Here is a 115,343-nt window from a genome sequence, read left to right as displayed (position 1 = left end):
CTCGGTACGGCCAAGCTGGCCCGGAACAGTGAGTTCCAGGCGCTGCTGCCGATCCGGGGCAAGATCCTCAACGTTCAGAAGTCGTCGGTCTCCGACATGCTGAAGAACGCCGAGTGCGGGGCGATCATCCAGGTCATAGGAGCCGGTTCGGGCCGGACCTTCGATATCGACGCCGCCCGGTACGGCAAGATCGTTCTCCTGGTGGACGCCGATGTCGACGGCGCCCATATCCGCTGCCTGCTGCTCACGCTCTTCCAGCGCTATATGCGGCCGATGGTGGAGGCGGGGCGGGTGTTCGCCGCGGTGCCGCCGCTGCACCGGATCGAACTGGTCCAGCCGAAGAAGGGCCAGGACAAGTACGTCTACACCTACTCGGACAACGAGCTGCGGCAGACGCTGCTGGAGTTCCAGCGCAAGGGCGTCCGCTTCAAGGACTCCGTGCAGCGGTACAAGGGTCTGGGCGAGATGGACGCCGACCAGCTGGCCGAGACCACCATGGACCCCCGCCACCGCACACTGCGGCGGATCAATATCGGTGATCTCGACGCGGCCGAGCAGGTCTTCGACCTGCTGATGGGCAACGAGGTCGCGCCCCGCAAGGAGTTCATCACCAGCTCGGCGGCGACGCTGGACCGTTCGCGCATCGACGCCTGACGGCGGCGGCCCGACAACGGCGGCCGGAGGGCCGCACCAACCCGGGGGTGGAGATCACAGCTCCACCCCCGAGCCGATTCCGCAGCCCGGCCGGCCTCCCTAGCATCGAAGCGACGGAGCAAAGGGGGGCCGGGGTGCTGAACCGAATCATGAACGGGTGGCCGGGACAGGAAGCGCTGTCCAGGGTCGGGGTGCCGCGCTCGGAGCTGGTGCTCGACGTGATTCTGCTGGGGTCGCTCGCGACCTGGGCGGTGTCCGACGCCTATGCCTCGGGGCGCTTCGGGGGAGTGCGGATACCGCTGCCCGTCCTGGCCCTGGCGCTCGGTGCCCTGGCGGGCTCGGCCTTCCAGCGCACGACCCGGCGGCATGAGCTGCTGCGGTCCCTCGCACTGCTGGCGGCCCTGGCCGCGGTGGGGTGGGCCGCACTCGCCTCGGGCGCGTCCGTGATGGCGGCGGTGCTCTGGATCGCCGCGGCGAAAATGGCGGTGGAGCGGCTGCCGCTGTGGATCGGACTGCTGTGCGCGGTGCCGCTCGCCAACATCTTTGCGGTGCAGATACCCGAGGCCGACGGTCTGGGCATCGCGATCACCATGGCGGGCATTCTGCTCGGCGGGTACGCCTTCCGGCTGGACGCGCAGGCGCGCGGGGCAGGCTTCCAGTTGCTGGCCCAGGAACGGGCGGCGCGGGAGGCCGAGGCGGTATCGGCGGCTTTCGCCGAGCGGGCCCGGATCGCCCGGGAGATACACGATGTGCTCGCCCATAGTCTGTCGGCTCAGCTGGTCCATCTGGAGGCCGCGCGCATCCGGATAGAGCGCGGGCCCGAGGGCCCCTTCCGTGACGACATACTCGAACGGGTCACGGCGGCCCGGGGTATGGCGCGCAGCGGGCTGGCCGAGACCCGTCAGGCGCTCTCCGCGCTGCGGGGCGAGCTGACGCCCGTGGAGGAGTTCCTCCGGGAGATCGCCGCCGAGGAAGGGGCCGACAGCCTGGTCACGGGGGAGCGGCGGTCGATGCCGCCCGAGGTGTCCCAGGCGGTACGGAGGGTGGCCCAGGAGGCCCTCACCAACGCGCGCAAGCATGCTCCGGGCGGCCGGGTGCGGATGGTCCTCGCCTATGAGGAGCGCGGGGTGAAGCTGGAGGTGAGGGACTCGGGGCCGACTGTCCACAGGGGCGAGCTGAGCAGGTCCGGTTCCGGCTACGGTCTTCTCGGGATGCGAGAACGGGCGGAGTTGCTCGGCGGCACCCTGGAAGCGGGACCGGAGGGGGCGGGATTCATGGTGCGACTGCGGGTGCCGGTATGAGCCGGACGGGGGACGGAGCTGTGGTGGAAGGGCCCGGGACGGTGCGGGTGGTGGTCGCGGACGACCAGGCCGTGGTGCGCGAGGGGATCGTGATGCTGCTCGGCCTGCTGCCGGGTATCGAGGTCGTCGGCGCGGCCCGGGACGGTGAGGAGGCCGTGGCGCTGGTCGCCCAGCTGGCTCCCGACGCCGTGCTGATGGATCTGCGGATGCCCCGCTGCGACGGGGTGACGGCGACGCGCAGGATCCGTGAGGAGTATCCGGAGACCCAGGTGGTGGTGCTGACGACCTATGCCGACGACGATTCGCTCTTTCCCGCCCTGCGGGCGGGGGCCCGGGGGTATCTGACCAAGGACGCCGAAGGAGAGGAGATCGTCCGGGCCGTCCGGGACGTGGTGGCCGGGAGAGCGGGGCTCTCGCCGCAGGTGCAGCAGCGGCTGCTGGAGCGGGTGACCGAGACACCGGAGCCGTCGGCGCCGAGGCTGCCGGACGGGCTCACCGGACGGGAGGGGGAGGTGCTGACGCTGATCGCCGACGGGCTGAGCAATACCGAGATCGCCCGGCGGCTGCATATCTCCGCTGCCACGGTGAAGACGCATATCAACAATCTGTTCGCCAAGGCCGGGCTGCACGACCGGGCACAGGCGGTGCGATACGCCTACCGGACGGGGCTGGCACGGCCGCCGGGTGCGGACGCCCGGTAGGTCCTTCCTCCCCGATCCCGCCGGGCCGGGTGTGCCGCGGCCCGGTCGCCCCGGGTGACTTTTCGGACAGGGAAAGGGGCAGCTTGGAAGGCACCCCGGGCAGGGGCGCTCCTCGGGTGGGACCGCAGGTGGTCGATACGGCGATTCGGCCCGGTGCGGGAGTACGTGCCGGTCGGGCCGGCCGGTTGGTCATCGCGGGGCGACCGTGGTGGGGAGCGGTGGCCGGAGGGAAGGAGCCGAGGGGAGATGGAGGGTGATGTCCAGGCCGCCGACGGGCCGGGCGGTGACGGTCAGTTCGCCGGCATGGGCGGTCGCGATCGCACGGACGATGGAGAGCCCCAGGCCCGAGCCGCCGTCGGAGCGGGTGCGGGAGCCGGAGCCCCGGACGAAGGGAGCGAGAAGTCCCCGGGCCTCCCCGGGGGCCACTCGGCGGCCGGTGTTGCCGACTGTCAGAAACACCCGGGAGCCGGTGGTTCCCGTGGTCACGGTGATCTCGCCGCCCGGGTGGTTGTATCGGACCGCGTTGTCGAGGAGATTGCCGACGGCTCGTTCGAGCAGGACGGGTTCCCCGGCGGCCGGTGCGGCTCGCAGCGTGCTGCGGACCGTGAGGGAGCGGTCGGCGGCAGCCGCGGCGGCGCGGTCGAGGCAGCCGGCGGTCACCCCGGCGAGGTCCAGCGGAGCCGGCGCGACGACGCCCCGCCGGCTGCGGGCCAGGACGAGCAGCCCGTCGAGAGTTCGCTGGCCCTGGGCGACGGCGTCCCTGATGTCGGCCGCCATGGTGAGGAGTTCCTCCCGGGCGGGGGTGCCGTCGAGGGTCACCTCGACGGCCGTGCGAATGGTCGTCAGTGGGGTCCGCAGCTCATGGGCGGCGTTCGCGGCGAACATCCGCTGGCTCTCCAGGATCCGGCCGCGCTCCTCGACGCCGTGTTCGATGCGGTCGAGCATGTCGTTGATCGTGCGGGCGAGGACGGAGAGCTCGTCGGCGGGACGGCCGACGGGCATCCGGGCCGAGAGATCCTCGGCCGACAGCCGCCGGGCGGTGCCGGCGATGGTCCGCAGCGGGCGCAGGACCCGGCCCGCCAGGAACCAGCCCAGGGCGGCGGTGAGCAGGGTGACCACGGCCAGCGCGATCGTGGTCTGGGTCAGCAGTTCGGACAGGGCGTCGGCGTGCAGACGGCGGGCCGTTTCGGCGAGAGCCGCGCGGTCCGGCAGCTCCGGCGGGCTCGCGGAGGACGGGACGGACTCGGTGGCCGGGGAGTTCACCGGCGGAGACGAAAGGGGGTTCGGAAGGGGAGAGGGGCCGGGTAAGGGCCTTGCGGAGGAGGCCTCGGCGGGGGCTTCCGGGGCGGCGAGGGCCGTGCGGTCCAGCAGGTTCGGGGCGTCTGCAGGGGCGGGGGTCGCCGGGCCGCGGCGGGTGATGTCGACCCTCATCACCGGGCGGTTCTCCAGGCTCCGCCGGAGGAGCAGATAGGTCAGGGCGCTCAGCAGGGTGCCCGCGGCGAGCACGAGACCGGTGGAGAGGAGGGCCAGCCGGACCCTGGCGGTCAGCGGGGCCGTCATGGAGAGATCCGGTAGCCCGCCCCGATGACCGTGTCGATCAGCGGGGGCGCGCCGAGTTTGCGGCGGAGAGTGCCCACCGTGATCCGTACGGCGTTGGTGAACGGGTCGGCGTTTTCGTCCCACACCTTGTCCAGCAGGGTCTCGGAGCTGACCACCGCCCCGTCCGCGCCCAGCAGCCGAACGAGGATGCCGAACTCCTTCGGCGTCAGCTGCAGCAGCCGTCCGGCGCGCTCCGCGGTCCGTCGTGCCGGGTCGACGGTGAGATCCGCGGCGCGGAGCACCGGCGGGCGGGCGGGGGTGCTGCGCCGGGCCAGGGCGGCGACGCGGGCGACGAGTTCGGAGAAGGCGAACGGCTTGCCCAGATAGTCGTCCGCCCCCAGGGCGAGTCCGCCGACCCGGTCCTCGACCGAGTCGGAGGCGGTGAGCATCAGAACGCGAACCGCCCCCTCGCGGGCCAGTTGCCGGCAGACGGTATCCCCGTGGACACCCGGGAGGTCACGGTCGAGTACCACCACGTCGTACGGGACGACCGCGCACTTCTCCAGGGCCGTCCGGCCGTCGTGCGCGACGTCGACCGCGCAGCCGTGCTTCCGCAGCCCGGCCGCGACATACCCGGCCAGCGGCTGTTCGTCCTCGACCAGCAGCACTCGCATGCGGGCAGCATTCCAGCGGAAGGATATGGATGATGTATGGCCGGGTGATCGGTTCGCGATCGGTGCCGCGCCGTAGACAGAGCCGTATGACTCATCACTCACCACCGGCGGACCGGCGGTCCAGGCGGTCCGTGCTCGGGCTGTTCGGGGCGGTCCCTCTCGGGGCCGGTGCGGCCTGGGCGGGGGCCCGTACCGCGTCTGCCGACGACACTCCGGGGCCGGACCGGCACACTCCGGGCGAGCTGGGCCCCGGTGGCACGTTCGACCGCCATCTGGCGGGGCTGGCCGCGCGGGACGAGTTCTCCGGGACCGTTCTGCTGGCCCACCGGGGCCGGACCGTCCTCTTCCGCTGCCACGGCACGGCCGACCGGCGGCGGGGGATCCCCATCGGGACCGACACCCGCTTCGCACTGGCGTCGACAACGAAGCTGTTCACCGCCGTCGCCGTCCAGCAACTGGTGCGCGCCGGGGCGATCTCCCACCACGAACGGCTCGGCGCCTACCTGGGCGGCCTGCTGCCCGCGCTCGACGGACTCACCGTCCATCAGCTCCTCACCCATACCTCGGGCACCGGGGACTACCGCACCACCCAGGCGTTCCGGGACGGGGCCCGGGTCTGGGGAAGCGCCGCCGAACTCCATGACGGAATCATGTCCATCGTCCGCGCCGCACCGCCCGAGTTCCCCGCGGGCACCCGGTTCCGCTACAGCAACTCCGGCTACGAACTCCTCGGGGCCCTGGTGACGGCGGTGTCGGGCCGGCCGTACGAGACCTTCGTCCACGAGCGGGTGTTCCGGCCGGCGGGGATGGACAGCACCGGCTGGTACCCCCGGCCGCGCTGGGACACGGAGCCGGACTTCGCCCGCCCCTACGCCCGGCAGCCCTCCGGCGAACGCACCGACGTCCTCGCGGACAAGCCGTTCACCGGCACCGCCGCGGGCGACGCGTTCTCCACCGCCCGCGATCTGGCCCGCTTCGGCCGGGCCCTGGCGACCGGGCGGCTGCTCGGTCCCGCCCACACCCCGGCCTTCCTCAGCGGCAAGCTGGCACTGCCGTCCCGGGCCGAGTCCCCGGGCGCGGCCCCTCCGGCCGCCACGCTCCAGGGCTACGGCCCGGTCGCCCTGCTGACCGGCGGTCAGTGGGTGCTGCGCCACAGCGGAGGCAGCGCGGGCACCGGCACCTCCGTCGAGATCCACCCCGGCACCGGCTGGGTGTCGGTGGTCCTCGGGAACTACGACGCCGACTCGGTCCTCCCGGTCGCGTCCCGGGCCCGGGAACTCATCACCGCCGCCGTTCCCGGACCCGAGCGAAGGAGCGCAGCACCATGACCCCCCGACCGTCCACCCCCCGACCGTCCACCCCTCGAACAGCGCCCGGCCGCCGTGCCCTCCTCGGGGCGCTGGGCGCGGGCTCGTTCGCCGCGGCCACCGCCCGGGCCGTCCCGGCCGCCGCGGCCGCGCCGCACCCCCGCCCGCACCCGGACCTGCTGCCCGGGGGCGCCTTCGACGCCTTCGTCGCCGAGCAGGCGGCCCGGGACACGTTCTCCGGGACCGTGCTCCTCGCCCACCGCGGCAGGCCCGTCCTGACCCGCTCCTACGGTGCCGCCGACCGGGAGCGGGCGATTCCGAACGGCCCCGGCACCGTCTTCGGCCTGGCCTCGGTGACAAAGTGCTTCACCGGAGTGGCGATCGCCCAGCTCGCGGCCCGGGGCAGGCTCGACTGGCACGAGCGGCTCGGCGCGTACACCGACCGCTTCCCGCCCGCGATCGCCGCCGTGACCGTCCATCAGCTCCTCACCCACACCTCGGGTATCGGCCGTCCGCCGCTGGGCGGCGGGCCGCCGCAGACCTGGGACGGTGTCGAGGCGACGGTCGACAACACCCTCGCCGTCATCGCCGCCACCCCGCCCCGGTTCGCCCCGGGCACCCGCTTCGGGTACAGCAACGACGGCTACTGGCTGCTCGGGGCCGTCGTCGCCGCGGTCTCCGGGCAGTCCTACTACGACTATGTACGGGAGCATGTCTTCGCCCCGGCCGGAATGGCGGACAGCGACTTCCTCACCCGGCCCGCCGTACGGGCGCGGGCCGGAGTGGCCCGCCCCTACTGGACGCAGCCCTCGGGCGAACGCGTGGACTTCACCGCCCATCCGGCCTGCGGTTTCGTCGGCGGCCCCGACGGAGGCGCCTACTCCACCGCCCCCGACCTGCTGCGGTTCACCGCCGCGCTCCGCTCGGGCACCCTGCTGGATCCCGCGTACACCGAGCTGATCACCACCGGGAAGGTGCCGGTACCGCCGGGGCCCGGCACCCCGGCGGGGGAGCGCGAGTACGCCGGTTACGGCTTCCACGAGTTCCTCATCGGGGAGCTGCGGCTCCACGGCCACCCGGGCAGCGGCCCGGGGGCCGCCACCAACCTCGACATCGACGACGGCTCGGGCTGGGTGGCGATCGTGCTGGGCAACTACGACACCGGGGTCAAGGCCGTCGCCCGGCGGGCCCGGGAGCTGATCGGCGCCCACGGCGCGGCCCACGGGGGCCGGGGCCGGCCGCGGGAATGACGGCCGCGGGCCCGGCGGGGACGGCGGGGTCCGATGCGGGCGGCGGCGGTATGCGGCGGGCGGTGGGATGTACGACTGCGGGGCATACGGGCACGGGGCGTACGGGCCAGGGCAGGGCCCGTGCCCGCGTCGGCGCCCGCGCCGGTTCTTCGGCCCGGCCCGCTCCGGGCGCGCCTGGGGGTGTACCGCCGTCCGCCGCGGCCGGACCCCGCCCGTTCGCCGCACCGCCGTGGACGACCCCGTCTCCCCCGCGGTGCCGGGCGCGGGCAGCGGGGCAGTGGGGGAACCGGTGCCTGCCGCGGCGGGGCCGCCATCCGCCGCACTGTCGTGGACGGCCTCGCCTTCAGGGCGATTCCGGGCGAGGGCAGCGGCCGAGCCGCCTGGTGTGCGGGCCCGGGCGGGCGTACCGCCGTCCGCCGCGGCCGGATGGCCGGGCGTGCGGGCTCGGGTCAGGTGCCGGGGGCCCACTCGTAGAGGTGTTCCGGGCGGCCGGTTTCGCCGTACTTCAGGCTCAGCCGCACCCGGCCGGTGCGCTCCAGGAGCTTCAGATAGCGCTGGGCGGTCTGGCGGCTGATGCCCGCCCGGTCGGCGATGTCCTGGGTGGACAGCGGTGTCCCGTCGGCGCCGAGCAGTACCTGCCGGACCACCTCGGCCGTCGTCCGGGAGTGCCCTTTCGGCAGATCGGGGGCGACCGCGCCGGCCGACAGGGCGCCGAAGATCCGGTCCACTTCGGCCTGTTCCGCCTCGCCGCCCCGGCGCAGGGCACGGCGGAGTCCGGCGTATGCCTCCAGTTTGGTGCGCAGCCCCGCGAAGTTGAACGGCTTCACCAGGTACTGGAGCGCGCCGTGCCGCATCGCGGCCTGCACGGTGGCCACGTCGCGGGCCGCCGTCACCATGATCACATCGGTCTGGCGGCCGAGTCTGCGCAGCTCCCGGACGACCGCGAGGCCGTTGCCGTCGGGCAGATAGTGGTCCATCAGCACCAGGTCCACCGGGGAGTCGTTGATCCGGGCGACGGCCTCGGCCGCGGAGTGGGCGGTGGCCGCGACCCGGAAGCCGGGCACCTTGGCGACATAGGCCGCGTTGATGCCCGCGACCCGGACGTCGTCGTCCACGACGAGGACGTCGATCGTCACCTCGGCGGCGCCCGCGGCGGGCTGAACGGCGGTGGTGCCGGTCATCGCACCTCCCCGGCCGTGACGGGCTCGTTCTCGCCCGCTTCGGCCAGTTCGGAGAGCGCTTCGGGGAGTACGACGATGAACTCGGCGCCGCCGCCGGGTGCCTCCCGCACCTCGGTGTGGCCGCCCTGCCGCTCGGCGAGGCGGCGGACCATCGCAAGGCCCAGCCCGCGCTTGCCGTGGGCGGGCAGCTCCTTGGTGGACCAGCCCTCGGTGAAGATCTGCTCCCGGTGCTCCGGCGGGACGCCCGGCCCGCTGTCGGTGATCCGCAGCACGGCCGTGCTCCCTTCCGCGTACAGCTCCACCTCGATCCACGCGTCCGCGGATCCGGCGGCCGCGTCCATGGCGTTGTCGACGAGATTGCCGATCACGGTGACCAGCTCGCGCGGCTCCACCACCCGGTCGGGCAGCAGCGTCTCCGGCGCGATGCTCAGGGACACCCCGCGTTCGGCGGCCACCGTCGCCTTGCCGACCAGCAGCGATGCCAGCAGCGGATCGTGCACCTTCTCGGTGACCTGTTCCGCGGTGGCCCGGTGCACCCCGACCACCTCGTTGACGAAGTCCACGGCCTCGTCGTGCATCTCCAGCTCCAGCAGCCCCAGCAGGGTGTGCAGCCGGTTGGCGTGCTCGTGGTCCTGGGCGCGCATGGCGTCGATGAGTCCGCGGGTCGAGTCCAGCTCCCGGCCGAGCCGCTCCAGCTCGGTGCGGTCGCGCAGGGTGGCGACGGCGCCGCCGTCGTCGGTCGGCATCCGGTTGGCGATCAGCACGCGGTGGCCGCGGACGGTCACCAGATCCACCCCGGTGGCCCGGCCGGTCAGGACATCGGCGGTCCGGCCCTCGCCGAGGACCTGCTCCAGCGGGAGGCCCTTGCCGTCCGACGCCAGCCCGAGCAGCCGCTGGGCCTCGTCGTTCATCAGCCGCACCCGGCCGGAGGCGTCCAGCGCCACCACGCCTTCACGGATGCCGTGCAGCATCGCCTCCCGCTCGGCGAGCAGCGCCGAGATATCGGAGAACGCCAGGTCATGGGTCTGCTTCTGGAGCCTGCGGGAGATCAGATAGGCGGCGATGGCCCCGGCGGCCAGCGCACCGCCCGCATAGGCCACCAGACCGGGGATCGCCGAGAACAGCCGGTCGCGCACGCTGTCGTACTCGATGCCGACCGAGACGGCGCCGACGATATCGCCGTGGGCGTCGCGCAGGGGGACCTTGCCGCGGGCGGAGCGGCCGAGGGTGCCGCTGTCGATCTCCATGACCTCGTCGCCCGCGAGGGCCCGGCTGGGGTCGGTGGAGACGACCCGGCCGATCTCCTCGGTGGAGGTGTGCGACCAGCGGACCCCGCCGAGCCCCATGACCACGATGTATTCGGCGCCGGTCGCCTTGCGGATCCGCTCGGCGTCGGCCTGGACCGGCCCGTCGGGCGTGGGGCTGCTGGCGAGGAGTTTCTCCGCGATCTGGGGGGAGGCCGTGGTCTGGGCGATGGCCAGTGCCCGGCGCATGGCCTGGTCGTCGAGCTGGGCGCTGAGCGGGGCCAGGAAGAGCCCGGTGGCCAGTACCGTCACTCCGGTCGCGATCAGCAGCTGCATGAGCAGGACCTGCGAAAACACCCGCTGGGGCCAGCCGAGGCGGCGCCGGCGAGGTGGGGTGTACCGGTCGTTGCTCATGGAATGAAACGGTACGGGGCGGGACGGCATTCGGGAAACGTCTCCCGGTGGGAGGCGGACCACAGCCGGCGGCTTCCGCCCCGGGGGCCGGGGCCGGAGCAGGGGACGTGACCTGGCCCACATCGCCCGGCTCCATGGCGAGACGGTACGTGCCGTATCCGGTGCCGGACCGGACCGGTCTCTGGTGTGCCAGCCTCGCCCCGTGCTGTACGCGGTCCCGGACCGGACCGACCGCGTAACCGCCCGGGACGGTCCGCCGGCGGGCCTATTCTGTGGCCGGGCGGCAGTGCCCGTACGCCCCCAGGCAGCGACCCCGTACGGCTCCGCCCCGGCAGGGACCCCCTATGGTCCGTGCCGGGTGCCGCCCCGCCGTCCCGTCCGATGTATCCGCCAGACCGACGCATCTGCCCCGGGCAGATGGGAGAGCCCAGGTGACCGCCGCGTGACCCCGACCGATCCGAGCCGTCCGGAAGGCCCGGCCGCCGGGCGGATCCCCGTCCTGGTGCTCGCCGGATTCCTGGGCTCGGGGAAGACGACCCTCCTCAACCATCTGCTGCGCCGCTCCCGCGGGACCCGCATCGGGGCGATCGTCAACGACTTCGGTTCGATCGAAATCGACGCCATGACGGTGGCCGGACAGCTCGGCGACTCCACGGTCTCCCTGGGCAACGGCTGTCTCTGCTGCGCGGTCGACGCGAGCGAGCTGGACGTCTTCCTGGAACGGCTCACCCGGCCCGCCGCCCGGCTCGATGTGATCGTGATCGAGGCCAGCGGTCTCGCCGAGCCGCAGGAGCTGGTCCGCATGCTGCTGGCCAGTGACAACGAGCGGATCGTCTACGGGGGGCTGGTCGAGGTCGTCGACGCCGCCGAGTACGAGGCCACCCGGGCCCGCCACCCCGAGATCGACCGCCATCTCGGCATCGCCGATCTGGTGGTCCTCAACAAGACCGACCGGGTGCCCGGGGCGGAGCGCGAGAGGCTGCGGGCCGCCGTCGGGGCCCGGCTGGGGCAGGGCGCGGCTCTGGTCGAGGCGGTGTACGGGAGGGTCGACCCCGGGCTGTTCTTCGAACCCCGGCCGGTCTCCGAACGCGTCGGCCAGCTCGCCTTCGACGATCTGCTCCACGACGACCACGACGACCACGACCCGGAGTGCGGCCGGGGGCACGACGGGGAGCACCACTACGGCCCCGGCGACGGATGCGGCAGCGGGTGCGGGCAGGGCGCGCATCTGCACGCCGCCTACGAGTCCGTCTCCTTCACCGCGGAGCGCCCGATGCACCCCCGGCGGCTGCTCGATCTCCTCGACTCCCGCCCCGGCGGCCTCTACCGCATCAAGGGGTACATCGATTTCGGGGCCGCGGACCCGGCGCACCGGTACGCGGTCCACGCGGTCGGGCGTTTCCTGTGCTTCACCCCCGAACCCTGGCCCCGGGAGGCGCCGCGCCGCACCGAACTCGTCCTCATCGGCTCCGGTATCGACGGACCCGCCCTGCTGGAGGGGCTGGCGGCGGCCCGGACCTGCGACGGCGATCCGGCGCCCGACGAGCGGAGCATGTGGGGCGTCCTCCGTTACGTTCCCGCTCCGAGGGACGACCCGGACGGAACCGTGGAGGGCGCGGAACCGCACCCGGGGACGTACGACGAGACGTACGAGGAGACCGTACGAGGAGAGTACAAGGAACCGGAGGAGCCCTACGGCGGGGCCTACGGGGCGTACGCGGGATACGGCACCCCCTCACGCTGAACACACCGCTGAACACCCCCCGAGCAGACCGCCCGGCACACGGCCTTGCCGTACCCGGCGGGGTGCGGCAAGGAGTACGGCACAGGGCAGGGCGCCGGGGTGTACGGACAGGGCCGGCCCCGCCCGTGCACCCCGCCCGTACGCCCCCGTGCTCCGCGCCCGGCCGGTCAGTCCGCCGGGCCCGCCAGCACCGCGACGGCCGACACCGGCGGGGTACCCGAACCGTCCCGGCGCGGGTCCGGCTCGGGCAGCTCCGCGGGCGTCCCGTTCCGCTGGGCGGCCCGGGCCGGAGCGGCGCCCGCCCACGCCAGCAGCAGGATGTCCTCGCCCTTCAGGAACCGCTGGCAGCGCACGCCACCGGTGGCCCGTCCCTTGCGGGGGTACTGGTCGAACGGGGTCAGCTTCACCGTGGTGACGGAATCGTCCAGGGCACCGGTCGATCCGGCGGCCGTGAAGACCGCCGCGTCCGCCGCCGGGTCGACCGCGGTGAAGGAGAGCACCACGGCGTCCTGCGTCAGCTTGATCCCGGCCATCCCGCCCGCGGCCCGGCCCTGCGGCCGGACCTGCGACGCCTGGAAACGCAGCAGCTGGGCGTCCGAGGTGATGAAGACGAGGTCCTCCTCACCGGTGCGCAGCTCGGCGCCGCCGACGATCCGGTCGCCGTCCTTGAGGGCGATCACCTCCAGCTCGTCCTTGTTCGCCGGATAGTCGGGCACCACCCGCTTGACGACGCCCTGGACGGTGCCGAGGGCCAGACCCGGGGAGTCCTCCGCGAGGGTCGTCAGACAGACGACGGTCTCGTCCGCCTCCAGGGAGAGGAACTCGGAGAGCTGCGCCCCGCCGGACAGGTTCGGCGCGGACGCGGTCTGCGGCAGCTGCGGCAGGTCGATCACGGCCAGCCGCAGCAGCCGCCCGGCGGAGGTCACCACGCCGATATCGCCGCGGGCGGTCGCCGCGACGGACGAGACGACCAGATCGTGCCTGGCCCGCTTCCCGGCCGGCTCCGGCAGCGGATCGCCGGTGACGGTCCTGGCCAGCAGGCCCGTCGACGACAGAAGCACCCGGCAGGGGTCGTCCGCGACCTCCAGCGGGACCGCGGCGACCGGGACGGCTGCCGACTCCAGCAGGACCGTCCGCCGCTCGGTGGCGTACTTCTTGGCCACCGCGGCCAGCTCGGCGGAGACCATCTTCCGCAGCTCCGCGTCGGACTCCAGGATCCGCGTCAGCTCGTCGATCTCGGCGTTGAGCCGGTCCCGCTCGGACTCCAGCTCGATCCGGTCGAACTTGGTGAGCCGCCGCAGCGGGGTGTCGAGGATGTACTGGGTCTGGATCTCGGAGAGCGAGAACTGCGCCATCAGGCGCTCCTTGGCCTGCGCCGAGTTCTCGCTGGAGCGGATCAGCCGGATGACCTCGTCGATGTCGACGAGGGCGGTCAGCAGGCCCTCCACCAGGTGCAGCCGGTCGCGCCGCTTGGTCCGGCGGAACTCGCTGCGCCGCCGCACCACGGTGAAGCGGTGGTCGAGATAGACCTCCAGCAGCTCCTTCAGCCCCAGCGTCAGCGGCTGGCCGTCGACCAGCGCGACATTGTTGATACCGAAGGACTCCTCCATCGGCGTCAGCTTGTACAGCTGCTCCAGGACGGCCTCGGGCACGAAGCCGTTCTTGATTTCGATGACCAGCCGGAGGCCGTGGGCGCGGTCGGTGAGGTCCTTGACGTCCGCGATGCCCTGGAGCTTCTTCGCGTTGACCAGGTCCTTGATCTTGGCGATCACCTTCTCCGGGCCGACGGTGAAGGGCAGTTCGGTGATGATCAGGCCCTTGCGGCGGGGGGTGACGTCCTCCACGGTCGCGGTGGCCCGGATCTTGAAGGTGCCCCGGCCGGTCTCGTACGCGTCGCGGATGCCCGCCAGGCCCACGATCCGGCCGCCGGTCGGCAGGTCCGGCCCCGGCACGTACCGCATCAGGGTCTCCAGGTCGGCGCCCGGATACCGGATCAGATGGCGGGCGGCCGCGACGACCTCGCCCAGATTGTGCGGCGGCATATTGGTCGCCATGCCGACCGCGATCCCGGACGCGCCGTTGACCAGGAGGTTCGGATAGGCGGCGGGGAGCGCCACCGGCTCCCGCTCCTGCCCGTCGTAGTTCGGGGCGAAGTCGACCGTGTCCTCGTCGATGGACTCGGTCATCAGCGACGTCGCGTCGGCCATCCGGCACTCGGTGTACCGCATCGCGGCCGGCGGGTCGTCGTTGCCGAGGGAACCGAAGTTGCCGTGGCCGTCGACCAGGGGCAGCCGCATGGAGAACGGCTGCGCCATCCGCACCAGCGCGTCGTAGATCGACTGGTCGCCGTGGGGGTGGAGCCGGCCCATGACCTCGCCGACCACCCGGGCGCACTTCACATAGCCGCGGTCCGGGCGCAGCCCCATCTCGTTCATCTGGTAGACGATCCGGCGCTGCACCGGCTTCATACCGTCGCGGGCGTCCGGCAGGGCGCGGGAGTAGATGACGGAGTACGCATACTCGAGGAAGGAGCCCTGCATCTCGTCGACGACGTCGATGTCGAGGATCCGCTCCTCGAAATCATCGGGCGGCGGGGTTTTGGTGCTGCGGCGGGCCATCGCGGCTCCTGCTCCTTCACGACCGGGTCGGCATCTGATGCCGACCATTGTGGACCGTGGCACCGACAACCCCGACCACCACCCGGCGAACACGCCCGCGCCGGGGCGCCCGCCGGCCCGCCCGCCGACCGCGACTTCGCCCAGCGCGAACTATCCGGCAAGCCGGAACTTCGCCAGTCGTCAGCCCGCTTGCATACAGTGGCAGTCCTGGGGGATCAGTAGCATCTTCGCGATCGAAGGGACGTACATGCCCATGGGTCACACGGCCACAGCGCAGGCCGGTTCCGGCGGCCTGACAGCGACGGAGCACCGCCTGGCCAACGGCCTGCGCGTGGTGCTCTCAGAGGACCACCTGACCCCGGTCGCCGCGGTCTGTCTCTGGTACGACGTGGGCTCGCGCCACGAGGTGAAGGGCCGCACCGGCCTCGCCCACCTCTTCGAGCACCTGATGTTCCAGGGCTCGAAGCAGGTCCAGGGGAACGGCCACTTCGAACTGGTGCAGGGCGCCGGCGGCTCGCTCAACGGCACCACCAGCTTCGAGCGCACGAACTACTTCGAGACCATGCCCACGCACGAGCTGGAGCTGGCGCTCTGGCTGGAGGCCGACCGCATGGGCTCGCTGCTGGCCGCCCTCGACGACGAGTCGATGGAGAACCAGCGCGACGTGGTGAAGAACGAGCGCCGCCAGCGGTACGACAACGTGCCGTACGGCACCGCGTTCGAGAAGCTGACGGCCCTGGCCTACCCCGAGGGCCACCCGTACCACCACACCCCCATCGGCTCGATGGCCGACCTCGACGCGGCGACCCTGGAGGACGCCCGCGCCTTCTTCCGCACCTACTACGCGCCGAACAACGCGGTGCTGTCGGTCGTCGGCGACATCGACCCGGAGCGGACCCTGGCCTGGGTCGAGAAGTACTTCGGCTCCATCCCCGCCCACGACGGCAAGCAGCCGCCGCGCGACGGGACCCTGCCCGAGGTCATGGGGCGGCAGCTCCGCGAGGTCGTCGAGGAGGAGGTGCCCGCCCGCGCCCTGATGGCCGCCTACCGGCTGCCGCACGACGGCACCCGCGAGTGCGACGCGGTCGACGTGGCCCTGACCGTCCTCGGCGGCGGGGAGTCCTCCCGGCTCCACAACCGCCTGGTGCGCCGGGACCAGACCGCCGTCGCGGCCGGCTTCGGCCTGCTGCGGCTGGCCGGTGCCCCGTCGCTGGGCTGGCTGGACGTGAAGACGTCCGGCGGGGTCGAGGTGGCGGAGATCGAGACCGCCGTCGACGAGGAGCTGGCCCGGTTCGCCGCGGACGGCCCGACGGCCGAGGAGATGGAGCGCGCCCAGGCCCAGCTGGAGCGCGAATGGCTGGACCGGCTCGGCACCGTCGCGGGCCGCGCCGACGAACTCTGCCGTTACGCGGTGCTCTTCGGCGACCCCCAGCTGGCCCTGACGGCCGTGCAGCGGGTGCTCTCCGTCACCGCCGACGAGGTCCGCGAGATCGCCGCGGCGCGGCTGCGCCCCGACAACCGCGCGGTGCTGGTGTACGAGCCCGTGCCCGGCGCCGAGGCCGGGGCGGACGCCGACGGCACCAACGAGACCGACCACGACGCAGAAGAGGGTGCGGACCAGTGACCGACGCCGCCGAGCCGCTGACCACGATGGACTTCCACCCCCGGCCCGCGTCCGGGGAGCCCACCCCGTGGGCGTTCCCCGCGCCCGACCGCGGCACCCTCCCCAACGGTCTGACCGTGCTGCGCTGCCACCGCCCCGGCCAGCAGGTCGTGGCCGTGGAGATCAACCTCGACGCCCCGCTCGGCGCCGAGCCCGAGGGCCTCGACGGCATTGCCACGATCATGGCCCGGGCCCTGTCCGAGGGCACCGACAAACGGTCCGCCGAGGAGTTCGCCGCCGAGCTGGAGCGCTGCGGGGCGACCCTTGACTCACACACCGACCACCCCGGTGTCCGGGTCTCCCTGGAGGTGCCGGTCTCCCGGCTGCCCAAGGCCCTCGGGCTGCTCGCCGAGGCGCTGCGCGCCCCCGCGTTCGACGACGGCGAGATCAAACGGCTGGTACGCAACCGGCTGGACGAGATCCCGCACGAGACGGCCAACCCCGGCCGCCGCGCCGCCAAGGAGCTGTACCGCAGCCTCTTCCCGGCCCCGCTGCGGATCTCCCGCCCCCGTCAGGGCACCGAGGAGACCGTGGCACGGATCGACTCCGCCGCCGTCCGGGCCTTCTACGGAGCGCATGTCCGGCCCGCGACCGCCACGGCGGTCGTCGTCGGCGATCTGACCGGCGTCGACCTCGACGCGCTGCTCGCCGAAACCCTCGGTACCTGGCAGGGCGACACCGCGGCGCCCCGCCCGCGGGAGGAGATCACCGCCGACGACACCGGCCGCGTGATCATCGTGGACCGGCCGGGCGCGGTCCAGACCCAGCTGCTGATCGGGCGGATCGGCGCCGACCGGCACGACCGGGTCTGGCCGGCCCAGGTGCTCGGCACCTACTGCCTCGGCGGCACCCTCACCTCCCGGCTGGACCGGGTGCTGCGCGAGGAGAAGGGGTACACGTACGGCGTCCGGGCCTTCGCCCAGGTGCTGTGCTCCGCCCCGGACGGCTCCGGCGCCGCGCTGCTGGGCATCAGCGGCTCGGTCGACACGCCCAACACCGGCCCGGCGCTGGCGGACCTCTGGCAGGTGCTGCGCACCCTCGCCGCCGAGGGCCTCACCGATGCCGAGCGCGATGTCGCCGTACAGAACCTGGTCGGGGTCGCCCCGCTGCGGTACGAGACGGCGGCCTCGGTCGCGGGCACCCTCGCCGACCAGGTGGAGCAGCACCTGCCCGACGGTTTCCAGGGCGAGTTGTACGCCCGGCTGGCGCAGACCGGCACGGTCGAGGCGACGGCCGCGGTCGTCAGCGCGTTCCCCGTCGACCGGCTGGTGACCGTGCTCGTCGGTGACGCCTCGGAGATCGCCGGTCCGGTCCGCGAGCTGGGCATCGGGGACGTGACCGTGGTCAAGGGCTGACGGAGTCTCCCTCAGCCGCTGGGTCCGGAGCGCCGGAGTCCCGGTGCTCCGGAGTTCCGGTGCTTCGTACGGCGTTGGCCGTACGGCGGAGCCCCGGGTGTTGCGCACGTCGCGCGGCGCCCGGGGCTCCGTGCCGTCAGATGTCCGTTTTGGTGGGAAGTTGACCGGCATGGGCTGTGGCATGAACAACAAAGAGGCCTGTTTGTTTGGTGATCGACATGCCGTCCGCCTAGCGTCGGTGCGGCTGTTCGCCGGCAGGCGCCGCAAACCGCGGCACGGACAGCCATCGCCGAGTCCCCGCCGGGCGCGAGCCCTGGGGAGCCGGGGACCCATGTCCCCACCGGGGTGAATCGGAGCCTCCGCAGCCCGCGGAGGAGCCGTAGGAGACCTTCCTCTCTCCGAACCCGTCAGCTAACCCGGTAGGCGAGAAGGAAGGAAAGGACCAGCCTCTTCATGGCGTTTGCCCGATCCAGCGGGAAGCACCGTGGCCCGAGCCGGATGACGCGCCGCAGCGCGAGCATCGCCGGGGCCGCGACCCTCGCCACCACCGGCGTCATCGGCACCCTCGCCGCCCCCGCGTTCGCCGCCGACGGCGACGGCCGGGACCGCGACGCCGACCCGGGCACCCTGAGCGCCGAGGACACGGGCACCCTGCAGATCCTCGCCGCCGAACAGCCGGGGCTCCAGCCGCTCTCCGCGTCCGACTCGCTCTCCGGCCAGGTCGCCGACCAGGCGCACGCCCAGAAGCAGCAGGCCGTGGCCCGCGCCCAGGCGGAGGCCGAGGCCAAGCGCGAGGCGGAGGCCCGGGCGAAGGCGGAGCGGGAGGCCCGGGAGCGCGCGGCCCGCGAGGCCGAGCGCAAGCTGCTCAACACCTACCAGGCCCCCGTCGCCGGTTCGCAGGTCACCACCTCGTACGAGGCGAACAGCGCGCTCTGGTCCTCGGGCACCCACACCGGCATCGACTTCCACGCCTCGATGGGCACCAAGATCGTCTCGGTGGGCGCGGGCACCGTCGTCGAGGCGGGCTGGGGCGGCGCGTACGGCTTCAACGTGGTCATCAAGATGCACGACGGTACGTACACGCAGTACGCGCACCTGTCGTCGGTCTCCGTCTCCGCGGGGCAGACCGTGATGCCCGGCCAGCAGATCGGCCGCGCGGGCTCCACCGGGAACTCCACCGGCGCCCACCTCCACTTCGAGGTCCGCACCGGCGCCGAGTACGGCTCGGACATCGACCCGGTCGCCTATCTGCGCGGCAAGGGCGTCAAGCTCTGACGGCTCCCTTCTCGCCTTCCGAACGCCCCGGCGCCCCGCGCCGGGGCGTCCGGCTTTTCCGGGCCGGGGCGCCACAGGGGCGGTCCCCGGGTGATCCGGGTATCCGGCGAATCCGGTTGGCCGGAAGATATCCACGGTTTATCGGGGGTGTCGGAATATCCGGCCCGCTGGCATAGAGTCGTACGGGAAATGCGGGCGAACGTGTCCCTCGCGTTTGTTCGCGTTCATCGGTGCACCCCGGCGTCCACCGGTGCTCGTCGGCTTCCACCGGTATTCGTCGGTGTTCGTCGGCGTGTGCCGGTGTTCATTGGTGTGCGCTGGTGTGCGTTGGTTCGTCGACACGTCCGGATCACAGCGGAGGTACGGGTATGCGGGTTCCCGCGCAATCGGTCTGCAGGGCGATTCGCGACGACATCGTCTCCGGGGTCTTCCCGCGCGGCGGCCGGCTGACGGAGGAGCAGCTCGCCCGGCGGTACGGGGTCTCCCGGGTACCGGTGCGGGAGGCGCTGCGGACCCTGGAGTCCGAGGGCTTCGTGACCACCCGGCGCCACGCCGGGGCGTGCGTGGCCGAACCGGACGAGCGGGAGGCCGCCGATCTGCTGGAGATCCGGGCCCTGCTGGAGCCGCTGGCGGCCGCCCGGGCCGCCCGGCACCGTACGGCGGGGCATCTGAAAGTACTGCGCGGGCTGGTGCGGCTGGGGCAGGAGCGGGCGGCCCGGGGCAGGGTGGGGGAGCTGCGGTCGCTGGACGACTGGTTCCACGAGACGCTCGCCCAGGCGTCCGCCGCCCCCGGGCTGATCGCCCTGCTGACGCCGCTGCGCCGAAAGATCGCCTGGATGTACGCGGTGGAGCCGGGGTTCCGCCGGCCGGTGGAGTCGTGGGCCGAGCACGGGGCGATCGTGGACGCGGTGGGCCGGCGGGACCCGGAGCGGGCGCGGGCCCTGGCGGCGGTGCACGCGGAGCGCGCGGCGGACGCGCACCGGCTGCGGTTCCCGGTGGGGCACGCGGCGCGCGCCGGGGTGCCGTACGCGGGGGTGGCGCCGGGCGCCGGTGAAGCGGGTTCCGGCAGCCGCCGCGGCTGAGCCCCGCGGCATCCGGCGGCCGCCGCTGAGACCGGCGGTATGCCGGGCCCCGCAACATTCCGTCAACACAAGACGCGATCGCATTTAACACGGCGGCGGTAGAAAGGGCGGGGGAGTTGCTTTTGTTTTCCCGGGCGCCGGGGCGCGTCCTTTTGCCGTTTTCTGTGCCGGATTTCCGGAGCGGATGCGGAGGCCCGTACGGATAGCGGGAAAGCGGTGGGGGCGGGCCGGGGAACAGAACAGGCGCCGATCCCCCGTCGGGGATCAGCGCCTGAATTCACGGGGCCGCGGAAGGCCGCGGCTGCCGGGCGGAGCCGGTGAGTCGGTTCAGACCGTCTCCGGAAGCTCCTCAAGACCCTCGGCGACGAGCTTGGCAAGCTTGTCCAGCGCGGCGTCGGCGCCGTCGGCGTCCGAGGCGAGGACGATCTCCTCGCCACCCTGGGCGCCCAGGCCCAGCACGGCGAGCATGGAGGCCGCGTTGACCGGGGAGCCGTCGGCCTTGGCGATCGTCACCGGAACGCCGGAGGCCGTGGCGGCACGGACGAAGATGGAAGCGGGGCGGGCGTGCAGGCCCTCGGCCCAGCCGACGTTGACGCGGCGCTCAGCCATGGTGTTGCCCTTCACGTTCAGTGGTTGTCTAGACCAGTTCACGGTCAGTGTCTCACGGCGCCCCGGGTGCTCGTGCCGGTCCCGGAGCGGGCCGTGCACCCCAGAGTGCCCCTGTCCGGCGGCCGTCGCGAGCCGTGACCGGGCGGTGGCGCCCGGCGAAGGTCCGGCCGGGCCCGTCGCGCTCCGCGGCCGCGCCGTACGCTTTCTGCCATGCAGACCGAGCGGGACGCCGAGCGGGACGAGAGCGGGGACCCCCGGGGGCCCCGGGACAACGACGGGGGCCGGGGCCGCGGCACCGGGGCGGACCCCGGGGCGCCGGGTCCCGCCGCAGGTGAGGCCGGGTCCGGCGCGGCGGGCGGGGGCGGCGAAGAGGGCCGGGGCGGGGCCGGGGACGGGCACGACTACCCCGACCACTGGGAGGCGGACGTCGTACTGAGGGACGGCGCGACCGCCAGGATCCGGCCGATCACCGCAGCGGACGGCGAGCGTCTGGTGAGCTTCTACGAACAGGTGTCGGACGAGTCGAAGTACTACCGCTTCTTCGCGCCCTACCCCCATCTGTCCGCCAAGGACGTCCACCGGTTCACCCATCACGACTTCGTCGACCGGGTGGGGCTCGCCGTCACCGTCGGGGGCGAGTTCATCGCGACCGTCCGTTACGACCGGATCGACCGCCGGGGGCGGCCCGCGAGCGCGCCGGCCGACGGGGCCGAGGTGGCGTTCCTGGTGCAGGACGCGCACCAGGGGCGCGGGATCGCCTCGACGATGCTGGAGCACATCGCGGCGGTGGCCCGGGAGCGGGGCATCCGGCGGTTCGCCGCGGAGGTGCTGCCCGCCAACAACAAGATGATCAAAGTCTTCCGGGACGCCGGGTACACCCAGCGGCGCACCTTCGAGGACGGCACCGTCCATCTGACGCTCGACCTCGAACCCACCGCGGAGTCCGTCGCGGTCCAGCGCGCCCGCGAGCACCGGGCCGAGGCCAGGTCCGTACAGCGGCTGCTGGCCCCGCGCGGCGTCGCCGTCGTCGGAGTCGGGAGGGCGCCCGGCGGGCTGGGCCGGACGGTGCTGCGCGATCTGACCGCCGCCGGGTACACGGGCCGTACGTACGCGGTGAACCGCGCCTTCCCGGCCGGCCGGGAAGAGGTCGACGGGGTGCCCGCGTTCCGCTCCGTACGCGAGATCACCGGACCGGACGGCGCGGCGGCGGCCGGGGGGCCGGTGGACCTCGCGGTCGTCGCGGTGCCCGCCGAGCGGGTGCCGGAGGTGGTGGCCGACTGCGGCGAGGCGGGGGTACGGGGCCTGGTGGTGCTCAGCGCCGGATACGCGGAGAGCGGGGCGGCCGGGCGGGCGCGGCAGCGGGAGCTGGTACGGCAGGCCCGTTCGTACGGGATGCGGATCATCGGCCCGAACTCGTTCGGGGTCATCAACAATGCCGAGGCCGTCCGCCTCAACGCCTCCCTCGCGCCGCACGCGCCGGTGGCGGGGCGGATCGGGCTGTTCACCCAGTCCGGCGCGATCGGTATCGCGCTGCTGGCTGCGCTGCACCGGCGCGGAGCCGGAGCCGGAACCGGTGCCTCCGGCGGTGCGGCGGCCGGGGCTTCCGGGAGTGCCGAGGCCGGGAGTGCCGGGGCCGGGGGCGCCGGGCCGGCCGGGCTCTCGACCTTCGTCTCGTCGGGCAACCGTGCCGACGTCTCCGGGAACGACATCCTCCAGTACTGGTACGAGGACCCCGAGACGGATGTCGCCCTGCTGTATCTGGAGTCCATCGGCAACCCGCGCAAGTTCACCCGGCTGGCGCGGCGCACGGCCGAGGTGAAGCCGGTCGTCGTGGTCAAGGGCGCCCGCCACAGCGGCAGCGAGCCGCCGGGCCACGCGGTACCGGTCGCCAGGATCCCGGACGCGGCCGTGGACGCGCTGCTGCGGCAGGCGGGCGTCATCCGGGTCGACACGGTGACCGAGCTGGTCGACGTGGGCCTGCTGCTGGCGGGCCAGCCGCTGCCCGGCGGGCCGCGGGTGGCGATCCTCGGCAACTCCGAGTCCCTGGGCCTGCTGACGTACGACGCCTGTCTGACGGAGGGCCTGCGGCCGCTGCCGCCGCTCGACCTCACGACCGGCGCGGCCCCCGCCCACTTCCGGGCGGCTCTCGCCCGCGCCCTCGCGGACGACGACTGCGACGCGGTGGTGGTCACGGCGATCCCCTGGGTGCGCGAGAGCGGTACCGAGGGCTCCGGCGACGGCGAGGAACTCGCGTCGGCGCTGCGGGAGGCGGCCGTGACCGCGCCGGGGAAGCCGGTGGTGGTCGTCCAGGTGGAACTCGGCGGCCTGGCCGGAGCGCTTGCCTCCGGCGGCGCGGCGGACAACTCCGGGGCGGCCGGGCCCGGCAGTGCGTGCGGCCCGCACAAGAACGGGGCCGCGGGTTCCGGCACCCCGGCAGGCGGACCGGTCGGCGAACCGGGGAGCGGATCCCCCGCGGAGCCGGCGAACGGCCCGGCCGGTGCGCCCGCCGGGCCTTCGGCGAGCGGGAAGCCGGATTCCGGGGGCCCTGCGCCCGGCGGGCCCGGTCTTCCGGACGCCGGGGCCGGGGCGACCGGGGGAGTGCAGAGCCCCGGAACTGCCGGTGACCCGGGTGCGCCGGGCCGGGCAGCCGAACCGCATCCTGCGGCGCAGGTGCCCGCCGGAGCCGGAGCCGGAGCCGGAGCCGTAGCCGCCGAGACCGGGGGCCGGTCCGGACCGGCCGGGGAAGATCACGGAACCGGATCCGGCGGTGCGGCCGATGGGCCGGCGGGCGGCGGGATCCCCGCGTACCCCGCCGCCGAGCGTGCCGTGCGGGCGCTGGCCGAGGCCGTCAAGTACGGGCAGTGGCGGCGCGAGGCCGCCGGGGGCGGGAAGGTGCCCGAGTACGAGGACATCGACGAGGCCCGGGCCGCGGAGCTGATCGAAGGACTGCTCGGCGGCGCGGGCGCCGGGGAGCGCGGGATCACCCTCGGGCCCCGGGACGCGGCCGCCCTGCTCGCCACCTACGGCATCAGGGTGCTGCGCGCCCTCCCCGCGCCCGGCCCCGACGAGGCCGTCCGCGCCGCCGAGCGGCTCGGCTACCCCGTGGCACTGAAGACCACCGCCCCCCATCTGCGGCACCGCGCCGACCTCGGGGGCGTCCGGCTGGACCTCGGCGGCGAGGCCCAGCTCCGCCGGGCCTACCGGGAGCTGACCGAACTGCTCGGCAGGCCCGTCGAGCTCCAGCCCGTCGTCCAGGCCATGGCCCCGCGCGGCGTCGACACCGTCGTCCGGGCCGTCGTCGACCCGGCGGTCGGCCCCTATCTCTCCTTCGGCCTCGCGGGCGTCGCCTCCGAACTGCTCGGCGACACCGCGCACCGGCTGGTCCCCGTCACCGACCGGGACGCCGCCGGACAGATCCGGAGCATCCGTACGGCTCCCCTCCTCTTCGGCTGGCGCGGCTCCGCCCCCGTCGACACCGCGGCACTCGAACACCTGCTGTTGCGGGTGTCACGCCTGGTCGACGACCACCCCGAGGTCGTCGCCGTCGGACTGGAACCCGTCGTCGTGTCCCCGGCCGGGCTCTCCGTGCTCAGCGCCTCGGTCCGGCTCGCACCCACCACCGTCCCCGCCGATCTCGGGCCGCGCCGGCTACCGAGCTACTGAGCAACCGCTCGGCACCACGAGCGTCCACCGCCCCCCGGGGCCCGTAGGATGGACCACATGGCGAAGACCGGTACGACGACCCAGGGGCTGCGCGCGGCGATCGAGCGCAGCGGCTACTACCCGGCTCTCGTGGCAGAGGCGGTGGAGGCGGCCGTCGGCGGCGAGCGGATCGTCTCGTACCTGGTCCACCAGGAGACGACGTTCGACGCGAACGAGGTCCGCCGCCATGTGACCGTCCTGGTCCTCACGCGCAACCGTTTCATCGTCAGCCACACCGACGAGCAGGCCGCGGACTCCAGCTCCCCCACGCCGTACGCCACCACCTCCACCGAGTCGGTCAAGCTGGACCGGATCTCCTCGGTCGTGGTCAGCAGAGTCGTCGCCAACCCCGAGTCGTACACCCCGGGCACCCTGCCCCGCGAGGTCGTCCTCACCATCGGCTGGGGCGCCGTGTCCCGGCTCGACCTGGAGCCCGCCGCCTGCGGCGACCCGAACTGCGACGCCGACCACGGCTACACCGGCAACTCCACGGCCGACGACCTCAGCCTGCGGGTCAGCGAGGCCGGCGACGGCCCGGACACGGTCCGCCAGACCCTGGCCTTCGCCCAGTCGCTCTCCGAGGCCACCGCCGACGCCCCGCCGGCGGCCTCCCGCTGATGGTCCGGCCCGACACGGCGGCCTACTGGCCCGACGATCCGATGCCGCTCGCCCTCAACGGCGCGCCCGTGCCCGAGTACGGCTCCGGCTCCCTCGCCGATCTGCTGCCGACCCTCGTCGCCGGGCTCGGTGTGCCCGGATTCGACACGGCCATACCGGAGCTGACCCCGGCCGACCGGGTCTGCGTCTTCCTGATCGACGGCCTCGGCTGGGAGCAGATCCGCAGCCACCCGGAGTACGCCCCGTACCTCCACTCCCTGCTGCACACCTCCCGCGGCGGTACCGGCCGGCCGATCACCGCCGGGTTCCCGGCCACCACGGCCACCTCGCTGGCGTCCGTCGGCACCGGGCTCCCGCCGGGTCTGCACGGACTGCCCGGGTACTCCGTGCGCAACCCCGCCACCGGCGCCCTGATGAACCAGCTCCGCTGGAAGCCGTACACCGATCCGCACGCCTGGCAGCCCCACCCCACCGTCTTCGGGCGCGCCCACGAGGCCGGAGTGCACACCGCCCAGGTGTCGTCACCGCTCTTCGAGACCACCCCGCTGACCCGGATCGCGCTCAGCGGCGGAACGTTTCACGGCAGGCTCAGCGGCGAGGAGCGGATGGACCTGGCGGCCGAGCAGCTCGCCGCGGGCGACCGCTCCCTCGTCTACACGTACTACAGCGACGTCGACGGCATGGGCCACCGCTACGGTGTCGACTCCGACGCCTGGCGCGGCCAGCTCTCCCACGCGGACCGGCTGGTCCAGCGGCTCGCCGAGCAACTGCCGCGCCGTTCCGTGCTCTATGTCACCGCCGACCACGGCATGATCGACGTCCCGTTCGACGAGGAGTCGAGGATCGACTTCGACGAGGACTGGGAGCTGCGGGCAGGGGTCGCCCTGCTGGGCGGCGAGGGCCGGGCCCGTCATGTCTACGCCGTCCCGGGCGCCGCCTCCGATGTCCTCACGGTCTGGCGCGAGGTGCTCGGCGACCGGTTCTGGGTCGCGAGCCGCGACGAGGCCATCGCCGCGGGCTGGTTCGGGCCCGTCGTCGACGAGCGGATCCTCGGCCGGATCGGCGATGTGGTCGCCGCGGCCTGCGACGACCTCGCCATCACCGCATCCGTCCAGGAGCCCCTGGAGTCGGCGCTGGCGGGCATGCACGGCTCGATGACGCCCGTCGAGCAGCTCGTGCCGCTGATCGAGATCCGGTCCTGACCTCCGGCCCGGGGCCGGTCCCGCGATCCGGCCCCGGCATTCCGGCTTCCGGCGCGCCCGGCCCGGGACGCCCCGCCACCCCTCTTGTTCCACGACTGCCGAAAGGTCCTCAGCCACCCATGTCCGAGCTGGTGTTCTTCTCCGGAACCATGGACTGCGGCAAATCCACCCTCGCCCTCCAGATCGAGCACAACAGGTCCGCCCGCGGCCTCCAGGGCATGATCTTCACCCGGAACGACCGGGCCGGCCAGGGCAAGCTGTCCTCCCGGCTGGGGCTGGTCACCGATGCCGTCGAGGCGCCCGACGCCTTCGACTTCTACGCCTATCTGGTCGACCGGCTCTCCTCCGGGCTGCGCTGCGACTATGTGATCGCCGATGAGGCGCAGTTCTTCACCCCCGCCCAGATCGACCAGCTGGCCCGGGTCGTGGACGATCTGGAGCTGGACGTCTTCGCCTTCGGCATCACCACCGACTTCCGCTCCAAGCTCTTCCCCGGCTCGCAGCGCCTGGTGGAGCTGGCCGACCGGGTCGAGGTGCTCCAGGTCGAGGCGCTCTGCTGGTGCGGTGCCCGGGCCACCCACAACGCGCGCACCGTGGGCGGCCGGATGGTGGTCGAGGGCGCCCAGGTGGTGGTGGGCGACGTCAACGGCTACGACGAGGACGTCGTCGGCTACGAGGTGCTGTGCCGCCGCCACCACCGGCGCCGGATGACCGCCGCGAGCGCCCGGGCCGCCGTGCTCTCCCCCGATGTGCTGCCGGTGGACCAGCCCGCGGCCGGGGGCTGATCCGGGACGGGTGTCCGGTACGCGCCGGTACGGGCTCCGGGACGGGAGCCGGAACCGGCGCCCGTACCGGCGGTGCGCCGGGCCGCCGGACCCGCCGCTCCCGGGCAGCACCGGGAACGGCGGGACGGTGCTTCAGCGGCAGGAACGGACCCGGCGCGTCGGCGGGAGAATCGGATCCGGCGCGCCCGGCTTCGGCAGGAACGGGCCCGGTGCGTCAGCGGGAGAAACAGGCCGGGCGGGTCAGCGGGGGGAGCGGACCACGATGAACTCCGCGCCCTCCGGGTCGGCCACCGTCGCGGCGCGCCCCCGCTCGCCGTCGGCCGGCGGGGCCAGCACCCGGCCGCCCAGCCGCGCCACCCGCTCGGCGGCCGCGTCGGTGTCGTCCACCTCGAACCAGCTCACCCAGTGCGCCCCGCGGTCCCGCGGCAGCGCCCGGCCGACGCCGCGCACCGCGGCCACCGGCCGGCCCGCCGCGAGCAGCGTCGTCCGGTCGGCGTCCGGATCCGGATCGCGCTCCTCCTCGTAACCGAAGACCGTGCGGTAGAACTTGACGACCGCCGAGGTCTCGGCCGTCACCAGCTCGTGCCAGACCGGCGTGCCGTGTCTGCCGTGGGCCGCGGTGCCGCGGTGGGCCGCGGCCTGCCACAGCCCGAACACCGCGCCCGAGGTGTCCGTGACGATCGCCAGCCGTCCGGCGTCCTCGGCGTCCAGCGGGCCGACGCCCACCGTGCCGCCGCAGCAGCGCAGTTGTTCCGCCGTCCGGTTCACGTCCGGGGTCGCCAGATACGGCGTCCAGGCGACGGACAGCCTGTCATCGGCGGGCAGCCGCCCGACACCCGCCACCTCCTCGCCGTCGAGCAGCGCGCGGACATAGGGGCCGAGCTGCTGCGGGCCGGGGTGGAACTCCCAGCCGAACAGCCCGCCGTAGAAGTGCATCGTCGCATCGGGGTCGTGCACCATCAGGCTCACCCAGCAGGGTGTGCCGGGGGCATGCCGAGTTGCCTCGGTCATCGTCACTCTCTCCTCGGACCATCGTGGTGTCCGTGCGGGGGACGGGGCCTTGTGGATCAGGCCCGTGGGCGTGCGCGGTCTGCGTGGTGTGGGTTCTCCGGTGTGGGTTCTCCGGCCGCACGCCCGGTGCGCATGCTTCCACTCCCCGGCGGTGACGACGCCCCGGCCGCGCCGCTTTTGGCGGGTTCCTGCCGGAGGTTGCCCACTTTGGTGAGTTTTGGGGCTTGCGGTGTGTGCGGTCTTCTGCCTCGGGCCGGTGGCGGGGGACCGCCGGGGGCCGGGTGGGCCAGGATGGCCGTATGACTGAGACACCGACCCCCGTACGGACGCCGAGTCCGATCATCTCCGCCGATGAGTTCGCCGAGGCGCTCGCCGGACCCCGGCCGCCGGTCGTCCTGGACGTCCGCTACAAGCTGGGCGGCCCGCACGGCCGGCCCGCCTACGACGCCGGGCACATTCCCGGCGCGGTCTTCGTCGACCTGGACGCCGAGCTGGCCGGGGCGCCCGGGGAGCGCGGGCGCCATCCGCTGCCCGACCCGGCGGAGTTCGGCGCGGTGATGCGCCGGGCCGGGGTCTCGGCCGGGACACCGGTGGTCGCCTACGACGGCGACCTGGGGTGGGGCGCGGCCCGCGCCTGGTGGCTGCTGAGGTGGACCGGGCACCGGGACGTACGGGTGCTGGACGGCGGGCTCGCCGCCTGGCGCGGACCGCTCGAAAAGGAGACACCCGGGCCGGCGGAAGGCGATTTCGAGCCCCGGCCGGGCGGACTGCCGCTGCTGACCGCGGACACCGCGGCGGAACTGGCGCGTTCGGGGCTGCTGCTGGACGCCCGGGCGGGTGAGCGGTACCGGGGCGAGGTCGAGCCGATCGACCCGGTCGCCGGGCATATCCCCGGCGCGGTCTCCGCGCCGACCAGCGAGAACGTCGACGGTGACGGCCGTTTTCTGGCGTCCGCCGCGCTGACGGCCCGGTTCGCCGCGCTCGGCGCCGCGGAGCCGGGTGCCCGGGTCGGTGTCTACTGCGGCTCCGGGGTGTCCGGCGCGCAGCAGGCGCTGGCGCTGGAACTGGCGGGATTCGTTCCGGCGCTCTACGCGGGCTCCTGGTCGGAGTGGTCCCGCGACCCCGCGCGGCCGGTGGCGACCGGCGCCGGACGGGGCTGAGCGGGCCGGGTACCGGACCGGGGCCCGGCGGGGAGTGCCGTACGGGGCTGTGAGATCGTCGGCGCACGGATCCGGCCGGGCGGCGCGGATCATGGCCGGATCACGCCGCCCGTTCCGCCCCTGCTGTCCCTGTCATCCGTGTCGTCTCCGGCGTTGGTGACGTCCGCGGCCGGATGCCGGGCCGGTGGTCCGTTCCGGCCGCCCGGGCCGGATCCCGTACACCGTCGTACCGCGCCGTACCCCTCGTACGGCACCAGGGAAAGGAGCCGCCCCCATGGACCACAGCTTCGCCGTGCATATTCCGGATGCCGAACTCGAACCCGATCCGCCGGATCCGGCGCAGATCGTCTCCGGCGCCCCCGAGATCAGCGGGAAGCTGCTGTGGGAGTCGCCGGACGGCCGGCAGCTCCGCGGCATCTGGCAGATCACCCCGGGTGTGGTGACGGACGTCGAGGAGGACGAGATGTTCGTGGTGGTCAGCGGGCGGGCCACGGTCGAGGTCGAGGGCGGCCCGACCCTGCGGATCGGGCCGGGTGACCTCGGGGTGCTGCGGCGCGGCGACCGGACGACCTGGACCGTGCACGAGACGCTCCGCAAGGCGTACGCGATCACCCTGCCCGGCGACGCGTAGGCTCGGCGCGGTCACGGGCGCCCGTGACCGCGCCCTTCGGGGCCGCCCCGGGCCGGGCCGGACGGGACGTGTCGGACGAGATGTGTCGGACACGGCCTACGGGGTGCGGGGGCGGAAGGGGACCGAGGGGTAGCCCGTGTCGAAGTGCATATAGTCGGCGACGCTGATGTTCTGCCAGATCCACCCCTCGGCCGTGAACGCCCGCCACACCGGCCCGCCTTCGAGGATCTTGCCCTTGCCGGGGGTGCGGGCGCTGAACTCCGGGCCCGGGAACCATGCCTTCTTCCGCAGGTCCTGCCAGGGGTTCTCGCGCGGGTTGATGTCGATCGCCCGGCCGTTGGCGTGCGGTGACTCCATGAACGGGGCGTTGATCTGGTCGGGCCGGCGGCAGTTGAACGCCGAGGTGTTGTCCGCCTTCAGACTGGCGTCCAGGTCCCCGCCGTACGACTCCACCGATTCCATCCGGCGGATCGGGAAGCGCTGGTCGAACAGCCGGGTGAAGATCCGGACGACGCTCTCCGCCGTGTCCGCGTTGACGATCAGCTCGCCGCGGCGCACCTTCCCCGTGAAGTCCCAGTGGTTCATCTCCACCCGCCGCAGCTTCTCCCGGCCGGCCGGGCAGCCCTTGCGCCACATGCCCACGTCGACCATGCGGTTCCACTGCCGGTCCGAGAGCGGGGTGACGACGGCGTCGACGGCCGGGGGCGGCGGCGCGGGCGGGGGAGTGGCGGAGGGCGGCGCGGATGCGACGGCCGGGCTGCCGGTGCCACCGGTGCCGTCGCGGTCGTCCGCCGATGCCGAACAGGCCGTCGCCACCAGGGCGGTGGCGGTGAGGAGTGCGGCGGTCCGGGCCCGGCGGCCGCGGGTGGTCCGGAGGGGGCGGCGGGGTGCAACGGCGCCTGGGGCGTGGGGCATTCGCATGGAGCTAAATTACTACGTCGTGTAGAAGATTAGTGGATCGGGGGTACGGGAACGGGGGTGTGCGACGGCGGCCGGGCCGGCCGGGCAGACTGGACGGGGAAAGGACCGGCCGGCGGAGCCGTCCGGCGGGAGCGGAGAGGGAGCGGGGCGATGGGTGCGCTGGGCGAGCTGGAGGCCGAGATCATGGGCCTAGTGTGGCGGAACGGCGAGCCGCTCAGTGTGCGGTCCCTGACGGACGCGCTCAACGAACGGCGCCCGCTGGCGTACACCACGGTCATGACCGTCACCGAGCGGCTGCGGGCCAAGGGATGGCTCACCCGGGAGAAGGACGGCCGGTCCTACCGCTACAGCGCGGTGCGTTCGGCCGAGGACTACACGGCGGAGCTGATGGAGCGCGCGCTGGACACCTCGGCGGACCGGACGGGCGCGCTGCTGCGGTTCGCCGGCCGGCTGGACGCGGGGGAGGCCGCGGCGCTGCGGGAGGCGCTGAAGCGGGCGGGCGGCGGCGGGAGTTAGGGAAGGGCGGTAGGCAGGGGCGGGGCACCGGGCGTCGTACGGCTGAGCCGGTACGGGTCGGCCGGTGCCGGTGCCGGTGCCGGTGCCGGTGCCGGTGGTGGTCGCGGGCGCCGATGCGAACGGCCGCCCCCGTCGCCGTTTGCGGGCGGGCGGGAGCGGCCGGTCGGCTGAGCTCGGGTGCGGGGGTCAGTCGCAGGTGACCTCGTCGCGCGGGGTGTAGCGGGTCTTGAACGGCTCGCGCTTCACTTCCTGGCCGTTGTCCATGAAGATCCGCTGGACCGTGACGTCGAAGCCCTCCAGCGGCGTCTGCGGCTGGCAGTCCTTCTCCGCGCCCGGCCGGGTGCCCGGCTCCTTCACATTGGTGCGGGGGCCCTTCTCGGCCTTGATCTCGTCGTACTTCTTGGTCCCGACGAAGGTGACGGTCACCGAGGTGTCGTTCGCGCTGGTCAGGATCTGGATGGCCTTGCCGGAGTCGTTCCGGAAGCGGAGGTCCAGGCTGCCCCAGGCGACGGTCGCCTCGCGGCCCTCGGGATACCGCTCGATGTAGAAGGAGTGGGCGCCGTACTCGACGGGCTTGACCCCGGCGAAGAACATGGCGTTGAAGACGGCAGTGGCCACGGTGGAGACACCGCCGCCCGCCGCCTTGGTGTACTTGTCGTTGAGGATGATGATGCCCTCGGTGAACCCGTTCTCCTTGGTCCGCTCACCGACGGTGTCGTTGAAGCTCCAGGTCTCGCCGGGCATCACCGTCGAGCCGTTGATCAGCTGGGCGGCCCGGCCGATGTTGGTGGTGCGGTAGGCGGCCTTCTCGAAGGTGGCGGTGAAGGACGACACCTTCTCCGTGAGGCCCAGCTGGGCGGCGCTGGCGCGGGTCAGCTCGGGCTGCGCGGTGACGGTGGCGACGGGGCCGGTACGGGCGGCCGTGCCTTCCTTGGTCAGCAGGGGCATGACGGCGTCCGTCAGGGCCTTCGCGGTGATCTCCTGGCCGGGGGTGCCGTCCGACACCACCTCCACCTTCGCGCCGTTCAGCCGGAGTACGGCGTCCTTGGGCTCCTCGGTGGCGGCCGCGATGCTGGGCCCGAGTACCCGGTCCTTCAGCATCTTCGCGCCGTCCAGCTTCGGGACCAGCTTGCCCTTGGCGTCGGGGGCGATGGTCAGATGGCGGCCGATGGCGCCGGTGGTGACCGTGAACTGCTTGCCGCCGGTGGTCAGGGTCACCACGTCGGACATCGCGGGCTCGGCGATCTCGCGCATCGCGCGGTCGATCTCCTCGGCGCTCGTCTTCGGCTCGGTCTTCTTCACCGGGAGGTCCGCCGGGGCGCCCGCCGAAGCCTCGGCGAAGGCGGTGCGCAGGGTCCCGACCGCGTCGTCCACGTTCAGTGCCTGGCCGGTGACCGGGCGCACTTCCTTCGCCCGGCCCTGGGAGAAGGTGATCGAGCCGTCGCGGACGGTGCGGTCGTGCTTCTTGGCCAGGGCGGTGAGCGCGGTGCGGGCCTTGTCCTCGTCGGCGGTGACGACGGGCTCCACGGGGCCGCCGTCGGAGGAGAAGAGATTGCCGATGACCGTGAACGGGTCCTTGTCGGAGCGGGTCGCCTGGGCGGCGGTCTCCGCGGTGTCGAAGGAGAGCCCGGCCGCGGCGGGGTCGACCGTGTCCTTCTTGTCGCCGACGGTCACGGCGAGCGGGGTGCCGGCCGCGGCGGCCAGGTCCTTCTCCAGCTTGGCCCGGGCCTCCGACTCGCTGAGCCCGCCGATGTCCACACCCCGGACCGTGGTCCCCGAGGGAACCTCGTCCCCGGTGAGCACCAGTCCCGCGACGTACAGGGCGCCTGCTCCGAGCACGGCGGCCCCGCCAACGGCGGCAGCGGGATGTATTCGGCGGCGCAAAGGGGACCCCCCGGAGTGACGGAAAGCAACTGGCCGGGCACGCACGGCCCGGCCAGGGTGACGACTGTTAAGGACGTTACCGATGCCTGGGTAAGCGAACGGTAAATAATCCTACCTTTCCGGTTTCGCTCCCCCGTCGGCGGGGTCGGCTTCCCGGGCCTGCCCGGGGTGTCAGGCGGAGGGGCCGCCGGGAGCCGGGCCCGCCGGTGGGGCGGCTCGCGGGGCGGGCTCCGGAGCGGCCTGCGGGCCGGGGGTCCGCCGGCCCGTCGCCGAGGGTCCGGACAGGGGCAGCTCGTACGTGGTGAGCAGCCGTCCGTCGGGCGTGCCCGAGGTGCCCCGGGGGAGCCAGCCCCGCCGCTCGTAGTAGGGCCCGGCGCCGCCCGCCCCGGCCAGGGTGACCAGTTCGGCGCGGGTGCATCCCGCGGCGGCCGCTTCGGCGGTGAACCGGTCGATCAGCGCACCGCCGAGGCCGCGCGAGCGGGCGCCCTCGGCGACGGCCACATAGGCGAGCACGGCGGTGGGGGCGGGGGCCGGGCTCGCCGGACCGGAGGGTGTTCCGGGGGGCGTTCCGGCGGGCCTTCCGGCCGGGGCGGCGGTGTCCGATCCCGCGGGGGCTTCCCCGGGCGGTGGTCCCGGCGGCCCTCCGGCCGTTTCCGAGGGTCCGGCTCCCGCGGGCGCGGCCCCCGCGGGGGCCGCCGGGGCCAGCAGGGCCCGGGCGTAGCGGGCCGTCCGGGTCCGCAGGAAGTGGCCCGCCGCCTGGGGGCGCGCGGCGAGGGCGAGTGCGCCGCGGGCCGCGAGCCCGCGGCGGTGGAAGCGGAGCACATGCGCCCGGTGGGCGGCCGGGTCGAGCACGCCCAGGAGATAACCGGCGGGCGGCCGGACGGTGTCCGGGGCGCCGGGCGCGGGGTCCGCCGGTGCCGTGACCGCATAGGCGCGGGCATGCGGACTGTCCAGATAGGTACGGAGGTAGGCGGTGACGAATCCGGGGCCGAGCCGGGCGAAGAAGCCGTCCGGGAAGTGCCGCAGATGGTCCTCGGTGACGAACGGCAGCTCGTCGGGGGTCAGTTCCCGGACGGTGGCGGGGAGTTCCGGTACGGGAGCGGTCTCCGGGGCTGCTGTCGGTATGCGCGCCGGTCCCGCGTCCGGCGCAGGGGCCGGGTCCGGGTCCGAGACCGGGTCCGGGGCCGGGTCCGGGTCCGGGGCCGGGTCCGGCCGGGGAACGCTCCTTCGTGCGGCGGGAATCGGCGGACGGCCCCCCGGGGAGCCGTCGTGGGCAGGGCTGGGGTGCGCGGCTGCGCGCTGGTCGGCATCCACGGACGTAAACTACTACACTGTGTAGAAGCTTAGTGGATTTCGGGTGGGGGGAAGGGGTGCCGAGGGCATGGGGCGACACCGGGAACGGGCCTCGTTGCGCGCGCCGCTGCTGGTGTGTCAGGCCGGCCCCGGGCCCGGCTGCCGCATTCCCCGACGCGCCCGGTGGGGCCCGAGGGGGACTGGTGCTGCCGGCGAATGCCATGCGCAACCGGGCCTGCCGCGGGGCACGGCGCGGTCACCGCCGTACGCCCGGAAACGCCTCCGGCCCGGCCGCCGACCCCTCTTCCACGGGTCCGGACAAACCTTCGGACAATGGGCCCGACGAGCGGACAACCCAGGTGGCGGCGCCGGACAATCCCTGTCAGGAGCGTTGCGGGGTGCTGTCCCGGGCTGTCCCGCGCGGCTCCCGGACGGCCCCGGGGGCAGCGGGAGCACTTTCCGTGTACTCCCCGCTCCGACCGGGCTGTTGTAGTGTCCCACCCAACTTTCACCGGAACACCGGTCGGTTCTCCCCGGTCCGTACCACCGGGCTCGCCCCGGGGCGGGAGGCCCGTCCGAAGGCCCCCGGGCGGCGGGTGCCACCGATACCGGGCGGCGGCCTGCCGGGGGCCGCGGCCGGACGGCCGCGGGTGACCTCCGGCGGCCTCCCGACCACTCCCGACCACTCACGACCGTTTTCGACGACTCCCCGGCGGTCCGCCCGGCGGGATCCGCCGTGCAGCCGCACGCTCCAGCTCCATGCTCCGGGCGCTGTTTTTCCGCGCTGTCTCCAAGCCCCGGCCTCAAGCGCTTTCCTCAAGCGCCGGCTTCACGCTCCGGAGCTTCGCTCTCCATGTTTCACGCGCCATGCTCCACGCTTCACGCTTCACGGGATGTGACGACCAGCGTCCCGCCGCAGCCGCGGCCGGGGCGCGCCGGGCGACCGCTCCGCAGGACCCTCACCGGCCGGGTGGGCCGGGGCGCGCGAGGGTGCCCGCCGAGTACACCCCGGGGGACTCTAGGGGGAATTGAACGTGACCGACGTCGATCCGGCCCGTGCCGGTACCAGCGAAGAGTATGTGATGCTGCTGCGGCAGCGCAGGGAGGTCGCCGGGCTCTCCTACCGCCAGCTCGAACGCAGTGCCCGGCGGGACGGCGGTTCGCTGCCGCCCAGCACCGTGGCCACCATGCTCCGGCGGTCCACCCTTCCCGGACCGGACCTGATCGCCGCCTATGTCCGGGCGTGCGGCGGGAGTCCGGCCGAGGTGGCGGAGTGGCTCACGGCCCGGGCCCGGCTCGCGGCCGCCGCCGTCGTCCCGCCCGGTGCCGCGCCGGACCGGGCCCGGATACCGTTCGCACCGCTCCCCGCCCGGCCCGGCGGCCCGGTACCGGGCCCGGAGCCCGCCCCGGCCACCCGTCCCGCGGCGGTGCCGGGCGGGACCGGCCGTGCCTGCGGCCCGCCGCGCCAACTGCCGCCCTCCGTCGCGGTCCTGGCGGGATCCCGGCGGGCCTGCGCCGAACTGGACGCGGTGGCCGGCCGTGGTGGCTCCGGGCTGGCCGTCGTCACCGGACCGCCGGGTTCCGGCAAGTCCGCCGTGGCCGTCCACTGGGCGCACCGCGCCGCGGACCGCTTCCCCGACGGACAGCTGTACGTGGATCTGCGCGGCCACCGGGCCGGCGGCCGTCCGCTGGGCACCGCCGAGGCCCTGGCCTATCTGCTGGCGGGCCTCGGCGTATCCGCGGACGCCGTACCCGCCGACACCGTGCAGGCAGCGGCGGCCTTCCGGTCCCTGGTGGCCGACCGCAGGGTGCTCGTCCTGCTCGACGGGGCGGTCTGTGCCGAGCAGATACGGCTGCTGAGACCCGGCGGACCCGGCACCTGCACGGTCGTCACCAGCCGCGACAGCCTGGTCGGGCTCGCCGTCCACGACGCCGGAAGGACCGTCCGGATCGGCCCTCTCGACGAGGGCGATTCGCTCCGGCTTCTCGCCCGGGCCGCCGGTGAGCAGGTCGTCGCCGCCGAACCCGAGCCGGCGCGCGCCCTCGCCGCCCTGTGCGAGGGGCTGCCGCTGGCCCTGCGGATCGCCGCCGCCGCCCTCGGCACCGGCGCACGGTTCCCGGTTGCCGCGCTCGTCTGCCGGATGCGCTCGGAGGGCAGGCTCGGCGCGCTGGAGCTGTCCTCGGACGGCAGCGCCGGTCTGGAGGCCGTCTTCGCCAGCTCCTACCGGGCCCTCGACGCCCCGCAGCAGCGGATGTTCCGGCTGCTCGGCGCGCTGACGGCCCCGGCGGACGGGGCCCGGGGCCGCACCGCCGTGACCGTCGCCGCGGCGGCGGCCGCGGCCGGACTGCCGGTGGACCGGGCCCGTGCCGTGCTCCGCGGCCTGGCCGATGTGCATCTGCTGCTGCTCCTGCCGTTCGACCGCTACACGGTGCCCGGTCTGCTGGGCGACTACGCGCTGCGGCTGGCCCAGGAGGATCCCGCGACCGCGACCGCGGCTGCGACCGTGCCGTCGGTGGAGGCGGGGGTGGGGGCGGCCGGGGTGGCCGGACCGGAGCCCGGCCTCGAACCCTCCCCGGAACACGGCCTCGCACAAGGGGCCGTACCGGCGGCACCGGCTGTGGCCCCGCGGGCCGTGATCCCGGGGCGCCGGCCCACGAGGGTGTGACGGCCGGGCCGCTCCGGACCTCGGACACGGGTCCGGGACCCCCTTCCCCGGGTCCCGGACCCCTGGCGGACCGCGACTCCCGGCCCGTGGCGGAGTGCCGACCCCGTGCGGCGGATTGCCGGCGCCCGGGCCCTCGGCGGCGTACGGCCGCGGCCCGTGGCGGCGGGGCCCGCGGCGGTGTACGGCACCGGGCTGCGGCGGGCCGTGATCCCCGGGGCGCCGGACCGTGGAGTGTTCGGATCTGTGCGGAACAGTGCGCAACCCGCCCGCCCCGCACCGGCAGCCGCTGTTCTGGTGGCCCCACCCCTGTCCGTCGCCGGACGCATCGAGAGGGGAACACCATGCGCCTGCCACGCCGGAAGCCCCCGGGGCGAAGGCTCCGTACCGGAAGAACCCGTGCCGGAGGAACGCGTGCCGGAGGAACGAGTACCGGAAGCCGTACTGAAGGGGCCCGCACGGGAAGGCCCCATACCGGCCGAACCGGCTCCGGACCGCTCCGGATCCGGCTACCCCGCCTGCGGATACCAGGGATCCGGGGACGGGCTGCCCGGGAGGCCCGCGGCCGCCCCCGTACCCCCCGGAGCAGCGGCCCCTTCGTCCACGGCCGGATCCATCCCCTGGCCCGGCTGATCAGCTCCTTCCCCACCCGCTTCGGAACCGCCCTGGGCCTTCTGCTCGCCCTGCTGGCCTCCGTCCTCACCACCCCGGCGATGGCCGCCGAGGCGCCCGACGGCGACCGGCGGAAACCGGCCTGGACGGCCAAGAACCGTCCGGAGGCGTCCGTCAGGGGCACCGAGCTGCCCGCCCGCCCCCGCCCCGCGGATCCGGCGGAACGCCGCACGGTGAAGAAGCTCCCGCGCCCGGTCCCGCCGCGCGCCGCGGGCGCCGAGATCACCCTGACCCCGGGTGCCCGGACCGCGACCGCGGTGCCCGGCACCCCGCTGACCGTCCGGGCGGCGGGTGCCCGCGGCCCGCGGAAGCTCCGGGTCGACGTCCTCGAACCCGCGGTCGCCGACCGTGCCGGAGTCGACGGGCTGCTGTTCCGCGTCGTACACACCGACGGTCTGCCCGCCGCCGTGCCCGTCACCGTCGGCGTCGACTACTCCGGCTTCCGGGCCGCCTACGGCGGCGACTACGCCGCCCGGCTGCACCTGGTGCGGCTGCCGGCCTGTGCCGCCACCACCCCGAAACTCCCGGCCTGCGGCCGCGGCACCCCGCTGACCACCCGTAACGACATCGCGGGCAGCACCATCAGCGGCGCGGTCACCGCCACGGCCGCCACCCGGGGCGCGGCCCCCGACGCCGCCCGCCGCACGGGCACCCCCGCTCCCGCCGCCGCCCTCTACGCGGTGACCTCCGGCCCCAACGGCGCCGCGGGCAGCTTCAAGCCCAGCTCCCTCGCGCCGTCCGCGCTCTGGCAGGTCGGCCTCCAGTCCGGGGAGTTCACCTGGTCGTATCCGCTGACGCTGCCGTCGGTGCCCGGTATCGAACCGGACCTCGCGCTGAGCTACGCCTCCGGCTCCGTCGACGGCCGGACCGCCTCCACCAACAACCAGCCGTCCTGGGCCGGCGAGGGCTTCGACCTCCAGCCCGGTTTCATCGAACGGCAGTACACCGGATGCGCCGGTGACACGGCGGGCGGCAACAACACCACCGCCACCGGCGACCTCTGCTACGCCTCCCGGAACGCGACCGTCGCCCTGCCCGGTGTCGCGGGCGAACTCGTCTGGGACGCCGCCAAGCAGATCTGGCGCGCCGAGGAGGACGACGGCTGGCGCGTGGAGCAGTTGTTCGGCGCCGCCAACGGCGACAACGACGGCGAGTACTGGCGGATGACGTCCCCCGACGGCACCCAGTACTACTTCGGCCGCACCACCGCCGCGAAGTCGGCCTGGACAGTGCCCGTCTACGGCAACCACAGCGGCGAGCCCTGCCACGCGGCGAGCTATGCCACCTCCTGGTGCCAGCAGGCGTACCGCTGGATGCTCGACCATGTCGTCAACCGCGACGGCGACATCATGACGTACACCTACGACACCGAGACCAACCACTACGGCCGGGCCGGCGACCCGGCCGCCGCCACGCCCTATGTCCGGGCCGGCCACCTGACCCGTATCGACTACGGGCTCCGCCAGGGGCAGACCGAGCCCGACGCCCGGGTGCTGTTCGGCACCGCCGACCGCTGTCTGCCGGGCTCCGCCTGCCGCCGGACCGTCCCGAGCGAATGGCCGGACGTGCCGTGGGACCAGCAGTGCGACGGCGGCAACTGCGCCGGGCGGACCAGCCCCGTCTTCTTCGGCAGCAAACGGCTGGACAAGGTCACCGCCCAGATCCGGCACGGCGGCGCCTTCCAGGACGTCACCTCGTGGCAGCTCCGGCACACCTACCCGGCCACCGGGGACGGCACCTCGCCCGCGCTCTGGCTGGCGTCCGTGACGCGGACCGGGCACGCGGGGAGCCCGCTGAGCGAACCGCCGGTCGACTTCGACGGGGAACGGCTGCCGAACCGGCTGAGCACCGGTGGTGGATTGCAGCCCCTCAACAAGTGGCGCGTCAGGGGGATCAACAACGAGACCGGGGGCCGGACCGAGGTCTCGTACACGGCGGCCGCGTGCAACAAGGACGCGCCGCCGCCCGCCGACCGGAACGGCCTCAACTGCTTCCCGGGCCGCTGGGTTCCCGCGGGCGGGACCCTGACCCAGCTCGACTGGTTCCACAAGTACCTGGCCACGGAGGTCCGTGAGATCGACCGGGTCGGGGGCTCGCCCGACGAGGTGACGTCGTACGAGTACGTCGGCGACGCCGCCTGGCGGCACGACGAGGCCGAGCTGGTGCCCGAGGAGCTGAAGACCTGGGGCCAGTGGCGCGGCTACCAGGCCGTGAAGGTCCGGACCGGGGCAGTCGGTGGCGTCCGTACGCTGACCGAGCACCGGTTCTACCGGGGCATGCACGGCGACAAGAACGCCGACGGCACCACGAAGAACGTCGTCATCGCCGGTAAGCAGGACAAGCCGACGCTCCGCGGCTTCGCCCACGAGGAGATCACCTACAACGGCGACGGCGGCCCCGAGATCGAACGCACCATCAGCGAACCGGTCGAGATCGGCCCCACCGCCGAACGCTCCCGTCCCACCGGGACCCTGAGCGCCTACACCACCGAGGTGAAGCAGACCTACACCCGCACGGCCCTGGCGGGCGGGGGCAACCGGGAGACCCGGGAGACGCACGAGTACGACCAGTACGGCGTCAACCACCGCACACACGACCAGGGCGACCTGGCCGACCCGGACGACGACACCTGTACCGCCGTCAGCCACACCCCCAACCTGACCGACTGGATCGTCGGTGCCCCGTACCGGGTCGAGACCATCGGCCGGCCCTGCGGCACCGCCGCGCAGAACGCCGGTGACGTGATCTCCGACGTCCGCACCTACTACGACGGCTCCACCACCCTCGCCACCGCCCCGTCCAGGGCCCGGCCCACCAAGGTCGAAGAGCTGTCCGAGTGGTCCGCGGGCGGCGGCACCTACACCACGGTCTCCCGTCACGGGTACGACGCGCACGGGCGGGAGACGGAGGAGTGGGACGCGCTGGGGAACCGGGACGAGACGGTGTACACACCGGCGACGGGCGGGCCGGTGACGGAGGTCCGGGCGGTGAACGCGCTGGGGCACATCAGCACCGACACGCTGCATCCGCTCCTGGGCGTACCGACGGCGACCACCGGGCCCGACGGTCTGCGGACCAGCTTCGACCACGATGCCCTCGGCAGGTTCACCCGGGGATGGGCAGCGGGGCGGCCCGTTACCCAGAGCCCGGACGCCGAGATCTCGTACCTGGTCCGCGCGGACGGACCCACCGCCGTGACCAGCCGGACCCTGCTCGCCGGCGGCCAGTACCGCGCTTCGTACACCCTCTACGACGGCTTCCTCCGGAAACGCCAGACCCAGGAGCCCTCTCCCATCGGCGGCCGGATCGTCGGCGACACCCTCTACGACGGACACGGCCGGGTCGCCAAGGTCAGCGAGCTGTACCACAACGCGGGCGCACCGGGGACGACCGTCCTTGCGACCCTCGACCCCGACGTCCCCGCCCAGAAGGAATACGTCTTCGACGGCGCCGGGCGGGAAACCGCCGAGATCGACCGGGCGTACGGCGCGGAGAGATGGCGCACGACGACCACCTACGGCGGAAACTGGACCCGCGAGGACCCGCCCCAGGGCGGTACATCCGCCACGACGTACACGGACGCCCACGACCGCCGCACCGAGCTGCGGCAGCACAAGAACGCCACCGAGTACGACACGACCCGTTACACGTACACCAAGTCGGGCAGCCTCGCCACGGTAACCGACCCCGCGGGCAACGTCTGGCGCCACTTCTACGACGTCCGCGGCCGGGAGACCCGTACCGAGGATCCCGACAAGGGCACGCTCGTCACTGCCTATGACGACGAGGACCGGCCGCTGTCCGTCACCGACGCACGGGGCAGGACCGTCAGGAGCGTCTATGACGCCCTGGGCCGCAGGACCGCCACGCACGAGAACTCCACCAGCGGGCCCAAGCTGACCGAGACCGTCTACGACACCCTCGCCAAGGGAAAACAGAGTGCTTCCATCCGGTACGCGGGCGGTCAGGCGTACCGCAGCGATGTCATCGGCTACGACGGACGGGGCCGGTCCACCGGAACCGCCGTCACGATTCCCGCGTCCGAAGGGGCGCTGGCAGGCCGCTACGAGTCGCTCTTCACCTACAACGACGTCTCGCAGCACACCGCCACTACCTTGCCCGGAGCAGGCGGCCTGCCCGCCGAGACCCTGGTCCAGGGCTTCGACGAACTGGGCCTGGCCGCCACGCTCACCGGTCTGGACCCGTACGTCAACATGACCGGCTACGACCCCCTCGGCGGTGTCGAGGAGTACATCCTCGGCTCGCTGGGCCGTCAGCTCCGGCAGTCCTTCGTCTACGAGAGCGGCACCCGGCGGCTCACGGTCGCCCGCACCGAACAGGAGGGACTGCCCGCCCCGACCGTGGAACGCACCTTCACCTACAACCCGGCGGGCAACATCACCAAACTGACGACCGCGGCCCTCGGCCGGGACACCGACACCCAGTGCTACGGCACCGACTACCTCCAGCGGCTCACCGAGGCATGGACCCCGGCCGGCGACTGCACCGCGCCGCCGACCACGGCCGGGCTCGCCGGACCGGCGCCTTACTGGCACAGCTATACGTTCGACGCCACCGGCAACCGGCTCGGCGAGACCTGGCGCAGCCCGGCCGGGAACACCACCCGCACCTACAGCTACCCCGCGCCCGGATCTGCGCGCCCGCACGCCCTGCAGTCGGTCACCCACACCGGCCCGGGCGGCACCCGCACCGACAGCTACGCCTACGACGCCGACGGAAACACCACCGCCCGCAACGTCAACGGCACCAGCCAGACCCTGGCCTGGAACGCCGAAGGGCTGCTGGAGTCGGTCGGCGCGAACGGGCAGGCGACCGAATTCCTCTACAGCGCGGAAGGCGAACGCCTGCTGCGCCGTGAACCGGGCGCCACGACGCTCTCCATGGGCGCCACCGAACTGAAGCTGAACACCGCGACCCAGACGGTCACCGGCACCCGCTCCTACACGATGCACGGTGCCACCGTCGCCGTCCGTACCCCGTCGGGTCTGACCTGGCTCAGCGCGGACCATCACGGCACCGGGGAGACCGCCGTCGACGACACCACCCAGCAGGCCTCCCACAGGCTGCACCTGCCCTACGGCGGACCGCGTGGCACACAGCCGGGCAGCTGGCCGACGGAACGGGGCTTCGTCGGCGGTACCAGCGACGCCTCGACCGGACTGACGCATCTGGGCGCCCGGGACTACGACCCGCTGACCGGCAGGTTCGTCTCGGTGGATCCGATCATCGACCACAACGACCCACAGCAGATGAACGGATACGCCTACGCCAACAACAACCCGGTCAGCTTCACCGACCCGGACGGTCTCAAGGCCAAGAAGAAGACGAAGAAGCCCCCGGCGAAGCATGCGAAGAAGCCCGGGGCGAAGAAACCACAGGCCAAGCAGCACACGACAAAGCCCGTCACCGGCGAGTGCCACTCCCGGGAGCAGTGCCGGTACAAGGAGAACTCCCGGGCCGGCAACCCGAAGCCGAAAACCAAGGCCGCCTCCTGCCCGACCGGCCGCTCGTGCAAAACCGGCGGCCCCGGGACGAAACGGCCCGTCAAAGCCGGCACCTGCAGCAGCAATGTGGCGTGCCCGAACGGTGTCGCACCTGCGGGGAACTCCCGTGCGGGGTCCAAGAAGAAGGGCGAACAAGGCGGCACCAGGAAGCCGGGGGACCCGGGCAAGTACTTCGACAAGGCCGCGAAGATCATGGAAGCCGCCACTTCGGTTCCCGATGCTCAGTACCACCACTACAAGAAGAACCCGCCGACAAATAAATACGACAAGCTGGGGTTCGATCATCTGAAGAAGTTCAAGCTGGTCAACCATCTGCTGCCCAAGACGCTGGGAGTGGCCGGTGGCGTCGTCGCCTACGCCGGTCACAAGGCGAACGGGGACAGTACGGGCGAGGCCGCCACCAAGGCCCTCGTTTCCACCGGTGCGGGTATCGGGTTCATCGCCGGGGGCTGCGCGGTCGCCCTGGTGTTCGGCTGTGCCGCCGGCCTCGTATTCGCGATCGGCGCCAGTTTCGCCACCGACTGGGCCATCGAACGCAACTGGCCGAAGTAACCACCCCGGTGTTCGGGATCGTTCGGACCCGTCCCCCGACCTCCCCGAACACCCCCTCCCCCCACCACCCTGACCGAGGGCCCGGCAGCCGCCGCGGCCCTCGGTCGCCGTGTGTGGGGGAGGACCCGCATGCTCCAACTGCTCGCGCTGATGAGACGGCGGCGCGCAACGCTCTTCGCCGTCGTCCTCGCCGTCGTTCTCTCACTCCTGGCGACCGTGCCCGCGGGCGCGGTCGAGCCGCCCGAACCCGAACGGAAGAAGCCCGCCTGGACCGAGCCCCCACGGGAAAGGTCCGTCCCCGGCAAGGCCGCGAAGAAGGTGCCGCCGCCGCGGCTCGCCGTCACGGCGCAGGCGGTCGCCGCGCCGCCGCAGCCGGTGTGGCCGGCGCCGGGGACGGACACCCCGGCCGCCAGGGTCGCCGGGGCCGGGGCGAAGGCCGCCGGAAGCGTCGAGGTGCTGGACCGGGCCGCGGCGAAGAAGGCCGGGGTCAACGGGGTGGTGTTCCGGGTGACCACGCCCGGCGGGCCGGTCACCGTCGACCTCGACTACTCGGGCTTCCGGCAGGCCTTCGGCGGCGACTATGCCGCCCGCCTCCGGGTGGTCGACCTGAGGACCCGCAAGGCCGTCCCGGCGAAGAACGACCTCGCCAAGGGCCGGATCCGGGTCGCCGTGGACCCGCCGAAGACGGCGGCCCGCGGGACCGGGGCGCCCACCGCGAGCGGTTCCTACGCGCTGACCTCCGCCGCCTCCGGCGCGGTCGGCACCTTCGCGCCTACCTCCCTCGCCCCCTCGGCGACCTGGGCGGTCGGCATCCAGTCGGGCGACTTCTCGTGGAACTATCCGATCGCCCTGCCGCCGGTCCCCGGTATCGCGCCCGCCGTGGCGCTGACCTATTCCTCCGGGGCCGTCGACGGCCGGGTCGCCGCCACCAACAACCAGTCCTCGTGGATCGGAGAGGGCTTCGGCTACGAACCCGGTTTCATCGAGCGCACCTACAAGCCCTGCTCCGAGGACGGTCTCCCGGGCAAGGGCGACCTGTGCTGGGACCGGAACGCCGCGCATATCGCGCTCCCCGGCCTGACCGGCGAACTCGTCAAGGACGCCGCCGCCGACGTCTGGCGGGTCGCGGACGACGAAGGCTGGCGGGTCGAGCTGCGCACCGGCGCCACCAACGGCGACAACGACGGCGAGCACTGGGTGGTGACCGGACCCGACGGCACCCGCTACACCTTCGGCCGCACCACGGCCGCCAAGTCGGCGTGGACGGTGCCCGTCTTCGGCAACGACCCGGGCGAGCCCTGCAACGGCCCCTCGTTCGCGACGTCCTGGTGCCGCCAGGCGTACCGCTGGACCCTGGAGACCGTCACCGGCGTCCACGGCGACGAGATCACCTACGCCTACGAGACCGAGACCAACCACTACGGCCGGGACGCCACCCCCAGCGCCGCCACCGAGTACGTCCGCGGCGGCCGGCCGGCCAGGATCGAGTACGGCGGCCGGGCCGACGGCAGCGTCGCGCCCACCGCCCGGGTGCTGTTCACCGCCGCGCCCCGCTGCATCCCCGGCGCCCTGTGCGATCCGGCGACGACCACCAGCTGGCCCGACACCCCCTGGGACCTGGGCTGCACCGGCGGCTCCTGCCCGGCCGCCGGACCCAGCTTCTGGACCTCCCAGCGGCTGGCGAACATCACCACGCAGGTGCGTGAGGCCACCGGATTCACCGATGTCGACTCCTGGGCGCTGACCCACACCTTCCCGGCCACCGGCGACGGCACCAGCACCGCCCTCTGGCTGAGCTCCGTCCAGCGCACCGGCCGGGCCGGCGGCTCCACCGCCACCCTGCCGCCGGTCCGGTTCGACGGCATCCGGATGCCCAACCGGCTCCTGGTGAACAACGCCGTCCCGGTCATGAACAAGTGGCGGCTGAAGGACGTCTTCAACGAGACCGGCGGGGTGACCCGGGTGTCGTACGCCCAGGACCTGTGCAACTCCACCGCGCTGCCCCGCCAGGACCTGAACCCCAAACGGTGTTTCCCCAGCAACTGGCTGCCCGCCGCCGGAACCTCGCCCACCCTCGACTGGTTCAACAAGTACGTCGTCACCCAGGTGGAAGAGGCGGATCTGGTCGCGGGCGCGCCCGACAAGATCACCCGCTACGAGTACACCGAGGACGATCCGGCCTGGCGCCACGACAGCGCCGAGCTGGTCCCGGCCCGCTTCAAGACCTGGGGCTCCTGGCGCGGCTTCCAGCGGGTCAAGGTCCGCACCGGTGCGCCGGGCGGCGCCCAGACCCTCACCGAGCACATCTTCTCCCGCGGTATGCACGGCGACCCGCTCGCCGACGGCACCCGCAGGACGGTCAAGTTCACCGTCCTGGGCAGGGAGTACGAGGACAAGCCCGGTCTCGCCGGGTTCGCCCGCGAGACCATCACCCGCGACCCGGTGTCCGGGGCGGAGATCACGGCCGAATTCCACGAGCCCTGGCTCTCCGACCCGACCGCCGTACGCCAGCGGGAGAGCGGGCCGCTGGAGGCCCGCATCCTCAAGGTGAACACCGTGCAGACCCGGACCGCCCTGCCCGGCGGCACCTCACGGACCGTGGAGACCCGGACCGAGTACGACGGCTACGGCAGCCCGGTCAAGGTCCACGACAAGGGCGACATCACCGTGCCCGGCGACGACGTCTGCACCACCACCTCCTATGTCCGCAACACCACCGCCTGGGTCCTCGACCGGCCGGGCCGGGTCCTGACCGCGGCCGCCGCCTGCCCGGCCACCGGCGCCCACGAGCCCGCGCCCGCCGATGTGCTGACCGACGAGCGCACCTACTACGACGGCGCCACCGTCTTCGGCACCCCGCCCGTCAAGGGCGATGTCACCAAGGTCGAAGAACTCGCCTCCTGGAACGGCACCCAGCCGGTGTACGCGACCAAGGAGCGCGCCGCCCACGACCAGCACGGCCGGATCACCGACTCCTACGACGCCCTCGGCGCCAGAACGACCACGGCTTACGAGCCCGCTCTCGGCGGACCCCTCACCAGGACCACCGTGACCAATCCGCTGGGCCATGCCACCGCCTCCGAGACCGAGCCCGCCCGCGGGCTGGTGACGGCCTCCGTCGACCCGGACAACCGCCGCGGCACCCGCACCTACGACGCGCTCGGCCGGTTCACCGCCGGCTGGCAGCCGGGCCGTGCCACCACCTCGCCGCCTTCCGTACGGTACGAGTACACCACCACCCCCGGGGCGCCCACCGCGGTCACCACCCGCAAACTCCTCGGCGGCGGCGACTACACCGCCTCCCACACCCTCTACGACGGGCTGCTCCGGCAGCGCCAGACCCAGGAGCAGTCGCCCAACGGCGGCCGGACCGTCACTGACACCCTGTACGACGCCGCCGGGCGGATCGCCGCCACCAACGGCGCCTACCACAACCCCGGCACACCGTCCGCCGTGCTGCTGGTGACCGACGCGTCCGCCGTACCGTCCCGCAAGCAGTTCACCTACGACGGCGCCGGACGCACCACCGCGGAGATCCTGCACTCCTACGGCACGGAACGGCACCGGACGACCTGGGCCTACCAGGGCGACCGGGTCCACGAGGACCCGCCGGCGGGCGGCACCCCCGTCACCCGGATCACCGATGCCCGCGGACGGCTGCTGGAGCTGCGCCAGTACACCGGGGACGCCCCGGCAGGCGCCCATCTCACCACCGCCTACGGCTGGACAAAGGCGGGCAAGCGCTCCTCGGTGACCGATCCGGCGGGCAACGCCTGGCAGTTCACCTACGACGTCAGGGGCCGCCAGATCACCGTGGCGGACCCCGACAAGGGCACCGCCACCATGACGTACGACGACAAGGACCGGCTGACCACCGTCACCGACGCCCGCGGCACCACCCTGGCCCACACCTACGACGCCCTCGACCGGCGCACCGGCCTCTTCCAGGGCTCGGCGACCGGTACGAAGCTCGCCGAGTGGACCTACGACACGGCGCCCCGCGGCACCGGCCGCCAGGCGGCGGCGATCCGCTGGTCCGGCGGCAACGCCTACCGCACCGAGGTCACCGGCTACAACGACGTCGGCCTGCCGACGGGCACCGCCGTCACCATCCCCGCGAACGAAGGGGCACTGGCCGGACGGTACGAGACCACCGCCGGGTACAACCAGGCCGGACAGCTCGCCAGCCGTACCCTGCCCGCCGCGGGCGGCCTGCCCGCCGAAACCCTGCTGACCGGCTACACCCCGACCGGGCTGACCGACACCGTCTTCTCCGACGTCGCCGCCTATGTCACCGGCACCACCTACCACGAGACCGGCAAGCTCCGGGAGCGCTATCTCGGCGGCCGGGTACTGCGGACCTACGGTTACGACCCCGCCACCCAGCTCGTCAACGGCCTCCGCACCGAACTGGACACCGGCGTCACCGCGCTGGACACCACCCTCGCCCACGACGCCGCGGGCAATATCGTCTCCGCCGCCGACACGGTCTCCGGGGACCGGCAGTGCTTCCGCCAGGACTCCCTGGGACGGCTGACCGAGGCCTGGACCACCACCGCGGCCTGCGCCGCCGGACCCGGCACACCGGTACTCGGCGGGCCCGCCCCGTACTGGCACGTCTACGCCTACGACACCGCGGGCAACCGCACCCGGGAGACCCACCGTACGGCCGCGGGCGACACCGTCCGCGACTACACCTACCCCGCCGCCGGTACCGCGGGCGCCCACCGGCTCCAGTCCGTGACCAGCGGCACCACCACCGCCCAGTACGGCTACGACGCGGCGGGCAACACCACCAGCAGGCCCGGACAGACCCTGGCCTGGAACCCGGAGGGCCGCCTCGCGCAGGTCGCCGCGGGCGCGGTGACCACCGGATTCGAGTACGACGCCGACGGCAACCGGCTGCTGCGCCGCGACCCCGGCAGCACCACGCTCTACCTCGGCGACACCGAACTGAAGCTCACCACGGCCACCGGCGCGGTCACCGGCACCCGCTACTACACGGTCGACGGCGACGACATCGCCGTCCGCACCCCGGCCGGGCTCAGCTGGCTGACCGAGGACCATGTCGGCACCGCCGACGTCTCCATCGACGCCACCGACCTCACCACCACCGTCCGGCGCCATCTGCCCTACGGCGGACCGCGCGGCCCCCAGGCCGCCAACTGGCCCGGCGAACGCGGCTTCGTCGGCGGCACCAAGGACCCCACCACCGGGCTCACCCATCTGGGAGCGCGCGAGTACGACCCGGACACCGGGGCCTTCCTCTCGGCCGACCCCATCCTGAACGCCGAGGACCCGCAGCAGCTCCACGGCTACGCCTACGCGGGCAACTCGCCGGTCAGCAACTCCGACCCGACCGGTCTGACCGCGCAGCCCGTCACCGGCGCCGCGGGGACCGAGACCGCATGGGACAGCGCGGTCACCGGATTCCGTACCGGCGGCGACCGCGGGTTCACCAACCTGTACGCGACACACGGCGCCGCCGCGGCCTCCGGCGCGGAGAGCGGCGGCGACGCCGACCGGGCGGACGCGGTGCTCGCCTTCGCGACCGATATCGAGACCGGGCGCGGCGGCTGGGACCCGAAGGTCCCGGACGGCTACACCAACCCGCCGGGCAGCCAGACCCCGGCCCCGGGCCCCGGTCCGGCTCCGGGACCGGGCACCCAGGGCAGTACCGGATCCGGGTCCGCCCTGCTCCCCGAGGGGCTCTGGAGCGGCGGCGGCAAGGTCCTGCCGGCCAACCCGGGCGGGCTGTATTCGGTCGGCGATCCCGACGACTACTTCCCGCACGGATACGACGTCCAGCTCTTCGAACCGCCGAAGCCGAAGCCGAAGACCGACTGCATCAAGGGCAAGAAGAAGAGCACCTGCGGCAAGGCCCAGGGCACGAAGGGCGTCGTCAGCGGGTCCAAGGACCCGACCGTCAAACAGCTTCTCGGCATGATCGCCGCGATGTTCGACGTGGTGATCAGGACCCTGACGGGCGACAAGAAGGGACGGAACGAAGGCAAGGGCGACCGGGGCAAGAAGCCCGGCGGCAAGAAGAAGACCAGCAGCGGCAAGAACAAGAAGAAGTAGGGGGAGGCGGCCGGGATGAGGTTCTCAGGCACTGCTGTGCGATTCCGTGTGGGCACCGTCGTCTCGGTCGCCGCCCTGCTCGCCGGCCTGGTCACGGCGGCCGGACCGGCCGCCGCCCGGGAGGCGGACGCCGGCGCCCGTCCGCCGTCCGCCGCCGTGGCGGACGGGTCCGGAGCCGGGCAGAGCGCCCGGACCGGCCCGGTGGTTCCGGCGAAGGCGGCGCGGACCACCGGGACGGCGACGGCGCGGTCCGCCGCAGAACAGTCCGCCGCCGAACAGTCCGCCGCGGAACAGTCCGCCGCGGAACAGTCCGCCGGGGAACGTGCCCGGCGGACCGGTAAGCCCGTGGAGATCACCGAGCTGCGCACCCCGGAGACCACGGTGTCCGTCCTGCCGGACGGCACCTTCCGGGCCACCGTCCACCGCCAGCCGGTCCGGGTCCGGACCGGCGAGGGCTGGGTGCCGGTCGACACCACGCTCGCCGTACGGCCCGACGGGACCGTCGGACCGAAGGCGGCCGTGGTCCCCGTCGCCTTCTCCGGCGGCGGGAAACGCGGCGCACCACTGGTCCGGGTCCGGCAGAAGGACGGCGAGTTCGGGCTGAACTGGGCCGGGAGACTGCCGAAGCCGGTACTGGAGGGCGATACCGCGGTCTACCGTGCCGTGCTGCCCGGGGTCGATATCCGGCTCACCGCGGAAGCCACCGGCTACACCCCCGCCCTGGTCGTCCGCTCGGCGGCCGCCGCCGGGGACCCCCGGGTACGGGCGTTCCGGTTCGGGCTGCACCGCCGGGGGACCGCCGCCGCTACACCGCCCGGCACCATGGCGGCCGCCTCACCCGCGGCCGGGGAGACGAAGGGGCTCAGGACGGGCGGGCCCGCTCGGCAGCCGGATATCACTCCGGTGCCCTGGCGGGTGTCCCGGACGGCCGGGGTGACCGTCGCCGTGGGAACCCTCGCCGCTTCGGTCCCTCCCGACGCGTACCCCATGACGGTCACCGGACCGCCGGAGGAGACCAGAAGGCTCCACTGGATGCTGCTCTCCCACAACACCCGGACCAATGTGAAGGCCACCTACTGGGATTCCAGCCATATCGGGCAGGTGGGGCGGATCCAGGGCGACGATCTGCGCTGGCGTTCCTACTACGAGATGGACACCTCGGCCTTCGCGGGCAAGCGCATCGTCTCGGCCACGTTCTCCGCCTTCCAGTACTGGGCCGAGTCGTGCACCCCGAAACCGGTGGAGCTGTGGCACATCGACCGGATCACCCCCACCACCACCTGGGACTCCACGGTCTTCCACCGCAAAGTCGGCCAGTCCTCCCTCGGCCACGGGCACGACGAGCAGCTCTGCGAGGGGAGCCCGATCGGGTTCGACGTCACGGACCTGGTGCGGGAGGCGGCCGACCGGCGCTGGCCCACCACCTCGCTCGCCCTCCGGGCCCAGGAGACCCCCGACTCGTACGCGGCCCGCAGATACATGGACCGGGCGACGCCGGGATACAGGGATCCGGTGATGGCGCTCAGCGTCAACTACAACACCGTGCCCGACCGGGCCGCCGATCTGAAACTGGACGACCGGAGCTGTGCGGGGGAGGAGCCGGTCATCAAGAACGCCCGTCCGAAGCTGTCGGCCGCCGTCTCGGACCCGGACACCCCGCGGCACAACAACCAGTTGAACGCGGTCTTCCGCTGGTGGGAGGGGGCGGGGCCGCCCTCCGGCCAGATCCACCGGCAGACACTGACGGTATCCCCGGCCGCCCGGGCGGTGCTCTCGATGGAGAACCTGCCGGCGCTTCAGGACGGGGTCACCTACACCTTCGGCGTCACCGTGGACGACGGCGTGGACTCCAGCGACGGGCGCCCGTGGTGCACCTTCACCGTCGACCTCACTCCACCCGCCACACCACCGCTGGTCACCTCGGCGGACTTCCCGCCGCCCCCGGCGCCCGGACCGCCCGTCTACACCACGGGCCGCTTCGTCTTCGATGCCCGGGGCGACGGGGACATCACCGGGTTCCAGTACGGATTCGGCGAGAGCCCGTCGGTCGGCAGCGACCAGAAGACGGTCGCCACCGACGTACCCGGCGGGGTCGCGGTGATCGACTACACGGCGGACCGGGCCATGATTGGCTTCGGCACCAAGGCGAACTACCTGAAGGTGGTCCCGGTCGACCGGGCGGGCAACGCCGGTACGGCAAGTCCTGCCCTGTACGCCTTCAAGACGACCGACGTCGTCAAGCCGACCACCTACTACGGGTACTGGAGTGCCGATTCCACCACGGGCGGCACGCTTGTCGACGGCCCGAGCACCGGCACCGGGAAGACCCCCGGCCCGTATCGCTTCGACGCCACGGTCTCCGGCACCGTCACCCAGACCGCCGACCGCGCGGGCAACAACCCCGGCGCCGCCCGCTTCGACGGTACGGCCGGTCACGCGGCGACCGCGGCGCCCGTCCTCCAGAAGACCCCGCAGAACACCTTCGGCAGCTTCACCGCCATGGGCTGGGTCAAGCTGGACCGCACCTTCGCCGCCGCCACGGTCCTCAGCCAGGACGGCACCGACCAGAGCGGCTTCGCCCTCCGCTACCATCCGGCCCCCCGCTCCTGGGAGTTCGCGATGCCCCGCGGCGAGACGGGGGGTGTGCAGGGCACCGCGGTGGCGCGGTCCATCGCCGCTCCCCAGACCGGGGTGTGGACCCATGTCGCCGGGGTCTACGACCACACCGCCGGGAAGCTGAGGCTCTTCGTCAACGGCCGCCAGGCCGCCGAAGCCGACCACACCAGCACCTGGTACGCGGCCGGGGCCACCGCCATCGGCCGGGGCAGGTCCGGCGGGCTGCCCAGGGACTTCTGGCCCGGCGATCTGGACGACCTCCAGCTCTATCCCTGGGCGGCATCGCCTTTCGAGGTCCAGCACCGGATGAAGCGCCCGGCGCCCTACCAGGCCGCCAGCCGGTGGTCCTTCGACGAGGGCAGCGGCCGCACCAGCGCGGACCTGGAGAACAACGGGCACACCATCGCCCTGCACGACGGCACCACCTGGGCGAACCCCGGCCGCTCCGGCACCGGACGGGCGCTGCGGCTCGACGGGCGCCAGACCCACGCGTACACCGCGGGACCCGTCGCCGAACGGACCCCGCAGAACACCCTCGGCAGCTTCACCGCCGCCGCCTGGGTCCGCCTCAACGGCCCGGGTACCCAGGCGACCGCGGTCGGCCAGGACGGCCGCCACGACAGCGGGTTCGTCCTCGGCTACTCGGCGGCGGCCAACCGCTGGACCTTCGGAATGAATCCGGCGGACGCCCCGGAGGAGGCCCCCGGGGTGTACGCGACGGCCGGTTCCGTCCCCCAGACCGGGGTGTGGACGCATCTCGCCGGGGTCTACGACCACACCGTCGGGACCATGACGCTGTACGTCAACGGCAGACCCGCCGGGACCGCGGCGCACCGCTCCACCTGGTATCCGGACGGCGGCCTCGTGATCGGCCGGGCGAAGAGCAACGGCACCCCGGGCGCCTACTGGCCGGGGAACGTCGACGATGCGGAGATCCTGTCCGGCGCCTTGCCGGCGGCCCGGGTGAAGGAACGGGCGGCAGCACCGGGCTTCGCCCCGGGGGCCGGATGGAACCTCGACGACACCCCCGCCGACCGGACGGGCCACGGCCACACCCTCGCCCTGTGGAACGGCTCCACCTGGACCAGCGGCAAGCCCGACCAGCAGAACAAACCCACCAGTGGGCTCGCTTTCGACGGCATCGACGGCCACGCCTACACCGCGGGCCCGGTGATCCGCCCCGACACCGGGTTCACCGTGGCCGCCTGGGTGAAACTCGACGCACTCGGCCGGACCCAGACGATCATCAGCCAGGACGGTACCGACCGGTCCGGCTTCCGGCTCTTCTACGACCACGGTCCGGCGGGACAGGGATCCTGGGCCTTCGGCATCACCGGCAACACCCACACCGGCGGTACGGTCCCCGACAAGGTCGTCCGATCGGCCACCGTCCCGAGAACCGGGCTCTGGGTCCATCTCGCCGGTGTGTACCGGGCACCCAACCCCAAGAAGGACGAGCACACCGGCGACCTGAGTCTCTACGTCGACGGCCGCCTCCACGCGTCGGAGCCGTACCTCAGCGCGGCGGTCGCCGACGGAGGGCTGGCGATCGGCCGCGGCCTCCAGGGCGGCCAGGCCGTGGACCGGCTGGCCGGAACGGTGGACACCGTCGAAGTCCGTCCCGAACCCGCGTCCGCCGAGGAGCTCCAGGCGATCGGCAACCTCACGGTGCCCGCCACGATTCACAACCAGTCCCAGCCGATCCCGGACCTGGGAGTGACGGACATCCCGCTCAACGTACAGAACCTGCCCCCCGACGCACTGGAGCGGCTCAGGGTCGACGTCCATATCAAGCACACCTACCAGGGCGATCTGAAGCTGGAGCTGATCGCGCCCGACGGCACGGTCTATCTGCTGGAGAACCTCCGGGGCAGCGGAGACGTCGACGAACTGAAGAGGAGCTACCAGCTCAACGCCGCCGCGGAGACCGCCAACGGCTTCTGGGTGCTGCGGGTCCACGACACCGTCATCGGCGACAGCGGTTCGCTGGAGAGCTGGGGCCTGTCGGCACCGTACGGCGAAGGAAAGAAGCCGGGGGTCCCCTGGGCACCCCGGGCAGGCTCCGCTTTCCAGGTGGCCGCAAACACCACCACCTCCCGTTCGGTGACGGTCTCCGGCCTGGTGGGCAACGCACCCGAGAACCTGACGCTCACGGTCGACCCGCAGTACGGCTACGCCGGGTCCAGCCTGCGCATGATCCTGGTCGGACCCCGGCCGACACCCACCGCCGAGCCCAAGCAGTACGTGCTCTACGACGGGCTGCGGCCGCCCCCGGCGGCGCCCAGCAGCTGCGCCCGCTACGCGACCGACCCGTACAACCTCCGGAGCCAGTACGTCGTGAACGCCTCGGAGTCACCGGCCAACGGCGAGTGGACCCTGAAGTTCGAGAACACCTCGTCCAGCAGCGGGCCGAACATCCTCGGCTGGAACCTGTCGTCGCCGATCAGCCTGACCGAGCCCAACAGGGCGCCCGACACCAAGTTCGCCAACCCCGAGAACAAGCCCATCACCAGTTGGCAGACCTCCAGCTATCTCTCCCCCTGCGGACTCCCCGGCTCCGAAGCCCAGGACCTGCGGGTCGCCGTCGATATCCGGCACCCCAACCGGGGCGATCTGAAACTGGAGCTGACCGGAGGGTCGCGGACCCTGCTGCTGGAGGACGTGCCCGACTACGACACCGGCGAGGACGTCCGCAAGACGTACACCCTCACCGGGGTGGCCCTGCCGCCCAACACCTCCTGGACCCTGGTGGTCACCGACACCAGAACGCAGTTCGCGGGCGAGATCAACGAGTGGAGCGTGCAGACGCTGCCCAGCACCCCAGCCGTCTTCAAGGACGGCTGGAAGGGCGAGAACCTCACCGACGTACCCATCGCCGACGACGCCTGGAGCGAGTCGCCGATCACCGTCGAGACGGTTCCCGAAAAGGGCACCCAGGCACCGAAGGCCTGGCAGGTGTCCGTGGCGCTCAAGCACACCCACCGCGGCGATCTGGCGCTCTATCTGGAGGCCCCCGACGGCGAGGGCTATCTCCTGGAGAACCTCACCAAGGGCGGCGGCGACGCCGACGACCTCACCAAGACCTATACGGTCAACGCGTCGGCGAAGAAGGCCGAGGGGGTGTGGAAGCTCCGCGTCCTGGACGCCGTCTGGGGCGACACCGGGGTGATCGACTCCTGGAGCCTGACACCCGCCTCCTTCGCGACCGCACTGACCACCGCACCCGTGAAGTTCGCCGATCTGGCGACCGCCGAAAGCCCCCTGACGATCGCCGAGGAGCGCGGCAACGCGCCCAACGGCATGCAGGTACAGGCCGCCATCACCCACACCAGGCCCGACCAGCTGGTCGTCACCCTGCTCGCCCCGGACGGCTCCGCCTATGTCCTGCACGACCGGAAACCCGTCCTGGGGCCGGTGTTCGCGGTCGACGCGGCCGCCGAGGCGCTCAAGGGGACCTGGAAGCTGAAGGTCCAGGACACCGTCGCCGGGGAGGCCGGGTCCATCGACTCCTGGGGCTTTGTCCTGGCACCGCAGGTGGCCTGGCCGGCCCGGAGCGGGTCGGCGTTCACCGTGCCCGACAGCTCCCCTTACCGGGCCTCCGGCTATGCGTACGTCGCCGGGATCACCGGCAATGCCCCGGCCGACCTGCGGGTCTCCGTGTCGACGACGACCAGTGCGGACTATCTGGAACTGGTGCTCGTCTCACCGGACGGGACCCGCTTCCCGCTCCACAAACGCGAACAGACCTTCCCCGACCACTGGATGGTGAACGCCTCCGGGGAACGGGCCAACGGCTCCTGGGAACTGGAGGTCACCCGGACCGACTACTGCTGCTCGTCGACCCGGATCGACTCCTGGAGCCTGTGGTCGCCGGTGAACCGGACCGCGAGCCCCCCGGGCCCGAGGAACAAGTTCGCCAACGGCACCGACACCGCGATCCCCGACCAGTCGTGGAACTACGCCACCAGCTATCTCAACGTCTCCGGGATCACCGGGAACGCCGCCGTCGACCTCAGGGTCACCGTCGACATCCGGCATCCGCGCCGCGGCGACCTCCGGCTGGAGCTGCACGGGGACACCGTCCACCCGCTGGAGGACTTCCCCGACACCGATACCGGCGCCGACGTCCTCAAAACCTACGAACTGCGGGGCGTCGCCCAGCCCGTGAACCAGAGCTGGGCGCTGAGGATCGTCGACACCCTCACCGGGAACACCGGAACCCTCGACGGCTGGGCCCTCCAGATCCTGCCCAGCCCGCAGGCCGCCGTCCCGGCGGGCTGGCGTGCCGAGAACCCCACCGACATCCCGGTGCCCGACGACGGAACCGCCGAATCGCCCGTCACCGTCTCCGGCCTCGCCGGAGTGGCCCCGAAGGACTGGGAGGTGTCCGTCGCCCTCAGACACACCTACCGCGGCGACCTGCTGCTCCATCTCGTCGCCCCGGACGGCACCGCCTATCCGCTGGAGGACCTGGCACCCGGCGGCGATACCGACGATCTGACGAAGTCCTATGTCTTCAACGGGTCGTCGGAGTGGGCCGACGGGGTGTGGAAGCTCCGGGTCCGGGACCGGGTGTGGGGCGACACCGGGCATATCGACACCTGGAGCCTGTCGGCAGCACCACCCGGCACACCCGTGCCCGCCGTCGCCTGGCCGGAGCAGAACGGTCCCGCGGTCACCCTGCCCGACAGCAGCCCGTACACCGCGACCTCGTACAAGAGGGTCACCGGCCTCGCCGGGAACGCCCCCGCCGACCTCCGGGTCTCGGTCGCGACCACGGCGTCCCCGGGCAATCTCGAGCTGGAGCTGATCGCCCCCGACAACACCCGCTACCCCCTGCACCGCTGGGGGGCCGTCCTGCCGCCCTACTGGACCGTGGACGCCTCGGCCGAGACCGCGAGCGGCGAGTGGGAACTCCGGGCGAAGCGCACCGACTACTGCTGCTCGGCCATGAAGATCGACTCCTGGCGGATGTGGTCGCCCGCCGACCGGGCGCCGAGCGCGGCGGGACCGGTGACGAAGTTCGCCAACGGGACCGACCGGGCGATCTCCGACGACAACTCCAGCGACTGGATACCGGCCCAGGTCACCGGGATCACCGGGAACGCCCCGGCCGATCTGCGGGTCGCCGTCGACATCGTCCATCCGCGGCGCGGCGACCTCGTCCTCACCCTGGAGGCACCCGACGGCACCTCCTATCCGCTGGAGGACTTCCCCGACACCGACACCACCGCCGACGTCTTCAGGACGTATGTCGTCAACGCCTCGGCGGAGACCGCCAACGGAACCTGGGACCTCGTCGTCCGGGACAACCGGACCGGCAGTACGGGGACCGTCGACGGCTGGAGCCTGAATATGGGCGGGGTGCTGACGGTGCCCCCCGGAACCCGGTTCGAGAACCCCGCCGACGTACCGCTGACCGACAACGGCACCACCGAGTCGACCGTGTCCATCTCCTCCATCACCGGCCGGGCGCCGGCCGGACTGAAGGTCCGGACGGTCCTCCGCCACCCCCACCGCGGCGATCTGAAACTGGAGCTGATCGCCCCCGACGGCACTCCCTACCTGCTGGAGGACCTGACCGGCTCCGGCGACACCGACGACGTCCTCGACGAGTACAGCGTCGACGCCTCCGCGGAACATGCGGGCGGCACCTGGCGGCTCCGGGTCACCGACGGGGCACTCGGCGACACCGGGCTGATCGACGCCTGGAGCCTGACGTTCCCCGCGCCGCTGAAGTACCACCGCAACGGCACGGTGAACATCGCCGACGCCGGGACCCCCGCGCACAGCCAGATCCCGGTCCTCGGCCGGACCGGGAACGCGCCCGCGGACCTGCGGGTCGTCGTCGACGTACGGCATCCGCGCCGGGGGGATCTGATCCTCCACCTGGTCGCCCCCGACGGCACGGCCCTTCTGCTGGAGGACGTACCGGATACGGACACCGCGGCCGATGTCCGTACGACCTACCGCGTCGACGCCTCGGCGGAGGGAGCGGACGGCAACTGGTCACTTCGGGCCCAGGACACCAGAACCGGCAGCAGCGGCACCATCCAGGCCTGGAGCCTCCAGTTCGGGGGGCCCTAGAGATACCGCCACCGAGGGGGAAGGGGGCGCGGCGGCCGAGGGCGGGTGAACCCGGGGCGCGCGGGACGCGTGCACGGGGTGCCCGGGATTCCGGCCCGCCGCCGCACCCCGGCCGAGCGGGGGCGGGCGCTGTTCCGGGCGCCCGCCCCCGCTCTCGTACGCCGTGCCCTGTCCGTACGGCCCCTTCTCGCAAAGGAACCCGCCCATGCCGACGACACCGATACCGCCCGTGCCGACGACACCGATACCGACGATGCCGACGATGCCGGACCCGGATCCCCGCCCGGCCACGGTCCTTCCGGCCCCCGCCCCGGTCCGGCCGCGCTCCGGATGCCACCGGGCCCGCCCGGCCGCCGTTTCCGCCGCACTGCTCGTCACGGCCCTCACCGGCCTGACCGGATGCGGCGGCACCCCCGCCGCCGACACCGGAGCCGGACGGGCCACGGCCCCCGCGACCGTCACCCAGCAGCGGCCGCAGGCCACCGGGCCGGGGACCTCGCTGATCTCCCGGCTCGGCGGCGGCCAGGGCGCCGGGGCCGTCGCCCTGATCACCAGCGAGGGCAACCGGATCGTCTTCTCGCTCACCTGGAACGGCTTTGCCGCGCCCCGGTCCGCCACCCTCCTCGGCAGCGACGCGCGCCCCGTCGCCGAACTGCTCCGCGGATCACTGCCGGAAGGCGTCCGGTCCGTCGTGGGCCGGACGACCGTCACCGATACCGCCCTCGCGGAACGACTCCGCTCCCGGCCCGGTGACTTCGCGGTCTCCCTGGCCGCCGAAGGACTGCCCGGCGGCACCCTCAGCGGCGCCGTCGCGGCCTCCCCCACACCGGTCGATCCGCTGGGCACCGTACCGGCGGGCAGCCTGCGGGCCCTCGCCGACGGCCGTCAGGAGTTCGACGACGGGGGCTCCCGGGCCCAGGGCGACCCCGACGCCGGCACCACCGTCTCCCTGACACCCGGCAACGGAACCCTCGGCTACTCGCTGGCCTGGGTGAACCTCGAACCGCCGACGGCCGCCCATATCCACCGCGGCGCTCTGGGGCGGACCGGTCCGGTCGCCGTACCGCTGTTCACCGACCCCCTGCCGCCCGGGCTGATCGCCGTCTCGGGCGCGGTTCCCGTCGCCGCCCCCGCCGTTCTGCGGGAACTGGCCGCCGCCCCGGGTGGTTTCTACGCCGACACCCACACCCGGTCCTTCCCCCGGGGCGCGGTCCGGGGCCAGCTCTTCCGCTGAGCGGGACACGGGCGGACGAAAAGGGGCGGGGCGGTTCCCGTCGAGGGAACCGCCCCGCCCCTTCGCCGTGCCCCGGGCCGCCGGCCCGGTGCCGCTCGGCAAGTGCTACTTGGCGAGCCCGCCGTTCGCGCGCACCGCGAACCAGGTGCCGCCCACGCCCTGCCCCTTGGTCTCACCGGGCGTCTTGTCACCGGTGAACCAGTACAGCGGCCAGCAGTCGATGGTGAGCTGACGGGTGCCGTCGGGGCGCTTGTATTCGATGATCAGCTTGGGGTCGATGCCCGTGGCCTTCGCGATCGCCGCCTTGTCGAGCATCTTCGCGGGCCGCCAGGTGTCCAGGCACGGACCGGTGCAGTTGGACTTCATGGGCCAGTCGGTGTCCTTGGTGAAGCGGTAGAGCGTCCGGCCCTTGCCGTCGCGGACGATCGGTCCGAGCTTCGCGTCCTCCCGGACGGAGAGCGGCGGCAGGGCCGTGACCGCGGGCTGGTCACCGCCGCCGGTGCCGGTGCCCGTACCGGCTCCGGCACCCTGGCCCGCCTTGTTGCCGTCGGGGGCGGCCGCGAACCAGGTGCCGCCGACGCCCTGTCCGTTGGTCTGCCGGGGCTGGGTGTCCTTGGCGAACCGGTAGAGCGGCCATCCCTTGAGGGTGAGCTGCTGGGTGCCGTCGGAGCGGGTCACCTTGCCGAGGAGCGCCGCGTTCATCCCGTCGGCGGCGCGGGCGTCCGCGGCGAGCACCGGCGGCCATGCCTTCGCGCAGTCGCCGTCACAGGTCGACTTGGGCGGCGACGCGGTGTCGTTGTCGAAGCGGTAGAGGGTGAAACCGGCGCTGTCCGTCACCACGGGGCCGAGGGCGCCCTCGGCCCAGATGCTCAGCTTCCCGGCGGCGACCGGCCGGACCCCGGCGGCCTGCGCGGTGCCCCCGCCGGCCGGCGCGGCGGCCTGCGTGGCGCCCGCCTTCCCGGCGTCGCCGCCGTTCTTGCTCTCGCCGCCGCAGGCGGTCAGCAGGACCAGCGCGGCCGCGGCGCCCGCCGCAGTGATCATCGTGCTCCGGAGCTTCGTCATGGGATGTCCCCTCGTTTCCTTCGATTCCGGCGGGCTCTGCCGGTGCGTTTTCCGGGTTCTGCGGGGCCGCCCCGGTGGCCGGGGAGGAGGCCGCCGGCCACCGGAGCGGAGTCTTCTTCTTCGGTCGGTCTCGCCATCAATACGGGTGTGGCGGCGGGGTGGTTCAGTGGTTCGCGGAGAAATTCCGGCAGTGATTACGGAAGGGGCTGAGGGAGTTCGCGGACATGCCGGAAACGCCCTCGGCACGGTTCGCCGGGGCGTATTCCGGAACGCGGTAGGGGAAGGGCTGAAGAAGGAGGGGGAGGAAGGGAGGGAAGGGAAAGAGGGAGAAGGGAAAGAGAGGGAAGGGAAAGGGGGGAAATCCGTATTTTTCAGATACGGTTCACGGACGCCTCCGGCGGAGCCGGAACCGTGACCCGCAGGTCCAGCACCCCGAGATCCACCATGCCCTCCGGCTCCGCGTACCAGCGCCAGTGCGCCCCGGGAACGTCCCCGGCCGCCAGGACCGTCCAATTGCCCCGCGGTGACGCCAGTTCGGCCAGCAGCCGGGCCTCCTCGGGGTCCGGGGGCCGGGGCACCAGCAGGAAGCCTGCGATCGGGCCCCGGCCGCCCGCCGCGCGGACCAGGCCCAGCCCCAGGTCCTCCGCCGCGTCGAACACGGCTGCCGGGGTCCGCTCCCGTACCTCCGCGGCCGAGCGGATCCGTACCAGGCCGTGCAGGCCCGGCAGCGCGTCGGCGCCCGGATCGACGGCCACCACCACGGTGTTCTGCCAGGGCAGCTCCAGCAGCCCCTGCCCGAGGGCGGCGACGGTGTCCCGGGCGACCCGCAGATCCCCGCGGACACTGAGCGCGCCCCGGATCTGGCCGAGGCCCACCATGATCTGGGCGCCGTCCGCGTCGACCCCGACCCTGGCCAGATGCGGCAGGACCGGCTCCCGGCTCTGCTCGCCGGTGCCGGTGCCGGTGCCGGTGCCGGGAGCGTGGGGATGCCCCTCGCGGCGCCAGCGGTACGGGGTGACCTCGGTCCACGGCGGCGGCACCCGGTCCGTGCCCGAGACGGAAGCCAGCAGACCCGACGGCTCCACGCGCACGCTGTAGACCCGGGGAGCGCCGCCGGACGGGTGCGCCAGCTCGCCCAGTGCGTCGCGGACCAGGACGGGAGTCCGGCTGTCGGCGGCCAGCTTCCGGGCGAGGGCGCCCCGGCGGCGCCGCAGCAGGGCGAGGGCGAGCGGCCGGGGGAGCCGGGGACGCAGCGCCCGGGCCGCTGTCGCGAGCCCCCGCCCGGCCGTACGCAGGGCACGGACGAGGCGACGGCGGGCGATGACGGCCACGGTCAGCGCCGCGACTCCGGCCGTACCGCCGATGAGCAGCGGCAGGGGAACACGGTCGCCGACGGACGCGAACGGGTTGGCGGATCCGGCGGAAGCCGTGGTGCGGGGGACCCCCGGGGCGGTGCCGCTGCCGGGCGGGGCGGCCGTGCCGGGCTGGGCCCCGTTCTCGCCGGGCAGGACGCCGAACTGGACGTCCTGTCCCTCGGCGTCGGCGGGCAGCCGCAGCGCGAAACCGGGTACGGCCTGTTCGGCACCGAGGAAGAGCTGTCCGTCGGGCAGGGTGCGGCCGGTGTTGAGCACCAGGATCTCCTGGAAGCGGTCCGCGTCCCCGAGCGTGCGTGCGGCGATACCGCTCAGCTCGTCCACCCGGCCGCCGTTCTCCTCCGGCGATTTGACGACGTAGAACTTCGTCAGCTCATTGGCCGGGGCGAGTACGGGGACGGCGAGCGGTGCGCCGGACCCGGCTGCCCACGCGGGCGCGGGCAGCAGCACGGCCGTCACCAGCGCCGGGCCCAGCAGCAGGACCGCCGGTGGCGGGAAGCGGTACCGGCGGCGCGTCCGGGGCGGTGCGGGGAACGCCGGAGCGCCGGATCCTCCACGGTCGTCTCTTCCGGGCCGGGTTTCCGGGCTTGCTCCTGCTCCCGGGCGGTCTGCTGCTCCTGGGCCGTCTCGCATCTTTCGGTCTCCTCCTCCGCCGGGTGGCCGTCGTGCGCGGGTTGTGTGCTTCGGGGGTGCACACGGACGGCGGCCGTGCGGCGGTTCAACGGCGGTCACGGCCGGCCGGGGCGGGGCCGGGCCGCCTGCCGTCCGGTGCCTTCCGGGACCCGGGCGGTGAACCGGTCGCGGTGGGCGGTACGTGACTGGCTCGGTGACCGGACCAGGAGGCCAGGAGGCGGGCAGATGCCGCGACGACACACCACGGGCTGGGAGGTCCTCGGCTTCGGCGAGGACCCCACACCGGGGAACCCGGACGATATCCGGGTCCTCTCGGGGACCTACCGGGAACTGGGCGACCGGGCCGGGGAGGGCGTCGAACTGCTCCGCGGCGACGGGCGGATCCGGACCGGCCGGGGCGAGGCGATGGACGCCCTGCGCGAGCGGATCAAAGAGGTGCCCGGCATGCTGGAGCGCACCCGCGACTCGTTCCAGCGGGCCTCCGACGCCTACCGCGACTACGCCGGTGAGCTGGAGACCGCCCAGGGCATGCTGGACGAGGCGATCGACCTGGGGCAGGCGAACGCGGGTGCGGCCGGGACCGAGGTGCCGGAACCCGCCGCCGATGCCACCCCCGAGCAACTCGCGGCGAACGGCGCGGAGCGGGACCGGGTCGCGGCGGCGCAGGCCGAGCTGGACCGGGCGATCGCGCTGGGACGGCAGGCGAGGGAGCTGCGGGCGGGCGCGTCGGACCGGGCTTCGGTCACCCTGCGGGACGCCGCTGACGATGCCATTCCGGAGCGCAGCGGCTTCAAGAAGATCGGGGACTTCCTCGCCGACAACCCGATCGTCGAGCTCATCGCGGGCATCATCATCGGCATTGTCGCGGTGTTCTTCCCGGTGGTGGGGATCCTGCTGGGAGCGGCGCTGCTGGCCTTCTCGGTGATCCGGATGGTGTCCCAGGGGAAGATCGACGTCGGTGAACTGCTGATCGGCATTCTGACGCTGGTACCGGGCGGGGTACTGCTCGGCGCCCTCGGCAAGATCGGCGCCACGGTTGCCAAACTGACCAAACTGGCCCCCCTGCTGGCGAAGTTCGGCAAGGGGGCGGGATCCGTCTCGGCGTTCGTCACCAAGACGCTCCAGGGGTCCACCGCCTTCCGGAAGTTCTTCGGCCCGCTGGGCAAGGGCATTGCCGGGCTGAAGGTGAATCCGGCCGCCGCGCTGGCCGGCAAGTTCGCCGTCGACGTCGGTACGGAATTCAGTCTGGGGCTCGCCGCATCGGCCATCACGGCGGCGGTTGAGAAGAAACCGCTCGACCTCAAGAACGCGGCCATCGGAGCGGCCATCGGAGCGGCGGTCGCGGGCGGGTTCACCCTTTTCGGCGGTACCGCCCTGGCCAACAACATCAAGAACGCCTTTACGGTGAAGGGAAAGTTCAAGAGCAATATCGACAAGGCGTTCTCGCCGCAGAGCTTCGGTTTCGGTCCGGACGGGAACTTCGCGTTCGGCAATCTGCTCTTCGTGGACGGGGCGGGGTTCCCGCAGAAGACCGGATTCCACGGGATCCTCGGCAAGACGTCGTCGAGCCCCGAGACCGGGGCCCTCTCCACCAAGATCACTACGCCGGACGGGCTGACGACGGAGACGAAGATCGACCCGGGCGCCCAGAAACCGCCGAAGGACGCCGTGGCACCGCCGCCGGTGGTCTCCGCGAAGACCACGACCCCGGACGGCTTCACCTCGGAGACCACCGGAGGCACCAACACCATCACCTCCCCCAAGGGCGGGACGGTGGTGTCCGACGGCACCACGACGACCGTGGAGACACCGGTGTCCGGCGGGAAGAACCCGCTGACCACCACGCTGACGCCGGACGGCTTCACCACCTCCGGGTCCTTCGGCGAGATCTCCAAGGGGCCGGACGGGACGACGATCGCGGGGCCGCGGCCACCGCAGGGCGACACCGATGCGAACACCGGCGCCGATGTTCCGGATGTGAACGCGCCCAACGGGAACGGGCCGGATGTGAACGCGCCCAACGGGAACGGACCGAATGTGAACGCGCCCGATGTGAACGGGCCGAACACCACTGACGCTCCGAATCTCCAGGGCGACAACGGCGTCGACGACATCGACGACATCGACGCGATCCTCCCCGACCCGCTGCCCCGCGACGGCGGCGACAACGGAGGTCTCCCCGGCAATCCCGGGAATCCCGGCAACGCCGGAGACGGGGCGAACACGAACAACGCCGGTGACGGCGGCAACAACGCGGGCGACGGCCCCCCGCCGCCCGCCCCGCCCAAGTTCGTCCTCGACGCGAACGGCATCGGCACCCCCGACGGTTCGCTCTCCGTCTCCGGCAACGGTCAGTTCACCACCGTGCAGACGGACACCACCGGTATCACCAACCAGAACAACGTCATCGACGTGTTCGACCGGCCGAACGGCCCCGGCACCGGAGCTCCGCCCGTGGTCACCGTCGCCCCCGGCACCGGGGCGGTCACCGTCAACCTCCCCGGCGACCACACGATCGCCACCAACACCGGCACCCCCGGCACCTTCACCGTCGACACCAACCCCGTGAACCTCGCGCCGAACGGCTCGGTCACCTTCACCGACGGAGCGGGCGGCCAGACGGTCACCCTGCCGCCGCCCGGCGGCACCGGACCCGTCACCGTCCAGGACGGTGCCACGACGACCCAGCTCAACCAGGACGGCTCCGCGAACATCAGCACCCCCGGCGGCCCGTCGACCACGCTCGGGAACAACGGCTTCTCGGTGAGTACCGCGGCGCCGAACCCCACCACGGTCTCCTTCAACGGACCCGCAGGAACCCTCGGGGTCACCCCCGGCACCGGGCCCGTGGTCACCGTCGGCCCGGCCGGCGGGTTCACGGCCGGCGGAGTGACCGGCACCGGACCCGGCAGCGGCAGTCTGGGCGGTCCCGGCGGAAGCGTCGGTTTCGGCCCCGGCGGTCACACCCTCGCACCCGCGGGCGGCACCGGAACCCCGTTCACCGTCGCGCCGGACGGGTCCTTCGGGCACGGCGGTATCACCAAGGCGCCGGACGGCTCCGTCACGGTGACCGGAACGGGCTCCCCGACGAGCATCGCCCCGCCCGGCCCCGGCGGCGGGACGGTGGTGACGCACAACGGCCTCGATGTGACGGTCGGCGAGGGCGGTCAGCTGACCGTCAAGGTGTACAACGAGGGCGGAAAGATCACCGTCGAGCCGTACGGCTCCCAGCCCACCGCGTCCCAGCCGGTGACCATCGGCGGAGCGACCATCGGCCCGGACGGTTCGGGCGGCTCCGTGATCACCGTGGACGGCGGGCAGGGCACCGTACTGACCGTGGGCAACGGCATCTCGACGATCACCTCGGGCCCCTTCACCACGACCCACGGACCGAACGGCCTCAGCACCGCACTCCCCGGCACCCCCGGAGCCCCCGGCGGTACGGTGACCACCCAGGGCGGTGCCACCACCGTCAGCCAGGGGCCCACCACCGTCACCACCTCCCCGGCCGGCACCACCGTCGCCGACGGCACCAACCCCTCGGTGACGATCGCCCCCGCGAACCCCGGCACCGGGACCCCGCTCACCGTCACCACCTCGGACGGCACCGGCACCACGCTCACCGATACCGGTGCCACGACCTCCGTCGGAGGCACCCCCACGGCGTCCGCGACCGTGGACCCCACCGGGACCGGCGGTCCGGCCGTCACCGGCCAGGCCCCCGCGGGTGCCGGTACCACCGTCACCCACACCCCCGCGGGCACCACAGCGACCGGTACCGGCGGCGGGTTCACGGCCGACGGCACCCAGCCGTCCGTCACCACCGGCGGTACCACGGTCACCACCGGTACCAACGGCGCCGGAAACCCGGTCCTCTCCGTGACCACCCCGGACGGCAACGGCGGTACGGCGACCTCCACCGCGAACGGCACCGGTGTCACCACCCCCGGGGTTACCGTCAACACCCCCGGCAAGGGCGATGTCCTCGTCACCCCGGCCGCGGACGGCGGCGGTGGCCCGACCACGGTGGGCATCGGCCCCGACGGCACGCTCCATATCGACGGCCCCGGCGGAAACAGCGCCGATATCGCGCCGCCCCGGAACCAGGACGGCGGCGGGACGCTCCCCGGCGATGCCACCGTCACCAACGCCGACGGAGACACCATCGGCACCTCCGGCAACACCACCACCGTCAACTCCGGCGGTTTCACCACCACCTTCACCGGCGGTGACAACGGCACCACGGTCACCACCGTCCACGACAAGAGCGGCACCGGCCACACCATCGCGCCCGGCGGGCAGCTCACCGTGCAGAATCCGCCCGGCGGGGGGACGACCACCGCCACCAGCACCGGCGGAACCGTCACCACCCCGCCGGACACCGGCCCCTTCCTCGGGCACCCCGAGTTCACCGGCGGCGGCAACACCCTCACCAACGGCCAGGGCGGCACCACGATCACCACCCCGGGCGCCGACCCGGTCGCCGACCCCGGCAGCACCGCCACCCACCACACCGGCCCGGTGAACGGGCTCGACGGCGTCGTGACCATCACCCACGGCCCGGCGAGCGGCTCCTTCGCGCCCGGCGGGGTGACCGAGCTGAAGCCTTCCGGGAACCAGGTGGACGGGCAGACCGTCGACACGGCGGGCAACCCCGTGGGCGACCAGCCCGGCCAGACCGGCATCAGCACCGTCACCGGCGACGGCAAGAGCGGTATCTCCGTACCGGCGTTCGACGGCGCGGGCTCCGTCCAGCACAGCGGATTCTTCGGCGGAACGACCACCGTCTCCACCGGCACCACCACCATCACCAAGAGCACGGACGGTTTCGCCGAGAACGCGGGCACCCCCGGCCAGAAGTCGGGAGTGCTCGACGGTCCGTCGAACCCGACCGCCCCCGCCCCGCAGAACCAGCCCGTGTTCACCGTCGGCGGCACCGACGGCAACGGCCCCTCCGTGGAGATCCCGGTCAAGGGCGGCGGCAGCACGGTCCACGGCGACACCTTCGACGTGAAGGCGCTCGGCGGCGGGGCGTTCGAGGTCTCCGTGCCCGGCGGCGGCACCGGCGCGAACAACGACTCCGTCACCGTCCAGGGCGACGGCGGCCTCACGGGACCCGGGGTCACCCAGCCGCCCGCCGCGCCCGACGGTTCGCTCCCACCGCCCACGATCACCCTCAGCAACGGAGCCGTGGTGACCGCAGGCTCCCCGCCCACCTTCACCGCACCGCCCACCGGCGGCGGCACCACCCTCACCTTCAACACCAACACCGGCACCGCGACCACCCAGGACCCCGCGGGCGGCATCACCATCACCCAGAACCCCGGCGGCTCGGCCGGCTTCCAGAGCACCGCGGGCGGCCAGAACACCAGCCTGTCCGTCACCAACAGCGGGGTCGCCGGCACCGTCACCACCACCGGTGGCGACAACCCGGGCACCTTCCAGGTCAACGCGGGCGACAGCGGCGCCGTCCAGGTCAAGGACCCGGCGGGCAAGACCACCGAACTGGACCCGGGCGGCTCCTTCCACGAGCAGCACTCGCCGTCCCACGCCTACGACGCCCATGTCAACGGACCGACCGCCACCACCGAGTACCAGGAGTACGGCTACGAGGCGGCGACCAACCTCATCAAGGGCACCATCAGCAACCTGATCACCGCGAAGTTCCAGATCGACCAGGGCACCGATCCCGCGACCGCACTGGAGAACGCCGGCGTCAAGATCGGCAACGGTCTGGCGAACGGCCTGGCCAACAAGGCCCTGGAGAACAAGTACGGCTTCAAGACCAGCGGTCTGGAGACCGGGCTCGCCCAGATCCCCACCAAGACCATCGGCAACCTCGACAACAACCAGGACATCGGCTACCTCAACCCGGCACCCGACCCGGTCCTCGGCACCACGAGCTGACCGGGCCGGCTGAACCGCCGAGACCGCCCGTACGTGTTCCCGGTACCGCAACCACCCACCCCGTCAGGGAGGCACCCCATGGCCGACTACATCGTCAACGACGAGCGGCTCAACCAGACCGCCGCCAGCACCATGAACCAGTACGACACCGCCATCGCACAGCTCCAGGCCATCCGCACCGAGCTGACGAATCTGACCTCCGACGGCTACAACACGCCCGCCGCGAAGGCCGACTTCCTGCCCTTCTGCGACGAGTTCTTCCGCGGCTACGACTCCGTCGTCCAGGGACTCCAGGGCATCTCCCAGTTCGTCAAGGGCGTCGGCGACGGCTTCTCGCAGCTCGACCGCGACCTGGGTGCCAGCCTGCGCGGCTGACCCGCGTTCCCGGCCCCGCCGGAGCGCCCGCCCCGAACACCCGGGGCCCGCCGACCATCCGGACCCGCCCGGCGCCGTACCGGCCGGAACCCCGACAAGGAGTGCCCATGCGGCTCACCGTCACCGCGGTCGACCCCCGGGAGGGGCAGAACGCGGACTTCCTGATCGAGACCGACCCCGGGGTCCCCGCCGGTGACCTCGCCGTGCAGCTCGCCCGGCGGCTGCACGGCCCCCGCCGGGCCGAGGCGGAACAACCGGCGCTCTACCTCGGTGCCGAACCCCTCCCCGCCGAACTGCCGGTCGGGGAGAGCGGGCTGCGGCCCGGCGGTCTGCTCGGCCTCGGCGCCCCGCTGCTGCTCCCGGAGCCCGAGCCGCACGGCACGGCCGAACTGCGCGCCGTCGGCGGCCCGGGCGCCGGAGCCGTGTTCCGCCTGGCGCCGGGCGAGTACGCGATCGGGTCCGGGGCGTCCTGCGCCGTACGCCTTGAAGCGGACGGGCTGCCCGGGACGGCCGCCCATCTGCGGGTCGGCACCGACGGCACGGCCGACGTCCGTGCCGCGCCCGCCGCCGAGCGGCACACCGTCCTGCTCGACGGCACCCCCGTCCCCGTCCCCGAACCGGTTCCGTTCCCCGCCGGGGGCATCCTCACCGTCGGGACCGTCCTGCTGGAGTTCGCCGCGGCCACCCGGCCCGATGCCGCCCTCCAGCGCTCCGACGACGGCACCGGACTCGACTACAACCGCCCGCCCCGCCTCCTGCCGCCCCCCGTGGCCAACCGCTTCCGGCTGCCGGCCCGCCCGGCGAAACCGCCGCGCAGCCCGTTCCAGCTGGTGATGGTCTTCGCGCCGCTGCTGATGGCCCTCGTCCTCGTCGTCCTCTTCGGCAACCTCCGTTTCCTCGTCTTCGGCCTGCTCTCCCCGGCCATCGCGATCGCCGGGCAGCTCAGCAGCAAACGCCGGGGCAAGGAGAACTACGCGGAACAACTCCAGGAGTACGAGGAGCGCAAGGTCCGGCTCGAAGCCGATGTCGCCGAGGCCGTGGCCGCGGAGGAGCGGGCGCGCCGTGCCGCCTGCCCCGACCCGGCGGCCGTCACCCTGATCGCCACCGGCCCCCGCCAGCGGCTCTGGGAGCGCCGCTGGCGCGACGACGACTTTCTGCTCCTCCGCCTCGGCACCGCCGACCGCCCCGCCCATCTGGAGCTGGAGGACCCCGACGAGGCGGAACACCGCCGCCGGCTCACCCGCACCACTCATGCCGTCCCCGTCTCGGTGCCGCTGCGGGCCGCCGGGGTCGCCGGAATCGCCGGGGGACCGGCCGCCGAACCCCTCGTCCGCTGGCTGATCGGCCAGACCGCGGCCCTGCACAGCCCCGCCGATCTGAGGATCTGTGTGCTGTCCGGCAACCGCGACCGCACCGGCGACGCCGAACGCTGGGGCTGGCTGCACTGGCTGCCGCACTCCGCGCCCCTTGGCGACGGGATCCTCGGACCGGCCGGGACCACCGCCGAATCCGTCGGCCGCCGGATCGCCGAACTCGCCGCCCTCGTCGCCGCCCGCCGGGCCGCGGGCGAACGCGCCCCGCGCGGCGGGGCCGCCGGGGAGCCCGACGTCCTGGTCGTCCTCGACGGGGCCCGCCGCCTCCGGTCGCTGCCGGGAATGATCCCCCTGCTGCGCGAAGGCCCCGCCTTCGGCGTCCACTTCCTCTGCGTCGACGACGAGGCCAGGCTGCTGCCCGAAGAGTGCCGGGCCGTCGCGGCCGCCGCCGCCGCCGACGGCTCCGGCCGGCTCCGGGTGGAGCAGGCCGGAGCCGACCCCGTCGACGATGTCCTCATGGACGCGCCCGGCCGGGGCTGGATCACCGGTATCGCCCGAGCCCTCGCTCCCGTACGGGACGTCGGCGACGACACCGAGGAGACCCTGCTGCCGGTCTCCGCCCGCCTGCTGGACGTCCTCGGCCTGGAGCCGCCGACCGGCGGTGCCGTCGCCGCGGGGTGGGCGGCGGGCGGCGGCCGGTCGACCCGGGCCGTCCTCGGCGAGGGCGTCGACGGGCCGTTCGCCGTCGACCTCGCCGCCGACGGGCCGCACGCCCTGATCGCGGGTACCACCGGCGCGGGCAAGTCCGAACTCCTCCAGAGCCTGGTGGCGTCCCTCGCGGTCGCCAACCGCCCCGACGAACTGAACTTCGTCCTCGTCGACTACAAGGGCGGCAGCGCCTTCGCCGAGTGCGAGCAACTGCCGCACACCGTCGGCATGGTCACCGATCTGGACACCCATCTCGTGGAACGGGCCCTCGTCTCGCTGGGTGCCGAGCTGAAGCGCCGGGAGCGGATCCTCGCCGCGGCGGGGGCGAAGGACATCGACGACTACCTCGACAAGCGGACCCGGACACCCGGTGCAGGCCCGCTGCCCCGGCTGGTCCTCGTCATCGACGAATTCGCCTCCATGGTCCGCGAGCTGCCCGACTTCGTGACCGGGCTGGTCGGCATCGCCCAGCGCGGCCGTTCCCTCGGTATCCATCTGGTCCTCGCCACGCAGCGGCCGTCCGGCGCCGTCACCTCCGACATCCGCGCCAACACCAATCTGCGGATCGCGCTGCGCACCACCGACGCGGGCGAGAGCCGGGACATCGTCGACGCCCCCGACGCGGCGACGCTCTCGCCCCGGACCCCGGGGCGGGCGTACGCGCGCCTCGGGCACGCGGCCCTGTTGCCCTTCCAGACCGGCCGGATCGGCGGCCGCCGCGCCGGGCGGACCGCCGCGGACGCGGAGCGGCCCGAGCCGCGGGTCACCGAGGTCGACTGGGAGCTGCTCGGCGACCCGCCCGCCCCGCGCCCGGCCGGGGCCGCCGGGACGGCGGCCGCCGTGCAGGCCGTGACGGACCTCGCGGTCCTCGTGACGGCGGTCGCCGAGGCCGCGGACCGTCTCGCCCTCCCGGCGGCCCGCCGCCCCTGGCTCCCGCCGCTCCCGGAACGGCTCACCCTCGACGAACTCGACGAACTCCACGAACTCGGCGGAACGGCCGTCCGGCCCGGCGATCCGGCGGACCCCGACACCCCGGCGGCCCCGGGGGCGGCCCGGGACCGCCGGGCGTACGGCCCCGAGGACCCGGGCCCGGCACCGGAGGAGCGGGGCGCCGGGTTCGCTCCCGGGCACCCACGGGCAGCGGACGTCCGGACGGATCCGGCCGCACCGTCCGGAGCCGGTCCCGAGGGCCCGCATATCGCGCCGGGACCGCAGGATCCTGCCGTAGCGGCCGCCGGTCCGGAGGGCCCGCGGGCTCCGCGGGGCGAGGAGGGGGCGGCGTACGGCTCCGAGGGCCCCGGCACCCGGCCGGACCGGGGGACCGCGGCCCACGGGACGGGCACGGCGGTGCTGTCGCCCGTCCCGTACGGCCTCACGGACATCCCCGACGAGCAGACCCGCAACCCCCTCCTCCTCGACCTCGACACGATGGGCCATCTCCAGCTCATCGGCTCACCGCGCGGCGGGCGTTCGCAGGCGCTGCGGACCATCGCCGCCGCCGTGGCCCGCGCCCACAGCAGCGCCGACGTCCATCTCTATGCCCTGGACTGCGGCAACGGTGCTCTGACGGCCCTCGCCGGACTGCCGCACTGCGGCGCGGTCGTCGACCGGACGCAGACCGAGCGCACGGCCCGGCTGCTCACCCGGCTCACCGAGGAGGCGGCCCGCCGCCGCACCCTGCTGGGGCGGGCGGGCGCCGCGGATCTCGCCGAACTCCGCCGGAGCCTGCCGGAGGCCGAACGGCCCGCGCATATCCTGCTGATGATCGACCGTTTCGAGACCTTCGAGCGCGATTTCGGCTCCTACGACCAGGGCACCGTCCTGGAGACCCTGATCGCGCTGCTGCGGGAGGGCGCGAGCGCCGGAATCCATGTGGTGCTCACCGGCGACCGGATACTGACGCAGAGCCGGTTCGCCGCCGCCACCGAGGACAAGCTCGTCCTCCGGCTCAACGAGCGCAACGACTACGCGATGGCCGGACTGAGCCGCCGCGACGTCCCCGAGAGCATGCCGCCCGGCCGCGCCGTCGAGGTACGGACCGGCCGCAGCGTCCAGCTGGCGCTGATCGCCCCCGACCCCGCCGGAGCGGCCCAGGCCGAGGCGCTGGCCGTGCTCGCCGGGCGGGTGCGGGAGCGGGACACCGCCGTGCCCGCCGCCCGCCGCCCCTTCCGGGTCGACGTCCTCCCCGACGAGCTGAGCTTCGGCGAGGCCTGGCGGCGGCGCCCCGCCGGCGTCTCCCCGCTCTGGGCCATGGCCGGGGTCGGCGGCGACGAACTCACCGCCCTCGGCACCGATCTCTCCCGGGTGCCGTCGTTCCTGATCGCCGGACCGCCCCGGTCCGGCCGGAGCACCGTCCTGCTGACGATGGCCCACTCCCTACTCGCACAGGGCACGAAGATCGTCGTGGTGGCCCCGTTCGCGTCGCCGCTGCGGGCGCTGGCCGGCCGGCCCGGCGTGGTCGAGGTGTTCCCGGAGACGGATCCCGCGGTGGCGGACTTCCGGGCCGCGCTCGGCCGGGTCGACAGCCCGGCGGGGGCGATCCTCGTCGACGACGCGGAGACGCTGATCGGCGCGGAGATCGACACCGATCTGTCGGCGCTCGCCCGCGGCAGCGCCGGGGACGGCTGGGGGCTGGTGGTCGCGGGGAACAACGAGGCGCTGTACAGCGGTGCGCCCGGCTGGCACCAGGTCGTCCGCCGCAACCGCTGCGGTGCCCTGCTCGCCCCGCGGGCCCTGGGTGACGGCGAGATTCTGGGACTGCGGGTGCCCCACGCCCTGCTCGGCGCCGACCGGGAGCCCGGCCGGGCCCATCTCCACCTCGGCGACGGAAGGTTCCGTACGGTACGGGTCCCGGCCCCGGTACCCGCCGACGAGCCCGCCCCGGCCGACCGCTGAGGCCCGCGCACCGGGCAGGAGCCCGGCCCGGCCGCCGGTAACCTCCGGCGGCCGGACCGGGCCTTCCGTTCGTTCGGGAACCCGGACCGGCTTTCCGGCTTTCCGGCTTTCCGGCTTTCCGGCCTTCCGGCCGGAGGCCGAGGGCGCGGGCTGCCGGGCCCGGGGCCGGACCGCGCTCCGCGGGTCCGGGCGCGCCCGGCGTTCCCGGGGAGTCGGGGCCGTCCTCCGGAGATCCGGGGTCCGGCCCCACTCTGCGGGGCCGGGACGCCTCCGGCCGTCCCCGCGGAACCGGGGCCGTCGTCCGGGCCCCGGGGCGGTCCGGGCGGGGCCGGTGCGTGCCGTGGCGGCTCAGCCCGTCTTTCCCGTCCTGTCGGTCCCGCCGACTCCGGCCGCCTGCTGAGGCCGCGCACCCGGGAAGGGCCCGGCCCCGGCCACCGGCAACCTCCGGCGGCCGGGGCGGGGCCCTGCCGTGTGTCCGGGGACCCGGTGCGGCCTTTCGGCTTTCCCGCTTTCCGGCCGGAGGCCGAGGGCCCGGACCGCGCTCCGCGGGTCCGGGACGCGGCCGCCGTTCCCGGGGAGCCGACCCCGTGATCCGGGGCCCGGGGCCTGTCGTCCGGCCCCGGGGCGGTCCGGGCGGGGCCGGTGCGTGCCATGGCGGCTCAGCCCGTCCGGCCCGGCCCTCCCGTCCCGTCGGCCTCGCCGACCTCGCCGACGCCTCCCATCCCGTACTCGAACGAGAACGTTCCGGTGATCGCGTCGAAGACGTCGTACAACTGGTCCGCGAGCGGCAGATTGGGGCTGTAGCCGGTGACGATCAGCACCCGGCGGGAGGCCGGTACCGGGATGATCGTGTGCATCACCAGCACCCGGTGCGACACCCCGTTCGCCGCGTCCGCCTCCTCCACCCCCGTCAGCCTGCCGACCGGTCCGATGCCAGGCAGCTCCACCGTGCTGAACCGGCGTTCCCCCCGGCCCCGGCCCCGCCGTCCGGTCGCCGAGAACTGCCGGGCCAGCTCGTGCGCGGTGAACGTCTCGCCGGGCGGCGGGGTCAGCCGGAAGATCATCACTCCGGCGAGCAGCAGTCCGTCCTCGAACATGCTGGTAATGCCCGCCGCGTACACCGCGCCGTGCCGTTCGGCCGCCGCGAGGATCCGGCGGGCGTTGCGGAAGGCCGCGTTGACCAGCTCGCGCTCCGCCCGGTCCGGTGTCCGCCGCAGCATTCCGGCCCGCGCCGCGGCGAGGGCGTCGCCGCCGAGGTCGTACCGCTGCCAGCCGTCGGGCACCGCGATACCGAAGGAGTCCGGCTCCCGTACCACCGCGGCCGCTCCGGTGCCGTTCCGGGTCACCGCCGCTCGCCTCCGTCCGGGGTGCCGCCGTCGCCCTTCAGGGACGCGGCCATCTCCTTATCGGCGTCCGCGAAGCCCTTGACGATCGCCTCGCAGCCCTCCTTCAGCCCCTTGCACTCCCGCTTGAGCTGGAAGCGCCCGTCGTCCCACGCCTCGTCGAAGCGCGCTCCGGCGGCCGCCAGCGGCGGGCCGACGGCGACCGCGTCGAAGCCCGCGCTACGGGTGTCGACCAGCTCCATCACCCGCCCCAGGAGCTGTCCCATCTGCTCCACCTCCGTTCCCGGTACGTCGATCTCCGCCATCTCCCGACCGCCCTCCCCGGTTCCTGCGACCCGGCTGCTCCGATATGGCCGCTGCGACCGGCGGCACGTTCCGCCGGTGCCGCGCACACGGACCCGGTCGCGGAAAGGTTCAACCGTCAGTTGTTGAACCGTCGTTCAGAAGCTGGAACCCTGGCAGGGTGGGGACACAACTCCGGTCCAGGAAGCTCTCGTTGACGCGGCACGCGGTCGCGCCGGTGCTGCTCGTCGCCGTCGTGGTCACGGCGATCGTCGCCAGCCGCCCGGCGGACGCGCAGGACGGTCCGCCCGACGGCGCGTACCTCTCCGCCGCCGCACTTCCCGAGGCCGTTCCCGAACCCCGCCCCGGCCCCGACGCCGCCACCGGGTCGTGGACCGTCGAGTGCGGCCGCAACGAGCGCGGCCACTACAACACCGACAATGTGGTGACCTCCCCCGGACTGGTCGGCGGCGCCCACCACACCCACGACTACGTCGGCAACACCACCACCGACGCGCGCTCCACGGACGCCTCCCTCGCCGCCGGCTCCACCACCTGCGCGGGCGGTACCGACCGGTCCACCTACTTCTGGCCGGTGCTGCGGCGGCTCGACCGCGAGGGCGCGGACGCCCGGGCGCACGGCGGCGGAAAGCACGGGAACACCGGCGAGATCCTCGTCCCCGCGTCCGTGCGCATCGAGTACCGCGGCCATCCGTACTCCCGGGTCCTGCCGCACCCCGCCGGGCTGCGGATGATCACCGGGGACCCGGTGGCGGCCACCACCACCGACGAGAACGTACGGGCCCGGTGGGGCTGCTCGGACCGGCCCGGCCGGTTCACCACCAAGTACCCGCGCTGTTCCGAAGGCAGCGAACTCACCCGTACGCTCACCTTCCCGAGCTGCTGGAACGGCCTTCACCCCGACAGCGACAACCACCGCTCGCACATCGTCCACCCGGCCGCCTCCGGGGCCTGTCCGCCCGCGACCTTCCCCGTGCCGGAGCTCCGGATCACCCTCGCCTACGACCGGCCGGACGGACGGCAGTTCGCGGTCGACTCCTTCCCCGAACAGCGGCGGGACCCCAGGACCGACCACGCCATGTACGTCGGCTCCCTGCCGGAGAAGGTCCGCGCGGAGATGGCCGGCTGTATCAACGAAGGACGTCACTGCCGGGGTTGAACCGTCCGGCCGTCCCGGCCGTGTTCAGCGCAACGACCGGCGGAGGACGGATGGACGGAGTGAGTGGATGGCCGCACTGTGGTCACGCGCCCGGCAGAGGTCGAGCGACGAAGTACTGATCAGAGCGCTCTACGAGGAACACGGCAGAGCCCTCCTCGCCTACGCCCAGCGCCTCACGGGCGACCGGGCGGCGGCGGAGGACGTCGTCCAGGAGACGCTGATCCGGGCCTGGAAGCACCATGAGTCGCTGACCAACGGCAAGGGCTCGGTCCGCGGCTGGCTGCTCACCGTCGCCCGGAACATCGTCACGGACCGCTGCCGGGCCCGGGCGGCCCGCCCCACCGAGGTCGCGGAATCCCCGGCGAACGGCCCGGTCGAGAGCGACCATGCGGAGGCCGTCGTCGACTCGATGGTCGTCCTGGAGGCGCTGGACCGGCTCTCCGCGGACCATCGCGAGGTCCTGGTCGAGCTGTACTTCCAGGGCCGAACGGTCACCGAGGCGGCAAAAGTGCTCGGAATACCGGCAGGAACGGTCAAATCACGATCACACTATGCACTGAAGGCATTGAGAGAGCTGTACACCGGGAACGGTGAACCGGAGAACCCCGAACGCAGGAGCCGGCTGGTCGTAGTGAAGGAGGCGGCGGCATGAGCATCCAGCAGCATGACAGCGCACTGCTCGGCGCGTATGTGCTCGGCGCCCTCGACGCGGAGGAGAACCGCGAGATCGAGGCCCATACGGCCGGTTGCGAGGGCTGCCGGACGGAGGTCGAAGCGCTGCGGCAACTGGAGGCCACCCTGGGCGAGCTGCCGCCGGAGGCCTTTCTCGACGGTCCGCCCGAGGGCGGCGATCTGCTGCTCCAGCGGACCCTGCGCCGGGTCCACGCGGAACGCGGGCGGGCCGAGACCCGCCGCCGTACCCTGCTGGCCGCGGTGGCGACGGTGGCCTCGGTCGCCGTGCTGGGCGCGGGCTTCTATCTCGGCCGGGGCGCGCAGGACGACCGGGTCAACGAGGCGCGGCCGCCGGTGGCGACGGGCCCCGTCGTCCCGACGCCGCCCGCCGGAGTGCGTGTCGCCTCCGCGACCGACCCCGGCACCGGCGCCACGATGGCGGTACGGCTCACCCCGGCCGCCGACTGGGTCCGGGTCAACGCCGCCGTCGGCGGGATCCCCCAGGGCGAACTCTGCCGCATCCTGGTGGTCTCCGGGAGCGGGAAGACCGAGGTCGCCGGGAGCTGGACGGTCGGCAGCGCCGAGAAGGGCGCCAACCTGGACGGCTCCGCCGCGATCCCGGCGAAGGACGTCAGGGAAGTCGTCGTGGAGAACGCCGCGGGCAAACGCTATGTGGTGGCGCGCATGGCCTAGGCAGTCTCTTTGGGCCCGGTCCCGGCACCTGTTTTCGGCCGATGGTCCGAAAAGTCATTGCCCCGGCTTCCGCCCGCCGTGAAGGGTGTGGCGCATGATGCACCTAACGGAAATAAGCGGAATGGCGCGACAGGTGAACGAGGCCTGGCAGTCGCCGGTCGCCGACGCGGTCGCCGCGCCCTGGGGGTTCGCCCCCGGGGCCGCGCGCTGGTGGCGGTCGAGCGCTTCGCACGTCTTCGTGGTCCCGGAGACCCCGGAGCCGGGCGAGGCGGTCTATCTGCGGTTCGTGCCCGAACGGTACCCGGCCTACGGGAAGTTCGGCACGGTCGCCGCGCTGATGGAGCGGCTCTACGCCGGCGGGCTCGACATCACCCGGCCGGTCAGGTCCGCCGCGGGGCGGCTGGTGGAGACCGTGGTGACCCCGCTGGGGACCATGCGTGCCATGTGCCTCGCCGGGGCGCCCGGCGAGGAGATCGAGGCGGCGGAGCTGACCGGGGCACAGGCGCGGGCCTGGGGCGCGCTCCTCGCCGGTACCCACACCGCCGCTGCCGGTCTCACCGACGGCCTCGGGCACGCCCTCGACGGGATCGCCGGGACGGCCCGGCTCCATACGGCGGACGCCGAACTGGCCGCCGCCGTGGCGAAGGTCGCGGCGGCCGTCGGCGCGCTGCCGCGCGATCCGGAGACGTACGGCGTCGTCCACGGCGACTTCGAGCTGGACAACCTCGCCTGGGCGGGGGACGCCCCGACCGCCTTCGACTTCGACGAGGCCGCGCTCTCCTGGTACGCGGCGGACATCGCCCACGCGGTCCGCGATCTCACCGACCGGGGCCGCCCGGATCCCGCCCGCGCCGGGCTGCTGGACTCCTTCCTCGCCGGGTACCGCGAGGTCCGTCCCCTGCCGGGGGCGACCGAGGCGGAACTGCGCCTTTTCGCGGGAGCAAATGCCGCCCGCGGCCTCGCCGAACTGCATCCGGTGCTCGCGACCCTCGACGAGGGCCGGCCCGACGACCTCGACAAGCTCCGCGACCGTCTCACCCGGCACCACGGCGAACAGCGCGCGATCGTGATCACGGCGGCCGCGGCCTTGTAACCTGCGCTCGACGTGCGGCCATCGCCGGACGCCGGTACTCAGGGAGTGACGACGCCGAGGAGCGGTCGATGCCGGAGACGAGCGGTGCCAGCGGTACGGGCAGTACGGGCAGTACGGGCGGTACGGACTGGGAAGGGGTCGACGATCTGCGGTACGCGGACATCGGCGACACCTCCCTCGCCTACCGCGAGGCGGGCAGCGGTGAACCCGTCGTCCTCGTCCACGGCGATCTCAGCGATCTCCGGACCTGGGCGCCGCAGCTGGAGCCCTTCGCCGAGCGGTACCGCACCATCGCCTACAGCAGGCGGTACGCCCGGCCCAATCCCGATGTACCGCCCGGCACCGCCAATCCGATGCAGCGGCATGTGGACGATCTGGCAGCGCTGCTGCGGGTGACCGGCGCCGCCCCGGCGCATCTGGTGGCCAACTCCTGGGGGGCTTTCATCGCCCTGCTCACCGCGATCCGGCACCCCGGCGCGGTGCGGTCCCTGGTGCTGGAGGAACCGCCCGTCGTCCCGGTGTATCTCAGCGAGCCGCCGCGCCCCGCGGAGCTGGCGCGGCTGGCCCTGCGGCCGCGGACGCTCGCGACGCTGGCGGGCTTCCGGCGCCGTACGGTCGATCCGGTCGCCAAGGCGTTCGCGGCCGGGGACGACGAACGGGGCATGGAGATCTTCCTGCGCGGAGTGATCAACGAACGGGCGCTCCGGAGACTGCCGCAGGAGCGGCGGACGCAGTCGCGGGAGAACCTGTCCGCGCTGAAGGCCGGGCTCTTCACCGCCGGGTTCCCGCCGCTCGACCCGGCCGATGTGCGCGGGGTGCGGGTTCCGGTGCTGCTGGTCACCGGCGAGGACAGTACGGCCGTACTGCCGATGCTGAGCGAGCGGCTGGCCGAGCTGCTGCCGCGGGCCGAGCGGATCCGGATCCCCGGCGCGTCGCATCTGATGCACGAGGAGAACCCTCCGGCGCTCAACGGGGCGGTGCTGGACTTCCTGGCGCGGCACGGCGGCTGACCGGAGGCGGGCGGCCCCGGGGCCGCCCGCCCGGGCCGTCAGGAGCCGCCGGTGTACGCCGCGAGATGGCGGGCGGTCAGGGTGTCCCCGCGCTCGACCAGCTCGCGGGGGGTGCCGGTGAAGACGACCTGGCCGCCGTCGTGGCCGCCGCCCGGGCCGATGTCGACAATCCAGTCCGCGTGGGCCATCACGGCGAGGTGGTGCTCGATGACGATGACCGAGTTCCCGCCGTCCACCAGCCGGTCCAGCAGGGCCAGCAGCTTGTCCACATCGGCCATATGGAGACCGGTGGTGGGCTCGTCGAGGATGTACGTGGACGACTTCTCGGCCATATGGATGGCGAGCTTCAGCCGCTGGCGCTCACCGCCGGAGAGGGTGTTCAGCGGCTGCCCGAGCCGGATGTAGCCGAGGCCCACGTCGTTGAGCCGGCCGAGGACGGTATGCGCCTGGCCGGAGGGGAAGAAGCCGTACGCCTCCGCGATCGGCATCTCCAGCACCTCGCTGATGTTCTTGCCGCGCAGGGTGTAGGTGAGGACCTCGGGGGTGTACCGCCGGCCCTCGCACTGTTCGCAGACGGAGGCCACTCCGGCCATCATCGCCAGATCCGTGTAGATCAGGCCGACGCCGTTGCACGCCTGGCAGGCGCCCTCGGAGTTGGCGCTGAACAGGGCGGCCTTGACGCCGTTCTCCTTCGCGAAGGCGTTACGGACCGGGCCCAGCAGGCCCGTGTAGGTCGCCGGGTTGGAGCGGCGGGAGCCGCGGATGGGGGACTGGTCGGCGACGACCACGCCCTCGCGGTTCGAGAGATGGCCGTGGATCAGGGAGCTCTTCCCGGAGCCCGCGACACCGGTGACGACCGTCAGCACGCCCAGCGGCACATCCACCGAGACGTTCTTCAGATTGTGGAGCACGGCGTTCTCGACGGAGAGCCTGCCCTTCGCCGTCCGGACGGTCTCCCGGAGCACCGTCCGGTGGCCCAGATGGCGGCCGGTGAGGGTGCCGGAGGCGCGCAGCCCGGCGACGTCGCCCGCGTATCCGACGGTCCCGCCGTCGGTGCCCGCGCCGGGGCCGAGGTCGACGACATGGTCGGCGATCGCGATGACCTCGGGCTTGTGCTCCACGACGAGCACCGTGTTGCCCTTGTCGCGCAGCCGGAGCAGCAGACCGTTCATCCGCTGGATGTCATGGGGGTGGAGTCCGGTCGTCGGCTCGTCGAAGACATAGGTGACATCGCTGAGCGGTGAGCCGAGGTGCCGGACCATCTTCACCCGCTGGGCCTCGCCGCCGGAGAGGCTGGAGGAGGTGCGGTCCAGGCTGAGATAGCCCAGGCCGATCTCCACCAGGGAGTCCAGCAGCCCGCCGAGGCCGGCGAGCAGCGGGGCCACCGTGGGGGCGTCGAGCTTGCGCACCCACTCCGCGAGATCGCTGATCTGGAGCGCCGAGCACTCGGCGATGTTGAGACCGCCGATCCGGGAGGAGAGCGCCGCCCGGTTGAGGCGGGCGCCGTCGCACTCCGGGCAGGTCCGGAAGACCACGGCCCGGTCGACGAAGGCCCGGATATGGGACTGCATGGCCTCGCGGTCCTTGGCGAGATACGTCCGTTTGATCCGGGTGATCAGGCCCTCGTACGACAGATTGCTGCTGTCGACCTTCACCTTGGTGAGCGGCCGGTGGAGCAGGTCGGAGAGTTCCGTCTCGTCGTAGTCGGCGACCTTCTTGTCCGGGTCGAAGAAACCGGAGCCCGCCATGACCTTCCACTGCCAGGAGTCGACGGCGAAGCCGGGGACCACGATCGCGCCCTCGTTCAGGGACTTCGACCGGTCCACGATCTCGTCGGGGTCGATATCGGAGACCCGGCCGATGCCCTCGCACTCCGGGCACATGCCCTCGGCGTTGTTGAAGCCGAAGTGGTGGGAAGGGCCGACATGGGGCTCCCCGAGGCGGCTGAAGACGATCCGGAGCATCGTGTAGGCGTCGGTGGCGGTGCCCACCGTGGAGCGGGAGTTGGCGCCCATCCGCTCCTGGTCGACCACGATCGCGGCGCTCAGATTGCGGAGCGCGTCCACGTCCGGACGGCCGACGGGAGCCATGAAGGACTGGATGAAGCTGGTGTACGTCTCGTTGATCAGCCGCTGGGACTCGGCCGCGATCGTGCCGAAGACCAGGGAGGACTTCCCGGAGCCCGAGACGCCGGTGAAGACGGTCAGACGCCGCTTGGGTATGTCGACGGAGACATCGCGGAGATTGTTCTCGCGGGCCCCGCGCACCTCGATGACGTCATGGCCGTCGGCGAGCGCGAAATCGCCGGGACCGGTCCCGGCGGGGCCGCTGCTGTGCTGGTGGATCGTGCCGTCGGCGGGCATGGCTGGACTCTCCTCGGGCTGGACTGGGGGAGTGCGCGGGACGGCGGCGGGCCGCGCCGCGCGCTCGGGAATCTGCACCCTACCTCAATTGGATACACTGTACGCAGATTATGCGGTGATGCGGGAGACGACGCGGGTATCCGGCGGCGGGGCACCGGACCGCCGGTCAACTCCCCGGTGGCAGCGCCGCGGAGGTGGTGAAAAACTGGCAGAGGGATGTACGGCGGGGGATGTGCCCGCCCGGGTTCCGGGTCCGGGAGACCACAGGAGCTGGTGCCCATGTGCGCCGCGACGTCCATGAACGGGCAGACCGTCTCCCTGCTGCGCCGCGAGGACATGGCGGTCCTCGACTTCACCTTCGACAACGTCAGCCGCTCCGGCGCCGCCGGAGCGGTCGTGCTCACCCCCACCTCGCCCGCACTGCCCGCTACGGTCACCGTGCACTTCCCGCCGCAGTCCGTACTGGAGCAGGTCGACGTCTCGTACACCGGCACGGTCAAGCGCGTGCGCTACGCGGGCGAGAGCACCCTCACCTTCCGGATCCCGGCCGGGGGCAGTGTGCCGTTCACCGCGGACGGGCTGCTCGGCTGGGCCGGGCTCGCGCCCGCCGGGGCCCGTCTGGAATGCGTCTGGGGCCTCTTCCTCGGACCCGTCACCGGCGATGTCGTCTGGCGGCACACCACCACTCCGGTACAGGGCGGCGGCGGGGCCGTCGGACTCTGGCACACCCGTATCGCGCCCAAGGCGTCGACCATGGTCCGGGGCGGTCCCGTGGACTTCAGGAGCATCGCCCCGGCCCGGGCCGGGCAGCCCGACTACGACAGCTCACTCACCCCCGTCAACCGGCAGCAGATCACCGCCGCCGCCGACGCGAACCGGCCGGTCACCGCCGACAACCTCACCCTGACCGCCCTCGGCGCGAGCGTGGACCTGGCGGGGAAGTGGGACCCGGCACTGGGCCTCGGCGTCACGGCCTACCAGCACCGGGCCACGGTCGGCCGGGACACCGCCGTCCAGGTCGACGAACGCGGCCATCTGCTGCCCTTCGGGTTCCCCGTCCAGGTCACCTCCCGTACCGAACGCCGCCTCGGCACCGGACTGGTGAAGCACTACCGGCTGACCGTACTCATGACCGAGATCACCTACGACGGTGTCGCCGCCCTCCCGGACGGCGGCCGGGCCTTCCCCTTCAGCCGCATCCGGCTCAACCGGCCCGTCGATACCGAGTTCACGCCCTCCGACGCCCTCGGCACCGCCGGCTACTGGCTCAACCGGCCCGACGCACCGTCCCAGCGGATCCTCTTCGACATCACCGCCGAGGACCGGCTCGGGCACCGCATCGAACTGACCGTCCCCTTCGTCTTCGTGTACGGCCATCTGTCGCACAAGCCGGACGAGCTGGCGGGCGCGCTCAGCCTCTACGAGGGCATCGCCAAGGATCTGCCACTGCCCGCCACCGGCCGGCTCACGCTCGCACCCGTCCAGGGCAGCAGCTCCGAAACCTCCACGGTCGAGGTCGCGGACCTCCGTATCGGGGCCCGGCGGTCCGCCGCCCAGCCCGCCGCCCTGCTGGCCGCCGGACGGCTCGGCGCGGTACCCCGGCTGCTCTCCGTCGGCGCCCGGATCCCGGCCCTCGACGCCATGACGCCGGGAGCCGCAGCGGCCGGGACCGTCCGCAGACTCACCCTGGACCCCGACTACATCGCGAGCGGCCTCGCCGCCACCCACCAGGTGTACGCCGCCCTCCAGGACCCGGTGAACTTCACCCCGCCACCCGCAGACTCCGGCGGGGTCGCCGCCCTCGGGCTCCCGGTGCGCGGGCTCTCCGCCGGCACCGGACTCGTCGGCGGCTCCCTGACCGCCGTCAAGTCCGGCACGTTCAACCCCGGCGACTACCTCAAGCCGTCCGCGTCCGGTGTCACCCTGCCCACCCGGCTGCTCGGCGTCATCGACCTGACGAAGCTGGTGCCGGACAACCTCGGCATCACGGGCGACGGCACCACGGCCCCCCGGATCCTCACCACGGTCGAGCGTTCCGCGGGGGGCACCGGGCCCCCGGTCTGCGTCCGCACCGAACTGACCTGGCTGCCCCCGGTCGCGGGCCGGAAGGTGCCACCCCTGACCATGAAGTCCGACGGGGCCCTCGCACTCCACGGCACCACCGTCACCCGGTTCGACGGCACCCCGCCGGTCTCCGAGGTCAGCGGCGAACTCCGCAACTTCACCCTCGACTTCGCCGGAGTCCTCGCCATCGCGTTCGAGCGGCTGGCGTTCACCGTGAAGCCGGGCGCCGCACCCGTACTCGACGCCCGGATCCGCGACGTCGGCTTCGCCGGTGACCTGGCCTTCCTCAACAAGCTCCGCGAATATCTGCCGTCCTGCGCGGGCGGCCCCCGGGTCATCACGAGCCCCGACGGAATCGAGGTCGGCTACGGACTGGCCGTCCCCACCGTCAACGCGGGCATTTTCCTGTTCCAGAACCTGACCCTCTCCACCACGGTCTTCCTGCCGTTCACGGAGACGCCGGTCCGGGCCGGGTTCGCCATTTCCTCCCCCGACCACCCCTTCCTGGTCACCGTCTCCCTCCTCGGCGGCGGCGGCTGTTTCGCCGTCACCCTCGAATCCGGCCGGGTCCGCACGCTCGACGCCCAGCTCCAGTTCGGCGCCGCCGCCGCTCTCGACCTGGGCGTCGCCAGCGGCTCCGTCTCCATCACCGCCGGGATCGCCATCCACCTCGAAGCCGGGAAGTCGAAACTGACCGGCTTCTTCCGGGCCGTCGGCGCCCTCGACGTCCTCGGTGTCATCACCGTCTCCGTCGAGTTCTATCTGGAACTCAGGACCGAACAGGTCCCCAAGCCCGGACTCCCCAACCAGAGCCGTACCGATGTCGTCGGCGAGGCGTCCGTGACCGTCCGGGTCCGGGTCGCGGTCTTCTCCCAGTCCGTGACCCTGACCGTCAGCCGCCGCTTCGGCGGCGGCGGAGACCCCTCGTACGCCGACGCTTTCCCCACCGCGGGCGCCTGGAGCCGGCGGTGCGCCGCCTACGCCGATATGGAGAACGCCGTATGAGCGGGACCGAGCGGGTGACCCTGATCTGGACCCTGCTGCCGGACCCGGCGGTCACCACGGCCCCGTCCGGCACGATCCCCCTGACGCTGATCATCAGCATCCGGCTCTCCACCACCCGGGGCGACCCGCCCGGTACCGCGATCCTCCCGCTCTCCGCCTATCCGGCCGTCGCCGACTGGCCGTCCTTCGCCTACGAACCCATGAACGTCGTCATCGGGCAGAAGGACGCGGGCGGTGTGACCGTCACCAGAAGCTGCGACGCCCATTTCACCGGCGGCCCGCCCGATCAGGCCCTGTGGACGGCGCTGTTCCCGCCGGAGCTGCCGGTCGACCCCTTCGTCTTCGATGTACAGCTCGAACGAGGGGCAGCCTTCCGGTCCTACCCGGCGGCCGGGGTCCGGCAGGCGACGCGCGATATCTACACGGGCCTGCTGCCCCCGGAACCCGAAGGCCGCCGGTCCAGGAGCACGGCGGAGGAATGGGCGGACATCGACCGGCTGGTCCGCCGCGTCGGCGGCTACGACGACCCCTTCCGCGATTCCGTCCTCCACCGCGAACTGCTGCGCACCGGCGCCCTCGCCGACGACGACACCCGCGACTCCGAGGGCTGGGCCCGGCTGGCCCAGTTCCACCGGCCGCTGCACCCCCCGCCGGTCCGCCGGACCAACCCGTTCCTGCGCGAGGGAGGGACCCCGTACGAATTCCATGCCCTGCTCGCCGCCCTCGCGGACCACGGTGGACTGCTCCATCCGCTCCACCTCGTCCGGCAGTTCACCATCGACCTCGGGCCCGAGCCCCTGCTCGACAAGGCGTGCACCCTGCGCGCGGACCCCTCGCACCAGGTCAGCCTGAAGAGCTACCGCCCCCTCACCGGCTGCGTCGCGCGCTCCGGCCGGATCGGCCTGGCCGACAAGGACGGCCAGGCCGCCCCCGTCGTCCTCCCGCTCGACGACACGGACCGCTACACCCCGATTGACCACGACGTCGACGCGGGCGCACTCGCCCTGCGGTCGTACGCCGCCGGACTGCGGGACCTGCCCCGCGATGAGCCGCCGCCACGGCTCAAGCCCCCGGCCCTGCGCTCCGACGGCATCCATGTCGACGAGACGGACCGCCAGATCTCCTTCGGGAAAGTACTGGCCAGGGCCGCCGAGATCGACGAGGACATCAGGGCGGACCACGACGACGGCGACAACATGGTGATGGACGCCGCGACCGTACAGCAGGGCATCCGGGTCGACGTCTTCGACGACGGCTCCCGCCGCTGGTACCCGCTCTGCCGCCGCACCGGCCACTACACCGTCAAGGGGCTCGCGAGCCCGCTGCCCGTCGACGACGAGGGAATCGTCACCGACGCCGTCACCGAAGGCACCGACGACGACGGCAACACCGTCCGGAACCTCACCCAGGCGCTGTTCCGCTGGAACAACTGGAGCCTGGTCGCCGAACCCCCGGGACGGACCGTCGGCCTCGATGGCAGCGTCACCGACCCCGCCCCGCAGCAACCGCCCGGTCTCCCCTTCACCGCCACGATGAGCTGCCCCGACGGCACCCTCCCCGCCCTGCGCTACGGGCGCGGCTACCGCTTCCGGGCCCGGGTCGTCGACCTCGCGGGCCGCAGTCTGCCCTTCACCCGCGACGCCGCGCCGGGCGACCACGCCACCGCACTCCTCACCTATGCCCGCTACGATCCGGTGCCCGCACCCGTCATCGCGCTGCGGCGCCCCGTCGGCGCGGGGGAGACACCGACCGTCCTGGTCGTCCGGACCGACAACGCCGGGTCCGGTACGCCCACCACCGGGCAGCCCTGCGAACGCCATCTGCTGGCGCCCAAGGCCGCCCTGGAGACCATCGAGCGCCACGGTGTCCTCGACGTCCCCGGAAAGCACCGCACCGACCCCGGCGTCCACGGGCTCCTCACCCAGTACGACGCCGGAAGGATCACTGGCACGCCCGATCCGGGCGCGGGCGGCAGCCCGTACCTCGACACCGACACCACCGCCCTCCCGTGGCTGCCCGATCCGCTCGCCCGGGGCATCGCCCTCCACGGTGTGCCCGGCACTCCCGAACTGCTCACCGCCTGGCCCGCCGGAGGCCCCGGCTGGTACGCGCGCCTGCCGATGCGGCTGATCGTTCAGGCCGGGCCCATGAACAGCACCGTGTCCACCGCCGTGGCCGACCTCGCGGCCCGGACCGTCCGGGTCACCCTGGCCCCGGCGGCCGACTTCCCGGCCGTCCTCAGCTCGCTTCTCGCCGCGGGCGACGAGGAACTCCTCGGCCCCTGGCGCTGGTACGCCGATACCCCCGGGCTGCCCGCCGCGGACCTGGCGGCCGCCCTGGCCGCGGCCCGCTCGGGGCGGCTGGGGCAGCTCACCCCCGCGACGGACCTCGTCTTCGTCCACGCCGTACGCTGCCCCGTCAAGGCACCGGTCTTCGCCGGGGCGCGGATCCTGCGCGAACCGGGCGCCACGGCGTATCTCCTCGACGATCCGTCCATGAGCGTCCACGGCGCCTCCACCCTGACCGTGCACAGCGAGACGTCGTGGACCGACACCAACGACGACCCGGGCCTGCCGAAAGCGAAGGACGCCCCCTCGGCCGCCGTGCTCCGGCCGCCGGCCGAAACTGCCGCGAAGCTCTCCGGACCCGGCGGACCGGCCCTGACGGCCCTGCCGTTCCGGGCCCGGCACGATCCGGGCGACACCCGGCACCGGCTCGTCACCTTCACCCCCGTCGGCACCTCGCGGTTCGTGCCCTACTTCATGCGCCGCAGCACCGTCACCCTCCCCGCGGACCTGGGAACCGCCCTGGTCCCGGGCACGGTGACGGTCCGCGCGTCCGTACCGGCGCTCACCGCCGCCGCCACTCCGGCACCGCCGGGCACCACCTACCGGGACGGGCCGGACTACACGGTCGACCACAAGGCGGGGAAGATCACCCGGACCGGCGGAAGCACGATTCCGGACGGGAAACCGGTGGAGGTGTCCTACGCGGTACCGCCGGTGACCCGCTCCGGCCCCCCGGTCACCCTCCATGTCCCGTCGACCGTCGCGCCGCCCGCGCCCGAAGTGCACTCCGTGCTGCCCGCCTTCAACTGGTCGCGGACGGTGACCGGGAACACCACCGTCAGCATCCGCGAGGAGGGCTGGGTCCGCGTCCATCTGAAACGGCCCTGGTACGCCACCGGCACGGGCGAACTCCTCGGCGTACGCGTCGTGGGGACCGCGACTCCGTCCCACGACCGGGAGTGGGCCACCGCCTGGGCCATCGACCCGATCCGGCCCGGCGCGTCGATGGGACCGCCGAACGATCCCGTCGGTTACCCCGGACCCGACGATCTCACCGGTTATACGACCGATCTCGACCTGGGCTTCGCGGGACACGTTCTCGGCTACCCGGTCGAGTACGACGAGCAGCGGCAACTCTGGTACGCCGAACTCCGGTTCAAGGGCACCAACTACTACCAGCCCTTCGTCCGGCTCCGGGTCGTCCGCTTCCAGCCCGATTCGCTGACCTCCCCCAAGGATCTGCGGCTCTCCCCGGTGGCCGACGCCGGATTCGTCCAGCTGCCCGCCTACCGGCGCGCCCGCACCGAGGTCGGCGGTACCGCCGCCGGCTCCCCGGTGAAGGTGACGGTCGTGGGGCCCGCGCCGCTCGACGGCCTGGACGGACTGACCTCGGGCATCACAGCCGTGGTGCAGTTCCGCAGCACCAGCCTCCTCGACGAGGCCGGCTGGCTCACCGTCGAGGACCATCCGCCCGTCCCACTGGTCAAGGATCCCGCGGGCGGCGCGGTGGGTGTCTGGAAGGGGGAGGCCCACCTCCCGGCGAAGGTCGGGGAGCGGGCCATGCGGGTGCTGATCAGGGAGTACGACATCCAGGCCGACGGCCCCGGCGGCGAGCAGACGAAGCGCATCTCGTATCTGGACACGGTTCCGGTCCCGGAGTGACGCTCCGGGACCGGGAGGGTGTCGCGCGACGGTCACGCGACGGAGGCTCAGATATCGCAGGTCGCGCTGATCCGGATCGGGGGATCCACCGTGATCGAACCGTCGAACTGCCTGCATCGCCGCTCGCTCATGGTGCAGCCGTCGGCGTCGCAGTAGAGCCGGTCCCAGCACTCCGGCGTGTACTCGCACTCGCTCACGCACGGGCCCATGCATTTGTTCATGCAGGCGGTCGGGTTGTACTTGTGCTCGCACTGCGACCAGCATTCGTGATGGCACTCCCGGCCGCAGTCCGTCAGGGCGATGCGGAAGCCGTCCGCTCGGTACGGGGCTGCCGTGAATCCCGGCATGTTCACCGTTCTCACCTCTTCCTCCGGGCCTTCCGCTCTCCTCACCGGGCGCCCGTCACAGCGAGGGCGCCAGCGGGGTGAGCAGATAGGGGTACAGATAGCGGGTGTCGACCAGGGCCGACCAGCGCTCCGTCAGATCCGTGCCGCGCCGGGTGAACGACAGGGTGAAGCTCACCACGCCCCGGTCACCCCCGACGGCCGCCGGCCGGACATCGATCGACGTCAGCGCCGAATCGGCGGCGAACGCCTCGAACGTCTTGATGTACAGCGCCGAGTACCGGCAGGTCAGATAGTTCGCGGCCCGGTCCTCCGGGGTGGCGCCCGCGTTCTCGGCCACCGCCAGCAGCTTGGTCAGTACCTCGTCCGCCGTTCGCCGGAACCGTTTGGCCGGCATGTCCTTCGGTTTCTCCACGGCGCTCACGAGGTCGGTCCGGTCGAACGAGTACAACTGCTCGAACTCCACCAGCGGCAGCGGGCGGCCGCCGCAGCCGGCGGGCGAGACCGGCTCCCGCACCCCGATCAGTACATCGAGGTCGAGCGGAGTCGGCTGCGGCCGTACCGCATCGATGATTTTGTCGAAATCCTCCGGCCAGCGCGGCCGGACCGTGTACGTCTCCACGCCCCGTACCGAGAACACGTACTGCAACTGCCGGGCCAGATAGCGGTTCTCCGGCAGGTCCAGCACCGTATGGAGAGTCTCGGTGTCCGTCCGGCCCCGGGTGTCGGCATGCCCGGCGGCCTGCGCGAACTCCTTCTCCACCCCGGGGTCGGGGAAGCGGCAGCTCATCCGCCCGATCGCATAGACGAAAGCGGGCTCCGGCGGCCGGAGCACCTCCTCCGGCAGGGGGGCGTCATCGCTCATGGCAGGCTCCCGGTGTTCTGCCGCCGCGGCCCCCGCCCTCAGCGGCGCCGTTTGGTGAAGGTGACCCAGTGGTTCAGCCGCTCGGCCCGGCGGGTGCAGCCCCCGCACGGCGGGACGCCCACGGCACTGGTCGCACGGGACACCAGATCGCCCAGGCCGATATCGTCCTCGCCGTCCTCACGCATGAATCCGGGAAGCCGGACGCGGGCGTCCCGGGTGCCTCGGGACGGCGTCTTCCGGCGCGTCCCGCCGCCGGTGTCTTCGTCGCGTCTGCGGCCCATGTCTGGCGCTCCCGAATCGGCCCCCGTGACCCTTCCATTCTCCGGCGGGCCCCGGCGGCCCGCATCCGGAAGGACCGGGCCGCCCGGCCGGTCACACATCCTGGAGCAGGGCCCCCGCCCGGCCGCGCGGGGACCCCGGAACAGAGCCCGCCGGGAAGCCCGGAGCAGAGCCCGGACGGGATCCCTGGAGCAGGACCTCCGCTCAGGAGCCCTGGAGCAGGATGTCGCCGTCCTTCGAGCGGAGCGTGATCCCGTAGCGGCCGCCCGCGTCATGGGCCATGTCGACATTGGTGTCGCCGCCCTCCGAGGCCACCGACACCTTGTAGCGGGCCTTGGGGACGCGCAGGCTGATCCGGCCGCCGTCGGTGCGGACCGTCGCGGAGACCGGGGTGCGGGCCGTCAGATGGACCGTGCCGTCCGAGGACTGCGCCCGGACCGGGCCGCCCTTGATGTTCCGCCCGGTGATCCGGCCCTTCTCGGTCACCACCTCGACCTTGCCGGTGACACCGTTCAGCTCGATCCGGCCCTTGCCCGTCTCCACCCGGACCGCGCCGACCTGGGAGAGCTTGACCGTACCGTTGGAGACCTTGCCCCGGACGGGGATGTTCTCCGGTACCTCCACCTCGTACTCGACGGAGCAGTCCTTGCCGCAGCCGCCGAGCACCAGGACGTTGTTCTCGATGCGGTACGTCGGCTTCTTCGGACGGTCGCCCCCGTACTCCACCCGGCGCTCCAGGGTGAGTGCGGCACCGTCCTTGCGGCCCCGGACGGTGACATCGCCGCCGCCGTTCTCCAGCAGCACCGAGGTGATCCGCCCGGAGAGGGCCGTATTGTCGTCGAAGCTGTCGCCCCGGTTCAGACCGCAGCCCGAAAGGCCGGTCGTCACCAGCCCGGCCACCGCCACCACCGCGATCCGGCGCAACCGCCGACGACGCATGAACGCCCCCCGTCCTCCGAGTCAACGGGCCCTCCGTCGGGGCCGGTTCGGCACCTCGGGGACCTTGTCCACCGACGCTACCGTGCCCGCCGCCCGACTGCCACGGTGCAGGTCCCCGGGGGTCCCGCCGCCACCCGTCGCTTTAGGGGGCACCTAGGGGTGTCGCAGTCCGCGGGCCGCTGCATACCGTGCTGGAGATTGCCCGTGGCGGACGGTCGGTCGGGCACCGGAACATCGGGGAAGCTGCTGATGATCGAACGGATACTGCCCGGCCGTGTCGTCGTCCACGAGACGTTCACGGATCCTCCGGACGCGGTCCTCCTGGCCGAGGAGGAGCCGCTCGTCCGGGACGCCGTACCCAAACGGCGCTCCGAGTTCACCACCGGCCGCCACTGCGCCCGCCGGGCGCTCGCCGGTCTCGGCATCGCGGAGCGGCCCCTGCTCCGCGGGCCCAGGGGGGAACCCCTGTGGCCCGAAGCGGTGGCCGGGAGCATTACGCACTGCGCCGGATACCGGGCGGCCGCCGTTGCCCGCACCGAGGACGTCGTCTCCCTCGGTATCGACGCCGAACCCAACGAGGCCCTGCCCGCCGGGGTCCTGGAGGCGGTGGCGCTGCCGGAGGAGCAGATCCGGATCGAGGAACTGCTCCGGAGCCGACCCGGGGTCCGCTGGGACCGGCTGCTGTTCAGCGCCAAGGAGTGCATCTACAAGACCTGGTACCCGATCACCCGCCGCCCGCTCGGATTCGAGGAGGCGACCGTCGACATCGATCCCGAAAGCGGCGGGTTCACCGCACGACTGGCGGACCGCAGCGTCCGCGGCGTCCCGGGCGCGCCCCGGGAGTTCACCGGCCGCTGGACGGCCGGTGACGGGCTCGTCCTCGCCGCGATCGTCCGGACCGCCGGACACCGGCCCGGGGTCTGACCGTCCGTCCACGGCGGACGGCCCCGGAGCCGGTCCGCCGCACCGCCCAGGAAGGAGCACCGCCGTGAGCCCGACCGAGCCGAATGTGGTTCTGCGGGGCGGAACCTCGCCCTATCTTCCCGAGGTCCAGCGCATCCGCCGGGTGTCCGACACGGACGACACCCTGAAGCTGCTGCTGGGCAACCGCTACGAGCACTTCGAGCCCACCGCCGAGAGCGAAACCCATCAGGGCGTCCCGCTCCGGGTCTTCCGCTGGGTCGGGAGCACCAAGCCCGCCGAGTGACCGGCGCGTGCGCCCCCGGGTCCGCCCCCACCCCCGCCCCCGAGTCCGTCCCCGCCCCCGGATACCGGCCCGCCGCCGTACCGTACGCCGACAGGAAGCCGAACCTTGCCCCAGCCAGCACCCGCCCTCCCGGTCGGCGAACAGCCCCTGAGAGGCCGCCGGGACCGTGCGTCCGCCGACCGTTTCGCCCGGTCGGCGGCCGCCGCCGAAGGCGCCCGCATCCCCACCGCGGAGGTCCTCGGCTGGCTGGCCGGCCGGGGCCGGGCGAACCGCTTCCGGGTCGACCGGATCCCGTTCGCCGCGCTGGACGGCTGGTCGTTCGACGAGGACACCGGCAATCTCGGGCACCGCAGCGGACGCTTCTTCACCGTCGAGGGCCTGAGCGTGCGGGGCGCGCCGGGCCCCTTCGGCGACTGGCAGCAGCCCATCATCCGGCAGCCCGAGATCGGTATCCTCGGCATCCTGGTCAAGGAGTTCGACGGTGTTCTGCACTGTCTGCTCCAGGCCAAGATGGAGCCGGGGAACTCCAATCTGCTCCAGCTCTCCCCGACGGTCCAGGCCACCCGGAGCAACTACACCGGGGTGCACCGGGGCGCGCCCGTGCGCTACCTCCCGTACTTCACCGGCGGCGCCGACTGCCGGGTGCTCGGCGACTCCCTCCAGTCCGAACACGGCTCCTGGTTCTACCGCAAGCGCAACCGCAACATGATCGTCGAGGCCCTCGGCGACGTACCGGAACACGACGACTACCTCTGGCTCACCCTCGGCCAGATCGCCGCGCTGCTGCACCGCGACAACACCGTCAATATGGACACCCGGACCGTCCTGTCCTGTGTGCCCTACCCCGAGACGGGGGATACGGCCCTGCACCCGGACGCCGAGGTCCTGGACTGGCTGACCGCCGAACGCAGCCGCCACGACGTCGTCGCCGAACGCATCCCGCTCGCCCGGACCGCCGGCTGGCGGCGCGGCCCGGACACCGTCGACCGCGAGGACGGCCGTTTCTTCGGCGTCGTCGCCGTCCGGGTCGAGGCGGGCAACCGCGAGGTCACCGGCTGGACCCAGCCGCTCATCGAACCCCATGGCCTCGGTGTCACCGCCTTCCTCACCCGGCGCGCCGGGGGAGTCCCGCACGTCCTGGCGCACGCCCGGGTGGAGGCGGGCTTCCGGGACACCGTGGAAATCGGCCCCACCGTCCAGTACACGCCCGGGAACTACGCCCCGCTGTCCGCCGCGGACCGGCCGCCGTACCTTGACGAGGTGCTGAACGCCGCCCCGGAGCGGATCCGCTACGAAGCCGTGCACTCCGAGGAGGGCGGCCGCTTCCTCAACGCCGAGAGCCGCTATCTCCTCGTCGACGCCGGCCCCGGCCGGGCCGGGGCCGAGCCGCCGCCCGGCTACCGTTGGCTCACCACCGGCCAGCTCGCCGCACTCACCCGGCACGGCCAGGTCAACGTCCAGGCCAGGACCCTGCTCTCCCTGCTGTACGCGGCCGAGGCGGCCGGCCGGTGAACCCCGTCCGCTTCGGCGTCCTGGGCTGCGCCGATATCGCCCGCCGCCGGATGCTGCCCGCGATGGCCGCGGTCCCGGAGGCCGTCACCGTCACCGCCGTCGCCGGGCGCGACCCGGAGCGCACCGCGCGCACCGCGGGCGAGTTCGGCTGCGCCGCGGTCCACGGCTATGCCGCGCTGCTGGCCCGGGACGACATCGACGCGGTGTACGTACCGCTGCCGCTCGCCCTGCACGACGAGTGGACCGGGGCCGCGCTCCGCGCCGGGAAGCACGTCCTGGCGGAGAAGCCGCTGACCGCCGACCCGGCACGGACCCGCGCCCTGCTGCGGCTGGCGGCGGAGCGGGGGCTGGTGCTGCGGGAGAACGTGATGTTCGTCCACCACGGCCAGCACGCGGAGGTACGGAAACTCCTCGACGGCGGCGCCGTCGGCGAACTCCGCTCGCTGTCCGCGGTCTTCACCATTCCCGCCCCGCCCGAGGGGAACATCCGCTACCGGCCCGAGCTGGGCGGCGGCGCCCTGTGGGACATCGGGCTCTACCCGGTCCGGGCCGCGCTGCACTTCCTCGGCCCGGAGCTGAGCGTCGTGGGCGCGGTGCTGGAGCGGGGCGGCGGCCGGGCGGTGGACACCGCGGGCGCGGCGCTGCTGCGGACCCCCGGCGGGATCACCGCGCAACTGGAGTTCGGCATGGACCACGGCTACCGCTCGGCGTACGAACTCTGCGGCAGCGCGGGCCGGATCACCGTCGACCGGGCCTTCACCCCGCCCGCCGGCCACCGGCCGGTCCTGCGGATCGACCGGGGCGCGGGCCCCGAGCCGCGGGAGCTGGCCCCGGACGACCAGGTCGTCCGTACCGTGCTGGCGTTCGCCGGGGCGGTCCGGGCCGGGACGGTGACCGCGGCCGACGACATCGCCGTCCGGCAGGCGGAGCTGCTGGCCGAGATCCGCCGGGCGGCGGGGCACACCGAATCCGCCGGGCGGCGGGCCACACCGACGGGCCCCGCCTCCCGGTGACGCGGGCCGCGCCCCTCGCGGGTGCGGCCCGACGGCACGCCCGGCCGTGCGGGACCGGGCGTGCCGGGCCGGCGTGTCCGCCGGGGCGGGGCGGTGGTGGCCGGCAGCCCTGCGGGCCGGGGCGGCCGGTGTGCCGGGCCCTGCCCGGACCGGGGCCGTGTTCGCGGAGTCTCGCCCGTCCCGCGATGCGCGCTCCTTCCCCGCAGGCGACCCGGCGTCCGGTGTGCCGGGCCCTGCCCGGACCGGGCGTACCCGCAGCCGGGCAGGTCTGAGCGCGCCCCGGGCCCGGGGGTGTCGCACCGGGGCCGGGGCGCGCGGTCCTGCGTACCGCGGGGCGTTTCCCGCGGGCCCTGAGGAGGTGTTCCGGCCGGAGCCTGCTTGTCGCCTCGCGAGCGGCGGGAACCGGCTGCCGCAGCCCCCGCCCGCTGGGCGGAGCACCCCTCGGGGCCCGGCCCCGCTAGCCCGCCGCAGGCGGCTCGGCGTGGTGCTTCAGCGGCTCCCACCAGGCGCGGTTCTCCCGGTACCAGGCGACCGTCGCGGCCAGTCCCTCGTCCGCCGAGTGCCGCGGCCGCCAGCCCAGCTTGGCCCGGATCTTGCTGTCGTCGACGGAGTACCGCAGATCGTGGGCCTTGCGGTCGGCGACCGGCCGGACCCTGCTCTCGTCCGCGCCGCAGGCGGCGAGGAGCCGCCCGGTCAGCTCGCGGTTGGTCAGCTCGGTGCCGCCGCCGATGTTGTACACCTCGCCGGGGGTGCCCTCCGCCAGGACCGCGCACAGCGCCCGGCAGTGGTCCTCGACGTGCAGCCAGTCCCGGACGTTGAGCCCGTTCCCGTAGAGGGGGACGTCGAGGCCGTCCAGCAGCCGGGTGGTGAAGAGGGGGATGACCTTCTCGGGGAACTGGTAGGGGCCGTAGTTGTTGGAGCAGCGGGTGACCCGCACGTCCAGGCCGTGGGTGCGGTGGTAGGAGAGGGCGATCAGATCGGACGCCGCCTTCGACGAGGCGTACGGCGAGGTGGGCCGCAGCGGGTGCTCCTCCGTCGTGGAACCCGCCGGAACGGAGCCGTAGACCTCGTCCGTCGACACATGGAGGAACACCGGGACGGCGTGCCGCAGTGCCCCGTCCAGCAGGGTCCCGGTCCCCAGCACATTGGTGCCGATGAACTCGGCGGCGCCCGCGATGGAACGGTCGACATGGGATTCGGCGGCGAAGTGCACCACCGCGTCCTGACCGGGCAGCAGCCCGTCGACCAGCCCGGTGTCCCGGATGTCGCCGTGGACGAAGGTCAGCCGCGGGTCGCCGGCCACGGGGGCGAGGTTCTCCCGGTTGCCCGCGTACGTCAGCGCGTCGAGCACGGTGACCGAGGAGACCGGGACGGGGGATTCCGGCCCGAGCAGCAGCCGGACGAAGCAGGAGCCGATGAAGCCGGCGCCGCCGGTGACGAGGATCCTTCGGGAAGCGCTCATGAGGTGATCTGCACCTTGCTGTGGTCGCCGAGGACGAGACGGTGGGTCCGGGAGGGGCTGCCGGCCCGGGTGACCCGGGTCTCCCTGCCGATCAGGGACGCCTCGATCCGGCCGACGCCCTCGATGGAAGAGCCCGCCAGGACGATCGAGTACTCGATCTCGCTGCCGTCGATGGTGCAGTTGCCCCCGACCGACGTCCAGGGGCCGATATAGGAGCCGGTGACCTCCGTACCGGCGCCGATGACGACCGGGCCGACGATCCGCGACCGCGATACGACGGCGCCCGGCTCGACCCTGACCCGGCCGACGAGTTCGCTCTCCTCGTCCACAGTGCCTTCGAGCGCCGGTTCCAGGGTCTCCAGGACGGCCCGGTTGACCTCCAGCACCTCGGCGACGCTGCCGGTGTCCTTCCAGTAGTTGTCGATCATGGTGGAGCGGACCGTGTGCCCCTGGGAGATCAGCCACTGGATGGCGTCGATGATCTCCAGCTCGCCGCGGGCCGACGGGCCGATCGCCCGGACCGCTTCGTGTACCGCCGGGGTGAACAGATAGACCCCGATGACCGCCAGGTCACTGGCCGGATTCCGGGGCTTCTCCTCCAGGTTCACCACCTGTCCCCGGGCGTCGAGTTCGGCGACCCCGTACACCGTGGGGTCCTTCACCCGGGTCAGCATGATGGCCGCGTCGGGCCGCTCCGCCTCGAACTCGCGGACCAGACCGCCGATTCCGCCGATGACGAAGTTGTCGCCCAGGTACATCACGAAGTCGTCGTCGCCGAGATAGTCCCGGGCCACCAGGACCGCGTGCGCCAGACCGAGGGGCCGGTCCTGCGGAATATAGGTGATCTTGGCGCCGAAACCGCCGCCGTCGCCGACGGAGGACCGGATCTCCTCCTCGGTCCCGCCCACGATCATCCCGATATCGGTGATCCCGGCGTCGACGAGGGTCTCGATGACATAGAAGAGGATGGGTTTGTTCGCCACCGGGACCAGCTGCTTCGCTCCGGTGTGGGTGATCGGGCGCAGCCTGCTGCCCGTGCCCCCTGCGAGTACGAGTGCCTTCATACGGGATCAGTTCCTTGCCCTGCTCGGCCCCCGGAGGCATGACCGGGCGGAGTCGCCCGGGCCGTGACGGGGGAGGGACACGGCCCGGGCCGCCGGTGGGCTCACGCCGGGTCGCCGTTTCGCACGGGCGCGGGCTCCCGGACCGTGGTGCGTGCCGGTCGCCGTGGGCCGGGCCGGACGTCGCGGGACGCGGCCTGATGCGAAGCTACGCAGGCCCGCTCGGCCCACGGAACCCCCTAGGCCCCCGAGCGGCACGGCGCCACGGGCCCCGGGGACCCGGGCAGTTCCGGCTAGGGGTTTCCCGCCGGAGCCCCGGCGGCTACCATCCGGCGGCTCTCCGGCGGACGTTCGCCCGCACCCCCGGATCAGGGCTCCCACCAGGGCTTCAGGGCCGGGTGTGCCCCTGAACCGGGGCTCTCCCGCTGGGGTGGCTAGGGGTTGTCCGGGCTCCTCGCGCTGGCTGAGACTGACGCCGTAATTGCGGGTGGGACGGCCTTTTCCGCTGGTGACGGCCCCGCACACATGACGTCCGAACCGGGTGGAAGCTGCCGACGGCGCGCGGCTCATCGTGTGGGAGAGGTGGCATCGGCGTGGCCGACGAAGCGAAGCTCCGGGACTATCTGAAGTGGGTCACCACGGACCTCCAGCAGACCCGGCAGAAGCTGGCCGAGGTGGAGGGCCGGGTCACCGAGCCCATCGCCATCACCGGAATGAGCTGCCGGTTCCCCGGCGGTATCGCGACCCCCGAGGAGCTGTGGCGGCTCGTCGCCGCCGGCGGCGACGCCGTCTCCCCCTTTCCCGCGGACCGGGGCTGGGACCTCCGGGCCCTCTACGGCCCCGACGCCGACCGCGACAGCGGCAGCGCCACCGGCGAGGGCGGCTTCCTGAGCGAAGTCGGCTCCTTCGACCCCGGGTTCTTCGGCATCTCCCCCCGCGAGGCCCTCGCCATGGACCCCCAGCAGCGCCTGCTGCTGGAGACCTCCTGGGAGGCGGTCGAACGCGCCGGGATCGACCCGGCGTCGCTGCGCGGCAGCCAGACCGGGGTGTTCGCCGGGGCCGCGTTCTCCGGCTACGGCGTCGGCGTCCACGACGCCCCCGAAGGCACCGAGGACTACGCCCTCACCGGCAGCGCCGCCGCGGTCGTCGCCGGACGCGTCGCCTACGCCCTCGGACTGGAGGGCCCCACCGCCACCGTCGACACCGCCTGCTCCTCCTCGCTGGTCGCCCTGCACCTCGCCGTACAGGCGCTGCGCCAGGGCGAATGCGATCTGGCCCTGGCCGGCGGTGTGACGGTCATGGTCACCCCCGGGGCGTTCATCGGCTTCAGCCGCCAGCGCGGACTCGCCGGGAACGGCCGCTGCAAGCCGTTCGCGGCCGCCGCCGACGGCACCGGCTGGGGCGAGGGCGTCGGCGTCCTCCTGCTGGAGCGGCTCTCCGACGCCCGCCGCAACGGCCACCCGGTCCTCGCCGTCGTCCGCGGCTCCGCCGTCAACTCCGACGGCGCGTCCAACGGACTGACCGCCCCCAACGGCCCCTCCCAGCAGCGCGTCATCCACCAGGCGCTCGCCCAGGCCCGGCTCTCGCCCGCCGAGGTGGACGCCGTCGAGGCCCATGGCACCGGCACGGTACTCGGCGACCCCATCGAGGCGCAGGCCATCATCGCCTCGTACGGGCAGAACCGGGAGCGGCCGCTGCGCCTGGGGTCCGTCAAGTCGAACATCGCGCACACCCAGTCCGCCGCCGGAGTCGCGGGCGTCATCAAGATGGTGATGGCGATGCGGCACGGCACGCTGCCGCGGACCCTGCACGTCGACGCGCCCTCCCCGAAGGTCGACTGGTCGGCCGGCGCGGTGGAGCTGCTCACCGAACCCCTGCCCTGGCCTGCCGACCCGGACCGGCCGCGCCGGGCCGGAATCTCCTCCTTCGGCGTCAGCGGCACCAACGCGCACACCATCATCGAAGAGGCCCCGGCCCCGCCCCCGCCCGGGGAGACGGCCGTCGCCGCGCCCCTGCCGGTGGTGCCGGTCGCCTTGACCGGGCGTACCGAGGAGGCCCTGCGCGCACAGGCCGCCAAACTCCTCACCCATCTCCATGACCGGCCGGAACTCGCCGCGGACCCCGCCGGTCTGACGGACCTCGGCTTCTCGTCGGCGACCACCCGGGCGGCGCTGGAGCACCGTGCGGTCGCGGTCGTGCGGGACCGCACCGCGCTGCTCGCGTCCCTCACCGCCCTCGCGGACGGCACCCCCGGCACACCCGTGCCGGACACCGCCGTCGGAGCGGTGGAGCCGGGCCGCTCGGCCTTCCTGTTCAGCGGACAGGGCAGCCAGCGGCCCGGCATGGGACGCGAGCTGTACGAGACGTTCCCGGTGTTCGCCGAGGCCTTTGACGCGGTGTGTGAGCGTTTTGAACTACCGCTGAGGGATGTGGTGTTCGGTGATGATGCCGACGCGCTGAACCGGACGGAGTTCACGCAGGCGGCGTTGTTCGCGGTCGAGGTGGCGCTGTTCCGGCTGGTGGAGTCGTGGGGTGTGCGGCCGGACTTCCTGGCGGGTCACTCCGTGGGTGAGATCGCGGCTGCCCATGTCGCCGGGGTGCTGTCGCTGGAGGACGCCTGCACGCTGGTGGCCGCCCGCGGCCGGTTGATGGGGGCGCTGCCGGAGGGCGGCGCGATGGTCGCCGTCGAGGCCTCCGAAGAGGACGTACGCCCGCACCTCGCCGAAGGTGTGGACATCGCGGCGGTCAACGGGCCCCGCTCGGTCGTTCTCTCCGGCGACGAGGATGCCGTCCTCGCGCTCGCCGCGCGGTGGAAGAACAAGCGGCTGCGGGTGAGCCATGCCTTCCACTCGCACCTCATGGACCCGATGCTGGACGAGTTCCGTACCGTCGCGGAGTCCCTGTCGTACGGGCCCGCCCGGATCCCGGTCGCCGGACTCCCCGAGACGGTCGACGCCGGGTACTGGGTACGGCACGTCCGGGACGCCGTCCGCTTCCACGACGCCCTGAAGTGGCTGCGGGCCCGGGGCGCCACCGCGCTCCTGGAAATCGGCCCCGACGCCGTGCTGTCCACCCTCGCCGACGGATTCGCCACCCTGCGCCGTGACCGCGGTGAGACCGAAGCCCTGCTCCTCGGGGTCGGCGCGCTCGCCACCCGTGGCTTCGCCCCCGACTGGCGGGCCGTGTTCGGCGGCACCGGCGCCCGGACCGTGGACCTCCCCACCTACGCCTTCCAGCACGAGCGCTACTGGCTGCACGCGGTCACCGGCCCGTCCGCCGACCCGGCCGCGGTCGGCCAGAGCCGCGCCGGGCACCCGCTCCTCGGCGCGGCCGTGGAACTGCCCGACGCGGGCGGCCGGCTCTTCACCGGCCGGCTGACCGCCGAAGACCTGCCCTGGGCGGCCGGACACCGCATCGGCGATACGGCCGTGCTGCCCGGCAGCGCCTTCCTCGAACTCGCGGCCGCCGCCGGTGACCACACCGGATGCGCACAGGTCGCCGAACTCGTCGTCGCCGTACCGCTGGTCCTGCCCGCGGAGGGCGGTGTCGCCGTACAGGTCACCGTCGGTGCCGCCGACGGCGACGGCCGCCGCCCGCTGAGCATCCACTCCCGGGCCGAGACCGGGACCGACGAGTGGACGCGGAACGCGACCGGCACCCTGGCTGTCGGTGCTGTCGGTGCTGTCGGTGCTGTCGGTGCTGTCGGTGCCGTTGAGGCGGCCGGCGCCGCGTCGGCCGGACTCACCGCCTGGCCGCCGCCCGGCGCCCGTGCCGACGGCGAGGGCCGCTGGCGCGACGGCGACCACACCTATGTGGAGACGGCCCTGCCCGAAGGGCTGCGGGCCACGGGCTATCTGCTCCACCCCGCCCTGCTCCAGCAGGCCCTGGGGGAGTCACGGCCGGGCTTCTCCTGGACCGGGGCATCCGTCTTCGCGACCGGCGCGTCCGCCGTACGGGTCCGGATCACCACGCTCGACGAGGACACCGTCGCCCTCGCGGTCGCCGACTCCGACGGACTGCCCGTCGCCGCCGTTGAAGCGCTGACCTTCCGCGATATCGACCCGGCGACCCTGCGCACCGGCCACCACGAGTCGCTGTTCGAGGTGGAGTGGGTGCCCGTCACCCTGTCCGCCGACGGCACCGCACTTCCGGACGGCACCGAGGAGATCACGGTCGAGCCCGCCGCGGCCGGTGAACCCCTCGCCCCGTACGTCCACACCCAGGTCCACCGCGCCCTCGCGGCCCTCCAGAGCGACGGCACCGCCCCGACCGTCTTCCGGATCGCCCCCGGCGACCCGGCCGGTGCCGCCGTCGCCGGACTCGTCCGCTCGGCACAGACCGAGGAACCCGGCCGGTACCTCCTCCTGGAAAGCGACCTGGAAGGCGATCTGGAAGGCGGTGCGGGCCCGCAGCGCACGGCGGCCGCCCTGGCGTCCGGCGAACCGCAGCTCGCCTTCCGCGACGGCCGGGCCTACGCGCCCCGGCTCTCCCGTACCGCCGTCCGCCCCCCGGAGCCCGGCCCCGCCCCCTTCCAGGGACCCGGCCCGGTTCTGGTTACGGGTGCTTCGGGTGGTCTGGGTGGTTTGGTGGCGCGTCATCTGGTGGTGGCGTACGGGGTGCGTGAGCTGTTGTTGGTGAGCCGTCGTGGGACGGTGGCGGAGGGGTTGGAGGCGGAGCTGTCCGGGCTGGGTGCCCGGGTGCGTGTTGCGGCTTGTGATGTGGCGGACCGCGACGCCCTGGCGGCTCTGCTCGACGGTGAGCGTCTGGGTGCGGTGGTGCATACGGCGGGTGTGCTGGACGACGGTGTGGTGTCGTCGCTGACGCCGGAGCGGGTGGGCGCGGTCCTGCGGCCCAAGGTCGACGCCGCCTGGCACCTCCATGAACTCACCCGCGACCACGACCTGACGGCATTCGTACTCTTCTCCTCGGCCGCCAATGTCTTCGGCGGCGCGGGCCAGGCCGGATATGCCGCGGCCAATGCCTTCCTGGACTCGCTGGCCCGGTTGCGCCGGACCGAGGGGCTGCCCGCCCACTCCCTGGCCTGGGGACTGTGGGAGCAGGGCGGTATGAGCGCCGGGCTCAGCGACACCGACCGGGCCAGGATGGCCCAGGCCGGGGTCGGCGCCCTCACCGCCGAGGAGGGCCTCGCCCTCTTCGACACCGCACTCGCCACCGGCGCTCCCGTCCTGCTGCCGATGAGGTTCGACACCCGCCGTCTGACCGCGGGCACCGTAGCGCCCCTGCTGCGCAAGCTGGTCGGCGGTACGGCCCGCCGGGTCGTCGCCGACCGCGGCACCGGACTCTCCCTCGACGGGCTGCCGCCCGCCGAGGCCGACCGGGTCCTGATGGACCTCGTCCGCACCCGGGTCGCCGGAGTCCTCGCCTACTCCGGACCCGAGGCGGTCGACCCCGGCCGGTCCTTCCGCGACCTCGGCTTCGACTCGCTGACCGCGGTCGAACTCCGCAACCAGCTCCGCGCCGCCACCGGGCTCAAACTCCCCGCGACCCTGGTCTACGACTATCCGACGCCGCTGCTGCTCGCCGCGCAACTGCGCGCCGGGCTCACCGGCGACGACGAGACCACGGGCGGCCCGGCCGCGCCCGCCGTCGCGCCCGTCGACGACGACCCCATCGCCATCGTCGCCATGAGCTGCCGCTTCCCCGGCGGGGTCAGCACCCCCGAGGAGTTCTGGCGGCTGCTCTCCGAAGGCACCGACGCCGTCAGCGGCTTCCCCGACGACCGGGGCTGGGACCTCGGCTCCCTCTACGACCCCGACTCCGAACGCGGCGGCAGCTACACCGGCGCCGGCGGCTTCCTCCGCGACGCCGACCGCTTCGACCCCGCGTTCTTCGGGATCTCGCCGCGCGAGGCCCTGGCCACCGACCCGCAGCAGCGGCTGCTGCTGGAGACCGCGTGGGAGGCGTTCGAGCGGGCCGGTATCGACCCCGACACCCTGCGCGGCAGCCGTACCGGCGTTTTCGCGGGCACCAACGGCCAGCACTACGCCCCCCTGCTGTGGGCCTCCGCCACCGAAGGCATCGAGGGCTATATGGGCACCGGCAACGCCGCCGCCGTGCTCTCGGGCCGGATCTCCTACACCTTCGGCCTGGAGGGCCCGGCGGTCACCGTCGACACGGCCTGCTCGTCGTCGCTGGTCGCCCTCCACTGGGCGGCGCACGCCCTGCGCCAGGGCGAGTGCACCCTCGCCCTGGCGGGCGGTGTCACCGTGATGGCGACCCCGGGCGCCTTCGTCGAGTTCAGCCATCAGCGCGGGCTCGCCCCCGACGGCCGGGTCAAGGCGTTCGCGGACGGCGCCGACGGCACCGGCTGGGGCGAGGGCGCCGGTGTCGTCCTGCTGGAGCGGCTCTCCGACGCCCGCCGCAACGGGCACCCCGTCCTCGCGGTGCTCCGCGGCTCGGCGGTCAACCAGGACGGCGCGTCCAACGGGCTGACCGCCCCCAACGGACCCTCCCAGCAGCGCGTCATCCGCCAGGCCCTGGCCAACGCCGGACTCGACCCGGCCGATGTCGACGCCGTCGAGGCGCACGGCACCGGCACCACCCTCGGCGACCCCGTCGAGGCCCAGGCGCTGCTCGCCACGTACGGCCAGGGCCGTCCGGCGGACCGGCCGCTGCTGCTGGGCTCGGTGAAGTCCAATATCGGGCACACCCAGGCCGCCGCCGGTATCGCGGGCGTCATCAAGATGGTCCTCGCGATGCGGCACGGCGTGCTGCCCCGCAGCCTGCACATCGACGCGCCGTCGTCGCACGTCGACTGGGACGCGGGCGCCGTCGAACTCCTCACCGAGGCCCGCGAATGGCCCGCCGACCGGCCGCGCCGCGCCGGAGTCTCCTCCTTCGGGGTCAGCGGCACCAACGCCCACACCATCATCGAGTACGTACCCGAGCCCGAGCCCGAGTCCGAGCCGGTGATCACGGCGGGGCCCGCCGGGGACGCCGTACTGCCGTGGGTCCTGTCGGCCCGTACCGAGGCCGCGCTGCGCGAACAGGCCGCCCTGCTGGCCGAGTACGCCGCCGACCGGCACCCCGCCGATGTTGCCCATTCCCTCGCCACCACCAGGGCGGCCATGCCGCACCGGGCCGTGGTGCCGGGCGCGGACCGCGCCGAGCTGCTCGACGGCCTGCGGGCCGTCGCCGACGGCGCCCCCGGCACCGTCACCGGCGAGACCCGTCCCGGCGGCCTGGCGTTCCTGTTCAGTGGTCAGGGGAGTCAGCGGCTCGGTATGGGCCGGGAGCTGTACGAGGCGTTCCCGGTGTACGCCGAGGCCTTTGACGCGGTGTGCCAGCGTTTTGAACTGCCGTTGAGGGATGTGGTGTTCGGTGATGATGCCGAGAGGCTGAACCGGACGGAGTTCACGCAGGCTGCGTTGTTCGCGGTCGAGGTGGCGCTGTTCCGGCTGGTGGAGTTGTGGGGTGTGCGGCCGGACTTCCTGGCGGGTCATTCGGTGGGTGAGATCGCGGCCGCGCACGTTGCCGGGGTGCTGTCCCTGGACGACGCGTGCACGCTGGTGGCCGCCCGCGGCCGCCTGATGGGCGCGCTGCCCGAGGGCGGCGCGATGGTCGCCGTCGAGGCCTCGGAAGAGGACGTACGCCCGCTGCTGACCGATGGCGTCGACATCGCGGCGGTCAACGGCCCGCGCTCGCTGGTCCTGTCCGGCGACGAGGAAGCCGTACTCAAGCTTGCCGCGGGCTGGAAGAACAAGCGGCTGCGGGTCAGCCATGCCTTCCACTCGCATCTGATGGACCCGATGCTGGCCGACTTCCGGGCCGTCGCGGAGAAGCTCTCGTACGAGCGGGCGAGTGTGCCCATCGCCGGTCAGCCCGCGCGGGTCGACGCCGAGTACTGGGTACGGCATGTCCGCGACGCGGTCCGCTTCCACGACGCGCTGGAGGAGCTGCGCGGCCGGGGTGTGACGTCCTTCCTGGAGATCGGTCCCGACGGCATCCTGTCCGGCCTCGCCGACGGCGTACCGCTGCTGCGGTCCGGACGGCCGGAGATCCGCTCCCTGCTCACCGGTCTCGCCCGGGTCCATGTCCACGGCACCCCCGTCGACTGGGCGGCCTTCGCCCCCGGCGGCCGCCGGATCCCGCTGCCCACCTACCCCTTCCAGCGGCAGCGGTACTGGCCCCAGGTGCAGTCCGCGCCCGCGGGCGACGCGACCTCCCTGGGCCTGGCACCCGCCGACCATCCGCTGCTCGGCGCCGCCGTCCCGATGGCCGACGGCGAGGGACACCTCTTCACCGGGCGGCTGTCGCTGCGCACCCACCCGTGGCTCGTCGACCACGCCGTCTCGGACACCGTCCTGCTGCCCGGCACGGCCATGCTGGAGCTGGCGCTGCGGGCCGGTGAACACCTCGGCTGCCACCGGGTCGAGGAACTCACCCTCGAAGCCCCGCTGGTCCTTCCCGACCAGGGCGGAGTGGCGCTCCAGGTCGCCGTGGGCGCAGCCGTCGACGGCCGCCGTCCCGTCGCGCTCTACTCGCGCGCCGACGGAGGCTGGGCCGACGAGGAGTGGACCCGCAACGCCGCGGGCTTCCTCACCGCCGCCGGACCGGCCGACCCCGCCGGCGGCGAGAGCTGGCCGCCCGCCGGTGCCGGGGCCGTCGACGTCTCCGGCCTCTACCCCGGCCTGGCCGACGCCGGTTTCGGCTACGGGCCGGTGTTCCAGGGGCTGCGCGCCGCCTGGCGCCGCGGGGACGAGGTCTTCGCCGAAGTCGCCCTGCCCCGGCAGGCCCAGGGCGACGCGGCCGCCTTCGGACTCCACCCCGCGCTGCTCGACGCCGCGCTGCACGCCGTCGGCCTCGGCACCCTGATCGAACAGACCGGCGAAGGCCGGCTCCCGTTCTCCTGGAACGGCGTCACCCTGCACGCGGTCGGCGCCCATACGCTGCGGGTCCGGCTCTCGCCCGCCGGGCCGGACACCGTCCGGCTCTCCGTCGCCGACGGCACCGGCCGTCCGGTCGCCACCGTCGACTCCCTGGTGCTGCGGCCGGTTTCGCCGGAGGCGCTGCGGGCCGCCCGCACCGTCTACCACGAGTCCCTGTTCCGCCTGGAGTGGGCACCCGTGCCGGTCACCGGCACCCCGGTGCCGTACACCGTGGTGGGTGACGACGGCGGCACGGGGATCGGGCTCGGTGCCGGTGCCGACGGCTTCGCCGCACTGACCGGCGCCCCCGAAGGCATCGTCGTCGCCGCCGGCGGCGGAACCGTCCGGGAGGCCGTCCACCGGGCGCTCCGGCTGGTCCAGGAGTGGCTGGCCGAGGACCGGTTCGCCGACCGGCGGCTGACCGTGGTCACCCGGCGGGCCGTCGGCACCGACGGCGGCCCGGAGGATCTGGCGGGCGCCGCGGTCTGGGGTCTGCTGCGCACCGCGCAGTCGGAGAACCCCGGCCGGATCGCACTCGTCGACACGGACGGTGCCACCGACCTCGCGGCGGTCCTGCCCGCGGTGCTCGCCCTCGGCGGCACCGAACCGCAGCTCGCGCTCCGGGCCGGGGCCGCCTGCGCGCCCCGGTTCGCCCGGGTCGCCGCGACCGAGACCGCGGCGATCGCTACCACCGCGACCGCGACTACGGCGACCGCAGGCGCGGGAACAGACGCGGGAACGGACACGACCGGGCCCGGCGCGACCGGGCCCGGCGCGACCGGGGCCGTGACCACGACGGCCGCACCCGGTACCACCGAGACCGCCGCGCCCACCGTCTTCGGCGGCCGGACCCTGGTCACCGGGGCCTCCGGCGCCCTCGGCGGACTCTTCGCCCGGCATCTGGTGGCCCGGCACGGGGCCCGTGACCTCGTCCTCGTCAGCCGCCGCGGCGAAGCCGCCCCCGGGATGGCGGAACTCGCCGCCGAACTCACCGGACTGGGTGCCGCCGTCACCGTACGGGCCTGCGATATCGCCGACCGGGACAGCACGGCCGCCCTGCTGACGGAACTGCCGCCGACCGCGGTCGTCCATATCGCGGGCGTCCTCGACGACGGCGTGTTCACCGCACTGACCCCGGAGCGCCTGGACACCGTCCTGCGCCCCAAGGCCGACGCCGCGGCCAACCTCGACGAACTGACCCGCGGACTCGACCTGACCGCGTTCGTCCTCTTCTCCTCCGTCGCCGGTACCTTCGGCGGCGCCGGACAGGGCAACTACGCGGCGGCCAACGCCTATCTCGACGCCCTCGCGCAGCGGCGCCGGGCCGAAGGGCTGCCCGCCCACTCCCTCGCCTGGGGGCTGTGGGCGGGCGGCGGGATGGCGGGCGGCCTCGCCGAGGCCGATCTGACCCGGATGACCCGGGCCGGAGTCGCCGCCCTGACCGCCGAAGAGGGGCTCGCGCTCTTCGACACCGCGCTCACCGGCGACGAGACGGTCCTGATGCCGATGCGGATGGACCTGGCCGCCATGCGCGGCCAGGGGCAGCCCGCGCCGCTGCTCCGGGGGCTGATCAGGCCCCGGGCGCGCAAGGCGCGGGAGGCCGACCCCGGCGCCGTCGACACGCTGAAGCAGCGGATCGCCGGAGTGCCCGAGTCCGAGCGGGGCCAGGTGCTGCTGGACCTGGTGCTGGCGTACGCCGCCGCCGTACTCGGCTACGGCGGAACCGGCGGCATCGGCGAGCACCAGCCCTTCACCGAGCTGGGCTTCGACTCGCTGACCGCGGTCGAGCTGCGCAACCAGCTCAACGCCGGTACGGGCCTCCGGCTCCCCGCGACGCTGATCTTCGACTACCCCACACCGCAGGCCCTCGCCGCCCATCTGGGCGCGGAGATCCTGCTCGACGGGGTGCCGAAGGTGGTGCCGGGGCTGGCCGAGCTGGACCGGCTGGAGGCATCCCTCGCGGGTGCCGCGCTGGACGCGGAGGCGCGTGCCGCGATCGACGGACGGCTGCGGGACTTCCTGGGCCGGTGGAACGCCGCCGCCCGGGCGGACGAGCGCGCCGACGTCGATGTGGAGTCCGCCGACGCGGACGAGCTGTTCGACCTGATCGACAAGGAACTGGGACTTTCCTGACCCGATTCGGGTCCAGGGCTTCGGCTGAGGAGTGGCGTTGGTGGCGGACGAGGGCAAACTGCTCGACTATCTCAAGCGGGTCACTGCCGACCTGCGGCAGGTCCGTAGGCGCCTGCAGGAAGTCGACGCCAGGGACGCCGAACCCATCGCGATCGTCGGCATGAGCTGCCGCTACCCCGGCGACATCCGGTCCCCCGAAGACCTCTGGGAGCTGGTGTCGCGGGGCGGCGACGGCGTCGGCGGCTTCCCCGCCGACCGCGGCTGGGACACCCCGTCGCTGCGCGCCGACGACTACACCTGCGAAGGCGGGTTCCTCTACGACGCGGCCGAGTTCGACCCCGCGTTCTTCGGGATCTCGCCCCGCGAGGCCCTTGCCATGGACCCCCAGCAGCGGCTGCTGCTGGAAGCGTCCTGGGAGGCGTTCGAGCGGGCCGGTATCGACCCGGGGTCGGTGCGCGGCAGCCGTACCGGAGTCTTCGCCGGAGTCATGTACCACGACTACCTGGCCCGGCTCGTCGATGTCCCCGAGGGCGTCGAGCAGCACCTCGGCAACGGCAACGCCTACAGCGTCGCCTCCGGCCGCGTCGCCTACACCATGGGCCTGGAGGGCCCGGCCGTCACCATCGACACGGCCTGCTCGTCGTCGCTGGTCGCCCTGCACCTCGCGGCCCAGGCGCTGCGCTCGGGGGAGTGCACCCTCGCCCTGGCGGGCGGTGTCACCGTGATGGCCACGCCCGGACCGTTCGTCGACTTCGGGCGCCAGCGCGGGCTGGCCCGCAACGGCCGCTGCAAGTCCTTCGCGGCCGCCGCCGACGGGGTGGGCTGGGGCGAGGGCGTCGGCATGCTCCTCGTCGAGAAGCTGTCCGACGCCCGGCGCAACGGGCACCGGGTCCTCGGCCTGGTCCGCGGCTCCGCGGTCAACCAGGACGGCGCGTCGAACGGTCTGACGGCGCCGAACGGGCCCTCCCAGCAGCGGGTGATCCGGCAGGCCCTGGAGTCCGCGCGGCTCACCGCGGGTCAGATCGACCTGGTCGAGGCGCACGGTACGGGCACCACCCTCGGCGACCCCATCGAGGCGCAGGCCCTGCTTGCGACCTACGGGCAGGAGCGCGACCAGGACCGGCCGCTCTGGCTGGGGTCGTTCAAGTCCAACGTCGGCCACACCCAGGCCGCGGCGGGCGTCGGCGGTGTCATCAAGATGGTGATGGCGATGCGGCACGGTGTGATGCCGCGGACCCTGCACGTCGACGAGCCGACGCCGCATGTCGACTGGGCGGCGGGCGCCGTACGGCTGCTCACCGAGGAGCGGCCGTGGCCGCAGACCGGCCGCCCCCGGCTTTCGGCGGTCTCGTCGTTCGGCATCAGCGGCACCAATGTGCATACGATCCTGGAGCAGGCCCCCGAGCCCGCCGCCGGTGAGGGCGGCGCGGCGCCGATCACCGTCCGGTCCGGCGAGGCCGCCGACGGCGCGGCGGAGACGGCCTCCGAGGCCGGGACGACAGCGCGCACGGCCGCGGACGGCGGCGCCCCGGAATCCGGCGCGGAGCCGGTGGAGACCGTCCGCCCGGCCGAGTTCGTCTGGCCCCTGTCGGGCCGCAGCTCCGCCGCGCTGAAGGCCCAGGCCGAGCGGCTCGCGGAGTTCGTCGCCGCCCGCCCGGACCTCGACCCGCTGGACGTGGCCTACTCCCTTGCCACCGGCCGGGCCGCCCTGGAGCACCGGGCCGCCCTCTCCGGCACCACCCTGGCCGATCTCACCGCCGGACTGGAGTCCGCCGGGACCACGGCGGCCGTCGCGGGCGGCAAGCTCGCGTTCCTGTTCACCGGGCAGGGCAGCCAGCGGCCCGGTATGGGCCGGGAGCTGTACGACACGTACCCCGGGTACGCGGAGGCGTTCGACGCCGTCTGCGCACGCATCGAACTCCCGCTCAAGGAAACCGTCTTCGGCGACGACGCCGAACTGCTGAACCGGACCGAGTACGCCCAGGCCGCACTGTTCGCGGTCGAGGTGGCCCTCTTCCGGCTGATGGAGTCCTGGGGTGTCCGGCCGCAGTTCGTCACCGGCCACTCGGTCGGCGAGATCGCGGCCGCGCATGTCGCCGGGGTGCTCTCGCTCGACGACGCCTGCACCCTGGTCGCGGCTCGCGGCAGGCTGATGGGCGCCCTGCCCGAGGGCGGCGCGATGGTCGCCGTGGAAGCCTCGGAAGACGACGTACGCCCGCTCCTGGCCGAGCACGAAGGCGTCGACATCGCGGCGGTCAACGGGCCCCGCTCGGTGGTCCTGTCCGGCGACGAGGACGCCGTTCTCGCACTCGCCGCGCGGTGGAAGAACAAGCGCCTGCGGGTGAGCCATGCCTTCCACTCGCACCTCATGGACCCGATGCTGGCCGAGTTCCGGACCGTCGCCGAGGGGCTGGCGTACGAGGCACCGCGCGTGCCCGTCGTCTCCAACGTCACCGGCGAACCCGTCGCCGCCGACGCCGACTACTGGGTGCGCCATGTCCGCGCCGCCGTCCGCTTCCACGACGGCATGCGCTGGCTGGAGGACCGGGGGGTCACCAACTATCTGGAACTCGGCCCCGGCGGTGTCCTCTCCGCCCTCGGCCAGGAGTGCGTCGCCGAAGGCCGCTTCACCGCGGCCCTGCGCGACGACCGGTCCGTCGTCGCCGCGCTCGCCCGGATCCACGCCCAGGGCGCGGGCGTCGACTGGCAGGCGTTCTACGCCGCGTCCGGCGCCCGCCGGATCGACCTGCCCACCTATGCCTTCCAGCGCACCCGGTTCTGGCTGGAGCCGCCCGCGACCTGGGTGGGCGACGTCGGCGCCGCGGGACTGACCGCCGCCGACCACCCCCTCCTCGGTGCCACCGTCGGCCTCGCCGACGCCGAAGGCTCCCTGCTCACCGGCCGCCTTTCGCTGCGCACCCACCCGTGGCTCGCCGACCACACCGTCGCGGGCACCGTCCTGCTGCCCGGCGCCGCGATGGTCGAGCTGGCGATCCGCGCGGGCGACCAGGTCGGCTGCGACGCCGTCGAGGAACTCACCCTGGAGGCCCCGCTCGTCCTCCCCGAGGCGGGCGCCGTCGTCGTCCAGATCGCCGTCGGTGCCGCCGACTCCACCGGACGACGGTCCCTGAACCTGTACTCCCGGCCGGAGAACACCGAGGACACCTGGGTACGGCACGCCACCGGCACCCTCGGCACCGCCGCCACCGCCACGGGCGAGGGCCTCACCGAATGGCCGCCCGCCGGGGCCGAAGCCGTCGATATCGACGACTACTACCCCGGTCTCGCCGAAGCGGGCTTCACCTACGGGCCCGCCTTCCGCGGACTCCGGGCCGCCTGGCGGCGCGGTGACGAGGTGTTCACCGAGATCGCCCTCGACGCCGCCCCCGCCGGCTTCGGACTCCACCCGGCCCTGCTGGACTCCGCCCTCCACGGCATCGGACTCGGCACCTTCCTCGGCGCCGGGGCACATCTGCCGTTCTCCTGGTCCGGGGTGACCCTGGCGGCGACCGGCGCCACCGCGGCCCGCGTCCGGATCGCGCCCGCCGGGACCGACGCGGTCCGCGTCACCCTCGCCGACCCGTCCGGCGCCCCCCTGGCCGAGGTGGACTCCCTCGTCCTGCGCCCCCTCACCGGGGATCCCGCCGCCACCGCCCACGGACCCTCCGGAGCCGTCTACGCCCTCGAATGGGTCCCGGTCCCGGTCACCCCGGCGGAGCCCGGCGCCTGGACCACCCTCGGCGACGACGACACCCGGCCGCCGTACGGAGGGGCGGGCCCGGACACCGGTCCGGACACCGTCCTCGTCCCCGTACGGCCCGCCCGCTCCGGCGACACGACCGTCGAGGACACCCACCGGGCCGTCACCCGCGCCCTCTCCCTCCTCCGGTCGGCGGACCAGGACCCGGCCCGCCTGGTGTTCCTCGTCGAGCCCGGCGACCCGGTCGGCGCCGCCGTGTCCGGTCTCGTACGCGCCGCCCAGGCCGAGGAGCCCGGCCGGTTCACCGTCGTCGAGGGCGAGGCCCCGGCCGGACTGCTCGCCGGGGTGCTCGCTTCCGGCGAACCGCATGTCGCCGTCCGCGACGGCAAGGTGTACGTGCCGCGGCTGGCCCGCGCCACGACCGCCGAACCCGCCACGACGCCCGCCCCCTTCGGCGGGACCGTTCTGGTTACGGGTGCTTCGGGTGGTCTGGGTGGTTTGGTGGCGCGTCATCTGGTGGTGGCGTACGGGGTGCGGGAGCTGTTGTTGGTGAGCCGTCGTGGGACGGTGGCGGAGGGGTTGGAGGCGGAGCTGTCCGGGCTGGGTGCCCGGGTGCGTGTGGCGGCTTGTGATGTGGCTGACCGTGAGGCGCTGGCCGCTCTGCTGGACGGTGAGCGTCTGGGTGCGGTGGTGCATACGGCGGGTGTGCTGGACGACGGTGTGGTGTCGTCGCTGACGCCGGAGCGGGTGGGTGCGGTCCTGCGGCCCAAGGTCGACGCCGCCTGGCACCTCCATGAACTCACCCGCGACCACGACCTGACGGCATTCGTACTCTTCTCCTCCGCCGCGAGCGTCTTCGGCAACGCGGGCCAGGCGAGCTACACCGCCGCCAATGCCTTCCTGGACTCGCTGGCCCGGCTGCGCCGGACCGAGGGGCTGCCCGCCCACTCCCTGGCCTGGGGCCTGTGGGAGCAGACCGGCGGGATGTCCGGCACCCTCGCCCAGGACGACATCGACCGCATCACCCGCTCCGGCGTCGGCGCGCTCACCGCGGAGCAGGGTCTCGCACTCTTCGACACCGCTCTCCTCGACACCGCGATCTCAGGCACCGCCCTGTCCGGTACCGCGCCCGGCGACGGCTCCGACGGCGTCCTCGTCCCCATGGTGCTCGACCTGCCGGCCCTGCGGGCCCGGGCCGCGGCAGGCGCCGCGCTGTCACCGCTGTTCCGGGGCATGGTCCGGACCCGGGTCCGCCGTGTCGTCACCGATGTCACGGGTGTCGCGGGAGTATCCGGCCTCGCCGGCCTCGCCCCCGCGGAGCAGCTCAAGGAACTCCTCGGCGTCATCCGCGCGCAGGTCGCCGGAGTGCTGGCCTACGCCTCCGCCGACGAGGTCGAACCCGGCCGTGCCTTCGGTGATCTGGGCTTCGACTCGCTGACCGCCGTCGAGCTGCGGAACCGGCTCAACGCGGCCACCGGCCTCCGGCTGCCCGCCACCCTGATCTTCGACTATCCGACGCCCAACGACCTCGCCCGCCATCTGCGCGAGGAATTCGCGGGCGACACCCCCGCACTGCCCAGCGCACCCGTCGCCGACCGGTCGTCAGACGAGCCGATCGCGATCGTCGGTATGGCCTGCCGCTTCCCCGGCGGGGTGTCCTCCCCGGAGGAACTGTGGCGGCTCGTCGCCTCCGGCGGCGACGGCATCGGCGGCTTCCCGATCGACCGCGGCTGGGACGTGGAGGGCCTGTACCACCCGAACCCGGACCACCCGGGGACCTCGTACACGAAGGACGGCGGCTTCCTCTACGACGCTGGCGCGTTCGACGCGGGCTTCTTCGGGATCTCGCCGCGTGAGGCCATCGGCATGGACCCGCAGCAGCGGCTGTTGCTGGAGACGTCGTGGGAGGTGTTCGAGCGGGCCGGTATCGACCCGGCGTCGCTGCGCGGCAGCCGTACCGGAGTCTTCGCCGGTGTGATGTACCACGACTACGCGGCCCTGCTGGAAAGCTCGGCCGACAGCGCCGAAGGCTCCATGAACTCCGGCGGTACGGGGAGTATCGCGTCGGGCCGGGTGTCGTACACCTTCGGTCTGGAGGGCCCCGCGGTCACCGTCGACACCGCCTGCTCCTCGTCGCTCGTCGCCCTCCATCTGGCGGTGCAGGCGTTGCGTCAGGGGGAGTGCAGTCTGGCGCTGGCCGGTGGTGTGACGGTGATGGCGACGCCGGGGACCTTTATCGGGTTCTCGCGTCAGCG

The 115,343-nt window shown here is 73.4% G+C and carries 59 protein-coding genes and 1 riboswitch (1 of these 60 running past the window's edge); of the genes, 38 read left to right on the top strand and 21 right to left on the bottom strand.

All coding sequences use genetic code 11. From position 1 onward, the window contains the following. The 3 genes from ACWDR0_RS05725 to ACWDR0_RS05715 all read left to right on the top strand — a co-directional run. Window positions 1-654, top strand: partial view of a DNA gyrase/topoisomerase IV subunit B gene (locus tag ACWDR0_RS05725; protein ID WP_456350361.1) — the 3' portion only. The gene continues 1,464 nt to the left of window position 1, outside the view; only the last 654 of its 2,118 coding nucleotides appear in the window; its start codon lies beyond the left edge, outside the window; its stop codon occupies window positions 652-654. Between the two features lie 134 nt (window positions 655-788). Continuing rightward, window positions 789-1,955: a sensor histidine kinase gene (locus ACWDR0_RS05720; RefSeq protein WP_456350360.1), complete on the top strand. Its 1,167-nt coding sequence runs from the start codon at window positions 789-791 to the stop codon at window positions 1,953-1,955. Further along, window positions 1,952-2,656 (top strand): response regulator, encoded by a 705-nt coding sequence (locus ACWDR0_RS05715; protein WP_456350359.1) that lies wholly within the window; start codon window positions 1,952-1,954, stop codon window positions 2,654-2,656. Before ACWDR0_RS05720 ends, ACWDR0_RS05715 begins: the two co-directional genes overlap by 4 nt. A 189-nt stretch (window positions 2,657-2,845) precedes the next feature. Here the strand turns inward: ACWDR0_RS05715 and ACWDR0_RS05710 are convergent, their stop codons facing one another. Together ACWDR0_RS05710 and ACWDR0_RS05705 are read right to left on the bottom strand one after the other, a co-directional pair. Next, a complete protein-coding gene (locus tag ACWDR0_RS05710; RefSeq protein WP_456350358.1) occupies window positions 2,846-4,216 on the bottom strand; it encodes a sensor histidine kinase in 1,371 nt (456 codons plus the stop codon). Further along, window positions 4,213-4,869, bottom strand: a complete 657-nt coding sequence (locus ACWDR0_RS05705) for a response regulator transcription factor (RefSeq protein ID WP_456350357.1) — start codon at window positions 4,867-4,869, stop codon at window positions 4,213-4,215. The genes ACWDR0_RS05710 and ACWDR0_RS05705 overlap by 4 nt, the downstream gene beginning before the upstream one ends. Before the next feature lie 86 nt (window positions 4,870-4,955). On the opposite strand from ACWDR0_RS05705, the gene ACWDR0_RS05700 reads away from it, so the two are divergent. Beyond that, the gene (locus ACWDR0_RS05700; protein ID WP_456350356.1) at window positions 4,956-6,197 is read left to right on the top strand and encodes a serine hydrolase domain-containing protein; all 1,242 of its coding nucleotides are present in this window, start codon (window positions 4,956-4,958) and stop codon (window positions 6,195-6,197) included. Beyond that, the gene (locus tag ACWDR0_RS05695) at window positions 6,194-7,426 is read left to right on the top strand and encodes a serine hydrolase domain-containing protein (RefSeq protein WP_456350355.1); all 1,233 of its coding nucleotides are present in this window, start codon (window positions 6,194-6,196) and stop codon (window positions 7,424-7,426) included. The genes ACWDR0_RS05700 and ACWDR0_RS05695 overlap by 4 nt, the downstream gene beginning before the upstream one ends. A 449-nt stretch (window positions 7,427-7,875) precedes the next feature. Here the strand turns inward: ACWDR0_RS05695 and ACWDR0_RS05690 are convergent, their stop codons facing one another. After that, window positions 7,876-8,607 carry a response regulator gene (locus tag ACWDR0_RS05690; protein ID WP_456350354.1) on the bottom strand — a complete coding sequence of 244 codons (732 nt, stop codon included), beginning with the start codon at window positions 8,605-8,607 and terminating at the stop codon, window positions 7,876-7,878. Continuing rightward, the gene (locus ACWDR0_RS05685) at window positions 8,604-10,265 is read right to left on the bottom strand and encodes an ATP-binding protein (protein ID WP_456350353.1); all 1,662 of its coding nucleotides are present in this window, start codon (window positions 10,263-10,265) and stop codon (window positions 8,604-8,606) included. Before ACWDR0_RS05685 ends, ACWDR0_RS05690 begins: the two co-directional genes overlap by 4 nt. A gap of 442 nt (window positions 10,266-10,707) precedes the next feature. On the opposite strand from ACWDR0_RS05685, the gene ACWDR0_RS05680 reads away from it, so the two are divergent. Further along, window positions 10,708-12,009, top strand: coding sequence for a CobW family GTP-binding protein (locus tag ACWDR0_RS05680; protein ID WP_456350352.1), 1,302 nt, complete (start codon window positions 10,708-10,710; stop codon window positions 12,007-12,009). 167 nt (window positions 12,010-12,176) lie between these two features. Here ACWDR0_RS05680 and ACWDR0_RS05675 read toward each other — a convergent pair whose 3' ends face one another. Further along, complete coding sequence (locus ACWDR0_RS05675; RefSeq protein WP_456350351.1) at window positions 12,177-14,627, bottom strand: DNA gyrase/topoisomerase IV subunit A; 2,451 nt, start codon at window positions 14,625-14,627, stop codon at window positions 12,177-12,179. 253 nt (window positions 14,628-14,880) lie between these two features. On the opposite strand from ACWDR0_RS05675, the gene ACWDR0_RS05670 reads away from it, so the two are divergent. The 4 genes from ACWDR0_RS05670 to ACWDR0_RS05655 all read left to right on the top strand — a co-directional run bounded on the left by ACWDR0_RS05670 (window position 14,881) and on the right by ACWDR0_RS05655 (window position 20,002). After that, a complete protein-coding gene (locus ACWDR0_RS05670) occupies window positions 14,881-16,251 on the top strand; it encodes a M16 family metallopeptidase (RefSeq protein WP_456350392.1) in 1,371 nt (456 codons plus the stop codon). Beyond that, window positions 16,248-17,645 carry a M16 family metallopeptidase gene (locus ACWDR0_RS05665; RefSeq protein WP_456350350.1) on the top strand — a complete coding sequence of 466 codons (1,398 nt, stop codon included), beginning with the start codon at window positions 16,248-16,250 and terminating at the stop codon, window positions 17,643-17,645. The genes ACWDR0_RS05670 and ACWDR0_RS05665 overlap by 4 nt, the downstream gene beginning before the upstream one ends. 277 nt (window positions 17,646-17,922) lie before the next feature. Further along, window positions 17,923-18,085, top strand: a riboswitch (cyclic di-AMP (ydaO/yuaA leader). Between the two features lie 13 nt (window positions 18,086-18,098). Further along, window positions 18,099-18,920, top strand: coding sequence for a M23 family metallopeptidase (locus tag ACWDR0_RS05660; protein WP_456350349.1), 822 nt, complete (start codon window positions 18,099-18,101; stop codon window positions 18,918-18,920). Window positions 18,921-19,288: 368 nt separating this feature from the next. Next, window positions 19,289-20,002 (top strand): GntR family transcriptional regulator, encoded by a 714-nt coding sequence (locus ACWDR0_RS05655; RefSeq protein ID WP_456350348.1) that lies wholly within the window; start codon window positions 19,289-19,291, stop codon window positions 20,000-20,002. A gap of 327 nt (window positions 20,003-20,329) precedes the next feature. Here ACWDR0_RS05655 and ACWDR0_RS05650 read toward each other — a convergent pair whose 3' ends face one another. Beyond that, entirely contained in the window at window positions 20,330-20,611 is a 282-nt protein-coding gene (locus ACWDR0_RS05650) for an HPr family phosphocarrier protein (protein ID WP_456350347.1), read from the bottom strand. Between the two features lie 210 nt (window positions 20,612-20,821). Here ACWDR0_RS05650 and ACWDR0_RS05645 point away from each other — a divergent pair, with 210 nt between their 5' ends. From ACWDR0_RS05645 to ACWDR0_RS05630, 4 genes are all read left to right on the top strand, one after another. Next, on the top strand, window positions 20,822-24,274 hold the full coding sequence (locus ACWDR0_RS05645) for a bifunctional acetate--CoA ligase family protein/GNAT family N-acetyltransferase (protein ID WP_456350346.1): 3,453 nt from the start codon (window positions 20,822-20,824) through the stop codon (window positions 24,272-24,274). 57 nt (window positions 24,275-24,331) lie between these two features. Then, complete coding sequence (locus ACWDR0_RS05640; RefSeq protein ID WP_456350345.1) at window positions 24,332-24,931, top strand: DUF5998 family protein; 600 nt, start codon at window positions 24,332-24,334, stop codon at window positions 24,929-24,931. After that, a complete protein-coding gene (locus ACWDR0_RS05635) occupies window positions 24,931-26,133 on the top strand; it encodes an alkaline phosphatase family protein (RefSeq protein WP_456350344.1) in 1,203 nt (400 codons plus the stop codon). Before ACWDR0_RS05640 ends, ACWDR0_RS05635 begins: the two co-directional genes overlap by 1 nt. A gap of 119 nt (window positions 26,134-26,252) precedes the next feature. Further along, window positions 26,253-26,918, top strand: coding sequence for a thymidine kinase (locus ACWDR0_RS05630; RefSeq protein ID WP_456350343.1), 666 nt, complete (start codon window positions 26,253-26,255; stop codon window positions 26,916-26,918). 240 nt (window positions 26,919-27,158) lie between these two features. Here the strand turns inward: ACWDR0_RS05630 and ACWDR0_RS05625 are convergent, their stop codons facing one another. Continuing rightward, a complete protein-coding gene (locus ACWDR0_RS05625; protein WP_456350342.1) occupies window positions 27,159-27,929 on the bottom strand; it encodes a VOC family protein in 771 nt (256 codons plus the stop codon). A 299-nt stretch (window positions 27,930-28,228) separates the two neighbouring features. On the opposite strand from ACWDR0_RS05625, the gene ACWDR0_RS05620 reads away from it, so the two are divergent. Then, window positions 28,229-29,089 (top strand): sulfurtransferase, encoded by an 861-nt coding sequence (locus tag ACWDR0_RS05620; protein WP_456350341.1) that lies wholly within the window; start codon window positions 28,229-28,231, stop codon window positions 29,087-29,089. 274 nt (window positions 29,090-29,363) lie between these two features. After that, window positions 29,364-29,720, top strand: coding sequence for a cupin domain-containing protein (locus ACWDR0_RS05615; protein WP_456350340.1), 357 nt, complete (start codon window positions 29,364-29,366; stop codon window positions 29,718-29,720). A 96-nt stretch (window positions 29,721-29,816) separates the two neighbouring features. Here ACWDR0_RS05615 and ACWDR0_RS05610 read toward each other — a convergent pair whose 3' ends face one another. Beyond that, entirely contained in the window at window positions 29,817-30,641 is an 825-nt protein-coding gene (locus ACWDR0_RS05610; protein ID WP_456350339.1) for a M15 family metallopeptidase, read from the bottom strand. Between the two features lie 150 nt (window positions 30,642-30,791). Here ACWDR0_RS05610 and ACWDR0_RS05605 point away from each other — a divergent pair, with 150 nt between their 5' ends. Further along, a complete protein-coding gene (locus ACWDR0_RS05605; RefSeq protein ID WP_456350338.1) occupies window positions 30,792-31,157 on the top strand; it encodes a BlaI/MecI/CopY family transcriptional regulator in 366 nt (121 codons plus the stop codon). 186 nt (window positions 31,158-31,343) lie between these two features. On the opposite strand, the gene ACWDR0_RS05600 is transcribed toward ACWDR0_RS05605, so the two are convergent. Further along, complete coding sequence (locus tag ACWDR0_RS05600; RefSeq protein ID WP_456350337.1) at window positions 31,344-32,996, bottom strand: VanW family protein; 1,653 nt, start codon at window positions 32,994-32,996, stop codon at window positions 31,344-31,346. A 216-nt stretch (window positions 32,997-33,212) separates the two neighbouring features. Next, window positions 33,213-34,355 (bottom strand): GNAT family N-acetyltransferase, encoded by a 1,143-nt coding sequence (locus tag ACWDR0_RS05595; protein WP_456350336.1) that lies wholly within the window; start codon window positions 34,353-34,355, stop codon window positions 33,213-33,215. A gap of 1,013 nt (window positions 34,356-35,368) precedes the next feature. On the opposite strand from ACWDR0_RS05595, the gene ACWDR0_RS05590 reads away from it, so the two are divergent. The 5 genes from ACWDR0_RS05590 (at window position 35,369) to ACWDR0_RS05570 (ending at window position 59,764) form a co-directional block, all read left to right on the top strand. Beyond that, complete coding sequence (locus tag ACWDR0_RS05590; protein ID WP_456350335.1) at window positions 35,369-37,000, top strand: NB-ARC domain-containing protein; 1,632 nt, start codon at window positions 35,369-35,371, stop codon at window positions 36,998-37,000. A 710-nt stretch (window positions 37,001-37,710) separates the two neighbouring features. Then, the gene (locus tag ACWDR0_RS05585) at window positions 37,711-43,746 is read left to right on the top strand and encodes an RHS repeat-associated core domain-containing protein (RefSeq protein ID WP_456350334.1); all 6,036 of its coding nucleotides are present in this window, start codon (window positions 37,711-37,713) and stop codon (window positions 43,744-43,746) included. 129 nt (window positions 43,747-43,875) lie between these two features. Next, window positions 43,876-49,827, top strand: a complete 5,952-nt coding sequence (locus tag ACWDR0_RS05580; RefSeq protein WP_456350333.1) for an RHS repeat-associated core domain-containing protein — start codon at window positions 43,876-43,878, stop codon at window positions 49,825-49,827. Between the two features lie 36 nt (window positions 49,828-49,863). After that, the gene (locus tag ACWDR0_RS05575) at window positions 49,864-58,530 is read left to right on the top strand and encodes a proprotein convertase P-domain-containing protein (protein WP_456350332.1); all 8,667 of its coding nucleotides are present in this window, start codon (window positions 49,864-49,866) and stop codon (window positions 58,528-58,530) included. Window positions 58,531-58,735: 205 nt separating this feature from the next. Beyond that, window positions 58,736-59,764: a CHRD domain-containing protein gene (locus ACWDR0_RS05570; protein WP_456350331.1), complete on the top strand. Its 1,029-nt coding sequence runs from the start codon at window positions 58,736-58,738 to the stop codon at window positions 59,762-59,764. Between the two features lie 105 nt (window positions 59,765-59,869). On the opposite strand, the gene ACWDR0_RS05565 is transcribed toward ACWDR0_RS05570, so the two are convergent. Next, entirely contained in the window at window positions 59,870-60,826 is a 957-nt protein-coding gene (locus tag ACWDR0_RS05565; RefSeq protein WP_456350330.1) for an SCO0930 family lipoprotein, read from the bottom strand. Window positions 60,827-61,197: 371 nt separating this feature from the next. Then, window positions 61,198-62,649 (bottom strand): hypothetical protein, encoded by a 1,452-nt coding sequence (locus ACWDR0_RS05560; protein WP_456350329.1) that lies wholly within the window; start codon window positions 62,647-62,649, stop codon window positions 61,198-61,200. Between the two features lie 408 nt (window positions 62,650-63,057). Between ACWDR0_RS05560 and ACWDR0_RS05555 the strand changes: the two genes are divergently transcribed. The 3 genes from ACWDR0_RS05555 to ACWDR0_RS05545 all read left to right on the top strand — a co-directional run bounded on the left by ACWDR0_RS05555 (window position 63,058) and on the right by ACWDR0_RS05545 (window position 74,030). Further along, window positions 63,058-68,739 carry a hypothetical protein gene (locus tag ACWDR0_RS05555; protein ID WP_456350328.1) on the top strand — a complete coding sequence of 1,894 codons (5,682 nt, stop codon included), beginning with the start codon at window positions 63,058-63,060 and terminating at the stop codon, window positions 68,737-68,739. A gap of 78 nt (window positions 68,740-68,817) precedes the next feature. Next, a complete protein-coding gene (locus ACWDR0_RS05550; protein WP_456350327.1) occupies window positions 68,818-69,114 on the top strand; it encodes a WXG100 family type VII secretion target in 297 nt (98 codons plus the stop codon). A 107-nt stretch (window positions 69,115-69,221) separates the two neighbouring features. Beyond that, window positions 69,222-74,030 carry an FtsK/SpoIIIE domain-containing protein gene (locus tag ACWDR0_RS05545; RefSeq protein WP_456350326.1) on the top strand — a complete coding sequence of 1,603 codons (4,809 nt, stop codon included), beginning with the start codon at window positions 69,222-69,224 and terminating at the stop codon, window positions 74,028-74,030. 659 nt (window positions 74,031-74,689) lie between these two features. Here the strand turns inward: ACWDR0_RS05545 and ACWDR0_RS05540 are convergent. Then, window positions 74,690-75,376 carry a hypothetical protein gene (locus tag ACWDR0_RS05540; protein ID WP_456350325.1) on the bottom strand — a complete coding sequence of 229 codons (687 nt, stop codon included), beginning with the start codon at window positions 75,374-75,376 and terminating at the stop codon, window positions 74,690-74,692. Beyond that, the gene (locus ACWDR0_RS05535) at window positions 75,373-75,678 is read right to left on the bottom strand and encodes a hypothetical protein (protein WP_456350324.1); all 306 of its coding nucleotides are present in this window, start codon (window positions 75,676-75,678) and stop codon (window positions 75,373-75,375) included. The genes ACWDR0_RS05540 and ACWDR0_RS05535 overlap by 4 nt, the downstream gene beginning before the upstream one ends. Window positions 75,679-75,869: 191 nt before the next feature. Between ACWDR0_RS05535 and ACWDR0_RS05530 the strand changes: the two genes are divergently transcribed. From ACWDR0_RS05530 to ACWDR0_RS05510, 5 genes are all read left to right on the top strand, one after another. Continuing rightward, window positions 75,870-76,835, top strand: coding sequence for a DUF1996 domain-containing protein (locus tag ACWDR0_RS05530; RefSeq protein WP_456350323.1), 966 nt, complete (start codon window positions 75,870-75,872; stop codon window positions 76,833-76,835). 67 nt (window positions 76,836-76,902) lie between these two features. Beyond that, window positions 76,903-77,487: a sigma-70 family RNA polymerase sigma factor gene (locus tag ACWDR0_RS05525; protein ID WP_456350322.1), complete on the top strand. Its 585-nt coding sequence runs from the start codon at window positions 76,903-76,905 to the stop codon at window positions 77,485-77,487. Beyond that, window positions 77,484-78,200, top strand: coding sequence for an anti-sigma factor family protein (locus ACWDR0_RS05520; protein ID WP_456350321.1), 717 nt, complete (start codon window positions 77,484-77,486; stop codon window positions 78,198-78,200). Before ACWDR0_RS05525 ends, ACWDR0_RS05520 begins: the two co-directional genes overlap by 4 nt. Window positions 78,201-78,321: 121 nt before the next feature. Next, window positions 78,322-79,293: a phosphotransferase enzyme family protein gene (locus ACWDR0_RS05515; protein WP_456350320.1), complete on the top strand. Its 972-nt coding sequence runs from the start codon at window positions 78,322-78,324 to the stop codon at window positions 79,291-79,293. Between the two features lie 68 nt (window positions 79,294-79,361). Continuing rightward, window positions 79,362-80,303 carry an alpha/beta fold hydrolase gene (locus ACWDR0_RS05510; protein WP_456350319.1) on the top strand — a complete coding sequence of 314 codons (942 nt, stop codon included), beginning with the start codon at window positions 79,362-79,364 and terminating at the stop codon, window positions 80,301-80,303. Between the two features lie 38 nt (window positions 80,304-80,341). Here ACWDR0_RS05510 and ACWDR0_RS05505 read toward each other — a convergent pair whose 3' ends face one another. Beyond that, window positions 80,342-82,666 carry an ATP-binding cassette domain-containing protein gene (locus ACWDR0_RS05505; RefSeq protein WP_456350318.1) on the bottom strand — a complete coding sequence of 775 codons (2,325 nt, stop codon included), beginning with the start codon at window positions 82,664-82,666 and terminating at the stop codon, window positions 80,342-80,344. 279 nt (window positions 82,667-82,945) lie between these two features. Between ACWDR0_RS05505 and ACWDR0_RS05500 the strand changes: the two genes are divergently transcribed. Next, the gene (locus ACWDR0_RS05500) at window positions 82,946-85,735 is read left to right on the top strand and encodes a hypothetical protein (RefSeq protein ID WP_456350317.1); all 2,790 of its coding nucleotides are present in this window, start codon (window positions 82,946-82,948) and stop codon (window positions 85,733-85,735) included. Beyond that, window positions 85,732-89,685 (top strand): hypothetical protein, encoded by a 3,954-nt coding sequence (locus ACWDR0_RS05495; protein ID WP_456350316.1) that lies wholly within the window; start codon window positions 85,732-85,734, stop codon window positions 89,683-89,685. The genes ACWDR0_RS05500 and ACWDR0_RS05495 overlap by 4 nt, the downstream gene beginning before the upstream one ends. A 47-nt stretch (window positions 89,686-89,732) precedes the next feature. Here ACWDR0_RS05495 and ACWDR0_RS05490 read toward each other — a convergent pair whose 3' ends face one another. The 4 genes from ACWDR0_RS05490 to ACWDR0_RS05475 form a co-directional block, all read right to left on the bottom strand. Next, a complete protein-coding gene (locus ACWDR0_RS05490; protein ID WP_456350315.1) occupies window positions 89,733-90,038 on the bottom strand; it encodes a hypothetical protein in 306 nt (101 codons plus the stop codon). 49 nt (window positions 90,039-90,087) lie between these two features. Then, window positions 90,088-90,894 carry a cyanobactin maturation protease PatG family protein gene (locus ACWDR0_RS05485; RefSeq protein WP_456350314.1) on the bottom strand — a complete coding sequence of 269 codons (807 nt, stop codon included), beginning with the start codon at window positions 90,892-90,894 and terminating at the stop codon, window positions 90,088-90,090. 38 nt (window positions 90,895-90,932) lie between these two features. Further along, window positions 90,933-91,175, bottom strand: coding sequence for a hypothetical protein (locus ACWDR0_RS05480; RefSeq protein ID WP_456350313.1), 243 nt, complete (start codon window positions 91,173-91,175; stop codon window positions 90,933-90,935). A 202-nt stretch (window positions 91,176-91,377) separates the two neighbouring features. After that, window positions 91,378-92,112 carry a DUF4097 family beta strand repeat-containing protein gene (locus ACWDR0_RS05475; RefSeq protein ID WP_456350312.1) on the bottom strand — a complete coding sequence of 245 codons (735 nt, stop codon included), beginning with the start codon at window positions 92,110-92,112 and terminating at the stop codon, window positions 91,378-91,380. Window positions 92,113-92,361: 249 nt separating this feature from the next. Here ACWDR0_RS05475 and ACWDR0_RS05470 point away from each other — a divergent pair, with 249 nt between their 5' ends. From ACWDR0_RS05470 to ACWDR0_RS05455, 4 genes are all read left to right on the top strand, one after another. Then, window positions 92,362-93,036 carry a 4'-phosphopantetheinyl transferase family protein gene (locus ACWDR0_RS05470; RefSeq protein WP_456350311.1) on the top strand — a complete coding sequence of 225 codons (675 nt, stop codon included), beginning with the start codon at window positions 92,362-92,364 and terminating at the stop codon, window positions 93,034-93,036. 64 nt (window positions 93,037-93,100) lie between these two features. Next, window positions 93,101-93,319 carry a DUF5988 family protein gene (locus tag ACWDR0_RS05465; RefSeq protein ID WP_456350310.1) on the top strand — a complete coding sequence of 73 codons (219 nt, stop codon included), beginning with the start codon at window positions 93,101-93,103 and terminating at the stop codon, window positions 93,317-93,319. 105 nt (window positions 93,320-93,424) lie between these two features. Continuing rightward, window positions 93,425-94,831: an NDP-hexose 2,3-dehydratase family protein gene (locus tag ACWDR0_RS05460; protein ID WP_456350309.1), complete on the top strand. Its 1,407-nt coding sequence runs from the start codon at window positions 93,425-93,427 to the stop codon at window positions 94,829-94,831. Then, window positions 94,828-95,844 carry a Gfo/Idh/MocA family protein gene (locus tag ACWDR0_RS05455; protein WP_456350308.1) on the top strand — a complete coding sequence of 339 codons (1,017 nt, stop codon included), beginning with the start codon at window positions 94,828-94,830 and terminating at the stop codon, window positions 95,842-95,844. Before ACWDR0_RS05460 ends, ACWDR0_RS05455 begins: the two co-directional genes overlap by 4 nt. Before the next feature lie 457 nt (window positions 95,845-96,301). On the opposite strand, the gene rfbB is transcribed toward ACWDR0_RS05455, so the two are convergent. Then, on the bottom strand, window positions 96,302-97,306 hold the full coding sequence (rfbB, locus tag ACWDR0_RS05450) for a dTDP-glucose 4,6-dehydratase (protein ID WP_456350307.1): 1,005 nt from the start codon (window positions 97,304-97,306) through the stop codon (window positions 96,302-96,304). Next, on the bottom strand, window positions 97,303-98,370 hold the full coding sequence (locus tag ACWDR0_RS05445) for a glucose-1-phosphate thymidylyltransferase (RefSeq protein WP_456350306.1): 1,068 nt from the start codon (window positions 98,368-98,370) through the stop codon (window positions 97,303-97,305). The genes rfbB and ACWDR0_RS05445 overlap by 4 nt, the downstream gene beginning before the upstream one ends. Before the next feature lie 590 nt (window positions 98,371-98,960). On the opposite strand from ACWDR0_RS05445, the gene ACWDR0_RS05440 reads away from it, so the two are divergent. Both ACWDR0_RS05440 and ACWDR0_RS05435 read left to right on the top strand, forming a co-directional pair. Further along, window positions 98,961-109,388, top strand: coding sequence for an SDR family NAD(P)-dependent oxidoreductase (locus ACWDR0_RS05440; RefSeq protein WP_456350305.1), 10,428 nt, complete (start codon window positions 98,961-98,963; stop codon window positions 109,386-109,388). A 40-nt stretch (window positions 109,389-109,428) separates the two neighbouring features. Continuing rightward, window positions 109,429-115,343 (top strand): SDR family NAD(P)-dependent oxidoreductase (locus ACWDR0_RS05435; RefSeq protein ID WP_456350304.1); only part of this gene is annotated, 5,915 nt, incomplete at its 3' end.

The sequence above is a fragment of the Streptomyces sp. NPDC003691 genome (genome assembly GCF_053981115.1).
The sequence above is the reverse complement of the archived record's forward strand: the minus strand, read 5'-3'. Positions and strand labels throughout refer to the sequence as shown.

Coding starts and splice junctions, on each gene's coding strand:
- ACWDR0_RS05620 (WP_456350341.1), top strand. CDS start 28,229: ATGACTGAGACACCGACCCCCGTACGGACGCCGAGTCCGATCATCTCC.
- ACWDR0_RS05580 (WP_456350333.1), top strand. CDS start 43,876: ATGCTCCAACTGCTCGCGCTGATGAGACGGCGGCGCGCAACGCTCTTC.
- ACWDR0_RS05635 (WP_456350344.1), top strand. CDS start 24,931: ATGGTCCGGCCCGACACGGCGGCCTACTGGCCCGACGATCCGATGCCG.
- ACWDR0_RS05555 (WP_456350328.1), top strand. CDS start 63,058: ATGCCGCGACGACACACCACGGGCTGGGAGGTCCTCGGCTTCGGCGAG.
- ACWDR0_RS05650 (WP_456350347.1), bottom strand. CDS start 20,611: ATGGCTGAGCGCCGCGTCAACGTCGGCTGGGCCGAGGGCCTGCACGCC.
- ACWDR0_RS05700 (WP_456350356.1), top strand. CDS start 4,956: ATGACTCATCACTCACCACCGGCGGACCGGCGGTCCAGGCGGTCCGTG.
- ACWDR0_RS05655 (WP_456350348.1), top strand. CDS start 19,289: ATGCGGGTTCCCGCGCAATCGGTCTGCAGGGCGATTCGCGACGACATC.
- ACWDR0_RS05685 (WP_456350353.1), bottom strand. CDS start 10,265: ATGAGCAACGACCGGTACACCCCACCTCGCCGGCGCCGCCTCGGCTGG.
- ACWDR0_RS05670 (WP_456350392.1), top strand. CDS start 14,881: ATGGGTCACACGGCCACAGCGCAGGCCGGTTCCGGCGGCCTGACAGCG.
- ACWDR0_RS05565 (WP_456350330.1), bottom strand. CDS start 60,826: ATGACGAAGCTCCGGAGCACGATGATCACTGCGGCGGGCGCCGCGGCC.
- ACWDR0_RS05605 (WP_456350338.1), top strand. CDS start 30,792: ATGGGTGCGCTGGGCGAGCTGGAGGCCGAGATCATGGGCCTAGTGTGG.
- ACWDR0_RS05705 (WP_456350357.1), bottom strand. CDS start 4,869: ATGCGAGTGCTGCTGGTCGAGGACGAACAGCCGCTGGCCGGGTATGTC.
- ACWDR0_RS05585 (WP_456350334.1), top strand. CDS start 37,711: ATGGCCGCCGAGGCGCCCGACGGCGACCGGCGGAAACCGGCCTGGACG.
- ACWDR0_RS05545 (WP_456350326.1), top strand. CDS start 69,222: ATGCGGCTCACCGTCACCGCGGTCGACCCCCGGGAGGGGCAGAACGCG.
- ACWDR0_RS05550 (WP_456350327.1), top strand. CDS start 68,818: ATGGCCGACTACATCGTCAACGACGAGCGGCTCAACCAGACCGCCGCC.
- ACWDR0_RS05710 (WP_456350358.1), bottom strand. CDS start 4,216: ATGACGGCCCCGCTGACCGCCAGGGTCCGGCTGGCCCTCCTCTCCACC.
- ACWDR0_RS05475 (WP_456350312.1), bottom strand. CDS start 92,112: ATGCGTCGTCGGCGGTTGCGCCGGATCGCGGTGGTGGCGGTGGCCGGG.
- ACWDR0_RS05520 (WP_456350321.1), top strand. CDS start 77,484: ATGAGCATCCAGCAGCATGACAGCGCACTGCTCGGCGCGTATGTGCTC.
- ACWDR0_RS05690 (WP_456350354.1), bottom strand. CDS start 8,607: ATGACCGGCACCACCGCCGTTCAGCCCGCCGCGGGCGCCGCCGAGGTG.
- ACWDR0_RS05660 (WP_456350349.1), top strand. CDS start 18,099: ATGGCGTTTGCCCGATCCAGCGGGAAGCACCGTGGCCCGAGCCGGATG.
- ACWDR0_RS05610 (WP_456350339.1), bottom strand. CDS start 30,641: ATGCGAATGCCCCACGCCCCAGGCGCCGTTGCACCCCGCCGCCCCCTC.
- ACWDR0_RS05570 (WP_456350331.1), top strand. CDS start 58,736: ATGCCGACGACACCGATACCGCCCGTGCCGACGACACCGATACCGACG.
- ACWDR0_RS05515 (WP_456350320.1), top strand. CDS start 78,322: ATGGCGCGACAGGTGAACGAGGCCTGGCAGTCGCCGGTCGCCGACGCG.
- ACWDR0_RS05495 (WP_456350316.1), top strand. CDS start 85,732: ATGAGCGGGACCGAGCGGGTGACCCTGATCTGGACCCTGCTGCCGGAC.
- ACWDR0_RS05645 (WP_456350346.1), top strand. CDS start 20,822: ATGCAGACCGAGCGGGACGCCGAGCGGGACGAGAGCGGGGACCCCCGG.
- ACWDR0_RS05470 (WP_456350311.1), top strand. CDS start 92,362: ATGATCGAACGGATACTGCCCGGCCGTGTCGTCGTCCACGAGACGTTC.
- ACWDR0_RS05630 (WP_456350343.1), top strand. CDS start 26,253: ATGTCCGAGCTGGTGTTCTTCTCCGGAACCATGGACTGCGGCAAATCC.
- ACWDR0_RS05715 (WP_456350359.1), top strand. CDS start 1,952: ATGAGCCGGACGGGGGACGGAGCTGTGGTGGAAGGGCCCGGGACGGTG.
- ACWDR0_RS05615 (WP_456350340.1), top strand. CDS start 29,364: ATGGACCACAGCTTCGCCGTGCATATTCCGGATGCCGAACTCGAACCC.
- ACWDR0_RS05485 (WP_456350314.1), bottom strand. CDS start 90,894: ATGAGCGATGACGCCCCCCTGCCGGAGGAGGTGCTCCGGCCGCCGGAG.
- ACWDR0_RS05695 (WP_456350355.1), top strand. CDS start 6,194: ATGACCCCCCGACCGTCCACCCCCCGACCGTCCACCCCTCGAACAGCG.
- ACWDR0_RS05640 (WP_456350345.1), top strand. CDS start 24,332: ATGGCGAAGACCGGTACGACGACCCAGGGGCTGCGCGCGGCGATCGAG.
- rfbB (WP_456350307.1), bottom strand. CDS start 97,306: ATGAGCGCTTCCCGAAGGATCCTCGTCACCGGCGGCGCCGGCTTCATC.
- ACWDR0_RS05445 (WP_456350306.1), bottom strand. CDS start 98,370: ATGAAGGCACTCGTACTCGCAGGGGGCACGGGCAGCAGGCTGCGCCCG.
- ACWDR0_RS05500 (WP_456350317.1), top strand. CDS start 82,946: ATGTGCGCCGCGACGTCCATGAACGGGCAGACCGTCTCCCTGCTGCGC.
- ACWDR0_RS05625 (WP_456350342.1), bottom strand. CDS start 27,929: ATGACCGAGGCAACTCGGCATGCCCCCGGCACACCCTGCTGGGTGAGC.
- ACWDR0_RS05510 (WP_456350319.1), top strand. CDS start 79,362: ATGCCGGAGACGAGCGGTGCCAGCGGTACGGGCAGTACGGGCAGTACG.
- ACWDR0_RS05525 (WP_456350322.1), top strand. CDS start 76,903: ATGGCCGCACTGTGGTCACGCGCCCGGCAGAGGTCGAGCGACGAAGTA.
- ACWDR0_RS05505 (WP_456350318.1), bottom strand. CDS start 82,666: ATGCCCGCCGACGGCACGATCCACCAGCACAGCAGCGGCCCCGCCGGG.
- ACWDR0_RS05480 (WP_456350313.1), bottom strand. CDS start 91,175: ATGGGCCGCAGACGCGACGAAGACACCGGCGGCGGGACGCGCCGGAAG.
- ACWDR0_RS05535 (WP_456350324.1), bottom strand. CDS start 75,678: ATGGCGGAGATCGACGTACCGGGAACGGAGGTGGAGCAGATGGGACAG.
- ACWDR0_RS05675 (WP_456350351.1), bottom strand. CDS start 14,627: ATGGCCCGCCGCAGCACCAAAACCCCGCCGCCCGATGATTTCGAGGAG.